This is a genomic window from Nocardia sp. NPDC059229 (assembly GCF_042754165.1).
GTDB lineage: Bacteria > Actinomycetota > Actinomycetes > Mycobacteriales > Mycobacteriaceae > Nocardia.
In genome coordinates, this window is sequence record NZ_JBHZAK010000001.1 from 1,218,442 (window position 1) to 1,331,508 (window position 113,067).

Genomic DNA, 113,067 nt, shown 5'->3' on the forward strand with positions numbered 1-113,067 from the left:
CCAACTCGCTGCACATCCTCGTTTCCGGCGGCGGCATCGCCGGTAATGCCGTTGCGCTGCAACTGCTCCGGGCCGGAGCCCGGGTAACCGTCGTGGAGCGCGCCACCGCGCCCCGCCCCGGCGGCCAGGCCGTCGACCTCCGCGCTGCCAGCAAGGAGGTCGCCGAGCGCATGGGCCTGATGCCGGGCATCCGCAAATACCAGCTCGAAGAGCTGGGCATGGCCTGGGTCGACCGCAAGGGCACCGAATACGCCGCCCTGCCGATGGAGGCCTTCGACGGCAAGGGCCCGGTCGCCGAAATCGAGATCACCCGCGGCGATCTGAACCAGGTGCTGCTCGACCTGCTGGCCGAAACTCCGGGCAAGCTCGACTACCGCTACGGCGAGTGGATCGAGACCCTCGACCAGGGCGACACCGGCGTGACCGTCGGCTTCGGCTCCGGCGCGACCGGGCGCTTCGATCTGGTGGTCGGCGCGGACGGCGTGCACTCGGCGGTCCGTCGCCTCGCCTTCGGGCCGGAGGAACAGTTCTCCACGTACCTGGGCGGCTACACCGCCTTCTTCACCATGCCCACCCCCGCCGACACCAAGCCGGGCTGGTTCGCCATGCACTCGGTGCCCAGCGCCGCCGTCGGCATCCGCCCCGACCGCGACCCGCGCACCGCCAAGGCCATCCTGACCCTCCGCACCTCGGAGAACCCCGCGCTGCGCCGCGATGTCGCCGCCCAGCAGCGCCTCGTCACCGACATGCTCGCCGAGGCCGGCTGGCACGCGCCCACCGCGCTCGCGGCCATGCCCGACGCACCCGACTTCTACTTCGACGTGCTGGCCCGCATCGACATGCCGACCCTGGCCGCCGGGCGGGTCACCCTGGCCGGCGACGCGGGCTACTGCGGCTCCCCCCTGACCGGGATGGGCACGGCGATGGCACTGGTGGGCGCGTACATCCTGACCGGCGAGATCGCCGCCACCCCGGACGATCTGCCCGGCGCGCTGGCCCGCTACGAGGAGCGGGTGACCCCGTTCCTGGACGCGGCCAAGGAACTTCCCGGCGGCGGCATCCAGATGATGCTCCCGAAGTCGAAGGTCCTGACCGCCCTGGGCCGGCTCAATATGCGGATCATGACCTCGGGCCCGATGCTCCCGCTGACCCGGAAGCTGTTCGAGCCCAAGGCCGAGGACTACCGGCTGCCCGCGTACGAGACCGAGACGCTGGTCTGAATCCCGGCGTCAGCCGAGATGCTTGCGCAGGAAGGCCGCGATCTCGTCGGTGGCGGCCGCCGCCTCCGGGGTGTCCCGCATGATCGGGTAGACATGCGGGAGACCCGCACCGAGCGACAGCGTCACATCGACGCCCGCGGCCCGCGCGGCGGCCGCGAAGCCCTCGGAGTCACTGAGCAGCAGTTCGGCCGTGCCGACCTGGATCAGCAGCGGCGGCAGGCCGGCCGGGTCACCGAAAAGCGGTGAGGCCGAAGGAATTCGGGGATCAGCGCCATTCAGGTAGGCGGCGAAGACACCCCGCAGCATGCCGGCGGTGAAGATCGCGTCCTGGCCGTCGAGCTCGGTCATGGAGACCCCGGAAGCGCTCATATCCAACCCGGGCGAGAGCAGCACAGCTGCCGCGGGCAGCGCCGCCCCGGCATCGCGCAGCTCCAGCAGCAGCGCCACGATGAGATTGCCGCCCGCCGAATCACCCACCAGCGCAATGGAATTCGCGGCCACACCCTCTTCCTCGCGCAACCAGCGCCAGACCGCCCGGATATCCTCCACCGCCGCCGGGTACGGATGCTCCGGCACCAATCGGTACTCCGGGAACAGCACCCGGGCCCCGGCCGCCCGCCCCAGCCGCGCCGCCAACTCACCGTGGCTGTCCAGCGAGCCCAGCGAGAACCCGCCGCCGTGTACGTACACCAGCACCCGATCCGGCGAGGTCCCCGGCGCGTCCACCCAGTACGCGGGCACGCCCGCCGCCGAAACCGCGCTCACCCGGACATCATCGGGAATCTCGTACCGCTTGCCCGCGGGCAGGAAATTGGCCCGCAACTCCTCGATCGACGGCGACGTCGCCGGCCGCGCCGCCCGGCTCCGCTCGAACAGCTCGATGTGCTCCCGCATCTCCGGGCTCGGCATGGCGATTCCCCTTCCGCTCCAAGTCCCCTTGATCTCGTCGCAGCCGACAACCCTGCCCACCCGCCATTTGTTCCGGCGACCCCGGATATGCCACGACCCCGGTCACCAACCGGGGTCGTGGGATGCCGAGGGGATTCAGGCGGTGCCGTTGGTGGCTTCCGGCTTGGTCTCGCTGCGCGGCTCGGACTCGGTGTCCTCCGCCTGCGCGGCCTCGTGATCCTCACGCGCCGCGATGCCGTGCTCGGTGCCCTCGTCGGCCTCCTGGTCCGCCTCCGGGTGTTCCGGGGAGAACTCGGCGGGCAGGTTCTTGATGTGCTTGTTCATGTTCCGGATGAGCAGGATGGTGCCGGCCAGCAGCACCAGCACGATGACCAGACCCAGCGGGGACGCCTTGCCGAACTCGGGTCCGGTGGGCGAGTTGGTGCCCTGGGCGAGCAGCGTGAGCATCATCGGGCGGTGTCCTCGGTGTCGGCGGCGTCGAAGCCGGAATCGGCCTCGTCGATTCCCGCGAACAGGTCGGTCTCCGGGATCGCGGTCTTGACCCGGGTCTTGGCCAGCTCGAACTCCTCGGTGGGCCACAGTCGCTGCTGCATCTCCAGCGGAATCGCGAAAAAGGCGCCATTGGGGTCGATCTGGGTGGCGTGGGCGCGCAGGGCGTCGTCACGCTGCGGGAAGTACTTGGCGCACTCTACCTGGGTGGTGACCCGCGCCATGATGTCGCCGCGTTCGGCGGCGTACTTGCGCATGCGGTCCATCCAGTCCTGCATGGGGAAGGGCTCGCCGTGGCGCGCGTACTCGTCGGCGAACACCTCCAGCCGGGTGAGGCTGAAGCCGTGGTTGTAGTAGAGCTTGAGCGGCTGCCAGGGCTCGCCCGCGTCGGGGAACCGCTCCGGATCGCCCGCCGCCTCGAAGGCCGCGACCGACACCTTGTGGCACATGATGTGATCCGGGTGCGGGTAGCCGCCCATCTCGTCATAGGTGGTCATGACGTGCGGCCTGAACTGGCGGACCACGCGCACCAGCGCCTCGGTGGCCTCCTCCAGGGGCACCAGCGCGAAGCTGCCCTCGGGCAGCGGCGGCAGCGGATCGCCTTCCGGCAGACCGGAATCCACGAAGCCGAGCCAGGTCTGGCGGACGCCGAGCGCCTCGGCGGCGGCGGCCATCTCCTCGCGGCGGACCTCGGTGATGCGGTCCTTGATGCCGGGGGTGTCCATGGCGGGGTTCAGGATGTCGCCGCGTTCCCCGCCGGTGAGGGAGACGACCAGCACGTGATTGCCTTCGGCGGCATAGCGCGCGGTGGTCGCCGCGCCCTTACTGGATTCGTCGTCGGGATGCGCGTGCACCGCCATGAGGCGAAGACCACTCACTTCTCGTTCACCTCACCGATCACGTTTTCCACCTCGTAGCGTCGAGCTGTATCAATTGGCACGTGCAGGGGTCCTGCGTGGTTACGCAAGCTGCCTCCTCCGGACCCTGACCGCACGTGCCGAGTCCAGACACAGGCATCAGATATGCATTCCCTATAGTTCCATCCGATCGTTGTTTGTTCCGACCTACCCCCCGGGAGCGTCCCCGATATGAGTGAAAGACCGGCTGACCGGTACGGGATTGCGCCTCGGAAGACCCGCCGCTGGCTCCCCTACGCCCTCGGAGCGGTCGTCATCCTCGCCGGGCTCGGGGTCTCCTATCTGGGCTACCGCACCTACGGGCCGCAGGCCATCGAACCGGATCGGATCGGCTACACGATCGTCGACGACTCCACGGTCAGCGTGGATTTCAAAGTGACACGCAAGGATCCGGGCCAGGCGGTCGTCTGCTTCGTACGCGCCATGGACGGCGACACCGACGAGGTCGGCCGCCGCGAGATCCTGGTGCCCGGCTCCGACTCCGGCACCGTCCGCGTGGTCACCACGATCAAGACCACCCGACGGGCCGGCGCCGGCAATGTCTACGGGTGCAGCGACCATGTGCCGGCCTATCTGCGCGCCGGGTGAATCGTCCGTTAAGCGACCCGCATTGACGCTTCTACCTGCGCCTTTCCGAATCGTGCTAAAATGACGCGATACACGGTTCCGGCGTTCGGAGCCGTGTTTGCTGCATTGACGGCCGGCGCTGTCGGGACTCTCCCCAGGGATCGCTCTGGCTGTCCGGTTGCTGCTGTGCCCATCTCCGGATGGCCACGGTAGCGGGCATCAGGGAATCCCGGCTTGCCGGGGACAACTACTAGGGAGTGATCGAGATGACTGAGACCGTGACTTGGCTGACCCCGGAGTCGCACGAGAGGCTCACGAGCGAACTCGGCGCGCTCATCGCCAACCGTCCCGTCATCGCGGCCGAAATCAACGAGCGCCGTGAAGAGGGCGACCTCAAGGAGAACGGCGGTTACCACGCGGCGCGTGAGGAACAGGGCCAGCAGGAGGCGCGCATTCGCCAGCTGCAGGAGCTGCTGAACAACGCCAAGGTCGGCGTCGCGCCCACCAAGTCCGGCGTCGCCCTACCCGGCTCGGTCGTCAAGGTCTACTACGACGGCGACGAGACCGACACCGAGACCTTCCTCATCGCCACCCGCGAAGAGGGCCTCGGCAGCGCCGACCTCGAGACCTACTCCCCCAACTCCCCGTTGGGCGGCGCCCTCATCAACGCCAAGGTCGGCGAAACCCGCGAATACACCCTGCCCAATGGCAACACCATGAAGGTGACGCTGGTCTCCGCGGAGCCCTACCACAGCTGATTTACGACCGACGGATTCGCGGCCCCGGTCCACACGGACTCCGGGGCCGCAATGTTTGTCGGCACCGGCCGCGATATGACGAAGCGCCGCACCAAGAATGGTGTGGCGCTTCGCTTCTTTCCGAAGGTGACAACTGATTTCGCGAGGTTCCGGGTAACTCACCGGGTACACCCGAAATCGGTCCGGCTCCCGACCGCCGGCACGGGTGCCTGATTGGACACGGCACCCGGCCGCCCGTTGAAGGCCCGGGGAGGCGGGCGAGCTCAGGCCAGGGCCTGCTCGATGTCCGACAGCAGGTCGCTGATGTCCTCGATGCCGACGGAGAGGCGGACCAGGTCGGCGGGGACCTCGAGGGCCGAGCCGGCGGTGGAGGCGTGGGTCATGGCGCCGGGATGCTCAATGAGGGATTCGACGCCGCCGAGGGATTCGGCGAGGGTGAAGATCTTGGTCTTGGCGCAGAAGGCGAGGGCCGCGTCCTTGCCGCCGTGGACGCGCACCGAGATCATGCCGCCGAAGCGGCGCATCTGCTTCTGGGCCACGGTGTGGCCGGGGTGCTCGGGCAGGCCGGGGTAGATGACCTGGGCGATCTTGGGGTGGTTGGCGAGGAATTCGGCGATGGTCTCGGCATTGTCGCAGTGCCGGTCCATGCGCAGGGCCAGCGTCTTGATGCCGCGCATGGTGAGGAAGGCGTCCATCGGGCCGGGGACCGCGCCCGCACCGTTCTGCAGGAACGCGAACTTGGCGTCCATCTCCTGATCGTCGGTGATCAGCGCGCCGCCCACCACGTCCGAGTGCCCGCCCAGGTACTTGGTGGTCGAGTGCAGCACGATGTCCGCGCCCAGCAGCAGCGGCTGCTGCAGGTAGGGCGAGGCGAAGGTGTTGTCCACCACCAGCTTCGCGCCGCCCGCGTGCGCCACCTCGGCCAGCGCCGCGATATCGCCGACGTTCAGCAGCGGGTTGGTCGGCGTCTCGATCCACACCAGCTTGGTGTTGGGGCGCATGGCCGCGGCGACCGCGTCCACATCCGACACCGGCGCGACCGAGTACTCGATCCCCCACTGGGTGAACACCTTGTCGATGAGCCGGAAGGTGCCGCCGTACGCGTCGTTCGGGATCACCATGTGGTCACCGGGCCGCAGGTTCGCGCGGATCGCGCAATCGGTGGCCGCCATGCCCGAGGCGAAAGCCCGCCCGTAGGTACCGGATTCGAGCGCCGCCAGGTTCGCCTCCAGCGCCGTGCGGGTCGGGTTCCCGGTGCGCGCGTACTCGTACCCGCCGCGCATTCCGCCGACACCGTCCTGGGCGAACGTCGAACTCGCATAGATCGGCACGTTCACCGCACCGGTCTGAGGGTCCGGATCGAACCCGGCGTGCACCGCCCGTGTGGAGAAACCCAGCTCGCTCATGCGAACAGCCTAAAGACGCTGCAGATTCGCCCACGCCCCGGGTCGGGCCCGGACGACCGCCACCGCTGCCAGGGCGTCGAACGACCACGGCCGAAACCCTGCTCGGAGCGGAAACCCCTGGTCCCACCCCGTAGACCGAGCGGGCCGCCGGAGCGGTCGGCACCGGACCCGGCGCTGCCGGCAGTCGGCCCGGACCCGGCGCTATCGACCCGGCGCGGCGTTGTGAGTCCGGCGGCGGCGGTTCTAGGGTGGGCGCATGGTCACCGTGGACGAGCTGTTCGCCATCGATTCCCTGCTCAGTGATGAGGAGCGGGCGATCCGGGATACGGTGCGCGCGTTCGCCGCGGAGCGATTGCGGCCGCGGGTGGCGGAATGGTTCGAGGCGGGGACGTTTCCGGCGCGGGAGCTGGCGCCGGAGCTGGGGAAGCTCGGGCTGCTGGGGATGCATCTGGACGGGTACGGGTGCGCGGGGACGTCGGCCACGGCGTACGGGCTGGCCTGCCTGGAGCTGGAAGCCGTGGATTCGGGTGTGCGCAGCACGGTTTCGGTGCAGGGGTCGCTGGCCATGACCGCGATCCACAAGTACGGGTCCGAGGAACAGAAGCTGCGGTGGCTGCCGGAGATGGCGGCGGGACGGGTGATCGGATGCTTCGGGCTGACCGAGCCGGACTTCGGCTCGAATCCGGGCGGCATGCGAACGCGAGCGCGGCGGGACGGGGACGACTGGATCCTCGACGGGTCGAAGATGTGGATCACCAACGGGTCGGTCGCGGATGTGGCCGTCGTGTGGGCGCAGTCGCGCGAGGGTGAGCGGGATGTGATCCGCGGATTCATAGTGCCCACGGACACACCGGGTTTCAGCGCTCGCGAGATGAAGCACAAGCTGTCGCTGCGCGCGTCGATCACCGCCGAACTCTCCCTCGACGGCGTCCGGCTGCCCGCCGGCGCCCTGCTGCCCGAGGCCCGTGGACTCCGCGCGCCGCTCGGCTGCCTGTCCGAGGCGCGCTTCGGCATCATCTTCGGCGCGCTCGGCGCGGCCCGCGACTGCCTGTCCGCCACAATCGAATACGCGCAGACCCGCGAGGTGTTCGACAAGCCGCTGGCGGCCTACCAGCTCACCCAGGCCAAACTGGCCGACATGGCGCTCGAACTCGGCAAGGGCGAACTGCTGGCGCTGCACCTCGGCCGATTGAAGGACCGGCACGAGATCTCCAACGAGCAGATCAGCGCCGGCAAGCTGAACAGCACCCGCGAGGCCATCAAGATCGCGCGCGAGTGCCGGACCATCCTGGGCGCGAACGGCATCACCCTCGAGTACCCGGTGCTGCGGCACGCCAACAACCTGGAGTCCGTCCTGACCTACGAGGGCACCGCCGAAGTGCATCAGCTCGTCCTCGGCGAGGCCCTGACAGGCGCGAAAGCGTTCCGCTGACCGGCGGTTCCGGCGAATTGCGCGATATGTCACAGCCGGTCCCCCAGGTGCCGGTCGATTGCTAGCATCACCGGGTGTTTGTGCCCGGCTCCGCCCTGCTCGTCGTTTCGGCGCGTAAAACCCTGAACCGCCTGCAGCGCACCCATGGAGCCCCCGCCGCGGAGGCCGCGGCCGTCTTCCCCGGTGTGTCCGCAGCGATCGACCAGCATGCCGCGGCCATCCGCGACATCCTCGACCTCGGCGTCGAGAACTCCGGCCTCGTCCCGGCAAGTGTCCTGCTCGCCGGCTACGCCCGCGGCATTCTAGAGGACCTGCGCGAAGCCGAGGCCATCCTCCCCCACTCCCTGCTCGACTGGCAGGACGCCGACTGGCTCCACCTGCGCCTGGCGGGCGTCTGCTCGCTGGCCCGCGCCTCCTGACCTCACGATGAAGCAGCCCCGGGGTAGAAACACCCCGGGGCTGCTCGGTTTCCGGCGGCGTCGGATCAGCCCATGTCGTCGCGATCGTCCCGGTCCTGGCCGCCGGGCCGCGGCATCTGCCCGCTGGAACGTGGGGGCTGTCCGGGCGGCATCGACTGTCCGGGCGGCGGCATCTGGCCGGGTTGTGCAGGCATCTGGCCGGGTTGTGCAGGCATCTGGCCGGATTGGGGCGGCATCTGCCCAGGCTGCTGCGGTGGCATCTGCCCGGATTGCTGCGGCGGCATCTGCCCAGGCTGCTGCGGCGGCATCTGCCCAGGCTGCTGCGGCGGCATCTGCCCAGGCTGCTGCGGCGGCATCTGGCCGGGCTGCTGCGGCGGCATCTGGCCACCGCCCGGTCCCCAGCCGCCCTGTTGGCCGTATCCCGTTTGCCCGTAACCCATCTGGCCGCCGCCCTCGGGCTCTGCCCACTTGCCCGGAGGCATCTGGCCCATGCCCTGCCCCGCCATCATGGGCCGGGTGGCCGAGCGCTGCGCCCACATGGCCGCCTCCTGCGCCTGCCGCTGGCGGGCCGCATCCTCACGACCCCGCTGATAGGCCTGCGCATGCCCCTTCACCTCGGGCATTTCGCCCTCGATGGCGTCGAGCCAGCCCGCCCACCGCTCCTGCATGGGCCGGATCAGGCCACCGCCGAGACCGACGATGAGGATACCGCCGATCGTCGCCAGCACCGTGATGAGAATCGGCATGGTGACCGAAGTTCCCACCCCGATCTGATTGAGGGCCGCGATGATGCCGATGCCCCAGATGAACACCGCCGCAATGCGTCCCAGCGTGCGGCCGTAGTCCAGACCGCTCAGCATGTTCGACACCATGTCCTGCACGACGCGCGCGATCGCGCCCGCGATACAGACGATGACGATGGCGACCGCCAGCCGGGGTAACCAGGCCACGATGCCGTTGAGCATGGTGCTCACCGGGTTCGGGCCGAAGACGCCGAAGCCGAGCTGCAACGTAATCAACAGAATCGCGTAGTACGCCAGCTTGGCGATGATGCCGGTGGCGTCGTAACTGCCGCGGGCCAGCATGTCCTTGATGCCGCCGCGTTCCACCAGCCGATCGAACCCGACTCGGTTCAGGATCCGGGTCACCAGCTTGGCCACGAGTTTGGCCACGAGCCAGCCGATGAACAGAATGACCAGGAACCCGACGAATTTGGGCACCCACGTGGCGATGGAACTCCACGCGTTCGAGAGCCCCTGCCCGATCTGGATATCGATAGCCGAACTCGAGGTGTGCATGACCCCGTCCCTTCGCTATCCGTTCCGGCCGTGTGCCGGAACTGCTCTTCGGGGTCGTTATACGCCTGGTCGATCGTCGAGTTCGCTCGTTTGCGAAATAGTTGCCAAAACAGATGCCTGAGATTAGCCAAATGGCGGTACGGCCGCCACCGAGACTCCAGCGACAGGCACCGCGGGCCGAGACGACAACGATGGCCCGCCCTCATCGGGCAGGCCATCGTTGTGTCGTCCGGTACGTCGTCGGACCGGATCAGTAGGCGCTGAAGACGTTGTCCATCGAGCCGTAGCGGTGCGCCGCGTAGTTGCAGGCAGCCACGATGTTGGCGACCGGGTCCCAGACGTCGAAGGCGGTGCCGTCGACGTGGTACGCATTGAAGGTCGGGTCGATCACCTGGAGCAGACCCTTGGACGGGATGCCCATGGCCGCGTTGGAGTCGTACAGGTTGATCGCCTGCGGGTTGCCGCTGGATTCGCGAATGATGTTGCGGTAGATGCCGTCGTAGCTACCCGGGATGCCGTGCTGGGCCATGATGTCCAGCGCGTGGTGGATCCAGCCGTCCAGGTTGTCCTCGTAGACAGGGGCGGGCGGCGCGGGGGCCGGAGCCGGCTCGGGGGCGGGCAGCGGGGCCGGCATGGGCGCCGGGGCCGGAGCCGCAACTTCGGCCGCGGGAGCGGGGGCGGGAGCGGGCAGTTCCTTGACCGGAGCAGCGGCGGCGGGCGCGGCGACGGCCAGGGAGGCCTTCAACGCGGCCGGCTGGATATCTCCGCTGGCGGCGGCGCCGGCGGCGGTGATGATGGAGCCGAAGACGCCCAGAGCGAGGGCGGCGGCGCCGACCGTACGAGCGGTGGCAACTACCTTGCTACGTCTAGCAGGGTCACTGAGAGCAGTCATAACATTCTTGGGCATGGCGAATTTGGATTCCTGTTCGGTTTCGGGCTCGCGGGCCTGAAGAAGGCAGCGCAGGACCATGCAGGCGCCTCACGACGCCCGTCTGCGTACCTCGGGCTGTTGTGGATGCTGTTGTGAAACCCGGTATGGGTCAATGGGTTTGGCACACTGCGCGGAGTGCAGTGGAGACCTTTGCGACCTTCCGGCCGCGGTGCCTCATTGCACCGATGTAGTGATCACGTTCCGCATGTGTGTTCACATCTCCTTGGGCCATTCAGACTTGCGGTCTGTTTCCGACAAGGTCACAGCTTGATTGCGTGTTGTGAACACAGCCTGAATCAAAAGTGAACAGAAGGTGAACTGGCCCGTTTGGCAGCTCCTGTACCTGCATTAATACATGCGCTGACCTGGTGATTCAATTCGAAACGCAAAGTGTTTCGGATCACAGAAAAATATCGCCCCAAGATCGCGATATACCGATATTTGCCTGATTTCTTGCCGTTCATCAGCGTTTCACATTCCAAAAGTAACAGCTCAGCAAATCCACATTGGTTATCACAAATCCCATTCGTCCCAATTTTCACGCACTATAAAGACGCCGCAACGGTGCATCTCGCGGCCCGCACAGCGGACGACGCATCTGTCGGCTGTAACCCGCCGAGGTATCTCCAATGCCCCTTCTGACAACACCATTCACAGAGGCGAGATGTCCTTGCTGACAGACGTTTTCACCGCGTCTCGGCGCAATCTGATCGCGGTGCCGGTGCTGCTGGCCGGCGCTGCGGTCGCGATCGCGCTCGGGATGGCCGGCACCCACTACTGGCCGGGCACCCAGCCCCTGCCCACCTGGGGATTCTCCGCACCGCAGATCTTCAAGGCGTACCTGAGCAGCGTGGTGCTGGTGCTGATCGGCGGCCAGTTGCTGACCGCCGTCTGGATCTACCGCTTCCACGCGCCGCGATCGGTGCACATCTACCACCGGCTGTGCGGCGTGCTGGCCTTCCTGCTCAGCCTGCCGGTGGCCTTCTACTGCCTCTACAGTTTCGGCTTCCAGTTCGGCCGGGGCGTGACGGGCCGGGTGATGGCGCACTCCGTCGCAGGCGTGGTGTTCTACGGCGCCTTCGCCTCGAAAATGCTGACATTGCGGCTGAAGCGGACACCGGGCTGGCTGCTGCCGATCCTCGGCGCCCTGGTCTTCACCAGCTTCGTGCTGGCATGGACGCTGGCATCGCTCTGGTGGTTCCGTACCGTCGGATTCGCGAGATGAGCAGCCGCGAAAAGCAGTCCGCCCGCCGGAACCGAGCTGTGGTTCCGGCGGGCGGCGAATACTCGGCCGCTACCTAGGAGAGGGCGCCGGTGCTGAGGAAACCGAGCAGGTCGTGGCGGGTGATGACGCCTACCGGCTTACCGTCCTCGACGACCATGAGGGCGTCGGTGGACTCCAGCAGCTTGGTGGCCGACGCGACCGGCTCGCCCGCGCCGATGAGCGGGAAGGCCGGGCTCATGTGCTTGGCGACCGGGTCGGTGAGCTTCGCGCGGCCCTCGAAGACGGCCGACAGCAGATCGCGCTCGGTGACCGAACCCGCGACCTCGCCCGCCATCACCGGCGGCTCCGCACCGACCACCGGCATCTGCGAGACGCCGTACTCGCGCAGGATCTCGATGGCGTCGCGCAGCGTCTCCTGCGGGTGGGTGTGCACCAGGTCCGGCAGCTCACCGGACTTGCCGCGCAGCACGTCTCCCACGTGCACCTCGGTGTCCGAACCGTCGAGGCGGGTGCGCAGGAAGCCGTAGGAGCTCATCCACTGGTCGTTGAAGATCTTGGACAGGTAGCCGCGGCCGCCGTCCGGCAGCAGCACGACCACCACGGCGTCCGGATCGCGCTCGGCAACCTTGAGCGCCGCCACCACGGCCATACCGCAGGAGCCGCCGACCAGCAGGCCCTCCTCACGGGCCAGGCGACGGGTCATCTCGAAGGAGTCGGCGTCGGAGACCGCGATGATCTCGTCCGGGATGGCCGGGTCGTAGGCGGTGGGCCAGAAGTCCTCGCCGACGCCCTCGACCAGGTAGGGGCGGCCGGTGCCGCCGGAGTAGACCGAGCCCTCCGGGTCCGCACCGACGATCTTGACCTTGCCGCCGGAGATCTCCTTCAGGTACCGGCCGGTGCCGGTGATGGTGCCGCCGGTACCGACGCCCGCCACGAAGTGTGTGATCTTGCCCTCGGTGTCACGCCAGATCTCCGGGCCGGTGGTCTCGTAGTGCGATTCCGGGCCGCCCGGGTTGGAATACTGGTCCGGCTTCCACGCGCCCGGGATCTCGCGCACCAGGCGGTCGGAGACGTTGTAGTAGCTGTCCGGATCCTCCGGCGCGACCGCGGTCGGGCAGACCACGACCTCGGCGCCGTAGGCGCGCAGCACGTTCCGCTTGTCCTCGCTGACTTTGTCGGGGCAGACGAACACGCACTTGTAGCCGCGCTGCTGCGCGACCAGGGCGAGGCCCACACCGGTATTGCCGGAGGTCGGTTCGACGATCGTGCCGCCGGGCTTCAGCAGCCCGGCCTTCTCGGCGGCGTCGATCATCTTGACGGCGATGCGGTCCTTCGAGCTGCCGCCCGGGTTCAGGTATTCCACCTTCGCCGCCACCAGTCCCGAGTTCGGACCCACCACGGAGTTCAACCGAACGAGCGGGGTGTTTCCGATCAGATCGACGACATGGTTAGCGATGCGCATACCCCTTATCGTTGCAGAAAGGAGATCCGCGCCCACGCGCACGTCGGAGATATCACGGCGCCGCGAACTACGATCGGCCCTATGTGGATGCCGACGAGCGTGCCCGCCGCCTCCCTGCTCGCCGCCTCCGGCCTCGCGACCATGATCGTCGCGGCCGCGCCCGCGGAGGCCGCAACCGTCGAATTCCCGCAGGTCCCGAGCGTTTATCACGATGCTTTGATCTGTGGCGGCAATATCCGATCCTGGGCCGACACCGGCCCGCAGTGGCCCGGCCGCGCGATCATCAGCATCCAGGCGCTGCCGGTCGCCGGGTTCGATCCGGGCGAGTACAGCTTCGCCCCGCAGTGCATCACCGTGGCCACCGTCGCGTGGCGGAACATGGACACCGGCGCGGCCGGCGAATATCGAGTTCCCGTGCTGGCCGGCTTCTACGGCAGCGAGCACTACGCCCTGTTCCAGGACACCGGGCCGGGGCACATCATCGTCACCGTCTACACCGACATGCCGAACATCCCGGCGCACAGCGCCTTCGACGTCCCCGGGTAACCCACCTTCATCGCTGTGCTGCCCCATCTTTCACCCTGTCTCGTGCCGCGGTGCCGGCAGGCAGCGCGGCACGAGAGCTGCGAGAGTGAGCGATATCCCACAGTTCAGTAGTTGGGATACGGGCATACCGGATGTTTGAGCCGGAACACACCCGTCGTAAATTCGAAGAGGATCACCCCAGCAAAAAAGGAGTCCTCATGGCTGAGGCCGTCATCGTTTCGTACGCCCGCTCGCCCATCGGCCGCGCTGGCAAGGGTTCTCTGGTGAGCATGCGACCGGACGACCTCGCCGCGCAGATGGTGCGCGCCGCCCTCGACAAGGTGCCCTCGCTCGCCGTCTCCGACATCGACGACCTGCACCTGGGCTGCGGCCAGCCCGCCGGTGAGGCCGGTTTCAACATGGCGCGCGCCGTGGCCGTGCAGCTGGGCTACGACTCCCTGCCGGGCGTCACCGTCAACCGCTACTGCTCGTCCTCGCTGCAGACCACCCGTATGGCCTTCCACGCCATCAAGGCCGGCGAGGGCGACGTGTTCATCTCCGCCGGCGTCGAGACCGTCTCGCGCTTCCCGAAGGGCACCGCCGACGGCTGGCCGGACTCGCACAACCCGCTGTTCGCCGAGGCCGAGGCCCGCACCAAGGCGACCGCCGAGTCCAACGCCACCTGGACCGACCCGCGCAACGACGACATCCTCCCGGACGTCTACATCGCCATGGGCCAGACCGCGGAGAACGTCGCCACCTACACCGGCATCTCCCGCGAGGACCAGGACCACTGGGGCGTGCGTTCGCAGAACCGCGCCGAGGAGGCCATCAAGTCCGGCTTCTTCGAGCGGGAGATCACCCCGGTCACCCTGCCCGACGGCACCATCGTCACCACCGACGACGGCCCGCGCGCCGGCACCACCTACGAGAAGATCTCGCAGCTGAAGCCGGTCTTCCGCGCCGACGGCACCATCACCGCCGGCAACGCCTGCCCGCTGAACGACGGCGCGGCCGCCCTGGTCGTCATGTCCGACGTCAAGGCGCGCGAGCTGGGCCTGACCCCGCTGGCCCGCATCGTGGCCACCGGCGTCTCGGGCCTGTCCCCGGAGGTCATGGGCCTCGGCCCGATCCAGGCGGTCCGCAACACCCTGAAGACCGCGGGCATGACCATCGACGACCTCGACCTGTACGAGATCAACGAGGCCTTCGCCGTGCAGGTGCTCGGTTCCGCCCGTGAGCTGAACATGGACCTGGACAAGCTGAACGTCTCCGGTGGCGCCATCGCCCTCGGCCACCCGTTCGGTATGACCGGTGCCCGCATCACCGCGACCCTCATCAACAACCTGCAGACCCACGACAAGCAGTTCGGTCTGGAGACCATGTGTGTCGGTGGCGGCCAGGGCATGGCGATGATCATCGAGCGCCTGAGCTGAGGCACGAGATACCGTAGCTGAGCTACGGCGTTAGTTGGGCCGCCCGACCTCACGGTCGGGCGGCCCAATTTGTTTGGGGGAAGGTGGGCCACACCCCTCAGCAGTCGGCTTTACCTGGTGGGTAATCGACTTCGTTCCCGGCAAGCGGAAATATCAAGGGCAGCAAAGTAATCCGACCGAGGAGCCCGAAATGCCCGCCTACGCCATCGCCAACCTGTGGGACGTCGACATCAATGCCGAGATCGTGGAATACCTGGAGCGCATCGACGCCACGCTGGCGCCCTACGGCGGGAAGTTCATCGTGCACGGCGGCACGCAGCGGGTGATCGAGGGCCCGGCCAGTGCGATCGTCATCGTCATCGAGTTCCCCGACTATCAGGCCGTGACCGACTGGTACGAGTCGGCCGCCTACCAGGAGATCCTGCCGCTGCGCCTGCGTAACTGCTCCAGCGTCGGGGTCCTGGCCGCGGACTGCGGCGAGAATCACGTCGCCACCGACGTCCTGAAGGAGGTGGTGACCAACGACTGAACGCTCTCAGGCTGGCTACACAGCAGTGGGCGGGCACCGGATTCCGATGCCCGCCCACTCAGGTATTCAGCTGTGCGTCAGCCCTTCCCGGACTATCTGTCCTGGAAGTAGCTCAGCAGGCGCAGGATTTCGAGATACAGCCAGATCAGGGTGACGGTCAGGCCGAACGCCACGCCCCACGCCGCCTTCTCCGGAGCCTGGGCCCGGATGAGCTGGTCGGCAGCGTCGAAGTCCAGCAGGAAGCTGAAGGCCGCGACACCGATGACCACCAGGCTGAACACGATCGACAGGGTGCCGCCCGAGCGCAGGCCGAAGCCGTCGGCGGTGAAGAAGCTGGCGACCAGGTTGCCGAGCATGAGCACCAGGACGCCGATCATGGCGCCCACGATCATGCGGGTGAAGCGCGGGGTGACGCGGATCGCGCCGGTCTTGTAGACCACGAGCATGCCGAAGAAGACGCCGAAGGTGCCCAGCACCGCCTGCGCGATCAGGCCGGATCCGCCGACGCCACCGAACTGCACATTGGTGAACAGGAACGAGAACGAGCCCAGCAGCAGGCCTTCCAGCGCCGCGTAGCTGAGCACGAGCGCCGGGTTGTCCTGCTTGCGGCCGAAGGTCATGATCATGGCGAGCGCGAAGCCGCCGAGGCCGCCGACCGCGAGGAACAACACGGCCAGGCCGTGGTTGGCCGAGGTGAGCGCGTAGGACAGGATCGCCGTCAGGGTGACCACGCCGAGGGTGATGCCGGTCTTCTGCACCACATCGTCGATGGTCATCGGGCGGGTGGTCGGTACGGCCGGCTGGTAGGGCTGCTGGTAGCCCGGGTACTGCGGCTGCTGACCGTACGGGTTGCTGGGGAACTGTCCGGCTCCAGGCGCCGAGCCGAAGCCGGCGTAGCCGCCCTGCTGCGGCTGCAAGTTCCGGAAGACCGGGTTGGATGTGGAGCGCATTTCCGTGCGTCCCTTTCTGGAGTCGCGGCTCACGTCGGTCGTGGCCATTGAAGCTACTCGTCCAACGCGCTGTGGGGGCCCGGAGTTCCCGAACCCCCACCGATCGGACGAACCGGACTTTACCTTAGCTTTACTGAATGCGCCGCCCGATAAGCCGCGGTCCGGCCGCCCCGGAAGCCCGTTTCAGCCCAGCTGGCTCATCACGCGACTTGCGATGAGCTCCAGGTGATCCAGATCGGACAGATCCAGAATCTGCAGGTAAACCCGGCTGGTACCGGCGATCTCGGCATAGCGGCCGATCTTCTCGACCACCTCGTCCGGGCTGCCGGCCAGGCCGTTGGCCTTCAGCTCGTCCACCTCGCGCCCGATGGCGGCCGCGCGCCGCGCCACCTCGGCATCGCTCGCGCCGACACAGGCGACCAGCGCGTTGGAGAAGGTGATGTCGTGCGGATCGCGGCCGGTGTCCTTGGCGGCCATGCGGACTCGCTCGAACTGCTCGGCACTGGCCTCGGCCGACTGGAACGGCGCGTTGAACTCGGTCGCGTACTGCGCGGCCAGGCGCGGGGTGCGCTCGGCGCCCATGCCGCCGATGATGACCGGGATACGCGGCTGCGCGGGCTTGGGCAGCGCCGGGGAATCGGTGAGCGTGTAGTGCTCGCCGGCGAAGGAGAAGGTCTCGCCGACCGGCGTCGACCACAGGCCGGTGACGATGGCCAGCTGCTCCTCGAAGCGCGGGAACCTCCGGGCCGGGAAGGGAATGCCGTAGGCGGCGTGCTCGGCCTCGAACCAGCCCGCGCCGAAACCGAATTCGACGCGGCCGCCGGACATGGCGTCGACCTGGGCCACCTCGACGGCGAGCACGCCCGGGTGACGGAAGGTGGCCGAGGTGACCAGGGTGCCCAGCCGGATGCGGCGGGTCTCGCGGGCCAGGCCCGCGAGGGTGATCCAGGCGTCGGTGGGGCCCGGGAGACCGTCGGCGTCGCCCATCTTCAGGTAGTGGTCGGACCGGAAGAAGGCGTCGTAGCCGAGGTCTTCGGCGGTCTTGGCGACGGTGCGCAGCGTGTCGTAGGACGCGCCCTGCTGGGGTTCGGTGAAGATTCGAAGATCGATTCGTCCCATGCGCCCGATTATTCGACGTCGCGCAGGCCGGGTACCCAGCGGGTCACGGTGGGCGGATCCCAGCGGGTCACAGGGGACGCACCGAGCGGGTCACGGTGAACTTGCGATTGCGGCCCATCACATCGGTTCTGCCGACCATGCGCTCCATGACGCCCCGATAGTTGAGGTGGGTGTTGTAGACCGTCCACAGCTCGCCGCCGGGGCGCAGCACCCGCCCGGTCTGCTGGAACATCTTGATGGCCGAGCCGGTGTGCACGGCCGCGCCGACATGGAAGGGCGGGTTGCACAGCACCAGGTCGGCGCTGTTGTCGGGGGCGCTGGACATGGCGTCGTCCTGCAGCACGGTGACGCGGTCGGCGACGCCGTTGGCGGCGGCGGTGGCGCGGGTGGAGGCCACCGCGGCCGCGGACTGGTCGGTCGCCGTCACCCGGATGCCGGGGCGGGCCTTGGCGAGTGCGACCGCGAGAATGCCGGTGCCGCAACCCAGATCGATGGCGTCGTGGGCATCGGGCTTCATCCGCTTCAGGTGGTCGAGCAGAAAGCGGGTGCCGATGTCCAGGCGCGGGCCGGAGAATGCCGCACCGTGGGCCACCACCTCCAGGCCCTGCTCGTCGAGCCGGTTGCGAATCGGAAAACGGGGCTCGCCAATGGGTTTGGGCTCGGCGGCGAGCAGGATGCGGGATTTCTGGCGGCCGCGGGTGGCGCGCACCGAACCGAAGGATTCGGCGAGTACCTCGTTCATGGCGGGGGTCAGGTACTTGTCGCGGCCGCCGGCGAACACCTCGACATCGGGTGCGGCCCAGCGCGCGATGGCCTCGGCGGTTTCGGCCAGGCCGGACAGCGCGCGCGGCAGCCGCCACAGCACCGCGCGGACATCGGAGAGCAATCCCGCACCCAATTCGCGGGTCGAAAAGCGATCGGCTAGACCGACAATTCGGGCATTGTTGGCGAGTGCCAATTCACCGGTGAGCAAATCCTGATGCACCCGGACCCCGTGCAGGTCGTGCGCGGCGATGGCCCCGAGCGTCAACGCCCCGTAGCCGTCGTCGATCACGGCCACCCGCCCGTCCCCGGCGGCGGCCAGCGAATCCGCGGCGACATCCAGCATCAGGCGGTCGGCGGCATCGACCGCATACAGGTTCACCGCTTCGACATCCGGATACCGCCGTAACCGGCCCAATACGTCCTCGACCTCAACCACACCTACAGTGTGCTAGATCATTGCCGAAGTATTCCATTCGGCACGGTCGGCGGCCTTTTTGCGGAATTAACCGATCCCGGCGCTATTCTGCGATTCCGCAAATCACATGTCGATCGTGTTCACGCCGAATGGATTTCCGAGTTGCCCGCGCTTCGCCGGGGCATGACGGCCGCCGCACCGATGAGGACCACCGCCATGGCGGCCACGCCGAGGAACACCAAGTGCACCGCCGGCGCGAGGTCGGACGCGGCCGGATGGCCGGCCTTCCCGAGCCGGGCATTGACCAGCGCGCCGAACACGGCCACGCCGACCGCGCTGCCCAGCGAGCGGGCGAACATATTGGTGGCGGTGACCACGCCCCGCTCCGACCATTCGGCGCTCGCCTGGGCGGCGATCAGGGTCGGGCTGGCCACCAGGCCCATCCCCATACCGACGACGAAACAGCCGATCGCCAACTGCCACAGGCTCGACCGCGCGTCCACCACCAGCAGCGACGCCGCGCCCACCACGGCGAACAGGCTGCCGATCACCGCAGTCGCCCGGAAACCTATGCGCAGGTACACCTTTCCGGCCTGCGACGCCGACACCGGCCAGCCCAGCGTGAGCGCGCCGACGGTGAGACCCGCGATCAGCGCTCCGCTACCCAGCACTCCCTGCGCGAAGGTCGGCACGTACGAGGTGAGACCCAGCAGGATCGCGCCGACCAGCAGCGAGGCCAGGCTGCTGGCCACGACGATGCGCCGGGTGAAAACCCACAGCGGCAGAATCGGATTCGCGGCCCGCCGCTCCACCAGCCCGAACAACGCCAGCGTCAACCCGCCGCCCGCGAAGAGCACCAGGCTCGCGGGCGAGCCCCAGGCCCACGCCTGGCCGCCCTCGAGCAGTGCCAGGATCAGCGCCCCGGCCCCGACGGCGAGCAGTCCGGCACCGAGGTAGTCGATCCGATGGCTCTGCCGCGGAGCACTTTCGGTGAAGTTCCGCAGGATCATCCAGGCCGCCAGCGCCGCCAGCGGCAGGTTGATCAGGAAGATCCACCGCCAGCTGATGTACTCGGAGAACACGCCGCCGAGCAGCGGCCCCAGCACCGACGAGGTCGCCCATACACTGGCCAGATACGCCTGCACCTTGGCCCGCTCCGGCACCGTGTAGATGTCGCCCGCGATGGTCATCGAGATCGGGCTGACCGCGCCCGCCCCGATGCCCTGCACGGCCCGGAACGCGATCAGCGCGGGCATGCTCGTCGCCAGCCCGCACAGCAGCGACCCCACCGCGAAGGCCCCGATCCCGAACAGTATGACCGGTTTCCGCCCGACCATGTCGGCGAGCTTCCCGTAGATCGGCACCGTCACCGCCTGCGCCAGCAGGTAGATGCTGAAAAGCCAAGGGAACTGCGCGAACCCACCGAGCTGATCGGTGATCGTCAGCACCGCGGTGGCAATGATGGTCGAGTCCAATGCCACCAGCGACGTCGACAACATGATCGCCGCGAGAATCGGCCCCCGCTCCGACCGCAGCCCGATCGACGACGTCACATCCGTAGCCGTCACCGGCAGCCCCTTCCCTCAACACAACTCACCACCACAGTCGAACACGCCATCCGGGCCGCTATTCCCGGTGTGGTTGCGCCGGCTCCTGCGGGACACGAAACACGAAGGCTCGCAACGGCCGGCACACGGTCGCGCCGACGGCGAGCCGGCGTGCCCATGAAATCAGGGGCGCAACGATCTGCGTCCGGGACTCGACGTGCTCGGTAGTACCGAGTGGGAGGGATTTTTCATGAAGCGGATCGTTGGCATCATCGCGGCGGTCGCCGCGGTGGCCCTGGCGACGGCATGTCAGGACGGTGGTTCGACACCGGCGACCAGCGGGGCGTCGCTACCGACCTCCGCCACAGTGACCGCACCGGGAACTGTTCAGTCTCCTGCCCCTCAGCAGTCGCCGGGCGCCACACAGCCCGCCGGTGGCGGCGCTCCCGCCACCGCCGGAAACGGCAAATGCGTCGATCTGAAGTCGGCGGTGGTCACCGCCGCGCTGAGCAGACTCGGCACCGGTGTCGGCGGTGACGGGTACTACGCGGACAGCGGCACCGACGCCGCCGTCGGCTCCTGCCCCGCCCTGCTGTGGGTGCTCGCGGGGACTCCGCACGGCACGGCCAGCTCACCCTGGCATGTGATGCTGTTCAACCACGCGGGTTACCTGGGTACCGCGACCAAGAAGTCGACGTCCTATACCCAGGTGGTCGGCTCGTCCGATCGCAGTGTCCAGGTCCAGTACCGGTGGCTCGCCGGTCAGGACGCCAGCTGCTGTCCCTCGGGCGGACCGGTCACCGTCACGCTCACCCTGGGCGCGGACGATCACACCGTCACCCCGGATCGTGACTTCCCGGCCGAGGTGACCGATCCGAGTTCCGCGGGTACCCCGCCGGTGTGCCCGGTCACCAAATCCGTTCTGCTCCAGGCGTTGCACGGCACCGACATCGAGTCGCGATTGGCGCAACCGGTCGAGCTCGAGGATCGAATCGACTGCTCGGGCGATTGGGCGATGGCCCACAGCGGAACCCACAACAACACGGTCAACCGGGCGCAGGTCCTGTTCCACTACGTGGCGGCCAACGGCGGCTGGAAGCCGGTGGACCTCGGCAGCGCCCTGCACTGCACCGAGATCGGCGTTCCTGCCGATGTCGCGGACAAGATCTGCCACTGATCGATCTGTCACCGGGCGGGCAGGCCGGTGAGCCACGGCCCACCGGCCTGCCCGTCGCCGAGTGTCAGAGGGAGTCGGCCAGATCGCGCAGAACCGGGAGGCTGACCGAGCCGGAGCCGAGCACCGTGTCGTGGAAAGCCTTGATGTCGAAGGCGGATCCGAGGCGGTCGGTGACCAGGGCACGCTGGCGGCGGATCTCGAGCTGGCCGACCTTGTAGGCGACCGCCTGGCCGGGCATGGCGATGTAGCGGTCGATCTCCACCCGGATCTCCTCGAGCCCGACGGGGGCATTGGCGGACATGAAGTCGACGGCCTGCTGACGGGTCCAGCCCTTGGCGTGCAGGCCGGTGTCCACGACGAGGCGGCAGGAGCGCCACGAGTCGGCGGCGAGCATGCCGATGCGGGTGAGATCGTCGGGGTACAGGCCCATTTCGTCGGCGAGGCGCTCGGTGTAGAGCGCCCAGCCTTCGACGAAGGCCGTATTGGAGAAGGACATGCGCTGGAAGCGCGGGAGATGGTCCAGCTCGTTGGCGATGGTGAGCTGGAGGTGGTGGCCGGGAATGGCCTCGTGGTAGGCGACCGCGGCGGTCTCGTAGCGGTTGCGGCTCTTGGGTTCCCGCAGGTTCACGTAGTAGGCGCCGGGCCGGGAGCCGTCGGCCGCGGGCGTGAAGTAGTAGGCCGCGGGCGCATCCGCGGCCAGGAAGTCGGGGACCGGCAGGATGTCGCAGGACTGGCGCGGGAGCCGGCCGAACCAGTTGCCCATCTCCGTCTGGGCGGCGGCCAGACACGCCCGGGCGTCCGCCATGATCTCCGCACCGTCGCCGTAGCGCAGCGCCGAATCCTCGCGCAGCCGGGTGAAGATGGCGGTCTGATCGGCGAGGCCGAACAGGCGGCCGCCCACCTCCTCGTATTCGGTGCGCAGACGGGCCAATTCGTCCAGCCCGAGCTGGTGGATCTCGTCCGCGCCCAGGTCGGGCAATGTGGTGTGGTGGCGCAGCAGGCGGCGGTAGATGTCCGCGCCGTCGTCGCCGAGCCAGCAGAGGCCGGGCTTGTCATCGGGGCGCGAAACGGGTTCGAGCTCGGCGGCGAGCACCGCCCGGTAGGCGGCGAAGGCGGGCCGGATGACCTCCCGCGCGACCTCGGCCAGCTCTGCGCGCCAGGCGGTTTCGCCATCCCAGCCCGCCGGGCCGGCCAGGGTGACGAACGGGTCGTCGGCGAGATCGGAGGCCAGGTAGCCATCCAGCTGATGGAGCGAGCGCTCGATGGTGATGTGCGCGGGCGTGCGCCCGGCCGCGAGTCCCGCCCGGAAGCGCTCCACGGCCTGGTTCATCAGGGTACCGAACTGCCGGTAGCGCTGCACCAGCCGCTGCGCGTTCTCCGGTTCGGGCGCGTTCACCAGGGGAGCCATGGTCAGCATCCCGGCGTGCACGCCCGTCATCTGATCCGAGGCCATCTCGACGGGCCGCCACTCCAGATGCGAGACCGCCGAAGCCAATTCGGTACGCAGCAGGCTCCGCGTGGTCCGGTCCTCGTCACCCAGCCGCCCCGGATCCAGAGCATCCACCTCGGCCAGTAGCCCCCGCCAGGTACCCAGCAGCCGTTCCTCCGCCGCGACCGACAGATCCTCGATGTGATCGTCGAATCGCCTGTCCCCCAACAGGGTCGCCTCGCTGGGCGCGGACTCCAGCATGGCGTCCCAGTACCGGTCGGCGAGTGCGATGAGTTCCTCGTGCGAGTCCATGCCGACCATCATGCCCGGGCCCGCCACCGCCGCGCGGCCGCACGGAAACTTCGCACCCCCAGCGGTGAGGTCGCCCGCTCAGCGGCGCGGCGGCACCGGAATGCGCATCAGATCCTCGGCCACCACGATCTCACCGCCGAAATGGGCACGGGCATCGGCCAAATGCTGGTCCAGGGTGCGGTAGCGCTGCGAGTAGTGGGTCAGCACCAGGGTGCGGACCCCCGCCCTCGCCGCCACCTGCGCCGCCTGCCCGGCCGTGAGATGACCGTATTCGACCGCCAGGTGCTCATCGGCATCGATGAAGGTGGACTCGATGACGAGCATGTCCACGCCCCGGGCCAGGTCGTGGACGCCGTCGCAGAGCCGCGTGTCCATGACGAACGCGAAACTCTGTCCCGGCCGCGCCTCGCTCACCTCGTCGAGGGTGACCGTGCGCCCGCCGATCTCGACTTCGCCGCGCCGCTGTAATTCACCCACGACCGGCCCGGACAATCCGAGTTCGCGCAACCGCTCGGGAATGAAGCGCAGGCTGTCCGGCTCGTCGAGGCGATAGCCGAACGATTCGACCGGGTGGGACAGCCGCTCCGCGCGCAGGGTGAAATCGGCTCCCGGCGGCGGCAATGCACCGGCGTCGGTGATCGGGTGCGGGTGCAGCTCCACCTGGCGGTTGTGCGCCGAGGAATCGATGAGCCGTTCGTAGTAGACCTCGCCGGACGCCGGGAAGTAGACGTCCACGGGATGCAGCGCCCCGTCCAGGCTGATGCGGCCCAGCACACCCGGCAGGCCGAAGCAGTGGTCCCCGTGGAAGTGGGTGATGCAGATGCGGGTGATCCCGCTGGCGGCCACACCGGCGAAGCTCATCTGCCGCTGGGTGCCTTCCCCGGGGTCGAACAGCAACCCCTCGCGATCCCACCGCAGCAGGTAGCCATTGTGATTGCGCTGTTTGGTCGGTACTTGGCTGGCCGTCCCCAGAATGACCAGTTCGCGCTGTGACACGGCCGTCAGGCTACCGCCCACCCCGCCGATCCTCGCGATGGCGAGGCGGGCGCGTCCCGCGAAGATACCGACAGGGGGTATCCGGCCCGGAGTGGCGGCAGGTCCGTAGAATGGCCGCCGTGATCGAGCAGCAGCCCCGAGGCACCCGGTTCATCCGGGCCTTCGGGCTGCTCGCCCTGCTGGCCGGGCTGGTGGCCATGCACGCGCTCGTCCTCGGCATGAGCCACGACCGCATGACCGGCGACCACGCCGGGAGCGCAGCGACAGTCATGACCGAGCACATGCACGACGCCGTTCTGCCCATGGCGGGTATCGCCCCGATCGCGATGGCCGCGGGCGAGGACCACGAGATGTCCATGCCCGGCTGCGGGGGCGATTGCGGCAATGGCCACGCCGGAATGCACGGTTGCCTGTTCGTGCTCGCCGCGCTGCTGCTCGGACTGGGTCTGGCCGTGCTGGCCTGGGTCGGCATCGGCCGTCGCGACGCCGCCACCTCGACACCGCGCCACCCGCGCGCGCATCACGCCCGTCCACCACCCTGGACGGTGCTCTCCCTGGCCGAACTGGCGATCCTGCGGATCTGATGGGCCGCCGCGGCCGCGTATCCCCCACGCGGACGCGGGTTTTCGCCTGCTCATTTCCCGATTCGCCAGCACCCACCAAGGAGTTCGACCATGTTCAGCACCCGGATCAAGCTCGCCCTGATCGCCGGCACCGCGGCCACCGCCCTGATCGCCGCCGGCTGCAGCAGCAATGACAGCGACACCTCGAAGGCCGCGCCGTCCTCGACCACCACGGCCATGAACCACGGCGGCATGCCCGGCATGGATCACGGCGCGACCGGCACCTCGGCGCCCGCGGCCACCCGCAGCGACTTCAACGCCGCCGACGTCACGTTCCTGCAGATGATGTACCCGCATCACGCGCAGGCCGTGGAGATGGCGAAGCTGGTGCCCACCCGCTCGCAGAACCAGCAGCTGATCACCCTGGCCACAGCCGTGGAACAGGCGCAGTCGCCGGAGATGCAACAGATCACCACGCTGCTGCAGAGTTTCGGCAAGCCCGCGCCGAGCAGCGACATGGGTCACGACATGCCCGGCATCATGTCGAAGGACCAGATGACCAAGCTGGAGGGCCTGTCCGGGCCGGACTTCGACAAGCTGTGGATGCAGATGATGATCGAGCACCATCAGGGCGCGATCACCATGGCGAATACCGAACTGGCACAGGGCGCCAACGCCGAATCGAAGGCTCTGGCGCAGTCCATCGTGACCGCCCAGCAGCAGGAGATCACCCAGATGAACACCATGCTGGGCCAGAGCTAGCAGCGAGAAGCCAAGGGGTGCGCCGGTATCCGGCGCACCCGCAAGCCTCGGTCCCCCAAATGCGGTTCCGGGGCGAAGCCACGGCCTTGGCAGGTATGGCCACGAGTTGCGAGAGTGGTTCTAATTGCCGATGACGGCGTTCATGATGGTGCCGGCGCTGGTGGCGGTGACGCCACCGATCATCGCTCCGGCCACCATCTTCGGTGATTCGAGGCCGCCGCCGCTCCACTTCTCCCAGGCGAACCGGCCACCGCCGTAGGTGATGGCGGTGACGCCGGACAGCATGGTGAACCAGGTGAAGTAGCGGACCAGCTTCATCAGCTTGTCCGCTACGGGCGGGGTCTCCGGGGTCGGGTTGCCGATCTGCGCGACAACCGTGGTGTAGGCGTCATGCACAGCGAGGAGCATGCTCACGATCGGTTCCTCTCGGGATGCTGATACGGTGCTGATGGGCCGAACTTGTGGCACAACTCTCAATATTCAGAGCAATTGAACCGCATTCCACGAGGTGGCGTATGGAAGACACACCACCAGCACCGAACTCGAGCACCCGATCAGCTACCGGTTTTCGCCTCCGCGCGGGCCATCACCGAGTGCTTTCGGCCGTAGGCGAAGTACACGACCAGACCCAGTGCCATCCAGATGACGAACCGCAGCCAGGTCTCCACCGACAGGTTGAACATGAGCCAGGCGCACGCGATGACCGACAGGATCGGGATGAGCGGCACCAGCGGCACCCGGAAGCCGCGCTTCAGATCCGGCCGGCTGCGGCGCAGCACGACCACGCCGATGGACACCAGCACGAACGCGAACAGCGTGCCGATATTGACCATTTCCTCCAGGGTGCCGAAGTCCACGAACCCGGCCAGCACCGCGCAGATGACGCCGACGATGGCGGTGATCCGCACCGGCGTGCCCTTGGGGCCGGTGTGTGCGAGCCGGCGCGGCATCAGGCCGTCGCGGGACATGGCGAACAGCACGCGGGTCTGGCCCAGGAACAGCACCATGACGACCGTCGTCAGACCGGCCAGCGCGCCGACGGAGATGATGTTCTTGGCCCAGTTGACGCCGTGCAGGGCGAAGGCCGTCGCGAGGGTGGCGTCGTTGCCCTGCAGGTCCTTGTAGGACACCATGCCGGTGAGCACCAGCGAGACCGCCACGTACAGCACGGTCACGATGGCCAGCGAGCCCAGGATGCCGCGCGGCACATTGCGCTGCGGGTCCTTGGTCTCCTCGGCGGCAGTGGCGACCACGTCGAAGCCGATGAAGGCGAAGAACACGATGGAGGCGGCGGCCAGCAGGCCGTACCAGCCGTAGTGGCTGTTGCCGCCGCCGGTGACCAGCTGGAACAGGGTCTGCTGCAGCTTGCTCGCGCTGCCGGAGTCCGCGTTGGGGACCGAGGCGGGGATGAAGGGCTTCAGGTTCGAGGCCTTGAAGTAGGTGGCGCCGACCACGACCACCAGCGCGATGACGGCCAGCTTGATGGCGACCGCGACCGCGGACACCCGCGAGGACAGCTTGGTGCCGAGGGCGAGCAGCACGCCGAGCGCGGCGATCAGTACGACCGCGCCCCAGTCGAACTTGACCGAGCCGAAGTGCCAGATGGGCTGATGCCCGCCCATGACCGTGCCCAGGTACTGCGACCAGCCTTTGGCGACCACCGAGGTGCCGAGCGCGAATTCCAGGATGAGGTCCCAGCCGATGATCCAGGCGACCAGCTCACCGAAGGTGGCGTAGGAGAAGGTGTACGCGCTGCCCGCGACGGGGACGGTCGAGGCGAATTCGGCGTAGCAGAGTGCGGCCAGGCCGCAGGCAACGGCCGCGAAGACGAAGGCCAGCGAGACCGCGGGTCCGGCCAAGTTGCCCGCGGTACGCGCGGTGAGGGTGAAGATACCGGCGCCGACCACGACCGCGACGCCGAAGACCGTGAGGTCCCATGAGGTCAGGTCCTTGCGAAGTTTGGAATCGGGATCGTCGGTGTCCCGGATCGACTGTTCGACGCTCTTGGTGCGGAACAGTCCGGTGGTGCGTTGGGCAGCGGGACCGGCAGCGTCTCGCGAGGAGTCCGATATCGCCACTGTCTCTCCTAAATCTGGCTTCTCGGCAACAATGCAGTTCTCACCGGTCGGTCACCATCAGGCGAGTTATCGGCGTCACACGGCACCGTATCATCAGCTGGTACGTACCAGTTCAGCAACAGGCTGGTCACCGAGAACGCACCCGCGTGCCGCCGCAACACCACGCCGGGGACCGGTGGGCGGATTAGTGTTTCGGTATGGCTTTCGGGGGAACGTCCGCGGGCGGGGATCCGGTCGCGCTGGATCGGGTGCTGGCGCATGCGCACAGCGTCCGGGTCAGGGAGATGCCCGGGGACGCGCCGATCCTGCTGGAGGAGCGGGATCCGATTGCCGTGCGAGCGCTGCGGGACGCCCTGCGCGTTGCCGACCTGTCCGGTTTCGTGTGCATGTGCTGGGGCGATGTGGTGCTGGACTTCTTCGACACCGACGAGCGTCCGCTCACCACGGTGACCCTGCATCACGGCTATTCGATCCGCTGGGACGGCTGGCCCCAGGACGCGCTGCTGGCCGACGGCATCCGCTCGCTGGAATGGCTGGCCGTGCGCGGCGTCGCCGTTCCCCTGCGCGAATACCGCGTGGCCGAGCAGCGCCAGGCCGACATCGACCGCACCGCCCGGCTCTGGGCGGCCGAGATCCCCGCACCACTCATGCCCTACACCGACATCTTTCTCGATACGTCCACCTCCGGCGGCGGTTTGACCGGCCCCCAGGTGACAGAGGCCCGGGCCCTGCTGTCGGTGGCGTACCCGGATGCGGTGGATCGAATCCTGCGCCTGTGCGCCTGGTACGCGGCGGGCACCGGCGCCTACTCGGGTTACCCGCCGCACGAACGCATTCCGGCCCAGTTCCTGGATCTGGAGAACCGCACCGATTTCGCCCGCGCCGTCGACCTGGCCGACGACGCCGCCATCGCCGGCGCGGTCCGCTACCTGATCAGCTGGGATACCCGAAAACGCCTGGCCCGCCTCCTATCCGCGCTGTCCCCCGCCGCCCGCCGCAAGGTCCTCGTCCACGCCCGCGACGCCGAATCCCGCCGCTGGCTGGAGCGCCGCATCGCGGGGTTGCAATGAGACACCGCCGGGAGCTGGTGGCCGGTGGCCAGTTCGATGCGAAGTTCCTCGGCGAGATAGAGCCCGCCGCAGGCTGATTCGTCCGGTCTGTCTCGGGTTCATTCGCGAATCGGTCACGGCACCAGGACCGCGCGCCCCCGGATCTGGCCCGCGTCCAGGCGGCGGAAGGCTTCCGGCCCCTCGGCGAGGTCGAAGCGCTCGACCTCCATGTGCAGCTTGCCCGCCTGGGCGAGGGCCACGCACGCGTGCAGGTCGCTGCGGGTGCCGCCCAGCGATTTCCGCACGGTCGCGCCCCACGGCCAGCCGGGGCCGCCGGCCGGTCCGGCGGTGATTTCCGGTGCGCCGCCGCCGATTCCGACCATGCGGTAGGCGCCGTTGGGGGCGACGGTCTCGCAGGCCAGCTTGGCGGTGGAGTCCACGCCGACGAAGTCGAAGACGGCGTCCGCGCCGCGCCCGTCGGTGAGGTCGAGGATCTGCTGGGCGGTATCGCCGCCGGAGAGGATGCCGAGTTCGGCACCGCAGTCGGCGGCCAGGTCCAGCTTCTCCTGCGCCTGGTCCACGGCGATGACCCGCACGCCGGAGATGGCGTGCAGGATCTGCACCGCCACGTGCCCGAGCCCGCCGATGCCGATGGCGACCGCGGTGCCGCCGGGCCGGAGTGCTTCGCGCGCACCGCGAATGGCGTGGTAGGCGGTGAGGGCGGCGTCGGCGACCGGCGCGGCCTGCAGGAAGTCCAGGTCGCCGATGGGCACGAACGAGCTCGCCGGAATCCGCACGTACTCCGACATGCCGCCCTCGATGGTGAGTCCGGGGCAGGGCGGCATGGCGACGCGACCCGCCGCGAGACAGACGTTCTCGTTGCCGCTCACGCACTCCCGGCAGACGCCGCAGGTCCAGAACAGGTAGACGACGCCGCGTTCGCCGATCTCGCGCCCGTTCACGTCCGAGCCGATGGCCTCGATGGTGCCGGCGATCTCGTGGCCGAGGGTGAGCGGATCCTCGCGCAGCTGGATCGGGAAGTTGACCAGGGTCAGGTCGGAGTGGCAGACCCCCGCGGCGCCGACCTTCACCAGCAGGTCGGTGGGTCCGATGTCCGGGACCGGGATGTCGTTGATCTGCACCTTTTCCGGGCCGGTCCACTGGAGTGCGCGCATCATGCTTCCTTGCCTCGAACTTGTGATCTGGCGCACACGGTAGCAGTGGCTTTACACTGTGTCTAGCGAATGACGGAATGTCTACTGATTTACTCGAAAGTCTTCCCACCATGCCGGACAGCTGTCTAGGCTCGCGTCCCATGAACACACCGCGGATCGCCATCGTGGGCGCCGGAATCTCCGGGATCTGCATGGCCGTGGCTCTGCAGCGGGCCGGATTCACCGACTTCACCCTCTATGAGAAGGCCGACGAGTACGGCGGCACGTGGCGCGACAACAGCTATCCGGGCCTGGTGTGTGATGTGCCCTCGCGGTACTACCAATTCCGGTTCGCCATGAATCCCGAATGGTCACACCTGTATTCGGCCGGACCGGAGATCAAGGACTATCTGGTCGGGGTGGCGCGCGAGCACGGACTGCACCGGCGCACCCGCTTCGGGACGGAGGTGACCGGCGCGGTGTTCGACGGCGACGGCTGGCAGCTCACCACCTCCGACGGCGTGACCCAGCGCGTCGACTTCGTGCTGTGCGCAACGGGTTTCCTGCACCACCCGAGCCGGCCGGATATCCCCGGGCTGGACGAATTCGGCGGCCCGGTCATGCATTCCGCGCGCTGGCGGCACGATGTCGCGCTGACCGGCAAGCGGGTGGGCGTGATCGGCACCGGCTCCACCGGCACCCAGCTGGTGAGCGCGCTCGCGGGCACGGTGCCGGAAGTCGTACTGTTCCAGCGCACTCCGCAGTGGATCCTGCCGACGGTGAACCGGTCGTACACCCGGGTGTCGAAGCGGCTCTACTCGATGATCCCCGCGCTGGGCGCACTCCCCTACTGGTTCAATCGCGCCGCCTTCGCCGTGTTCTCGCAGGGCCTGGTGCATCCCGGCCGGGTGCGCCGGTTCATCCAGTGGGTGGTGGAGCGAAACCTGCGGTCGGTCAAGGATCCTGAACTGCGGCGCAAGCTGACGCCCGACTATCAGGCCATGTGCAAGCGGCTGGTGGTGTCCGACCGCTTCTACCAGGCCGTGCAGCGCCCCGATGTCACGCTGGTGACCGAGGGCATCGATCACGTCGAGAAGCGCGGCGTGGTGACCACCGACAGCCGCCTGCACGAGCTCGACATCCTGGTCCTGGCAACGGGATTCGACTCGCACGCTTTCATGCGCCCGATGGCCATCACCGGACTGGGCGGCCGCACCCTGGATCAGGCGTGGGAGCAGGGCCCGCGCGCCTTCGAGGGCGTCATGATGCCGGACTTCCCGAATCTGTTCATGCTCGTCGGCCCGCACAGCCCCTTCGCCAATCATCCGCTGACCGCGGTCGCCGAGGCACAGTCCGCCCGCATCGTCGGCTGGCTGCGGCGCTGGCAGGCAGGCGAATTCGCGACCGTTGCCCCTACCCGCGCCGCCACCGACCGCTACAACGCGCGGATGCGGGCCGCCGCCCCGAGCACGGTGTGGACCACCGGCTGCACCAGCTGGTACCTCGGCAGGGACGGGCTGCCCGAGCTGTGGCCGTGGACCCCGGGGCGCTACGAGAAGCTGATCCGCAGCGCACCGGATCCGGTCGACTACGACCTGAATCAGCGTGTCGAGAGCCGGAAGTGACATCGTGGAAATAGCGTTCTGGCGCTTGCTATCCCGCCTGGTGGGCCGCTGGTGGTTCGGCCCTGCCCCCGACTGGTCCCGGGTCCGCGCCCGGGTCGGCGCGGGCACCACTTTCGCCCGGGCGCCCCGCGGTATCGCCGTCGAGACCAGTCGACTCGGCGGCATACCGGTCGAAACTCTCACTCCCCGTTCGGCGTCCGCCGACGCCGCGGTGCTTTACCTGCACGGCAGCGGCTATGTGATCGGCATGCCGCGCATGGTCCGCACCCTCACGGGTGCGCTGGCGGCGGCCATGGGGACGACCGTGCACGCCCTGGACTACCGGCTGGCCCCCGAGCACCCGTACCCGGCCGCCATCGACGACACCGTCGCCGCCTATCGAGCCCTGCTCGCAGCGGGCATCCCGGCCGAACGCATTGCGGTGGTCGGTGATTCGGCCGGCGGCGGCCTGGCGCTGGACCTGGTCCTGCGGCTGCGCGAGAAGCACTGGCCGCAACCCGCGATCCTCGGGCTCATCTGCCCGGTGCTGGATCTGACCGCGAATTCCTCGGCCTTCCACTGCGATCCGAGCCGGGAGCCGCTGCTGAACCCGCCGCTCATGACGCAGTTCATGGCTGCCTACCTGCCGGGTGTCCCCGAGGACGAGCGCCGCGCCCGGTCCCCGCTCTACCGGGACATCACCGGCCTGCCGCCCATCGTCATGCATTCGGCGGGCGACGATCTGCTGGCCGGTGACGCCCGCCGCTTCGCCGCACTGGCCGCGAAATCGGCTGCGCCCCTGCGGCACCGCGAGTATCGCAATCTCTGGCACGTCTTCCACGCCATGCCCATGCGCGTGGCACGGGAAGCCGTGACCGACCTCGCCTCCGCGCTGTCCGACCGCCTCTACGGCCACCATGTCGGCCACCGGGCAAGCCGCTGATCGATCGATCCGACACCGCCGCCCGGTCCGGCACGTTCAGCGCCGGGCGGCGTGCTCGTCCAGCTCGAGGTCGATGAAGGCTCCGATCATGGCCCGCCACACCGCTTCCGCGACGGCGGGCGCCAGTCCGGCCGCGTCGGCACGCTCGCGGGCGAGAGCCACGACCCGCTCCACGCGATCGGGCGCGCGCACGGCCTGCTCGTCGGCCTTGAAAGTGGCGGCCGCGCGCACCAACTCCTGTCGCTCGGCCAGCAGCCGGATCAGGTCACCGTCGAGAAGGTCGATGCGCGTGCGGACCTCGGCCAGCGAGCGTGGAGCGGACATGAGCAGGCAGCGTATCGAACGCCGGGCGACCGACGTTCGGGCCGGCAGCCCCGCGGCCTCACACGAAAGCCCGGCTGACGACCGGCACCACGAACTCCTCCAGCATGGCGCGCTCCTCCGCGTCGTCGCGGCCGGGGGCGGCGAGGAAGGAGACGATGATGCGGGTCAGCCAGCGGGCCAGCCGGCTGCGTTCGGGATCGGTGAGGGCGGTGGGCGTGAACAGGCCCGCCGCAATGGATTCGATGACGTCGGAGTCCTGGCTGATGCGCCCGGCCGCGCCGGATTCGCCGGGGCGGAACCAGGCGATGAGCATGGGGTCGGCCCGGACCGCGTGGATCGCGCCGAGCATGGCGGTGACCACCTTCTCGCCCGGATCCTCGATCGCGGCGACCTGCTCGAACACACCCCCGGCAATGCGGCGGGTGGCGCGGTGCACGAAGGCCAGGCGGACGGCCTGCCGGTTCTCGAAGTACCGGTAGAGGGTCGCGCGGGAGCATCCGGCCGCCTTGGCGATATCGCCCATACCGACCGCGGTGACGCCGCGCTCGGCGAACAGGCGTGCGGCGGCATCGAGGATGCGCTCGGCGGCCAGGTCGGCGCGGTCGTCGGCCAGCCAGTCTCGGCTCATGGATGTCCCTTCGATGCTCGCGGGTCCGGCGGCGGGGCAGTCGCTACCGGACCCACTCGTTCACACTCTGCCCGCGCGGTGCGCGGACGGTGCGACCGGGCCGACCTTGCGCGGTGGCCGGCCCGGAGTCGGTCAGGCCGTCGCCCGGAACGGGACGGAGATCGGCCAGCGCACGTAGTTGCCGTGCGCCCACTGCACGGTATCGAGATCGACGGTGAAGTCGGGGCAGCGGGCCAGCAGTTCCTCCAGAGCGACCCGTGCCACCATGCGGGCGGCGGCCGCGCCGAGGCAGTGGTGGTGGCCGTGGCTGAAGGTCATGATGCGCTTGGGGTTGCGGCGCACGTCGAGTTCGGCGGCGGTGGGCCCGAATTCGCGTTCGTCGCGGTTGGCCGACCCGTAGAGCAGCAGCACGCGGCGGCCCGCGGGGATGGTGACGCCGTGCAGATCCACATCGCGGGTGGTAGTCCGAGCCAGGCCCTGGACCGGGGAGGTCATGCGCAGGAATTCCTCGACGGCGTCGGGGATGAGCGCCGGATTCTCCACCAGCAGGCGGCGCTGGTCGGGGAAGGCGGTGAGCAGTTGCACCGCGCCGCCGAGGTTTCCGGTGGTGGTGTCGTTGCCGCCGGTGATCATGGTGAAGGCGAAGCCGAGCATGGCCAGCAGGCCCTCGTTGTCGCCGTCCGCGCCGAGCCCGGAGGCGAGCAGGTGCGAGATGGTGTCGTCGCCGGGTTCCTTACGCCGCCGGTCGATGAGTTCGCTGAAGTAGCCGACCATTTCACCGACCGCGGTGAAGGCGTTCTGGTCGCCCGCGGCCAGCCCCGCACCCTCGACCGCGCCACCGACGATGTTGTCGGTCCACGCGTCGAACTTGCCCCGATCCTGTTCCGGCACACCGAGATAGTGCGCCACCACCATTGTGGGCAGGGGCTTGAACAGCTCCTTGACGATATCGCCGGAGCCCGCGGCCCGCAGGCCCTCGATGCGCTCGATGACGAAGGCGCGCACCTCGGGTTCGACCGAATTGACCTGCCGGGGTGTGAATCCCGGTGATACCCGGCGGCGGAAGTCGGTGTGGTCGGGCGGGTCCATGAAGACGAACGGCTTGGCGGCGCCGAATCCGGCGGCCAGCAGGTCGACGTAGTCGACGGTCAGGCCGGAGGCCGAGGAGAAGGTCTCGGGGTCGCGCGCGGCGGCGTACACGTCCGCGTGCCGGGACAGGACGTAGAAGTCGTCGGATTCGCGGCCCTCCGGGACGGCCCGGTGGACCGGATCGTGGTCGCGCAGCTGGGAATACATGGGATACGGGTCGCGCCAGGTTTCGCCGGAGCGCAGTTCGAATCGCACCGCATGAGACGCCGTTGAACTCATGAACCGACGGTAAGACAAAACTCACGATATGTCTAGAACCTGCTGCATAACTGTCCCGGTGTACCAGGCAGCTGGAATCAGAGCACCCGGAAGCGCACCGGATGGGCCAGCGGCCGGCCCGCAGCATCCAGGTGATGCAGCAGGTAGGAGCCCGTCGGCAGCGGACCCGACCGCAGGGCCCCATCAGCCGGGACCGCGGCCGCGCCGACCTGCCGCAGTCCCGCTACCGGAGCGACCGCGGCATCGGCCGCGCCCGGCTGAGCGATGACCGGCAGGACCACCTGATCCCGCGTCACCCCGTTCCCCAGCGTGAGGGTGCGCAGCGCGGGCGTGGCGGGCACCGTGGCGGCCAGGCCACCGGGATCGGCGTAGACGGCGAGGCGATGCCCGGCCACCGCGCCCGCGAGGCCGTAGCTGACGACCAGGTCCCGGCCGGGCTCGTAGAGGGACCGGTCGAGCAGCAGCCGGTCGAAGGGCGCCGCGTCGTCGGCGGTCCTTCCGGCGGCTCCGGTTTCCACGAATCCGCGTGCCCGGCACCAGAATCCGGCATCCGCGGCGGCCGTCACCGAGAAGTCGTACCAGCCCGCTCCCTCGGCGTCGGCGTCACAGGACATCTCGCGCCGTTCGGTCCCGCCCGCCGCGATATCGATGATCCAGGGCCCGTCGTGACGGTAGGCATTGGAGACCACCGCGACCGAAACCCGTTGCGTTCCGCCATTTTCGAATACCCAGGAGAGCTTGCGCCTGCCGGAGGTGGCCGGGGCGGCGGTGACCCGCAGCGCGCCGCACGGACCGGTGAGATCGCCGGCGAAGCGGCGCTGGAAGCCGTCGGGGCCGTACACCGAATAGTCGTAGCGACCGTTCATCGCCGGAAAGTCCTGTGCGACAGCGCCGCCGCCGGGGATGTCGAACCGGGTCGGCGTGAAGTCCGCGGCGAAGGCGTTCGGATGCACCCGGCAGTGCACGGTGCCGGTGCCGCCGTTGTCGATGGTGAGGGTGATCCCGCCCTGCCCGTCGGGCGCGCACCGGGCCTGCATCCGGTACGGCAGCGGTACCCGCACCTTGCTGCCGCTCTGCTGCTTCGGCAGGCGCTGCACGAACGGAAGTGGTTGCGCGACACCGGACATCGTCTGCTCGGTGCGCGGGGCGGCGGTGGGCAGGATGAGGGTGCGGCGCGCGCCGAAGTCGAACAGCGAGGACAGGTCGCCGCACACCTCCCGCCGCCACGGACTGATATTCGGTTCGGCGACACCGGTGACCCGCTCCAGGAACTTCAGCACCGAGGTGTGGTCGAACAATTCGGAGCAGACGGCCTGTTTGCTCCACGGCGACACGATGATCGCGGGTGTCCGCGCGCCCAGGCCGACATTGTGGCGGCCGAAGTATTCACCGGCCGCGCCCACCGGCGGCGCCGGTGCCGGGATGTGGTCGAAGTATCCGTCGTTCTCGTCGTAGTTGAGGATGAATACCGTCTTGTTCCAGACGTCCGGGTGTTCGGCGAGCGCCTCGAGTACCTCGCGCACCATGGCCTGCCCATTGCGCGGGCCCATGACCGGATGCTCGCAGTCGACGTAGGGCGCGACGATCCAGGACACCGTGGGCAGCCGTCCGGTCGCGACGTCGGTGCGGAAGGATTCCACGAGTGTGCCGGTGGGCGCCCGCAGCAGCCCCTGCTCCACCAGCGCCCGCTGCCCCGCCGACAGCTCGTCCAGGCCCCGCTTCAGGTCGGCGGCGTAGGCGGGTTCGAGGCTCGGATCCCGTTGCAGGTCCGTGTAATAGCGGAAGAAGTTCTCGAAGGCGACCCCGCGCCCGCCGTTGGTGTACTTCAGCGCCGCCCGCGCGGCCTCGCGGAAGGGCAGGAAGAACTCGAGCGCATTGTCGGTGTAGTTGTCCCACTCCTGGTAGACGCGCCAGCCGATACCGCGCTCCTGGAGTCGTTCGGCGTAGGTGGTCCAGGGCAGGCCGAAGATGATGTCGTTGACGTAGCGTCCGGCGTCGGGGCCGAGCAGCGCGTCGTAGAGGAACAGATTGCCGGTCCGCGGCGCGACCAGCCCGGCCAGCGATTCGGCGACCGAGTGCGGGAGGGCGCTGGTCAGTCCGTGCACCATCCCCAGTACGGCGTCCACGATCCCGGCGACCGGCAGGCTGCGCATCCAGCGCAGTTTCAGATCGTCGGCGAACAGCGAGACCTGCAGGGATTCCGCGAAATTGTCCAGGGCCAGCGGGTTTTCCACGGTGCCGGTGAACAGGTACATGCGATTGGGGTCGGTGGGCCCGTTCACCGAGCAGTGGTAGCCGTCGCACAGGGTGAACGCCTCGGCCAGCTGGTAGTAGAAGCCCAGGCTGTCGCGGTCGTAGCCGACCATGGTGCCCTCGCCCTTGGCGGGGATCCAGCCGTCGTGCCGGCCGAAGGCGAAAGCGTCATGGCCGGTGCGGGTTCCGTGATCGGTGCCGTCGATGTTCTGCAGCGTGGTGGGGTACGGCAGCACCACCCGGCCGCCGTCGGGCTGGTGGAAAACCGAGCGTCCGGTGGACAGCTGTAGCGCATTGAGATCGGCGTAGCCGCGCACGCCGGCCATGGAGCCGTAGTAGTGGTCGAAGGAGCGGTTCTCCTGCATGAGGATGACCACGTGTTCGATCCGGTCCCAGCCGCCGGGCGGGGCCGGTTCGGCCCAGGCCTGCACCAGGCTCGGCGGGAGCATCGACATGGCTCCGGCCGCGCCACCCAGCTGCGCGGCGTGCTTCAGAAAACGCCTCCGATCCATGGCAACCCCTGTGAGCATAGGAACGGCTACCGTTGAGGATCGCCGACCGAGCTTGGGGGTTCGTGGCGGTGAGGGGGATCAGTAATGAAGGGTCAGTTAATCATTGGCTCCGAACGTCGCGGATCTGTCATGTGGCATTCACTGCTGTTCAGCCGGCGTTGTCCTCGTCGCGAACCAGCAGGAAGACCAGTTCGGTATCGCCGATGCGCAACACCGCTCCATCGGACAATAATCCGCTGTCGGCAACCCGTGCGCCATCGACATAGACGCCGTTGGAGGAGTGCAGGTCCTTGATCACCCAGGTGTGCCCGTTGTCGATGAGCAGCGCGTGGTGGCGGCTGACCCGGCCGTCGGCGAGCGCGATGTCATTGTCGGACAGGCGGCCGATGCGGGTCGTCGAGCCGGTCACCGGGAAGACGTTCCCGGAGCGGTCGCGCAGCAGCGCCTGCGGCTCGTGCCAGCTGCGGTCCACGATGGTGGTGGCGCGGGTGGCCGAGGCCGCCGCGACCGCCGGCACACTGAGCTGATCCTGGCGGAGGATGCGCGATTCCAGCTCCCGGATGCGATGCCCCGGATCGATGCCGAGTTCCTCGGCGAGGATGCCGCGCAGCCGGCGGGCCGCCTCGAGCGCGTCGGACTGCCTGCCGGTCAGGTAGAGCGCGGTGATCAGCTGCTCCCAGAGCGATTCCCGCAGGGGATGATCGCGCACCAGCAGGGCCAGCTCGGAGACCACACCCTCGGCGCGGCCCTGGGCGATATCGGCCTCGGCGCGGGCCTCGATGACGCCGATGCGCTCGTCGTCGAGGGCGACGGCGTAGGCGTCGGCGAAGCCGAGTCCGCGCAGATCGGACAGGACCGGTCCGCGCCACTGGGCGAGCGCGTCGGAGAGGGCGGCGGTGGCGGCGGCGAACCGTCCGGCGGCGAGGGCGCGCAGACCGTTCTCGCGGCGGGCACGGAAGCGGAAGACATCGCAGGCCGGGTCCGCGAGCACGATGCGATAGCCGGTGCCCATGTGCTGCAGCATGTTCCGGGCGTCGATGCCGCCGTCGCGCAGCGGCTTGCGCAGATTGGAGATGATGGCGTGCAGGCTGACGCGTACGTCGGGCGGCGGATTGTCCTCCCAGACCGCGCTGGCGAGGGCCTCGACGGATACCGGACGGTTGGCATTGATCGCCAGGTAGGCGAGCACGGCACGCTGTTTGGGCCCGCCCAGCTGCTGGGCCACCCCGTCGATGGTCAGCTGCACCGGGCCGAGCACCCCCACCTGCGCGCGCACGTCGCCCATCGCCGACCTCCCACCCGGCCCCAGCTGTCGCCCGTCACTGTAGCTATCCACGGCCGCACCGCCCCTCGCATCCGCCGAATTCCTCTCACCGAACTGGTCGGTCCCCGGCCCGAATTCGTTCCACCCGAGCGCGAATACGACGGGCATGCACTGATGCCCGCACCAGTGCATGCCCGTGGATGCTGTCCCCGGTCAGGGGTTGAGGTTGTAGACCTCCACGCTGCCCATCATGGTGACCGGGTAGTTCGCCTTCACCCAGGCGGTGATCTGGGCGGAGGTGGACTGATCCGACTCCGAATTGGCCGGGCCGGACTGGGGGTTGCTCGGCTGACCGGTATTCGGCTGGCCACCCCGAGAGTTGTTGTCCTGTCCGGATTCCTCGCGCTGACGCACCAGCAGGTAGCCGATCTGGTGGTCGGCGACGTACTGCTGGAACTGGGCCAGCGTCGGTGAATCGTCGCGACCGCTGAAGCCACCGACCGCGAGCAGCGCCTTGCCCGTGCTCAATTCGAGCGAGCTGACGTCCTGAGCGCCGATAGCCGCTGCGGCCCAACGGGTGTCACTGCCCGCGATGAGGCCGGCGATCTGCGGGTCGGCCACGCCGCCGCGCCGGCCGGGACCGCCACCGTGTTCGCTGCGGGGCGGACCTGCGGTCGGGCTGCCGCCATTGTGCACCTGGGCGACGGTCTCGAGGGTGTAGGCGGTGGGACCGAGCAGGCCGGCGAGCAGGGCGAAGACGCCGATGGCGAGCGCGAAGCGCGGCAGCTTCGGGGCGATCAGCAACGCGGCCGCGGCGACCACCGACAGCGCCACCAGCGTCCAGCGCAGCCACGGCAGCCATTCGGGGGTGCGGTGCAGCAGCACGAACGACCAGCCGCCGGTGGCGAGCGACATGAGCGCGAGGCTGCCGCGGGCCGCGAGATGCGTACGGCGCTGCCACAATTGGGCCGCGCCGATGCCGATCAGCGCGGCCATCGCCGGCACCAGTTCCATGGCGTAGTACGAGTGGAAGCTGCGGCTCATGTAGCTGAGCACTGCCCCGGTGACCAGCAGCCAGCCACCCCACAGCAGCAGGCCGGCGCGCACGCGATCGGTGCGCGGCAGCCGGCGGGTCAGCCACAGTCCGGCGATCAGCGCGATCAGCGCGGCGGGCAGCAGCCACGAGAATTCGGTGGCGAGCTCACCGCTGAACAGGCGGGTGAGGCCGGGCTGCGAACCGAAACCGCCGAAGCCGCCGTGCATCTGGGACGGGTCGGCATGCTGGGCCGGATCCGGTGTGGGCATCGGGGGCGGCGTGGGCCGGTGGCCGCCGCCGTTCTTGTTCCCCAGCACCCGGCCGAGGCCGTTGTAATCGACGGCCAGTTCCCAGAGGCTGTTGCTGGTGGAACCGCCGATGTAGGGCCGGGATCCGGCGGGCCACAGTTCGACCAGCGCCACGTACCAGCCCGCGGACAGCACCAGGGCCACGCCCGCGGACGCCAATTGCGTGATGCGCGTGCGCCATCCGCCTGCACCGGCCACCAGCACCACCAGCGCGAGGCCGGGCAGCACCAGGAAGGCCTGCATCATCTTGGCGAGGAAACCGAAGCCCATGAGCACGCCTGCGCCGACCAGCCAGCCGGTGCTGCCGGACCAGAAGCGTTCGCTGGGGGCGTCGATGGCCCGCACCGTGCAGTACGCGGCGGCCACCAGCAGCAGGAGCATGAGGGCGTCGGGGTTGTTGAAGCGGAACATCATGGCCGCCACCGGGGTCACCGCGAGCGCCGCACCGGCGATGAGGCCGGCGGCCGGTCCGGCCCAGCGCCGGACCGCGGCGATGAGCAGCGCCACCGCGGCCACGCCCATGAGGGCCTGTGGCGCGAACATGGACCAGGAGTTGAAGCCGAAGATGCGGCCGGACAGGCCCATCACCCACATGGCGGCGGGCGGTTTGTCGACGGTGATGGAGTTCTGCGGGTCCAGCGACGCGAACAGCAGGGCCTTCCAGCTCTGGGTGCCGGACTGCACGGCGGCGGCGTAGTAGCCGTTGCCCCAGCCCGCGCCGCCGAGGCCCCACAGGTAGACGACGGCCGTGGCGATCAGCAGCACCAGGGTGGCCGGTCGCTCCCAGCGCGGCTGCCCGGGCGGGGTGAGCAGCGTCGCCCACCGCGACGCGCGCCTACCCTCCGACAAGGCTGCGTTGTCCTCCCCGATGGAGGCGTCGCCGCCTCCGGAGGAGGCCGCATCGCCCGCGACGCTGGTGATGGTCGACATGCCACCCGCCTTCCTGTGTTCCCAGATTCCGATTGACCTCGCGGAGCCTAGGCGGCGGGTTTTGAACCGAGCTTCAGGTCGGCTGGGAGTTCCCTGTGAAGAGCCGCGAGAGCGCTTCTACCTGGGCAGACAGCAGGAAGGGCATCCATTTGGATGCCCTTCCGCGTGTCGTCCGGCGCTGCGGACCGCGTTGTTCGGTGGTCGTGCTCCGGGGACATCGGCAGTCGCACATGGCTTCTCCGATCCGGGCCGGTGTGGTCAGGCGGTGGGCAGGGTGAAGGCGGCGGTGCGGACCTTGTCGGCGTGCTTGAAGTCGAGGAACAGCCGGTAGGTGCCGCGGCCGGGAATGGCGGTGTGGAAGGTGATGTCGGGGCCGGGCGCGGTGACGCCGTCGCCGGGCTCACCGTTCGGGTGCACGTGCACGTAGGCCAGATCGCCGGCGCGCAGGATCACCAGATGGCCGTAGGCCGCCAGGTAGGGCTGCAGATCGGTGACGGGCGCGCCGTCCTTGCGCACGGTGAGGGTGAGCAGGCGGCCCTCGCCGGGAACCAGATCTCCGTCCAGGGTGACCTGGTAGCCGTCGACGGTGATGGTGCGCTGCGGTTCCGGCGCGGTGCCGGGCCGGTAGTCGCCCGCGATGGCGAAATCAGCTCCGAGCGTGATGGTCTTGCCGAGGGCACGCGGCGCGATATCGGTGAAGGCGCGGTAGGCGCCCGCCTCGGGCAGGTTCAGCCGGACGGTCCAGGTGCCGTCGGCCTGCCGCTCGGGGTGCACGTGCCAGAAGCCGGTCAGCTCGCGCTGCACGACGATCAGGTGCAGTTCCTTGTCGTGGATGGCGTCGAAGTCGTTGACGGGCAGGCCGTCCGGCCCCAGGATGCGGAACCGGAACTCGATTTCGCCTGCGGTTACGACCTTTTCGGCGAGGTCGAGGGTGTAACCGTCCTGGGTGATCTGGAGTCCGCCTGGCAGGCCGCCGTGGGCGTGGCCACCGTGGGCGCCGTGCGCCTCGTGGGCCGCATGAACCGCGTGATCACCGTGCCCGGCGTGGACCGCGTGATCGGCATGGTGGGCGTGAGCAGTGTGGTCGACCGGGGCCGCGTGGTAAGCATGCGCGGCGTGATCGCCGTGAGCCGCGTGGTCGTGGTGTCCGGTGTGCGCCTGGGTGGTCATTTCTCTTCCCTCTCAACTGCTTCGGTGCCTTACGAAAGATCAAGTTAATACCCCCCAGGGGTATGTGCAAGATGTGCTGTTGTGAACTGGATCACCGGCGAATCGGCGCGGGTTCGGATCACCGTGACGGCAACCGTGGCCGGACGAGCACGGTTCGACAATCGTCCAACCCATGGCGAGCGAGAGCGAGTACCGAACGGGCCTGTTCGCGTTGGGAATCGAACTCGACGGGGAGGGTCACCACCCCGCCGCGTGGCATCGAGCCGGACACGAACCAGACCGTCTATTGCATCCACAGACCGTGCGCACCCGAGTCCAGGCGGCGGAGAACGCGGGCTTCACGTTCGCGACCTTCGACGATGCCCTGAACCCCGGCCCCGGTCCGGGCGGGCGGCTCGATGCCACCACCCGCGCGGCCTTCGTCGCGGCCACCACCAGCACCCTCGGCCTGGTCCCGGTGTCGGCGGCGACCTACGCGGAGCCGTTCCACCTGTCGTCGCAGCTGGCCTCGCTGGACTATGCCGCGCGCGGCCGGGCCGGCTGGCTGGCCGTCGACGAGCCGGGCGCGGCCCGGGCCTGGGGAGCCACCGCCCGCGAGACCCCGGCCGAGATCCGGCGCGAGCGCGTCGATGCCGTCGAAGTCGCACGGCGACTGTGGGATTCGTGGGAGGACGACGCGGTCATCCGCGACTACGCGGCCGGGAAGTTCCTGGACCGCGACAAGCTGCACTACATCGATTTCATCGGCGAGACCTTCTCGGTGAAGGGCCCGGCCATCGTGCCCCGACCGCCACAGGGACACGTCGTCGTATTCGGTTACGGCGCAGCGGGAACCGAGGGCATCGACGTCGCACTGGTGAGCGGAACCACGCTGCCCGAGCTTCACGAGGCGATCGAGCACGCCCGAGCGGAAGGGGTTTCGCGCGTACTCGTGGATATCGAGGTCACCCTGGACACGCCGACCGCGACCGCTGCGGAACGCCGCACGGACCTGGACAGGCACGGCGACCCCGGATCCACTGGGCGACTGTCCTTTTCGGGCTCGCACACCGAGCTGACCGCCCGGCTCACCGAACTGGCCCCGATCGCCGACGGCGTCCGCCTGCATCCGGCCGTCATCGACGAGGACCTTCCCGTCCTCGCTCGCTACGTCCTCCCCGCCCTGCTGCGCGCGGGTCTCGCTCATCGCCCGGTCCCCGGTTCGACGCTGCGCGCGAATCTGGGCCTGGCCCGCCCCGCCAACCGCTACGTCAAGGAGCTCGCCCGATGACCGAGGTCCCCTTCCCCGACGCCCAGGTGCATTTCGGGGTCTTCTTCCAGGGCGTCAATCACCACACCATCTGGGCGGATCCGAGCAGCGGTTCGCAGATCGACTTCGAGACCTTCCGCCGGGTCGCTACCACCGCCGAGCGCGGCCTGTTCGACGCCTTCTTCCTGGGTGAGGGCCTGCGCCTGCGCGAACAGGACGGGCAGCTGCTGGACACCGATATCGCCGGACGACCCGACGCCATCACGCAATTGGCGGCGCTGGCGGGAATCACCACGCGAATCGGCCTGGTGGCCACGCAGAATGCCACCTACAACGAGCCCGCCGATCTGGCGCGCCGGCTGGCGAGCCTGGATGTGCTGTCGGGCGGGCGCGCGGGGTGGAACGTGGTGACCACCGACAATGCCTGGACCGGTGAGAATTTCCGGCGCGGCGGATTCCTGGATCACACCCAGCGCTACGAGCGCGCCGCCGAATTCCTGAGCCTGGCACGGGAGATCTGGGATGCCTGGTCCGGCACTGCCATTGCCTCGACCCGCGAGCACGAGAGCTGGCTGCACCCCGGTGCGGTGCGCGTGGTCGAACGCGACAGCACGCAGTTCAAGGTCGCGATCACCCCGACGGTGCCGCGGAGTCCGCAAGGCCATCCGGTGATCTTCCAGGCGGGCGTCTCCCCCGCCGGCCGCGATTTCGCGGCCGCGCAGGCGGAGGTCATCTTCTCCCCCTTCGGCACCGATTTCGATCCGGCCCTGGAATTCGCGAACGATATTCGTGCCCGGCTCGTCGCGGCGGGGCGGCCCGCCGACGATATCCGGATTCTGCCCGGCACCCAGATCGTGCTGGCCGAGACCGCCGCCGAGGTCGAGGAGAAGCGGCGCTGGGTGCTGGAGCAGCAGATCACCGGCGCGACGGCGCTCTCGCTGGCGGGGCAGGTGTGGGGACGGGATCTGTCGCACCTGGATCCGGACGGCCCGCTGCCCGTGGAAGATCCGGCGCCGTCGGTGATTTCGTCCACCCGCGGCGCGCAGCGGGACGGGCAGGACCGCCGGGCGATCGTGGCGCAGTGGCGCGCGCTGGCCGAGTCGAAGGGGCTGACGCTACGGCAGGTGGCCGTCGAGACCACGGCCCGTTTCGGTTTCGCGGGCACGCCGGGGCAGGTCGCCGATGAGCTCACGCGCTGGGTGCGGCACGGCGCGAGCCACGGCTTCAACATCACCCCGTGGCGGGTTCCGGCCGGTCTGGACGAGATCGTGGACCTGCTGATCCCCGAACTCCAGGAACGCGGTTCGTATCGGACCGCCTACACCGGCGTCACCCTGCGCGAACACCTGGGCCTGCGCCCGCCCCTCACCCGGCGCTGACGCCCGCTCACCGCTCCGCGCAAAAATACGCCGGAAGGCGGTGTCATACCGCGAGGTCCGGGCGGCGGCCGCGTTCAATGAGGGCCGTGGTCGAGACACTCGAGACTCCGAAGAAGCATCCGCTGACCGTCGACCGGCGGCTGCGCCGCGATCAGCGCGGGGACGCCTACCGGCTGACCGCGCTGGGCGGGCTGGCGGCGCTGTCGCTGGACGCCCTGTCGAGCGTGGCCTATGGCCCGGAAGCCATTGTGCTGGCGCTGATTCCGGCCGGGATCGGGGCGGTGTCGTGGACGCTGCCGGTGTCGCTGGCCATCACGGCGCTGCTGCTCGTGCTGGTGCTGTCGTATCGGCAGGTCATCGCGGTGCACCCGGATGGCGGCGGCGCGTACGCGGTGGCCAAGAAGGATCTCGGGCGCGGGGCCGCGCTGCTGGCGGCGGCCAGCCTGGTCGTCGACTATGTGCTGACCGTGGCGGTCAGCCTGGCGGCGGGCGCGGCCAGCCTGGCCAGTGCCTTCCCCGCCCTGGCCGATCATCTGCTGCTGGTGACGCTGCTCGGGCTGGTGGTGCTGACCGTGCTGAACCTGATCGGTATCGCGGAATCGGCCAAGGTGCTGATGGGGCCGACCATCGTGTTCATACTGGCCATCTTCGCGGTCATCGCCGGCGGCTTCCTGCACCACGATCCGGTGGCGGTCATCGGCACCGATCTGGGTCCGGTGGAGCCGGTCGAGGCGGTGGGAATCGTGTTGCTGCTCAAGGCGTTCTCAGCCGGCTGCTCGGCGCTGACCGGTGTCGAGGCCATCGCCAACGCGGTGCCCGCCTTCCGCACGCCCGCGGTGAAACGCGCCCAGCACACCGAGATGGCGCTGGGCGCGCTGCTGGGGATCATGCTGATCGGGCTGTCGATGCTCATCCGGCAGTACCACATGGTGCCACGCGGGGACGTGACGATTCTGGCGCAGCTCTCGGCGGCCGCGTTCGGCACCGGCTGGATGTTCTATCTGACCAATATCGCGGTGACCGTGGTGCTGGTGCTGGCCGCCAACACCAGTTTCGGCGGGCTGCCGGTGCTGCTGTCGCTGCTGGCCAAGGACCACCGGGTGGCGCACGCCTTCGCCATGCGGTCGGAGCGGCCGGTGTTCCGGTACGGCGTGGGCGCGCTGGCGATCCTGGCGGCGATCGTGCTGCTCATCGTGAAGGCGGACACGCATCGGCTGCTGCCGGTGTTCGCGATCGGCGTGTTCATCGGATTCACCATCAGCCAGATCGGTCTGGTGCGGCACTGGCGGGAGGTGCGCGGACCGGGCTGGCTGCCGCGCGCGCTGCTCAATGGTTTCGGCGCGATGCTCACCGCTGTCGCCGGGGTGGTGCTGATGCTGGAGAAGTTCCGCGAGGGCGCGTGGCTGCTGTTGATCATCATCCCCGCCCTGGTGCTGCTGTTCGCGCGCACCGAGGACTACTACGCGCAGGTCGCGAAGGTGCTGGGGCTGGGCCGGATTCCGCCCGCGCCGGAGCCCGGCACGAAGACCAGCCTCATCGTGGTGCCGGTGGTGGCCGTCAGCGCGCTCACCGAACAGGCCCTGACCACCGCGCTGCGACTGGACGGCGAGGTGGTGGCGGTGGCCGTGGCCATCGAACCGGACTCCGCGAAACATCTTGGGGCGCAATGGAAGAAGTGGAATCCGGGCGTGCCGCTCATGGTGCTGCCCGCTCCGAACCGCAGCCTGGTGGCCACGCTGGTCGGATACGTGCGCAAGCAGACGGCCAAGGGCCACCAGGTGACGGTGCTGCTCACCCAGGTCGAGACGCGCCGCTGGTGGCATCGGCTGCTGCACAATCCGCGCGGGCCGGTGCTCACCGCCGCGCTGCGCGCCCGCACCGATGCCGTGGTGGCGACCCTGGCCGTGCGGGTGGATTGATACGGCCGTGCGGGTGGATTGATCACGGCCGTGCGGGAGGCGAATCGTCCGCTATGCCCGGGACTCGCTACGCCTCGTAGCGTTCCGGGACCTGCCCCGTGGCATAGCGGGCGTAGGTGTTCTCCGGGTTCACCGTGATGATGTCGGCGACGGCCACCAGATCGGCAGGTACGCAACCTCCTTCGAAATGATCGACGCTGGGCACGATGACGGCCTCCAGGTCGAGCCGTGAGACCAGCATGCGGAGCCGTTGCACCGGCCGGTCGGTCCGCGGGCCGAACACCACCGTTCTGCGCAGGTCGTAGCCGAGCCGGTGGGCCAATCCGCGTATCCGGGCCTCATCCCATTGCAGACGTTCGCCGGATATGTCGCTCCGCAACCATCCGATCGCACTGGGTTCCGATGTCATGGCTATCCCTCAGGGGTTTTCGCTGCCGGCAACTGTGCCGACTTCAACGTTGGTCCGCCGGAGGCGATTGATCGATGGCGTGCGATGGGGAAAGTACGGGGCAAATGAGGGTCATGGCGACACGGCAAATCTGTGGAAAGCCTATTCTCGGGAGAGGTCCAGCAGAGAGGCCGCATGCCGTGACCGGACGGAACGAGCTGCTCATCGAGGCTCGGCTGCGCATGGAATCACCCGGAGCGCCGGGACAATCGATGACTCGCCGGGAGTTGGCCGACGCCGTCAACGACCACGTCTTCCGGGCCACCAGCAAGCGCGGGGCCGTCGACGAACGGCACGTCGGCAAGTGGGAGCGAGGCGAAACGACGTGGCCCAGAAGACATTACCGATCCGCACTGCGTGCGGTCCTGAACGTGGCGACCGATGCCGAACTCGGCTTCAGCACGCCGCATCGCGCGGCGGATGACGAGCCCGTGAACCGCAAGCAATTCCTGTCCAGCGCGCTCGTGGTGACCACGAACGTGGTGCTGTCGAACTCCGCGCCAACCGAATCCGAGCTCATCGACACCATGGCCGGACCGACCGCCAACTATCGGCGGATGGAATCCTCGGTGCCCTCGGATCGGCTGGCGCCGGTGGTGGACGCGCACCTCAATCTGGTGGCGGGGGTGGTGCGGGATCGGCTGCGCACCTCCGGCGGCTTCCGGGCGCTGTCCGAAATCGCCGGGCTGGCAGCGTGGCTGGCGGCCGACCGCGGTGACGACGCGGCAGCGCGGCGGCGCTACGTGGAGGCGATCCGCCATGCCGAGCGCACGCATCATCCGCTGCTGGTCTCGTACATGACCGCCAGCCTCGGGCACTACGCGGTCGAAATGGGTGATGCCCGAGCGGGTTTGACCCTGCTGCGCACGGCCGCCGCGCAGCTGGGGCGCGAGGCGCCCGACAGCGCCGGAGCGTGGATGTCGTCGCTGCTGGCCGTGGCCTACGCCGCGACCGGGGATCGCGCCGGTGCGCTGGGGGCGTTGCGGCGGGCCGAGCGGCTGGTGGATCGGCAGCGTGGAGAACCGCAGTGGCCGTGGGTGTTCGTCTTCGACGGGCCCAAGGCGGCGCGATATCAGGCCAGCGCGCTGACCCGGCTGGGCGACAATCGCGCGGCACACCTCGCCTTCGAGAACGCGGACTCCGCATTGACCGCCGAGAAGCCGCGCGCACTGGCCAAGGTCGAACACGCCCGGGTGCTGGCGCGCAGCGGCGACATCGAGGCGGGCTGCGCGCTGGCGGCCGAGGCGCTGCTGGTCGGTCTCACCTATCACAGTGAGCGAATCACCCGCCTGGCCAGGGCATTCCGCGCCGATCTGCCCGCGCGTACCGTCGAGGCGAGGGCACTCGACGACGCCCTCGCGACCCTCTACGGACGAGACGATCAATGACGAGCGTCGCCATCACCGGGCATCGCGGGCTGCCCGCGGCCACGCTCGCCCTGGTGGATCGGGCGCTGCGACTGGAGGTGGCGCTGCACATCCGGCCCGGCGGCCCGCCCCCGGTCGGGGTGAGCTGCCTGGCCGACGGGCCGGATTCGCTCTTCGCGCAGGCGATCCTGGATGCGGGCGGGGTACTGATCGCAGTCGTCCCGGCCCGGCGGTACCGGGCGAGCCTGCCCGCGTTCCATCACCCGGTCTACGACCATCTCCTCACCGCCGCCGACCGGGTCATCGAACTGGACCGCGAGGAATCGAATCCCGAGGCGCACCAGGCCGGCAGCCTCCGCATGCTCGACGAGGCCGGGGAGCTGCTGGCGGTGTGGGACGGACTGCCCGCGCGCGGTTTCGGCGGCACCGCCGATGTAGTGGCGACGGCCCGCGCGCGCGACATGCCCGTGACGGTGGCGTGGCCGGAGGGCGCGGAGCGGCCGTGACCCGCCCGGTCACCAGCCGGCGGACCCGCGAAGTCACACGGGAAGCGTTCTCCGAGAACTACGCCGAACAGGTTGCCCACCTCGTACTGAACGGGCTGCCGCACTTCCGCTGACGCGATCACCACTCGAAGATGGGTTCGTGCGCGGCGACGGCAATGGGTGGTTTCGCGATCTCGACGGGGTGCGGCACTGGGGGCGTTACGGGGCGGCCGGGCTGCTCCTGCGTGTTCCGCTGGCCGAATCGGATTCCAGCGCAGTGCTTCTGCAATTGCGGGCACGAGGGCGAGCGGGGACGCGTGGGACGTGGACGATTCCGGGTGGCGCGTGCGACAGCCACGAGAGCGCGGTGGAGGCCGCGTTGCGGGAGGCATGGGAGGAGACGGGAATCGATCCCGGGCGGGTGGTACCGCTGCTGCACCGGGGGCAGGTCTTCCCCGAATCCGTCACACCGTCTTGACCTCAATGGAGGTTGAGGTACCAGGATGCCTGCATGGGCTGCCCGCAGCCCGGCCCCGCGGCCCCGCCGAGTCCCCGTACACCCCTCGGCGGGACCGCGGGTGTGTTCCGCCGCCGGTCCTGGACCTGGCCGGAATTCCCGTGACCCGGATCGCGGTGCCGCTCGGCCGCGGCGGGCCCGCGTCGGCGTAGGGTCGATAGCGACCGCTCAGCTATCCCGCAGCCGCACCGCGTGATTCACGATGGGAGAGGACTCAGCATGTCGACAGGGGAAGCCGTCATCGTCGCCGTGGACGAATCGGCCGGTTCGGCCGTCGCCTGGGCGGCCCACACCGCCGCCCTGCACCACGCGCCCCTGCACCTGCTGCGCGTCCTCGAGATCACCCCCGACCAGGGTCTGGGCCTGGGCACCACGATCACCACCGAGGACTACTCCCGGCTCGAGGAACACGGCAACTGGCTGCTGGAAACCGCCGCCGAAGAAGCCGCCAAGATCTCCCCCGGCCTCACGGTCACCACCGAATTGAGCGCCGGCGCCGTGGTCCCCACCCTCCTCGAACGCACCCGCGACGCCCGCATGGTCGTGGCCGGCGCCCGCGGCGGCGGCACCCTGCGCCGCGCCCTGCTCGGCTCGGTCAGCTCCGTTCTCGCCCGCCGCTCGCACTGCCCGTTCGTCGTGGTCCGAGACGGCGTCCCCCTACCCCCCGATCTGCTCACCCGCCCCATCCTGGTCGGCGTCGACGGCACCAAGATCAGCGAGCCCGCCATCGCGGCAGCCCTCGACGAAGCCTCGGTCCGCGGCGTGGCCGTCATCGCCCTGCACGCCGAAGGCGCCTCCGACGACCCCGAAATGGACGCCCTCGACGACTACGTCCTCGCCGAGAGCCTGGCCGGCTGGCAGGAGCGCTACCCCAACGTCCGCATCGACCGCGAAACTTCCCACGACAGCCCCGAACGCTCCCTCCTCGAACTCTCCTCCAGCACCCAGCTTCTGGTGGTGGGCACCCGAGGCCGAGGCGGCTTCGTCAGCAAGGTCTTCGGCTCCACCAGCCAATCCCTCCTGCTCCGCGTCCAAACCCCCATCATGATCGCCCCCACCCCCTGACCCGCCCCCCAAATACCTGCTACCAGCACGACCGTACGGCTCGGTAGTCTGACCCAGACGCCCCCGTAGCCCAATTGGCAGAGGCAGCGGACTTAAAATCCGCCAAGTGACGGTTCGAGCCCGTCCGGGGGCACCCAGGAAACCACTGATAGGCCAGGATTTTCGGGGTCGTCAGGTTGATCTTGTTCGGTTTGCATCCGCAGTGCGTCCGCAACAGCTTGCGCGCCCGCGTTCATTGCAGTCGCCACGGCATCGAGATCGTCGGCGAACAAGTGCCCGTACAGATCGAGGGTCAGGGTGGCAGTCTTGTGGCCGAGCATGCGCTGCACGACCTTGATATTGGCGCCGGCGCTGATCGCGAGCGATGCCGCGGTGTGGCACAGACCCTGGGGAACCATCCCGGTCACTCCGACCGCCTGCGTGGCTTGGTCGAAGGCCCACCGGAATTCGCCGAGCGGCAGGTACTCACCCTTGCGGCTCTCGAAAGCGAGCGCACCGGGGTCACGGTTGTCGAAGACGGCACCGAGTTCCTTGGCAAGGAACTCCGGGACCGGCACGGTGCGGCGGATATGGTTTTTCGTGTCGCTTTCGACGATGCCCATGCCGGCGACGTGAGTCGCCGACCTGGACCCATTGATTCGCCGGTTGGCGAGATCGACGTCGGAATCTCCTCCGACACATCACAATCCGGATCTCCGCCCCACCACGGTGGTCACCACCACAGTGGCCACTCCGACAGCGGCGGCCACCACACCACCAGCTGGACGGATTGTTGACCTGCCACGACGGCAGTCGCGGAGTGTCAGTCTTGCTGGGCCGGAACCAATTCCGTGACACACGCATGAACGGGTAGCGGCCCGGGGTGTCCTCGACCGATTCCACCGTCGCGTGCTCGCCCTCGATGGTGAGTGCGGCCTATACCGGCATTGACCCTATTTCGTATCCGATGCCCTGCGATGGTCCACAACGGAGTCCGGTCCCGGGGACATGATGGTCTCGTGGCCTCTGTCGTCTCGTACTCGGTAGGGAGGATTGCCTTTGGAGCCGAGCACTTCGACGATCTCGACAGTGTGTGTTTGCTGTCCGACGACTCGGCCGTGAATGATCAGCCGATCGCCCTTGGATGCGTGCATGAACGCCTCCTAACCCTTCAGCTGAGTGCAATTGCATTACTTAGGAGTTGGCCTCGTGAGCATCGAGAGCCGTGATGAACTCGTCGACGGTGAGCTGACTGTTCTGGTCCACATCGGACTGTGCGAACCAGTCCGCGACAGCGTTCAGGTCGGCGAAACCCAGGCCCTGGATATTGATCTCCCCCGCGCTGCTGGTCTTTATGCGCAGGGCGATGATCAGTTCTCCGCGAGTGAGTGCACCGTTCTTGCTGAGGTCGAGCGCATCGAAGAGCTTCCGCGCCTCCACCTGATCCACCATTGCGCAGCCCCTGTTCTCCAGTGTGGTGCTAGGTCGTCGGATTCCTCACCACCACACCAAGTTCTGGTGTGGCGTCGTAGGAGCGGCCACGGACGTCAGCGCCTCCCGCATCGCCTTCCCACTACGGGCTCGCCGGTTGTCGGCATTCAGTCCGAGAGCACTACGACAGTGTCGCACCGAGTCCGCTCCGGCGGCGGAGGTCTGCCGTCGTTGGGCGTTTCCGCGCGCCGCCGGGGAGAAGAAAGCCGCCCCCGCCCGGGAGTTCGGCATCAGCCGCGAGACGATGTACAGCTACCTCAACGCCCTCCCCACACTCCCTGCCGACCGCCGGCCACTGCCCGACCTCCTTGCGCTCGTAGTCGATGCCTTGCCCGCGGGAGCCGCAGCCCACGCTGTAGATCGAGTCCCCGATCGAGGACCCGCGTACCGGTCGCCGCCGATGGAAGCGCCCCGGCGCGGACCGGTCACCGCACGCTCGGTTGGCGGATTGCTATCGACCCAGCGGTCCTGCGAAAGGCAGGACGACCGTGCAGGAGACGGGTGCGGCGTGCGCGGGGTCGAGGGCATTGAGGACCACGCGCACCGTGACCGGGTCCGCGGGCAGTTCGTAGTGCTCGGTGTAGTCGGTCGGGCAGAGGTCCTGCAGCACCACGTCGTCGACATTGGGCCCGTCCAGCAGGCCGGTGGTCCAGGGGGTGGCGATCTCGTCGTAGCGGGAGACCACGGTGGTGAACCGGATGTCCGGTGCGAGGGCCGGGTCCGCGTTCAGGTCGACGGCGACCTTCGAGCCGGGCGAGAGCTGGCACGGCCCGCACTGCGCAGTCAGTTCCGCTCCGGGCGCGGTGGATTCGAGCAGCGGCTGCAGGTTCGCAAGGCCGCTGACCGTGGAACCGTGCAGCGGCGCGGCCAGCGCCACATAGCGGTCGATCTTCGGGATGGCGCCGAGGTGGTTCAGGGCGTAGAACGGCACCGCGCCGCCCATCGAGTGGCCGACGAGATCGACCTTGTCCGAGCCGGTTTCGGCGCGCACCCGGTCGACGAAGTCGGAGATCTGCCGGGCGCTGGTCTCGACCGGCGTGATGGCGCCCATGACCGGGCCGAGCGCACCGGTGCCGTAGGTCGTGGTGAACACGCAGTAACCGGCGTTCACGAGGACCGCGGACAGGGTGTTCCAGGTGACGGTGTCATTGGACAGCCCGTGCAGCAGCACCACCGGATTCGGGTGCGCGGCAGCGGGTTTGCAGGACCAATCGTTCGCCCCGGGCGGCGGCTGCCCGGGCGCGGTGAGCTCGGCGGCCAGTCCGCCGAAGTAGCTGTAGGACGGATCCGGCTCGTCGGCCTCGGCCGGGCGTACGGCGAGCGCGGCGGCGAACAGGACGGCGGCGGTGAGGCAGCGGGTGGCTGATCGCATGGGTACTCCCGGGGATTCGTGCCGGTCGGCCTCACGATGCCCCCTACGCGCCGCGCATGACCGACCGGTCGGTCATAGGCTAGCCGCTGTGTACCCTCGGGGGGAAGAGACAGCGCAGGAAAGGATTTCGGGAATGCCCCGACCCGCGGAACCGGGCCGCAACGCCCTGCTCGACGCCGGGGCTGAGGTCGCCGCGCGCACAGGCCTGGCCGGACTGTCGGTCAATGCCGTGGTCCAGGCCGCAGGCATGGCGAAAGGCACCTTCTACCACCACTTTCCGGACCGGCGCAGCTATGTCGTCGCCCTGCACCGCCGGTATCACGACGAGCTGACCGGTCTCGTCCTCGCCGCCGTCGGCAACCTCGCGCCCGGCCGCGAGCGACTGCGCACCGGCCTCGCCGCCTACCTCGACGCCTGCCTGGCCACCCGGGGCACCAAAGCCTTTCTCGCCCAGTCCCGCACCGAGACCGATCTGCTCGACGAGGTGACCGCCCGCAATCAGCTGGTCGCCGCGGTGATCGCGCCCGATATCGAGCAGCTGGGCTGGGCGGACCCGCCCGCGGTGGCGCTCCTGGTCATCGCCATGGTGGCCGAGATCGCGCTGGCCGAACTGTATTCCGGCGCGGCCCGCCCCGACCTGCGCGCCGCGCTCACCGCATTGATCGAGCGCACGCCGGCCTGACCGCCGTCGCGGTCACCGCCCGTAGTCGGGGTTCCGGTAGTAATCGCTAGGCAGCCTGCCGGTGCGCGGGTCGACAGTAGCGGCGGACCCCGGCCCGGTCACTTGGCAGCCAGGCACCGCACCATCCGCAAGTCGTGGGCATTCCGTTACCCATATGCGGACGATACGCCCGTTATTGCGTGGTGCGACCTGTGGCCGGTGTCGCCGGATTCACCGACCCATCGGCGAACTGTGACGTCGGTCGGTGCGGCCGAGATCCGTTGATATCGGCGAAAAGTGACGTCGCCGACAAGCATGTCTCGTTCGCCAGGTGTGTCAGTTCACCCAAGCGCGGCTCCGGCGTCGGCGGCGGTCTCGGCCACCGACGTCGCTTCGACACCCTGCCAGGGCACCCAGAAGTTCGGTGCGATTCGCAGCGACAGAAGATTCGTGATCGATCCTCAACTGCTGAGGAATCCGGTCAGTTCCGTGGCGACCGCGGCGGGGTCGTCTTCATGGGCGTTGTGGCCCGCGCCCGCGAGCATTCGCAACGTCGACGTGGGGATCAGGTGTGCGAGTTGCTGTGCCTGCGATGGGCTTATGACGCGATCCTGTTCTCCCCAGAGGATCAAGGTGCGCGCTCTGATCGTGCTTGCTTCCCATTGCACCTGGGACAGATCGAGATTGCGTGGCTGCTTCCACATCGCCGTGCGGTTCTCGTCGTGGCTCTGCGGGATCCAATAGGTGTCCGCCAGTTCTCTGGTCAATTCCTCGGGGCGCGCATACGCATCGCGCAGTCCCGCCACGTAGATGTCCTCGGTCATCACACGCGTGGCCAGTTCGCCCAGGACGGGCGTGCGCATCAGCTGCAGGTTCACATTGAGCTCGGTATCCAGCACAAGCGGTGAGATGAGCACCAGCTGATCCACCTGCGAGGGGTATCGTGCAGCGAAATCCACGGCGACCGAACCGCTCAGGGAATGTGCCAGTACGGACGCACGGGCAATGCCGGCCGCCGACATGAACTGCCGCAGAGCCTCTGTCATGGCCCGCACGTCATATCCGAAATCCGCGTCGTGCAGCGTGGTGAACCCCGAACCAGGCAGGTCGACCGCATAGACAGTGTGATCGGCGGCCAGCGCGCCAATGATGTCGCGATAGGTGTACGACCACAGCGTGCCACCCGGCAGCAGAACAATGGGCGGCCCCTGACCCGCCTCCAGGAAATGAAAGCGGGCCACCGCGGTCTCGACGAACCGGCCGCCGTCGAGTGCCGGCAAATCCGCATGGCTGTCCGCACTCGAGACCGCAGATGGCGTCGCCACGCTGAGGTACAACAGGGCGATCATCGCTGACAGCGCGCGCAACCACCGGCGTCGACGGTCCGTGTTCGAGTCGATTTCCACCCGATTCACTTTCCGCTCAAGACTTCCGGATTACGGCAACATCGAACTGCAGCACCACCTTCGGGCCGACCATGCCTGCGGCCGCCTTCCAGTGCACTCCCCAGTCTTTGCGGTCGATCGTGACGCTGCCGGTGAAATCGATCCGGAGGGCGCCGCGCGGGTCGGTCTCCGCGCCGGTCAGCTCGAATTCCATGGTGATCGGCCGGGTAATGCCACGCATGGTCAAGTCACCGGTGACCTCGACATTCGCCTCGCCGGACTGTTCCACCTCGGTCAGGACGAAAGTGATCGTCGGGTGGTCGTCGACACCGAGGAATTTCCTGCCCAGCAGATCGTCGCGCTGCCGATTGCCGGTGTCGATGCTTTTCGCCTGGATCGTGAGCCGACCGCTCGACCTCGGTGGTGCGTCGAAGTCGAGGTGCGCGTTGCCGTCAAAGGTTCGGAAGTTCCCACGCACCCTGGTGGCCATTGTGTGCCGGGCGATGAAGCCGATCCGGGTGTGGGCTGGATCGAGGACGTAGTCACCGGTCAGCTCGCTGAGTTTGTTGGTTGACATGGTCTTTCACTCCTGAGGACAAATGGTTTGCTGCGACGGCTCGCCTACAGCGGGCGGCGGGCGATCGTGCGCGCGATCGAGAGGGCGGCGAGCTTGTCCGGGTTGCGGATACCGTAACCCTTGACGATCCTGTCGCCGGCCAGCTCGAAGAAGAGGACCGCTTCGAGGCGGTCGCCGGTGTAGATGGCCACCGCGGGCTCGCTGTTGCAGGTCACCGGCTCGATCCGGATGTCGGGCCTGCGCAACATCGAACCGAACAGAGCCATGAGAGTCGTGGCCACCTGCGGTGCACCCGTCATCACCTGACTCACCGCAGTCGCCTTGCCGCCGCTGTCGGTGGTCCAGGTGACATCCGGTGCGAGCATCGACAGCAGGCCCTCCATGTCACCGGTCGTCGCCGCCCTCATGAACAGTTCGGTGAGCTCGGCGGTGCGCGCGGTGTCGACGGGCCCGAACCGGTTGCGCCGCGCCTGCACATACCGGCGGGCCCGGTAGGACATCTGCCGCACCGCGGCGAGGGATTTGCCTACCGCTGCGGCGATGTCGTCGTAGTCGAAGCCGAACACCTCGTGCAGGACGAACACCGCTCGTTCATCAGGGCTCAGCGTTTCCAGCAACACCAGCATCCCCATCGACACCGATTCGGCCAGCACGACATCGGTCGCGGCGTCCTGTTCGGTCACCAGCAACGGCTCGGGCAGCCACGGGCCGATATAGTCCTCGCGACGCCGGATGCCGGCCCGCCGCGTGTTCAGCGCCTGCCGGGTCACCAATTGCGCCAGAAACGATTTGGTGTCCCGCACCGTCGCGAGATCCACCCGCGCCCATCGCAGATAGCTATCCTGCAGAACATCATCGGATTCTGTTACCGAGCCGAGGATTTCGTAGGCGATCGTGAACAGCAGCGGCCGTAACAGGGTGAATCGCTCGGCATGCTCGTCGGTGGTGCTCACGGGTTCGTCACCACTTCGCCACCGCTCACCGGATGTTCGAGCCGCCTGCCGCCCTTGGCCCAGAACAAGACGCCGGGCTTGCGCGCTTCCCATCGGATTCCCGACACCGTCCATTTGGTGGCCGTCTCCTTGATCGGCGCGCCGATACGGCCGCCGAGGTATGCGTTCACAGCGGTGTCGTCCTTGCGGGCGAACTGCACGATGCCGGCCCGGCGGCCGAGGCTGACATTGGAACCCAGGAACGCCAGATCCAGCACTGCGGGCCGAACACCGCTGATGCCGGCCAGTATGGTGTCCGCGGCCGTAGCGCCGAGCGGCCCGGCGGCCTGGCAGCTCATCCGCAGTGGCACTCCGGACGGCGCGGCGGCGTCACCGGCCGCAACGATCCGGTCGTCGTCGACGCTGGTCAGTGTCTCGTCGGTGAGGAGTCGACCGAGTGCGTCGGTGTGCAGGCCGCTGCGTGCAGCCAGGTCCGGAACACCGAATCCGGCGGTCCAAATGGTGGCCGTACCGGGTACCGCCCTGCCGTCGGCCAATACGACCCCATCCGGCAGGACCTGGGCCACCCGCGTCCGCTCGAGCACCTCGACCCCATTCCTGGCCATCCATTTGGCCACCAACCGCCTCCCTCGCTCGGAGAACGTCGGGGCCAATCTATCGCCGCAGACCAGCGTGACCCGATGGCCCTGTTCGGCGAGCTCGGCCGCCGTCTCGGTCCCGGTCAGCCCCGCACCGACGACGGTGATCGCCGCCGCGGACAACCCCGCGATGACGGCGCGCAGCCGCTCCGCGTGCTCCAATTCCGCTATGGGGTAGTCGAATTCGACTGCTCCGGGTACGGAGGCGGGCACCGCCGCAGTACTGCCGACCGCGTAGACGACGTAGTCGTAGTCCAACGCGCGGCCGGATGCCAACTCCACGGTCCGTGCGGCCGTATCGATTCGAATGGCGTCGTCGACCACCAACCGCACGCCCGCACCGAGCAGCGTGTCGTAGTCGATCGCGACCTCACCTGTTCCGGCCACGAACTGATGCAACCGCAGGCGCTCGACGAACCGCGGACGAGAGTTGACCACGGTGATCTCGACGTCGTCGCGCTGCCGCAGACGGTTGGCCGCCACGGTTCCGGCGTAGCCGCCACCGATCACCACGACCTTCGTACAGCTGCTGTTGTGCTCACTCATGTCCTCGTGACACCGCCCGCCACCTCGACATAACAACACGTGATGCAGGTCACCAGGGCAGGTACGGCCGTGATTCACACTGGTCACGAACGGCGAAACCCCCTTCCAACTCGAGAAGCGCTCTCGATTCGGGTGGGGGCGTTGCCTTTCCGCGGGCATGTCGACGAATCAGGCTGCGGGGGTGTGACCTTGCGCCTCGATCGCGATCTTGTGCCAGTCGGCCCAGGTCGCGAGCCGGTCGGCGTAGACCTGCGGAACGATCTCGTTGCCCTGCGCCCCGAAGAACACCCGCAGCGGTGGGTTGTCGCTGTCGACGATCTCGAGCAGTGTCCGCCCCGCAGCGGCCGGGTCACCCTGGTCGAGCGTCTGCGCGTAGGTGGCGAAAGCCGCACGGAGATCGGCATACTGTGGGTCGATCTCGGCGTGAACGGCGCCGGCGGCCCCCTCGGTCGCGTACGAGCTCGGTTCGACCACAGTCACCTTGATGCCGAAGCCCGCAACCTCCTGCGCGAGAGACTCGCTCAGACCTTCCAGCGCCCATTTCGACGCGTGGTAGGCGCCACCGAGCGGCCACGCGGCCACGCCGCCGACCGAGGAGATCTGAACAATGTGCCCGCCACCCTGCTCGCGCAGCTGCGGTAGCACCGCCTGAACAACCCAAACCGCACCGAACAGGTTGGTCTCCAACTGATCTCGCAACTGTTGCTCGCTCAGCTCCTCCACAGCACCCAGTACGCCGTAACCGGCATTGTTCACGATGACGTCGAGACGACCGAAGTGTTCTTCGGCGCGCTCTACAGTCGCGAACACCGCCGACCTGTCGGTCACGTCCAGCTGTAGCGGAAGCACCGCGTCGCCGTAGGTGGCGGCCAGTCCGGCAAGGTGTTCGGCGTTCCGGGCGGTCGCGGCGACCTTGTCACCGCGGGACAGGGCGGCCTCGACGAAGTTGCGGCCCAGGCCACGGGAGGAGCCGGTAACAAACCAGACCTTGCTCATGATGATTTCCGTTCTTCTGCAGGAGCAATCACGGCGGTGCGGGCGTTCGCACCGCTGATGTTCCGTGCTGCGCACCGAACGAACACAAGACACCGACGGCCCCGTCCCTGTAACAGAACAGCGATGTGACCCGGGACACCGTCGTGCCTACACCTCCACCGAATCCGTACCTGCCGGGACAAATCCGGCTTCGGCTCAGCCGGCCAGGAAGGACAACCGCACGTGGCGCACCGGGTTGTCGACATTGAGATCCACGATGGCGACCGATTGCCAAGTCCCCAGCGCCATTTCGCCGCGCAACACCGGAATGCTGGCATAGGGCGCAATCAGCGCGGGCATGACATGTGAGCGCCCGTGTCCGCGGGAGCCGTGTGCGTGCCGCCAGCGATCGTCGGCGGGCAGCAGGTCCTGCAGAGCGGCGAGTAAGTCATCGTCACTTCCTGCACCGAGTTCGATCAGTGCGATGCCCGCGGTCGCGTGCGGCACGAATACGTGAAGTAACCCATCAGATTCCGTCGCCGTCTCACGCAGAAAAGCTGCACACTGCGATGTGAGGTCGTGGACAACCTCGCGACGGCCCGTCTCCACCTCGATCAGTCTGCTCTCCATGGGCACCATCGTCCTCCAGCTGTGCCGTCTCACGAGATTGACGTCCCCGACTCCGGGCGAAGACATGGCCCTCTCCACCCGAATCGACTGCAAGTCGTCGTCACAGCCGGGCTTTTCCACTCACCAGCGGAGTTTCAGGATTCTTCCAAAAGCGCCCGTGATTCATCGCGAACGATGTCATCGATATCGGAATGCGTTGGCTTCCAGCCGATTTCGGTCATCGCCTTGGTCGGGTCGTTGATCAACACCGCAGGTTCCGCTGCCGCCGAACGATGCTCGAGTGCAACAGGTCGGCCGGTTACTCGTTCCACCGCGGCAACCACGTCGAGCACACTCGTACCCCGTCCGCTGCCGATGTTGTAGCGGGTAGCGGCGCCAACGGGCGGGAGGTGCTCGATACATGCCACGAAGGCTCGGGCCGCATCCATGACGTGCAGGTAATCGCGAACGGCGGTGCCATCACCGTTGACGGTCAACGCCGAACGCTCGGATGCAGCAGTCAACGCGCGCGGTATCAGCCGACTCGAATCCCCGTCCGCACCGCCCGCGATATTCGACAGTCGAACAATTACCGCCGCCAGTGCCTTGCTACTGGCGGCGGCCTCGATGGCCAGCTCAGCCGCAAGCTTGCTGCCGGCGTATGGATGAGGCGGCGCATCACCGATGTCCTCTGTCATCGGCTGCACATCCGGCGTGCCATAGATGGCCCCGGTCGATGCGAAAGCTATCCCGCGGACCCCCGCGTCGACCATGGCTCCGAGCACCGACAGCGTTCCGGCGGTATTCACGCGGAAGTAGCGCAATGGTTCGCCGACCGATTCGCGGGCTCGCGTCAACCCGGCGAGGTGACAGATCGCGTCTACGCCGTCTACCGCGTCGCGGACCGCCTTGTCGTCGAGCAAGTCAGCCACTCGAACATCGGCTGCGCCCGGAATCGCCGGCCCATGAGCGCGAACCATCGCGACGGGCTCGTGCCCAACAGAGTGAAGGGCTTCGACGACAGCACGCCCGAGGTAACCGTTCGCTCCGGTGACAAGTACGCGCACACGGCCATCATGTCATCACGGAAGCCGCAATAATGACGATCGTTCCCTTGCTCATCGAGTGGTCCGGTTCCCTTCGTGAGAGCCTTCGGCGGCGGCCGCGGTGCGGCGTCCCATGGTGGCCAGCTGCCGGTCGTAGAGCGGGCGCAGCAACCTGCCGGTGCCCGAATGCTCGAGCAGATCACCCATCCATTCGGCTTCGGTCCAGCGACGGGACGATGCGGTGAAATAGATCGTCCCGTCGTCGGGGTCCTGCACGACATTGCTCGCAAAGTTCAACGACTCACCGTCGACAGCGTCGACCAGCACCTCGAGCGTTTGCCCGAGCCCGCCCCAGCGCAACAGTCCGCGGTAGGCGTCACAGACGAGCAGCGAATCGTCGGGCCCGGCGTGCAATCCCAATGGGCGACCGCCGGTATCGGCCACCTGATCGACCACACCCGAGATGATGTCGACGCGAAGTATCGCGCCGTCGGCGGTGCCGGTGTAGACCAAGCCGTCGGCACCGATAACGACATCCTCGGGTCCCTCACCCGGAAGGTCGATTCGACGCAGCGCGGGCATCGGCAGCGAACTCAGCTGCTGCTTCGCCCGCTGTGGCGCGGTCGGGGCGGACCAGCGAACCGGCTCCATCCGGCGACCCGAATGAAGAACGTTGTCCATGGTTTCTCCAGCGCCTGCAATGTGCACATGCAATTCTGGAGGTGCGGTATCACACGATGAATAGGCGCTCGACCCGTCTACGATGTGCATACGCACATTCGCCCTGCAATCGCGCACCCCGGACGCTCTGCCGAAACCCGAACAGTTCACGGCAGACCGATGTAGTCGGTCAGATCGCCTCGGGGAGAAGGCGGTCGCGGAGCACGTTCTTCTGGACCTTTCCCGTGGCGGTCGTCGGCAGTGCATCGAGGAAGACGACCCGGGTCGGCGTCTTGAAGCCCGCCAGTCGTTGCCGGGCGAAGGCGATGACCTCGTCGACGGTTACCTTCACGCCATCGTCCAGCACGATGCACGCGACGGGCGTCTCACCCCATTTCTCGTGGGGTGTGCCGACGACCGCAACGTCACGGATGCCCGGCATCGAGGAGATCGCGAGTTCGACTTCCCGAGAGTAGACATTCTCACCGCCACTGATGACCATGTCCTTCTTCCGGTCGACGAGCGTGATGAACCCCTCCTGGTCGGCGAAACCCAGGTCGCCGCTGTGGAACCAACCATCGCGGAGCGCACGGGCCGACTCCTCCGGGCGCATCCAGTAACCGGCGAATACGTTGTCGGCGCGCACGAGCAGCTCACCGACCGTGCCCACCGGAACGTCGCGGTCCGCGTCGTCGACAAGTCTGGTTTCGATACCGAACAACGGTCGCCCGATCGAACCGGCCTTCTCACGGACGTGTTCGGAATCGAGCAGCGCCACCGAGGGCGAGCATTCCGTCATCCCGAATCCTTCGCGGAACGGAATACCGCTGCGCGCAAGGAAGTCCAGTACCGGGCGAGGCGCGGGCGCACCGGAGGTGAGAGCGCATGCCAGCGAGGACAGGTCGTAGCGTTCCAGATCGGGCACTTCCATCACGGCCTGCCACATGGTCGGCACCAGCAGTAACTGCGTCGCCCGCTCGGCCTCGACGGCGTCGAGGACCGCCACCGGATCGAACGACGGCATGATCACGTTCCGGGCTCCGACATAGATAAAGGGCAACGTGTAGAGCCCCAGACCTCCGATATGGAACATCGGAAGTGCCGTCACGGTGACATCACACGACCGCAAACCGAAGGCCGCGACGACCGCGGCCGCATTCGCCCGCAGATTCTCGTGCGTGATCATCGCCCCCTTGGGGCGACCGGTGGTCCCCGAGGTGTACATGATCACGGCCACGTCGTGACGCTGAGCGATCGGCGTCACCGGCTCGGGATCGGCGGTGGCCACGAGTGCGGCGTAGTCGTCGCCCAGGACGACGATCTCACGGACGTGTGTGCCCGGTTCCTTCGCCGCGCGCTGGGCCTCCGGGAATGCGGCATGGACGAAGAGCAGATTCGCACCGAGATCGCCTAGCACGTAAGCGATCTCGGGTGCGGTCAGCCTGACGTTGATCGGCGTGAAGATCGCGCCGAGCTTCGCGGTGGCGAACAGGATCTCCAGACACTCGACGGAGGTCGGCACGACCGCGGCGATTCGATCGCCGCGCCGGATGCCGAAACGATCCCTCAGCTGATTCGCCAACCGGTTCGTGCGGTCGTCGAACTCACGGTAGGTCCATGAGCGATCGCCGGACACGAACGCGATCTTGTCACCACCGAGTTGCGCCCGCCGGCTGGCCCACTCACCGATTCCCTGCATTCCTCGACTCCTTCGACTTGATTGGTGAGCCGTGCTCGGCGGGCTCAGCCGGCCTTCGGGGTGACGCGATCGAGAATCGCCGCGAAATCCACACCGCGAGGCAAAGTTCCGTACACGCTGCCGCGGTCGCCGTCGAGCCGGGTGACGATGAACGCGTCCGCCACCGCCTGATTGCCGGACCGAACCAGCAGCGACGCTTGCAGAACCAGCGCCATTCGTTCGATCACCCGGCGCGCGAGGACCTCCGCGTCAGCGAGATCCGCCAACTGGGTCCGGATTTCGTTCGCCGCGCGCTCGATACTCGGTTCCGGCCCGGCGAGCGCGACTTCAGCGAAGAAGGCGTCGACCGTATGCGGGTTCTTGCCCATCGCGCGCAGCACGTCGAGCGCCGCGACATTGCCGCTGCCCTCCCAGATTCCGTTGAGTGGAGACTCCCGGAACAGGCGCGGCATCTGCGACTCCTCGATGAAGCCGTTGCCGCCGAAACACTCCATTGCCTCGGCAGCGTGTGCGGGCCACCGCTTGCACACCCAGTACTTGCCGACCGCCAGCGCCAGCCGCAGGAAGGTCGACTCCGCCTCGTCCCCGCGCACCGCCCGGTCGTGCGCTCCCGCGAGACGCATCATCAGCAGCGACGCCGCCTCCGACTCGACCGCCAGGTCCGCCAGGACATTGCGCATCAGAGGCTGATCGATGAGGTAGTTGCCGAACGCCTTCCGGTGCGTAGCGTGGTGTGCCGCCTGGGTGACACCGCGACGCATGCCCGACGCTGCCCCGATCAGGCAGTCGAGCCGAGTCATGTTGACCATCTTGATGATCGTCGGCACGCCCCGGCCTTCGTCGCCGATCCGCCACGCGAGGGCGTTCTCGTATTCGATCTCCGCAGAAGGATTCGATCGATTGCCCAGCTTGTCCTTCAAGCGCATCAGGCGAACATTGTTACGGGTGCCGTCCTCGAGGACCCGCGGCACCAGGAAGCAGGTGACGCCCGCGTCTGTCTGCGCCAGGACGAGGAAGAGGTCGGCCATGGTCGCCGATGTGAACCACTTGTGGCCGACGATCCGGTAGGTCCCGTCCGGCTGCGCGGTGGCGCGGGTGGTGTTGGCGCGAATGTCGGAGCCGCCCTGCTTCTCGGTCATCGACATCGTCGCCAGCAGGCCGGGCTTGTCGAGCGGAGTCCGCAAGCCGCCCTCGTAGCGGGAATTCGACAGCAGCGGTTCGTAGATCGCCGCCAGTTCGGGGGCGTCGCGCAGTGCGGGCACCGCAGCGTAGGTCGCCGAGATCGGGCAGGTGTGACCGGCTTCGACATTGCTCCAGACATAGAACTTCGCCGCCCGGGCCACGTGGCTACCGGCCCGGGGATCGCTCCACGGGGTGCCGTGCAGGCCGTTGGCGACCGCCGCGGACATCAGTTCGTGCCACGCGGGGTGGAACTCGAGGTCGTCGATGCGGTGACCGAATCGGTCGTACGGCCGCAGGGTCGGCGGATTCTCATTCGCGAGCCGCCCCCATTCCTGGACCTGTTCGGTACCGGCGAGCTGCCCCAACCGGCCGATATCGTCGACCGCCCACTCGGCTCCCTCGCGGACGAGTGCGTCGAGCAGGGTCGCATCGTCTGCGACGTTGTGGCCGTAGAGCGGTACGGACTGGTTGAACACCTCGTGTGTCTGCATGACTGCCTCCTTCGACTGCCCAATTCGGACATTACGTTTTCCGAACAGTCGAAGTCAATCAGTAATATCCGATTAGTTCGCGTGCCCCACCTCCGGGATCGACACGAACTCGTCCTGGTAGGCGATCCAGACCTCGTGCAGGCGGTCAGCCGTCCACTGAACCGGTCGAAGCTCTTGTGGCAGAAGAGGATCGGTGAGAAGGTGGCGGACAATCGCGGTGGCGACAGTGAAGCGATCCACCGTGCTCTCGGCCCGTTCGATCAACTCGAGCAGCCTTTGCGACTGCGCCTCCCACGCGGGCAGGTCCCACAGCAGTTCGAGCAGTTCATCGGCGGGGCGCCCAGGTCGGCCGACGAAGATCTCCACCGGCGCGTCCCCGAGCTCGAGCGATCGTGTCAGGTTGGCGGGACGCAACCAGACCCCTTCGCGCAGTTCCGCCAGGCGAAGGCGAGTCAGCCGGGTCCGGAGTGTGGCGCGATCCCCCGGATCACGCCCGGTGCCCGCCACCACGACGACCTCCCAGTCACGGTTCCATGGGCACGTCTCCTGCTCGACCTCATGCAACACCTGCTGTCGGCGTTCGAGGAGCGGTTCGCTCAATCGGAATCCCTCGTGCGTGCGCGTCAGGTCGCCGCCGGAAACCATCCGGCTCAACGCAACCCGGGCCGCAGATTCCTTGATACCGAACGCACCCGCCGCCCGCACGACCTGCGCTGGCGTCGGTCGCGTCGGATGATTGCTCACCAGGAGACTGAGAATCACCCCCCGCGCCGTCAGCCGAGGGAGATAAGCTTCCAGATCCAGACGCGCGGAATCGGTCGCGTCAGCCACGTCTCATGCACTCCTTGCTCCGCAGCAGAGCGCCCTCAACGCGACCCTGCACCCTCCGGGCCCCCGGAGTTTCGGCCGGGTCCCGATGTTTCCACCGGATCCTCGCCTGGCTGATCAGACGCGGACACCGTCGTCTCCAACCGTAGAGAAACCCGGACGCCACCGCGTCGGCGGTCCGGCACTGCCAATCGATGACTTCGCCAAGGGCCGAGCATCTACGCGGTGTATGCCGATCAACTTCGGCTGGAACGCTCGGGAGTTCTCGACTGTCAGTCCGGGACGGTGAAGGCTTCGGTGATGCCGCCGTCGAGCGGGAGAGCGGCGGCGGTGAGGAAGCCGGAATCGTCGCTTGCCAGAAAGGCTATCGCGCCGGCTGCCTCGTCGAGGGTGCCGAATCGGCCCATCGGCCAGTGCACCAGGCGTTTGTCCAGGGCTCCTGGATTGCGGTCGAAGACCGCGCGCTGTGCCGGTGTCTCGATCGGACCGAACAGCACGGCGTTCACGCGGATGCCGCTGCGCGCGAGATGAACACCGAGGTCCCTGGTCAACTGGACGACGGCGGCCTTCGCGGCCGTGTAGGCCATCGGGGCGGTCGCCGACCCCAGCGCGGACAGGAACGATGCGGCATTGATGACCGACCCGCCGACCGGCTCGGTGTCCCGTAGGTACGGGATGCCGTGTTTGCAGGACAGGAAGATGCTGGTCAGATTGGCGTCCTGGACTCGCCGCCAGGTCTCCAGGCTGGTATCCAGCGCCGAGTGGTCACCGGCATCCATCAGTCCCATGTTGTTGTAGATGACGTCGAGTCGGCCGTGCTCACGCACGACCGCGTCGTACATCGCCTCAACCTGCGGCTCATCGGCAAGGTCGGCCCGCATCGACCTGTCGCCGACCGAATGCTCGACCTTGTCGACGCCGACAACCACCGCACCCTCACGGGAAAATCTCTCGGCGACAGCCTGACCGATCACGCCGACGGCACCGTTGATCACACAAACCTTGCCAGCAAGCACCGGCTCCTCCGATCACGCCCACTCACGCCGACGCCCGTCGATCGCGGGGATCGGCGACGAATCCAGATCGAACTACGTTCTGCCGCACCGTAACACCCCCGCGGATCACCGATCAGATCGACGACCCGCCCACCAACGATGTCGCCCCGGACTTCGACGCAGGTCACCTGGCCGAAGATGCCCGTTGCTCTCAGAACAGCAGGAACGGCCGGTGACAGTGTGGGCCGATGGTGGTGCAGGCACAGCTGTTGGCAACGGCCAGCGATATTGGCAGCCTCGTAGCGGGCTGCGGGAACGCAATGAGCCGCCTTCCCCGGCCCACCCGCTGCGGCCGGTCGCCACCGAACCACCCACCTGCAGGGGACCCAGCGGCCGGCCGCAGCGGGACTATCAGTGAACGCAATCTGGATACTCGTGCCCGTCGGCGCCGGGAATGCCCATCGCAGTGGGGGTTTCGGCTGTGGCGCCGTGGTTCGCGCCGGGCGTCGGTGGGGTCGCGCGGCACGGCCCGGCCGCCACCGCACCGTTGCGCCGGTCGGGATACATCCCGCCGGCGGGCGGCCGGGTCAGAGGTGGCGGAAGATCCAGCGGGCGCGTGGCTCGTCGCCGATGGTCCCGAGCAGTGCGACGGGTGTGGTGGAGGTGGTGTCGCCGTAGAGGGTTCGGCTGGGGTCGGAGGCGAGACTGACGCGACGGTTGCCGTTGGTCTCGCTCACGTACCACAGGCCGGTGTCGGCGACGCCGCATACGTTCTGGCCGACGGAGTAGGTCAGCGAGTCGAGCCGAACGGGGTGCAGGCACAGCCTGGTCGAGGAGTTGAGGAGCTGGAACACCGGCCCGGCGGGCCGGTACCCGATCAGGACCGGCTCCCACCGGTTGGTGTCCGCGCCCTCGTCCACACTCGTTCGCACATCGGCGATGTCGGCCGCGGCGACGACGGGCCGCAGTGTGTAGGCGGGCTGGGCCTCGAGGAAGATCCGGTACCCGCCCGACCGGAGCGGTGCGGCGGCGGCGGGTGCGGCCGCGGCGGCGAACAGAACGTGGGCCACGATCACGAGGACTGCGCGGGCGGACATGACGCTGGGGTCCTTTCACGGAAGGAAGGGCGGAAGGTCGAATCATGCTGTGCACAGGGCGAATTCACCGAAGGTGGCGTGCCCGGTCGGAAGGCACGGGCACGCGACCCCACGTATTCGAGGCCGGACCCGCTTCGGAGCGCCCGATATGCGCCGAGCAGGCGGAGCGTCCGGAATTGGCAGCGAGAGCCGGTGGGACGGCGCCGTGAGCCGACGATGCCCCGTTTACCTGTCGGTTTTCGGCGTGATGGGAGGAATATCCGGGATTCAGGAGGTGCACACGATCAGCCATTCACGTGTTTAGGCTTCCGGCTCACGGGTGCCCGACGGCGCGCACCTCGATGGTGACGGGGCGCGGAATCGCGCACGGAGCGGGGTGGGAGCTGACTGATGAGCGTGGTGTTCGACACGGCCGCCCTGCCGCCTAGAGATCGCCTCCCCGCCCTCGTGGCGACGCTCGAGCAAACAACACTTCGGGCGGATCGGAAACTCGAAGTCGCGCACGGGCAGGATGCGGTGTCGGCGCGGGTGGAGACATGGCAGGTCGGGCCCGTGACCCTGCTACGGGCGAATATGCCGGGCATGTCGACCACCCGCAGCGCCGCGCACGTGCGCGCCTCCCCGACTTCGATGCTCACGGTGTCACTGCTGCCGTCGCGCACCGGTCGCCGCGAACACGCGCACCGCCGATACCTGACGCGGCCGGGAGCGTGCGAGGTGTTCGACTACTCGCGGCCACTCCGATTCGATTGGTCCGGGCAGGATTCCCCGATCGGGATGTTCCTCGACGCCGACGACCTCGACCTACCCGGCGACACCATCGCCGCCGCGACCGGACACCTGCACACCAGCCCCCTGCACTCACTCCTCACCGCGCAACTGGCCTCCATGATCGACCGTGCCGATGGCCTCACCGGCGATCCCGCCGCCGAGCAACTCGGCCATGCGTGCATCGAACTGATTCGCGCAGTGCTGATCTCGGCCGCCGAGCACGGCCCCTGCGACGGCACCGCAGTCCCCGCCCACCTGCTGATGCGGCAGATCCTGGACTTCACCCGCCGCCGCGCCACCGACCCCGACCTGCACGTGCCGACCATCGCAGCGGCACACCACATTTCGGTGCGACGCCTCTACCGCTTGTGCGCCGAGGCCGGGATCAGCCTCGAGCAACGCCTCATTGCCGCCCGCCTCGACCACGCCCGCCGCCTGCTCTCCGCCCCCGCCGCACATCAACGCTCCATCGCCGCCATCGCCCACGCCAGCGGATTCCGCGACCCCACCCACTTCACCCGCCGCTTCCGCCAACGCTACGGCCTGACCCCCAACCAATGGCGCGCCGAACACAAAGTCCCAAGGGCTAGCGGGTTGCCGCCGACCACCGCGCGGGCCTGAACCTCCCGGAAGACCATCAAGCTCAGGGAGTTCTCACCGTGGAAGTATGTCCGGGTTCCCTCACTGAGAGCTCCTTGATCTTGATTGCCACGGTTTGGCGAGGGAGACCGCCCTGTCCATCACCAGATACTGCACGGGCCGGTCGGTGGCCGGAATACCCTCTGAGCCAGGGTGACTCCGCCAGACACAGGCAATGTGATCGTCGATTCCTGAAGCCGGGTGTCGCCGGCGGGGTTGACCGGCGGGGCCGCGGTGTCGGTCGGGTGACCAGTTATTTCCGGTGAATGTCTCAAAAGTTCGTCACGGTTGGTTTGCTATCCGCTATCCTCACTCCCGAGGCACCGCCGGAATCCGAAAAATAGTGCAGGCCAAGGGTATTGAAATCGGCATGCGGGTCGGCGGATCGGCTGGTTGCCGCGTCGTCGGTGCTTCGTGTGGTAGCCGTCCGGACAGCAAGGAAACACCGTGCACGCACGCTCCCTCGTCACCGCACTCGGCGCGCTCGCCGTCACCACCGTGCTGGCCACCGGCACCGCGGACGCGACCGCCACGCTCACCGTCGATACCGCCCGAGAAACCAATGGCAATGCCGTGATCGGCATTACCTACCAGTGCACCTCCGGTCTCGGCGCGGAACTGTCGGTGACGGTCCGCGCCACGCCCTACCTCGGCTCAGGGGTCAACGGCAGCTCCCTCGCCCCGGTCAACTGCATCGGCCAGCCCCAGCAGACCATCGTCACGGTAAATCCCGTTCAACTGTTCGGCGAGTCGCCCAAATTCCAATCCGGATCCATCACCGACGTGACGGTCACCGTACTCGACCTGACCCTGAATTCCCCTGTCACCACCACGAAGCGCCGCTTCGACCACCTCGGCTGACGAACCTCGGGCGGGGACTTCATCGTTGTCTGAGGTCGTGCCCGTGTTCGGTGGTGGACACGGGCACGACCGGTGCCGTGCGGGCGGGTTCTCAGGCGCGGCGGCGGGTCGCGAAGGCGGTGCCGCCGAGTGCTCCTGCGGCCAGGGCGATTCCGATGCCGCCGAGCCAGCGGGCGGTGGCGTCGTGGTCGGCGGTCGCCGCGGTGGTCGGCTTGTGGTCGGAGCCCTTCGGCGCGAGATCCAGTGTGGGGACCGGGCGTTCGGGTTCGGTGCCGTCCGGGTTCTCGGCCTGATCCCATTTCACGACCTCGCCGTCGGAGTAGGTCTGGGTGGCCGGGAAGGTGAGGTGGTCCTGGTCGGGCAGGTCGTCGGCGAGGACCTGGAACTGCTGGAACTGGCCGGGTGCGATGCCCGCGCCGGGATCGGCGGTCCAGGTGACGGCGGTGACCTTGCCGCCGGCGTCCTTGGTGATGACCGACTTCCAACCCGGAATCGGCTGGGCGTCGACCGACAGCAGGGACGGGAACTGAACGGTCAGTGCGGTGGTCTGGCCATTGGTGCCGGACTCGTTGGGGACGCGGAAGGTGAGGACCGCGTCGCCGGACTGGACGGCGTCGGGGGCGGACACGGTGACGTGCGCGGAGGCGACACCCGCGCCGGTGAGCAGGGCGGCGGCGCTGATCGCGGCCGTAATGGCGGTCCGGGAAACGAAGGAGAGAGCCATGGCGGGAAATCCGTTCGGAGGGAGCCGAATTCGCCGTGCCCGGGTGTCCCGGCGACGCGGGACACCCGGGACGCGGATCAATTCTGGCTGTTGGTGAGGGTGTTGTACATCTGGATCAGGCTGACCACGGTCACCGGCGCGCCGATGGCGAGGGTGCCGATGGCGGTGCCGAGACCGGCGCCCACGCCCGCGCCCGCGATGCAGCCGCCGGGCGCGCCGACCAGGAAGGCCGGCGGCATCAGCGTGGTGCCGACGACCGCACCTGCGATACAGCCGCCCGCGAGCCCGATGGCCGCGCCGAGCATGCCGCCGATCGCGGTGGCCAGGCCGATCTGGGTGCCCGCCACGCCGAGCGCGTCGTTCAGGTCGTCCTCGGAGAAGATCGGCTTCAGGGCGACCTCGGCGGCGGGGGTGGCCTGCGCGGGGTCGGCGCTCGGGGTGAGGGTGATGGTCTTGCCGTCCGCGTCGACCTGCGCGGCGATCGGCCAGTCCTTCTTGTCCAGCTGGTAGGTCAGCGGCATGCCGAAGGCCAGCTTGCCGTCGGCGTCGAGCACCTCGAACTGGCTGCCGCGCACATTGATCCGGCCGGCGTCGGTGCGCAGCACGACGGAGTGATCCACCACATTGGCGGTGTAGTGGATGCCGGGGACGACGTCGGTGCTGATGGTGCTGCCCGGCCGTTCCTGGGTCGCGGGGGCGTCGGCGGCGGCGGTGCCGGTGGTGATGGCGAGTGCGGCGACGGCGAGCGCGGCGGTGGCGGTGAACTTGTTCAGGGTCTTCATCAGGGCATGTCCTTCCTCGCGAACTCCGGTCCGCGAGACGAAAAGCTGTGGGGAGGAGGGGAACTACTGCTGCGGTGCGGTGCCGTCACCGGGCTGGGCCAGCGTGAACGTGCGCTGCCCCTCGATGCGGTGACCGTCCTTGGAGGTCACGGTGAAGTGAGTGGTGTACACCCCGGCCGGGCCCAGCGGGGCCAGATCGACACTGAGCGTGCGACCGTCGACGTGCACATCGCCGACGGACCAGGTGTTGCCGTCCGGACCGCTGACCGCCAATTCCGGATCGTCCACCTTCTCGTTGAAGGTGACGCTCACCTGCGGCGGACCCGCCTGCAGCACCGCACCATCGGCCGGCTCGGCATGCGTGATGTGCGAGTGCGCGTCGGCCACTCCGGTGCCCAGCACCGTCGCGCCGATCAACGCCGCAGCCAGCACCGTGAACGCGGGCCGCAGCCGGGGCAGCCCGCGACCGGGCCACGTGAATTTGTTGCTCGCCAAAGCATTTCCCTTCCACACGCCGACCGGAAAGGTCGACGGCAGCACGAATCCGTCATGCGCGCAGCACGAATTGCCAATGGTCGATAAAACGATCGACACCGCGCGATTTCGATATCAGTGCACAGAAGTCAATTACATACGGCCGCGGGAGAATTTCTCACGGCACGATTTACGCAGCCGTGAGCCGGACCGAAAATGGGCGCACCGATATCCTTCCGGCGCGGACTACGTATCCGCGACGGGCACAAGGCAGCCTCGGACGCACGCGTACCCGGGCCTACCCGGATCAGAGCGCGGTCGCGAGGGCGGAAGAGGTCGGCGGGCCACGCCGGGAAATGGCGCCGAGCAGCAGCACACCGGGCGGCCGGACGTGCGCGTCAGGTGTGCGGACCAGCCGATCATCACCCGGCGCAAGCGATTCGAAGTGAGCGAGCAGCGACCAGAAGGCGCGCGACACCGCAGCGTAGACACGCTCCACCGCCGCGATCAGCAATGCGGCGAGCACGGTTGCCACGGCATGCGCGGCCAGCATCGTCCATCCGGCCACGCCGGACCCTTCGACGGTGGCGTGCGAATGATCCGCGACGGTCGCCATCATCAGCGCATTGTGCGCGAGGAACTGCCCTGCTCCGAGCACCGCGACGAGCCGGACCCGCCCGCGCCCGGCGGGAGATCCGACCGCGGCGCCGACGGCACCGCTGACCACCAGAAGCAGTGTCAGTGCCGCCGAATGCGGCAGGGCACCCTCGAAGCCATGGGCCGCTATAGCCAATAGGCCACACAGAATTCCGGCCAGGCTGCCACGTATTCGGTCACGCGACGGAGCGCCGGCACACGCGAGCACGACCATCGTCGACAACCTTCACAGACAAGCCAGAGCGGAATGGATTCGCGAAGACTATAACCGCTCGCCCGGAATTCCCGAAATCCCTTCCGCGCCTCGAAATCAACTCGATCACAAGACCAATTCGCTTCTGAACGGTAGAGATTCGGCGGCCGGCCCAACTGGTTGGACACCGGGCGGCGAGTTATAGATATCCGCTCTGAATTGGTGACATAGTCTACGGAGAGCACAAGGTTGTCTCCGATCCCGTTCAGACGAAGGAGTGACCGTTTCGATGAAGAATTCATGGATGTATCGAGCCGGGTTCACCGGTGTCGCCGCGGCCGCGGCGGTCGTGATCGCGGCCGCACCCGCGGGTGCCCATGTCAGCGTCTCCGGGCCCGATGCCGCCCGCGGCGGTTCGGCCGTATTGACGTTCCGGGTGCCGAACGAGTCGGCCACCGGCAGTCCGACCACCGCACTGACCGTGCAATTCCCGGCGCTGACGGAGGTGAACACCCAGGCGATGCCGGGCTGGCGCGCGGAGGTCTCGCGCGACGCCGATCGCAAGGTCACCGGCGTCACCTGGAATGCGGACGCGGGCGGCGGCATCGGCCCGGGACAGTTCGGGTCCTTCGCCGTGCTGGCCGACGGCCTGCCCGATACCGATTCGATCACCATGCCCGCCACCCAGACCTATGCGGATGGGCAGGTCGTGAAGTGGGACCAGACCTCGTCGGGTGGCTCCGAGCCCGAGAATCCGGCTCCGGTACTGCAATTGGCTCCGAAGCAGTCCGGGACGGCCGGTCACGGCGATATCAAGACCGCGATGCCGCAGTCCCAGTCGGAGAAGGACACGACGGCCCGCTGGCTCGGCAGCATCGGCATCGTGCTGGGTGCACTGGGCCTGCTCGGCGGCCTCGGCCTCGGATTCGCCCGCCGCAAGTCCTGACGCATTACCCGATCCGCACCGCGGCCGACCGGTACGCCCTACCTGGGCACGCACCCGTCGGCCGCGTGTCTTCTCAGTGGCTGTGGCCGTGACGCGCTGTCGTCGTCGGAGCCGGCGGCCCGGAGTGGCCGGGAGCAGTCCATGTGCCGACCGCCCAGGCCGCGCCGAACACGACCGCGAGCACGAGCAGGAATCCGGCGATCCTGGGTATGACACCGAACCGTGTACTCATTACCGATTCCTCTCTGGCAGTCCCCCGGGTCCGCTCGGTTACCCGAGGCTGAATGGCTGTCCCCAGAGCGTGACCCAGGTCTTGACGGTATCGGTTTCCACTTCGACGTTCACGAACGAGCGGGCCTGGGCGTAGCCACCGCAACCCGACAGGCCGATGGTCTCGTCGGACCAGCTGACGCTGCCGTTCGGACCGTGGAATTCATTGCGCCAGCGGTGGGTCTCGCGGCCGAAGTCGTCGGGCTGTTCCAGGTCCAGCAGGTGGAAGGCCTGGGCCTGACCCGGGCCGAGGCTGAGGTTGCCGCCGCCGTTGACACCCGCCTGCGGGGTGACATTGCCCTGGTTGTCCCAGCTGGCCCCGACACTCGGGCCGCCGTTCACGCCGCCGCCGTCGATGGCGACCTGGCAGCCGACGACATATCCGGGGTCGATGCGGCCGCCCATGGCAGTGGTTCCGGACAGCTGCACCGAGACGGCGCCGGACGCCCAAGCATTGCGGTGCACGGGTGTCGCGCCCATCGACGGGCTGATGGTGGCGGATTCACCGGTCAGCGTCACGTCGATGACGGTGCCGTCGGACAGGGTCTGGGTCAGGTGGCCGCCGGGCAGGGGCACGAAGGTGTCGGCGTGGGCCGCCCCGGCGGCGGACAGGCCCAGGGCGACGGTGGCGGCGGCGCCGATTCCGGCCATTCGGGCCGCGGTCTTACGGAAATGCATGATGATTTCCCTCTGGGTATCGAATTCGCTGATGCGAGACGTGAATTGGCGATGTCGGCCGCGAGGTCAGCCGATGCTGAACGGCTGCCCGTAGGGGGTGGTCTTGGAGTAGTGGTCACCGATGATCTCGACCACGGTGTACGCCCGCGCCTGGGCGTAGCCCGCGCAGCCCTGGATCTGGATTTCGGCGTCCCGGTATTCCACCGAGTAGGTGCCCGCCTTCAGGATGTCCTTGTAGTCGATCTGCACGAATTTCACCTGGCCGGGGCCGAGATTCACGCCGATGGACCCGCCGAGGCTGCCGCCGTTGAGGCTGAGCGAGCCCGAGATCCCCGCCGAGACGGCCTCCTCGCCGATGCTCACCTGGCAGCCGACGATATAACCGGTGCTGATCTGCGAGGCGCCGTGCGTGGACGAGTTGTTGGAGCCGGCCTGGTTCACCGGACCGTTGTTGGGACCGACAGTGCCGTCCGGCGTCTCGGTGATATCGGCGGTCGCGATAACCGAAACCCAGACCACCCGGCCCGCGCCACGGGCGCCGCGACGCACGACGGAATTCTGGATTTCCCTCACGAATGGTCCTTCATCAACTGTGACTTGCGTTTTCCGGACAGTTAGTCGGATGCGACCGCCCCCGGTTCCCGACCGTCACGTGAGGTGGATCACCGAATTTGTTTCAGGCAGAAGGGTTTTCGTTGGATGCCGCCATCTGCCGCAGGACGCGGCGATCGACCTTCCCGGCCGGGCCCAGTGGCAGCGCGGGCAGTGCGAGCAGGCGCTCGGGGAACTTGCGCGGTTCCAGGCCGCGCTCGGCGAGATGCTCGGTGAGATCGCGCAGGGTGAGCGCGGCGGTGGCAGCGACGCAGGCGCACAACCGTTCCCCATACAGCGGATCCGGCACCGCCACACACGCCACGTCGGTGATGGCCGGATGAGTGAGGAGTAGCGATTCCACCTCGGCCGGGCTGATATTGAGCCCGCCCCGGATGACGACGTCCTTGCTGCGGCCCACGATCGTCAGGTATCCGTCCGGATCGAGGACGCCGAGGTCGCCGGTCCGGGTCCAGCCATCGGGGGTGCGCAGCGTGCGATCCAGTTCGGCGTCGTCGACGTAGCACATCGGCGACATCGGCCCGCGGGACACGATCTCCCCTACCGAGCCTGGTGGCAGGGTGTTGAATTCCCGGTCCACGACCCGGATTTCAGCGACGGCCGGATGGGGACGGCCAGCGGTGGTGGCGCGTTCGGGCGGATCGTCGAGGGCGGTGTGGCAGGAGACGCCGTCGGCAGATCCGTAGAGGTTGATCACCGGGCAGCCCAGCACTTCGCGACCACGCACGGCGGTCGGCGTGTCGAGGGCGGAGCCGCCGACCACCACCGCCCGCAGGCTCGACAGGTCCGCGGTGGCGACGCCCGGATGATCGAGCAGCATCCGCAGCATGGTCGGGACGCCGAGCAGATGTGTGGGAGCGGCCCTTTCGATCATGGCGAGCGTCGCGGCGGGCTCGAACCTGGGCTGCACTACCAGCGTCGCCCCCAGGGTGGCCAGGGTGACCGATGTGCCGCTGGAACCGAACGCCGAGGCGAGCGGAACCAGGAACATATTGCGCATGGCAGCCGGATCCTCGTGCAGCGCGGCCAGCATGGCCCCGCGCCCGCCCGCCAGCGCATTGTGCGAGTAGAGCACCATTTTCGGCTCGGCCTCCGAACCGGAGGTGACCAGAATCCGGGCCGGGCCGTCGGGATCCACGGTCCGGGCGCGGAATTCGCACGCGTCGGTGGCGAGCAGGGCATGCACGGGCACGCAGCCGCGCGCGACGTGCCGCCCGACGGCGACGACCGCGCGGAGTGCGGGGAGCTCGGCCGCCATTTCGCGGATGCGTGCGGCACAGGGGAAGCCATTGTGTTCGGCCAGGGTGATGACGGCGACGGCTTCGGAGCGTCGCAGCAGGCTCGCCGCTTCCCGGCCGCCGCGTCCCACCGGGAACGGCAGCGCGACCGCCCCCAGCGCGGCGATGGCCAGGTCCGCGGCACACGCCAGACGGCCATTCGGAAGCTGCACGGCGACAACGTCTTCAGCGGTCACGCCGAGCCCGGACAGACCGGCCGCCAGCCGTCGGGCCTGTTCATCGAGTTCGGCGTAGGTGACGGTGCCGTCGGCGTCGATCACTGCGGGCTTGTCCGGATGCTGTGCGCACCGCGCGGCGTAGAGCGTGTAGATGTCACGGCCGGGGTAGTACCCGGCTCGCGCCCAGGAATTCCGGAGCTCGGCGGGCACCAGGTCCGAATACCAGTGCGCGACCGCTCTTTCGATGCCGCTCACGAGATCCGCCACGGGGTGCTCAAGGCGGGGCAGCCGAATTCGTCGCGGCCGATCACCGCGGCGAAGCGCGCATCGGTGAGCAGGTCGCCGAGATCGGTGGCGACCGCCACGGTGCCGGTCGTCCAGCCGGCCCCGTCGGGAATCGGCTGCCGATCCGCCGTCTGCGGGCGGACACCGCAGCGGCGCAGCGTATTCGAGGCGCTCAACAGGCTGCTCTCGACCGTGGCACCGGTGCGGTCGCGCTGCCGCAGCAGCAGTCCGGCGACGGCGGCCTCCGCTCCGAGGATGCCGCCGAGCACATCGAGCAGGGTCATCAGCGAGGGCGCGGGCGGCGCACACGGCGGGCCGACCAGTTCCGCGAGGCCGGTGCGGGCCTGAACCATGAAGTCGGTGCCGGGCGGCAGATCGCCGAGGTCGAGACCGGACCATCCGGAGGTGTAGACGTGAACGACGCCGGGTGGCATGTCGGTGGCCGAGAGCTCCAGCACCTCGGCCTTGCCGGGAGCCCAATTGTGCAGGAAGACATCGGATTCAGCGGCCAGAGCCCGCAGGTGCTTCCGGTCGGCGGTGGATTTGATGTCGAATTCGGCCGCCCGCTTGCGCCGGTTGAGGGCCAGCCAGCGCGACGACAGATCGCCGCTGCACGGCGGCATCTCGCGCAGCGGGTCACCGCCCGGCGGTTCGATGCGGGTCACGTCGGCTCCGAGCAGGCGCAGCAGGTGCGCGGCCAGCGGCGCTTGCACCCGGCGGCCCGCCTCCAGGACGACGAGGCCGCTCAGCGGCGTTTCGAGGGTGCCATGACATCGATCCGGCTGGGCGAGCAGCGAATTCGGGACCGGCAGCACCGTCCACGGAGCGGGCAGCGACTGCGGGGAGGGCGTGCCGGATTCCGCCGCGCTGTAGAGGCGGCACACCTGGACCCCGGAGTGCGCGGCGGCCACCCGGATCTGATCGAAGGTGTGCGCGCGGGTGGTGTCGTGCAGGTTCTCGGCGAGCGGCGCGGTCGCGGTGGCGTAGCGGAATTGGAAGGGGCGCCAGCCCTTTCGCCAGGCCCCGGGTTCCGCGCCCAGCTCGGTCCAGAACGCACCCCATGGCTCCGGTTTCAGCGACTCGATTTCGAATCGGATGCCGTCGGCGCTGGTGAACGGCGGGCCGCCCGGGGCGAGGTCCACGGCTTCGGGATCGTCGGCGCCGGCCGCGGCCAGGTACTGGGAGATCGACAGCAGGGCGGCCTCGGCGACGCTGGTCTCGACCCGGGCGAAGCCGCCGGGCGCGGTCAGCAGGCTGGCCAGCAACGCGGTACCGGCGAGGGCTCCGGCGGCGGTCTCGCAATAGTCGACCGAGAGTCCCCGGGGGCGACCGGCCCGGCGACCGTTCACGTGCATGACCCCGCAGATCGCCTGCACAGCAGTCTCATTCGTGAGCGCTGATTCGTCGACCGGGCCCGCCCAATCCACGGTCAGTTCGCGCCGGGTGCCGTCCGGGAGGGCCAGGTGCGCGGTCGCCGCCACGCCGCGGGGCAGATCACCGACGGTGACGGCCGCGCCGAGCGCGTCGAGGTGGATGCGCAGCACCTCGGCCGCCGCGCCGGACCCGCTGACGGTCGCGGTCGCGCCCGCGAGCAAGGGGGCGACCGCCGGGATGGTTGCGTGTGTGTGCGACATTGCGCGCCTTCCGCCGGATTCGGGTGTGCAGTCAACGAGTCGGCCGGAAGAGCGATTGAGTTCCGACAAATGGTTCGATCGGGACATGTCGCCCGAATCACCCCCCGCGTCCGCCCCGTCTGCATCCCTGCCGAGCCGGGTCCGGGAATTCGTTGACTCCCAGGTCATTCCGCTCGAGGACGCACTCGACGCCGATGACGGTGCGGCGTGGGCCACACTGCGCGAGCAAGCCAGCGCCGCCCGACTCTGGGCGCTGCCCCTGCCGCGGGAACACGGCGGCGGAGGCGTCCCGCTGGTGGACTACCTCGCGCTCGCGGAGCTGGAGGGCCGCAGCGATCACGGGCCCGAGGCGCTCGGCTCCTCGCCTCTGCTCACCGTCCGCATGCTGGGCGCGCATGCGCATCCGGAGTTGCGCGCGAGCCTGCTCCCGGAGCTGGTGACCGGAACCGCCAAGGCGGCGTATGCCATGACCGAGCCCGGGGTGGCCGGATCCGACCCGAGCGGCCTGCGTACCACCGCCGTCCGCGACGGGTCCGGTGAATGGATCGTGACCGGCCGCAAATGGTTCATCACGGCCGCCGCCCGTGCCGACTGGGTACTCGTCGTCGCCCGCACCGGCGTGGATCTGCCCACCCGGCAGGCGTTCTCGATCCTGGCCGTCCCGACCACCGCCGCGGGATTCCGGGTGATCCGCGAGGTCGACGTGCTCGGTGCGGGCGGCCAGCACGAGATCGAATTCGACCGGGTCCGCGTGCCCGGCACGCACCTGCTGGGCACGGTCGGCGCGGGGATGACACTGGCGGCCGAACGGCTCGCACTCGGGCGCACCCTGCGGGCGCTGCGCTGGATCGGGCAGGCCCAGCGCGCCGTGGAACAACTCGCCCGCCGCGCGAGCGAACGCCGGCTCGGCGATGGCGTGCTCGCCGATCGCCAACTGATCCAGCAGTTGGTGTTCGAGTCCGAACTACAGCTCCGCTCGGCACGGCTGCTCGCCGCCGAGGCCGCCCGCCCGGTGGCCGCCGACGCCCCCGCTCAGATCGAGGTCGGCCTGGCCAAGACCGCCGCCGCCCGCGCCCTCGGCACCGCCGTGGATGCCGCCATCCAGGTCTACGGCGCCGAAGGCCTCACCGCCGCAACGGGTCTCCCCCGCCTGCTGCGTACCGCGCGCGCCGCCCGTATCCTCGACGGCCCCGACGAATTCCACATCACCGCCACCGCCCGCCGCCTCCTGCGCGACTATTCCGGCCAGGGTCGACCGCCCGCAAACTGACGCCCCACCCGCTACGGCGATCGTCGGCCCGTGACAGTCGTCCGCTGGCACGAGAGCAGTTCACTTCGCGACGAAGTCGCCTCTGTCCCAGCTGATTCAGGCGGAGTCCAATGCAACCTGTTGTGCCGAGCCGAGGGTGGATCGCCGATCGAGCCACGTCGGCCTGGACGGGTTCGTCCGCGAGAAGCGGGCAGCGGCGGACAGAGACCTCGAAATCCCGGGAACCGAATCGATTCGCCGCACGACTTGTGGATCGACGACGAGTGGGAGCTGAGGGTGCGAGCGGGATCGAGGGTGGAGCTGACCGGGGTGTGCTGTGCGCACGACCGGCGTGCGGTCGTGCGAGAGGTCGATCTGGTGGTCGAGCCCGGCGAGCGGGTCGCGCTCACCGGTACCAACGGGTCCGGGAAGACGACACTGCTGCGCGCACTGCTGGGGCTGCACCCGGTGTCGTCGGGTGTCATTGCCGTGGACGGGGACCGGGCGCGGTCGGCGCGAGACTGGGATCGCCGGCGCAAGGTCGCCGCGTGGATTCCGCAGCGGCAGGCCTCCGGCCGGTTTCCGCTGCTGGCGCGCGAATTACTGGTCAGCAGTGGCGATCTCGGCGCGGCGCTGGAGGCCGGTGAGCGGCTCGGCGTGGCGGACTTCGCGGATCGGCCGCTGGACACGCTGTCGGGCGGTCAGTTGCAGCGCATGTATCTGGCGCGTGCGGTCGGCTGCGTCGCCGCGGGCGCACGGCTGCTGCTGGCCGACGAGCCCACGGCCGCACTGGATTTCGCCGGTCAGGCCGAGGCGGCCGAATTGCTGGTGGCGCTGCCCGTAACGGTGCTGGTGGTAACCCATGATCGCGCGCTGGCCGACCGTTGTGATCGCGTGCTCGAGATGGCCGACGGCCGCCTGCGCGAAATCCCTGCCCGGCATGAGGAGATCGCGTGAACAGTGCGGCGAATTTCATGGACGTGTGGCAGCTGGCTCCGGTTCAGCGCGGGTTGTTCGCGCTGGTGCTGGGCGCGGTCGGGCTGCCGATCGTGGGCGTGGTCATCATCGGGCTGGACATCATGCCGGTGCGGTTCGCCATGATGCACGTGGCGCTGCTCGGCATCGCGGTCGGCATGTTGACCGGGCTGGATCCCATGCTCTGCGCCCTGGTGGCCTGCGGCGGATCGGGGGCGGCGCTGACGCCGCTGGCCCGCAGCCGCACCGGATTGTCCGGGGCCATGGGCCTTTTGATGAGCCTGTCCATTGCGGGCGCACTGCTGGTGCTGTCGATCTCGGGTGTCAACGCCAATGGCGCGTTCGAACTGCTCTGGGGATCCATCCTCGCCACCCGCACCGCCGATGTTGTGCTGCTGGGTGTGCTCGCCGCGGTGGTGCCGCTGCTGTTCGTGTCGCGCCGCCGCCAGATCGGACTGCTGCTGCACGACCGGGAACTGGCCGCCTGCTCGGGGGTGCGGGTGGATCGGCTCACCCTGATCCTGTTGGTGCTGGTCGCGATCGCGGTCGCCGCCGGCATCCGGCTCACCGGCGCGCTGCTGGTGGACGCGCTGACCCTGCTGCCCGCCCTGGCGGCGCGCCGGCTGGCGAATTCGCTGACCACCATGGCGATCACCGCGGTCGTGGTGGGCGTGGTGGTGAATATCGCGGGCTTCACGCTCGCGGTGGCACTGGACCTGCCGCCCGGTCCGGTCCTGGTGCTCTTGGCGGGGGCGGTCGCCCTCGTAGTTCATGTGATACCCGATTGGAGAAGACGAGGATGGCCCTCATCCGACGAAACCGGCTCGCGCGCACCGCGATCGGTGCCGTTGCACTGATCACCGGTGCGGCCGTTGCCACCGGCTGTTCTTCGAGCAGCGACCATGACCACAACGGCCCGCATGTGGTGGCCGCGAGTTCGTGGGAGGCGGCGTTCGCCAAGGCGGCCGGGGCGTCCGAGGTGACGGTCATCGTGCCCGCCTCGATCAAACACGCCCCCGACTACGACCCCAAGCCGTCGGATCTGGCCGAGGTCGCCAAGGCCGACTTCGTGCTGTACGCGCAGTTCGAAGGCTTCGCGGGCAAGATCAAGGACGCGGCCGGCTCGAGGGCCAAGCTGGTCGAGGTCAATCTCGACAATGCCAAGGACACCATGGAATCCGAGGTGCGCCGCCTGGGCGACCTGTTCGGCACCCGCACCACGGCCGACAAGTGGATCGTCGATTTCGAGACCGAGTACGGCAAGCTCGCCACCGACGTCAAGACCGCCTGGCCGGGTGGGCAGCCGCCGAAGGTGGTGCAGCAGGCGTTCATGGGCTTCGCCGCCCAGCTGTCCGGCGCGCAGGTGCTCGGCACCTATGGTCCGGCGCCCATCACCCCGGGGCAGGTCGCGGACCTCTCCGCCAAGAATCCGCAGTATGTGCTGGGCAATGAGCAGATGAGCACCGGCCAGGTGCTGCCCGGCTCGTCCGCCAAGCAGATCGATCTCACCAATTACCCCACGCAGGACCAGGATCTGCTCTCGGTCTACCGGGACGCCGCCGGCAAGCTCACGGCAGCGATGCACGGCTGAGCGGCCGGGGCCGGGCTGGGCGGCGTGTCCGGCGGGGCGATCACAGTTCGGCTGGATCGACCTCGCCGGACAGGATCGCCAGCGCGAGCATGAGAAAGAAGTCGCCCCAGATCAATTCGTGGCGGGTCGCCAGACCGCGCGACAGGTCGTAGCAGCCGTTCAACAGTCGCCCAGGCGACTCACCGGTCGAAAGATGCTCGCCGACAAGGACCTCGACCAACTCACGGGCGCGATCGGAGCGCCCGAGTTTGCACAGGGCCACCGCCATGATCGAGGCGGCCGATGTGTCGAGCACCAGCGGTTCACCGCGCACGGCCGCCGGGACAGCCGCCGGCGGCCATGGCCATTCGCTCAGCAATTCGACTGCCCGCCGGGTGTATTCGGCATCGAGCCAGAGTCCCGCATCCGCCAGCGCCAGCAGCAGCCACGCCTCACCTCGCGACCATCCGGCGGCGGGCTCGGCGTGCGGCTCCCAGCGGCCGTGTGCGAAGGAAAGGGCCGGGATCAACTCCGCCGGACCCGAGCAGGTACGCAGGTGAGTTGCCAGGTGACGTTCCGCGACGGCTCCGGCACCGGTCCACGCGAGCAGCGGGATCGTGCCCGCGAGGCCGTCCACACGTGCGATGACCGGTTCGGCCGGATCATTGAAAGCCGTTCCCCAGGGCAGAATTCCGGCCTCGGAGTCGAAGGTCGCGGCCAGTTGTTCCGCGCCCTGACGTACGAGTCGACGCCCCGATTCCGAGACCCCGAGCCGGTGCCCGGCAGCAGCCCCGTACCACAGGGTCAGCCCGCGGGTGACAGTGTCCACCGCGGCGGCGGGGGCCAGCCGTCGCGTCCAGTCCTCCGCCACGCCCTGGTGCCGCGTATCCCGCGTCAGTCGCGCCCGCAACCACAGTTGCCCGGCCCAGAACCCCGCCACCCAGGAACCGCGGCGGGTCGTCGTCCACTCCCCCGTGTCCGGCTCGGCGTACAGCGGAAATCGGTCTCGCACAGCCGCTTCGGTGACCGTGATCCGGTCCACCATCAGCTCCAGCGCGGCGGCTGCGCGCATGCCCGGGGGTGTCCCGCCAATTCGATCCGTCTCCGAGGTCATCACGCATCCGACTTCGTTCGTCGCGCGGTCCGCGCGCGCCACCACCACGCCACCGCTGCCGCCGCGAGGAACGCCCCCGACACCAGGGTCCACGCGGGTCCGTAGCGGCCGTCCGAGGCGTCCACGAGCGCGCCGAAAACCGGTGGCCCGATGACGAATCCGGCGAAGAACCCCGCCGACACCACCGCCGAGTCACGGCCCACGTGCTCGGGCGCGGCCGTCGCGATGACGGTCATCATCGAGACGGCATTCGCCGAGACCGCACAGCAGCCGATGCCGAGCGCGCCCAGCCACACCCACCCGCTCCACCAGGTCCCGGCGAGAACTCCCAGCGCCGCGACCGCCGCGCCGAAGGCCAAGGGCCCCAGCAGGATCGCCGGGGTCGGCAATCGGGACGACCATCGGGTCCAGCCCACTCGCCCAGCGACTCCGGCGACGCCGAGCACGGCGACCAGGGCGCTCGCCGCGCCCGCGGACAGCCCCAGCTGCTTGGCGGCGTACAGCGCGATATACGTGTTGATCGCCGAGATTCCGGTCCCGAGCAGTACCGAGTAGCCGCACATCCATCCCGCGTCGCCGTGCGGGCGCGCCACCACCAGTGGCGGAAGACGCGGCGGCTGCGGATCTTTCACCACCGTGAGCGCCGCCGCCACCGCGAGCGCCGCGATCGCCGCCGCCGTGGCCACGGCCGCGCGCCAGCTCACCGCACCCGCGATCGCCGCCAGGGGCAGTCCGGCGAGAAACGCGCCGAACTGCACGCCCGACTGCTTCCATCCCGCCACGGCACCGCGCACGGCGGCCGGAACACGGGTTGCGATCAATTGATTCGTCGCCGGGTTGGCCAGGGCCTGTCCCAGCCCGGACACCGCGATCGCCGCCACCAGTCCCCCGTAACCAGGTGCCGCCGCGAACAGGGCGAGGGCCAGCGCGGACAGCGCGAACATTCCGATCAGGCAGCGCCGGGCCCCCAGCGCCGCCACCATCGGACCGACCACCGGCGACAGTACCGCCGCCACCCCGAACCCGGCAGCCACCAGCAACCCCAGTTGCCCTGTGGCAATGCCGAATTCGCCGACCAGCCGGGGACCCAGCGCGCCCAGCAGGAACAGCGGCAGCATGGACAGGGCCATCGCCGTGGTCAGCAGCACCGTCAGCACCGAGCTGCGGACAGCCGTGACCGCCGGGGTTTCCGCGCGCACACTCACACCCGACAAGTCGAATGAACGGCGGCCGCGGTTCCCGCGGATCTGTCCGGGACCCGCGTCCCCGTCCGGCCCGCCGGGAACTTCCCGCCGGGCCTGCGCGACCATTGAGCCATGAGGTGCGAAACGATCCGCGAAGCGCTGTCCGCGCGAATCGACGGCGAACAGGAGCCCATCGCGGCCGAATCGGCCGATCGGCACCTGGACGCCTGCGCCGACTGCCGTTCCTGGTACCGGCGCGCGGAATCGCTGCAGCGGACGCTGACAGCACACCCCGGCTCCCCGGTTCCCGACCTCACGGCCGACATCCTGCGACAACTGCCGCCGAACTCGCCGCTCAGCTCGGTCTCGTGACGATGGGCCGGTCGGGCTCCTGCCACGCTAGGACGAGGGATTCCCGGGCACGGGCCACCCGGGACCGGACGGTCCCAACTGGACAGCCGACGGCCTGGGCCGCCTCCGCATAGGACAGGCCGAGCATCTGGGTGAGCACGAACGCCTCCCGGCGATCGTCGGGCAGGCCGCGCAAAAGGTCGGCGATGGCGAGCATTTCGGGGAAGTCGGAACTGTCACGCTCGCAGCGTTCATCGATCGCGGTCTGCCAGTCGCCGGAGGCCTTCTTCGGGCGCACTGCGGCGCTTCGGATCCGGTCCACGACGGTGCGCCGGGCGATGGACAGCAACCAGGTTCGCGCCGAGGACCTGCCGGCGAAACCGGGCAGGCTGCGCAACGCGCGGAGGTAGGTCTCCTGGGTGAGGTCGTCGGCGGATTGCACATCGGTCAGATGCGCCGTGAAACGCCAGATGTCGCGCTGGGTCCCGCGAATGAATTCTTCGAGGGCGCCGCGATCGCCACGACCGGCGGCGAGCGCGAGCGCGGTCAGCTGATCATCCGCCGAGACCGCGGGACTGTTCGGGGCCGGGGTCGCCCGGACGAGGCCGCGCGCAGACGCTGACGCGGAAGGGATTAGGTGCATTGCCAAGCCTTCGATTGCAGACGCCACAGCAATGAGACGTCGATCGGAATCGGTCGCCGCACGATCAGCGGCACACCGCGAAGGGGGCGGTCGATCAGTCACCGGCGGGCGAATTCGCCACCGGCAGTGAACTGTTCAGACCTGGAATGCACACGCGGGCGGACCGCGTCGAGCCAGCACATGCCGCAGCAGGGTTTCCGATGGCTTCGGAACCCGGTGTTCCGCCACCCGTCCGGCCGACAGGCCGGCGGGCACACTCGGATGGAGATAGACGAGCAGCAGCGGCACGAAAAAGCGCGCATACAGCGCGCGCAACAGTGCGAACAAAGCCCGTTCGCCGCGCCACAGCCAGATGCCGCAGAACATCGCAGCCAGGCAATGCGCCGCGATCATCGCGGGAGTGCTGGACCCGGCGCTCGCGGCGCCGCTCATCCCCGCAACGTGGTTCATGTGGCCGCCCGACATGGGCGCGAGCCCGAACCACACATGCAGCACCAACTGCATGCCGGCCAAACCACCAACGATGGGCAGCACACCCCACTGCCGATCGGCGAAAACCCATGCCACCGCGGCGGTCCCGGCCCAAGCCACTACCAGCGCCGAGAACGACAGCCCGTGCCCGACCACGTGACTGTGCCCAGCGGCCGATACCGCGACGGCGATCACGGCGAAGATCGCCGCCCGCACGGCACGCGACACCGGGGTCACGAGTGGGTCGGTCATGGCATGGTCCATCGTCGCATCACCACGCGAACGCCTGTGCCAGAGGGCTTCTCGACCTCATGTCATCCCATGAATGCAATGGCGGGATCGGGCACACGTCGATACGACGGCGCAGGTCCCGCCCGGGTTCACCACTGCGGTGCGATCACCGCGGCCGACAGGCAGGATTCATTCCGACGGGGCCGAGGTCCAGCGCTGCTCGACCTTGGCCCAGCGCCAGTAGGCGACGGCGATGATCCAGGCCAGCACGAACAGGCCGACAATGCCGAATCCGACATTGTTCAGGTTGATTCCGGCGATCCAGTCGGTGATCGGGTTGACGAAGTCCGCGTCGTCGTGGAGGACGGTGATCAGTTCGATGGAGCCGACGACCAGCGCCACCGCGATCGACAGCGCGGTGATGGTCAGGTTGTAGTAGATCTTGCGGATCGGTTCGGAGAAGGCCCAGTCGTAGGCCACATTCATGAACAGTCCGTCGAGGGTGTCCATCAGGCTCATGCCCGCGGCGAACAGCAGCGGCAGCACCACGATCGCGTACCAGGGCAGCCCGGCCGCGGCCCCGGAACCGGCAAGGGCCAGCAGGGCCACCTCGGTGGCGGTGTCGAAGCCCAGCCCGAACAGCACGCCCACCGGATACACCTGGACCGGCCGGCGCACCGCCCGCATGACCGGGCCCAGCAGCCGAGCAAGCGCACCACGGGCCTGCAGGGCGGCCTCCAGCTCCTCGGCATCGAACTCGCCGTGCCGGCTGCGCTGGAACACCCGCCAGATCCCGATCAGCGCAACCACATTGAGCAGCCCGATCAGATACAGGAACGATCCGGACGCCACCGTCGAGACGACGCCCAGGGTCTTGCGGGTCGGCGAGTCGTCGTCGACCAGCTCGCCGACCACCCGCGCCCCGGCCACCACCAGCGCGGCCAGCACGAACACGATCGTCGCGTGCCCCATGGCGAACCAGAACCCCACCGACTTGGGTCGCTGCCCATCGGCCATCAGCTTCCGGGTCGTATTGTCGATCGCCGCGATGTGGTCCGCGTCGAACGCGTGCCGCAGGCCGAAGGCGTAGGCGGTGAAACCCAATCCGACCCCGAACACCTGCGACCCGAGCTGATAGCTGTGCGGCGCCACCGCCCCGAACAACAGCCCGAACGCCACCACATGGATGGCCGCGACCACCCCGAGCAGCACCCCCGCCTCGATCCAGTCCCGCCGCGACCAGTCGTGCAGGACATGCCGCAACCGACGGCGCGCGGGGACAGCGGAATTCGAACCAGGATCGACAGACATGCGCGCAGAGACCTTCTCGGGGAACCCGCGTCCCCGCACGTAGGGCTGTGGCGATGTGAGGTCTGACTCCCGTACCGCCGCAGCGGCCCGGACACAGTGGCGCGACCGTCCCGGATTCCCACCGGGTTCCCACCATCGTCACAAAATGTTCGCCCGACTATACAGAGCAGCGGCAACGGCCCCGACGGGCAGCGGGCCCGGACGATCCCGCGCCCGAATGACATCGGATTCGTGATGGACCGTCTCCGGACGACCGGGGAACCGTGGTGCGGGGAGACCGGTCATGAGTACCTAAGTACGACAGATTCCCAGGTCCGGCATTCTTCATAACGTTGTGCTCATCAAGTTCACACCAGCAAGGAGAACCGACATGAGCGACATCAACGAACTCGTCCAGCGCTACCTCACCGCCTGGAACACCACCGACGCCTCGGCCCGCGCGGCCCTGGTCGCCGAACTGTTCACCGACGACGCCGAATACACCGACCCGCTGTGCTCGGTCCGCGGGCACGCCGGGTTGGATGCCACCATCGCCGCGGTCCAGGCTCAGTTCGCCGGACTGGAGTTCAGCCTCGGCGCTCCGGTCGACGCGAACCACCACATCGCCCGCTTCACCTGGCACCTCGGCACCCCGGGCGCGGAGCCCCTGGTCGTCGGCTTCGATGTCGCCGCCCTCGCCGAGGACGGGCGCATCGAACGCGTCTACGGCTTCCTCGACAAAGTCCCCGCGGGGGCTTGATCGTTGCGCCGCAAGCAGTTCGGAGGCGCGGCGGTCGGCGATCGCCGGAACTCCAGCGAGGCCGGGTGGCCGCTCGATGCGGGCGGCCACCCGGCCGACGTTGATCAGCGGTAGGAACCGGCGCTCAGGTCGGCTGTTGCGCTGGGGCCCTGGGGGTTCCAGCCGAGGTCGGCGCGGGCGGCGTGGCCGGTGACGGATTGGCTGAGGGCCAAGGCTTCGGCGAAGGGAGCGCCGAGGGCGGCTTCGGCTTCGGCTAGCGGCCAGATCACCGGGTCGCCGGAGACACCGGCGGCCTGGGCCGCAGCGGTGGCGAGGTCGAGCACCGAGACGGCGGGCTCGGTGATCGCGTGCCAGATGGTGCCCGCCGGAGCCGATTCGACGACCTTCACGAAGAGGTCGGCCAGGTCGTCCACATGAACGGTGGGCCATACGACAGTGGAGTCGGCGACGACGACCGGGGCATTGTGCTTGCGGGCGAGATCGACCAGGAGAGCGGGGATTCCGCCATTGCGGCCGTGCACGATGCCGGGGCGGATGACCGCGGCGCGGACGCCCGCATCGGCGAGGGCGAGGACCTGGCGTTCGATGACCGGGCGGTAGCCGACGATGGGAATGGCGTTGGTGGCCGCGGATTCGTCAGCGCCATCGGTCGCGCCGAGGACCCAGACGCCGCTGGTGTAGACGAAGGGCTTGCCGGTGCCGCGCAGCGGGTCGGTGAGGGCGGCGATGGCGGCGGCGTCCACGTCCGCGTTTCCACTGGGGGTGGCGAGATTGACCACGGCGTCGATATCGGGAGTGACAGCGGCGGTGAGGGATGCCGGATCGGCGAGGTCGCCGGTGCGCGTCTCGAATCCGGCCTCGCCGTCCTTACCCGGCCGTACCAGTGCCACCACCTCGTGGCCCAGTCCGGTAAAGCGTTCGGCGACCGCGGAACCCAGGTAGCCGCCGGCCCCGATGATCAGTACTCGCATGAATCTTCTCCTCCATCTCGGCCACGCCGGCCGTCTTCACGACAGCCTCGTCGGCCGCACTGGTATTCCGCTGTCAGTGGGTACGTTCTCGATTACCAGCGAACAGCACGTCAATTACCGGCGAACAGCACGCGATTCGCGTACGCGGTGTCGAAATATTCCCGGGCTTCCGCGATTCGGCCGCCGGCGACGCGGAAGGCGATGACGACATCGTTGACATACTCCGCGCCCGCCACGGTGGTCGCGCGGGTGGTCCACTCTGCCACGGCGCGGTCCCCATCGGCGATCACGCCACGCACCTCCTGGCTCATGGGTTTGGTGGTGTCGAAGCGCGCCAGCATGGCGGGCAGGAAGCCGTGGAAGATCTGATCCGGCCCGACCCAGGTGCCCGCGGTCGGCAGGTCCCCGGCCAGCGTCCAGGTGGCATCGGGCGCGAAGAACTCGCTGCGCCGCTCGACCGCCTCGCCGCCCTGCAGGGCGCGAATGTAGTTCTCGATCACCGTCCGGGTTTCGTCTGTGCTGCTCATGCCATTCAGTTCACTGGAAATCCCGAGCCCGACCAAGGGGCAGCTCACACACTCTGCGATAAAGAACGCTTATCGATGCAGGGTGCCGGACCACCGATACATGAAAGCGCCCGTGGCGTTGGGCCACGGGCGCTTTCACGCTCGGCGAGTCAGTCCTTGACCAGTGCGACGCCGGACGCGTCCAGGGCCTCGGGCGAATCCTCGACCGGCTCCGGCGATTCGGCGCGGTTGGGCAGCAGCACCGCCATCACGATGACGACCAGCGCCAGCGCCGCGGAGACCGCGAACGCCAGCCGCATGCCGGACAGGTGGGCGTCGAGCGGGTTGGCGCCGCCATCGGTCAGATGGGTGGCCCGCGACGTCATGACCGTCACCACCAGCGCGGTACCGAAGGCCGCGGCCACCTGCTGCAGCGTGCCCAGCATGGAACTGCCGTGCGAGTACAGGTGCATCGGCAACGCACCCAGGCCCAGCGTGAACACCGGCGTGAAGGCGGCGGCCAGCGACACCATCAGCAGGACGTGCAGCGCCACCAGCGCGGGATACGGCGTGGTCAGCGAGAGCTGTGTGAAGCCGACGAGGGCGGCGGTGATGCCGATCGCGCCCGGAATCACCAGGACGCGGCCGCCGAACCGGTCGAACAGCCGGCCCACGGTCGGACCGAGCAGACCCATGGCCAGACCGCCGGGCATGACCAGCAGACCGGTCTGCAGCGGGCTCAGGCCGCGCAGGTTCTGCAGGTACAGCGGCAGCAGGATCATCGAGCCCATCATGGCCAGGAAGGCCACGGCCATCAGGACCAGTGCCTTGGCGTAGGTGCCGGACAACAGGATTCGCAGATCCATCAGCGGGCTGCCGTTGCGCTGCAGGTACACCTGACGGAAGACGAAGATGGCGACCAGGGCCACACCGCCGGCGACGATCAGCGCCGGAGTGAGCGCGCTGCCCGCGCCGAACTTGCTCAGGCCGTACACCAGCCCGCCGAAGCCGAGGGCCGCGAACGCCACGCTGAACCAGTCGATCGAACCCGCTTGCGGCTCACCGACGTTCTCCAGCTTGCGCAGCCCGAACCAGGTCACCACCCCGGCGATGGGCAGCACCAGCGCGAACAGCCAGCGCCACGAACCGATCTGGAGCACCAGGCCGGAGATGACCGGGCCCATGGCCGGGGCGACCGAGATGGCCAGGGTGACATTGCCCATCACGCGGCCGCGGTCGTGCTCCGGCACGACCGTCATCAGGGTGGTCATGAGCAGCGGCATCATGACCGCGGTGCCGCCGGCCTGGACGACCCGGCCCATCAGCAGCACCGCGAACGACGGCGCGATCGCGGCCACCGCGGTGCCGAGGAGGAAGACACCCATCGCGAGGGAGTACGCGCGCCGGGTACTGACGCGCTGCAGGAACCAGCCGGTCACCGGAATGACCGCTGCCATGGTGAGCATGAACGCCGTGGACACCCACTGCGCGGACCGCTCGGTCACGTGAAGATCCGTCATGAGCCGCGGAATCGCATTGATCATGATGGTCTCGTTCAAGATCACCGTGAAGGTCGCGAGCACCAGCAACCGGATGACCGTTGGCGTCCGCTGCTTGGTCGAGCTAGCGGATAGATCGGGCATCGGAAAACCTCCGGGGGTGTTCGTATTCGAGGGGGGACGCCGAATCGGCGACAGTGCCGTCCGGGGGGCCATATCGATGCAGACGGGTACAGATCGCTCAACTCATCGGTCTCCGGTCAGTATTCCGGCGGGGTCCGACAGAATTCATCCGATTATCGGGTGAACCGCAGCCCCATAGCATGCTGAAAGTGTGCTGTTACCAGCACTTATCGAGCTCGGCAAAATTGCGGAGTGAGGCAGGTCACGTTTGAGTGGACGTGAGCTCGGATCGGTCCCGGATCCGGAACCCGCCATGATGTAGGAGGATGCCCCGCCGCGATGGTGCGGTCGCGGGGCGGGAGGGTGTGAGAACGACCGTGGCCGAACACATTCCGCAGCTGCATGGACGTGAGCGTGAACAGCAGGCGCTCGACGCCCTGATCGAGGGTGCGCGCGACGGGCGCAGCGCGGCGCTGGTGCTGCGTGGAGAACCCGGGATCGGCAAGACGGCGCTGCTCGGATACGCCGCCGCGCGGGTGGACGCCGTGCGGGTGCTGCGGGGCACCGGCGTCGAGGTCGAGGCCGAATTGCCGTTCGCCGGACTGCAATTGCTGCTGCGCCCCGCCCTGGACCGGCTGCCCGGCCTGCCGGAACCGCAGCGGGCGGCGCTGGCGGGCGCACTCGGCCTCGGTCCCGGCGGGCGCGAGCCCATGCTCACTGGTCTGGCGGTGTTGTCGCTGCTCACGGATTATGCCGACGGCGCCGGGCTGCTGGTCGTGGTCGACGACGCGCAGTGGCTGGACCGGGCCTCGCAGGACGCGCTGCTGTTCGCGGCCCGGCGGCTGCAGGCCGAGGGTGTGGCCATGCTGTTCGGCGTCCGCGAGGGCGAGGGATCGTTCGAGGCCGCCGGGCTGCCCGAGCAGCGATTGACCGGTCTGTCCCACGAGGCGGCGGCGGCCCTGCTGGATGAGCATGCGCTCACCCCAGCCGTGCGCTACCGGCTGCTCGCCGAGGCGCGCGGCAATCCGCTGGCCCTGCGCGAACTGCCGCTGGCGATGGCCGCCGAATCGACGCCGGATCTCGCCGCGGGCGCGCTGCCCCTGACCGATCGGCTGCGGCTGGCCTTCCACGGCCGGATCAGTCGGCTGCCGGAGCCGACCCAGACCCTGCTGACCGTGCTGGCCACCGATGAATCCACTGAGCCCGCCGTCGTGCTGCGTGCGGCGGCGAGCCTGGGAGCGGGCATCGATGATCTCGCGCCCGCCGAGGCTGCCGGACTGTTGCAGCGCGGGACCGGCGCCGACCTGTCGATCACGTTCCGCCACCCGCTGATTCGCGCGGCGGTGTACCAACGTGCCCCGCTGGGACAGCGATTGGCGGTGCACCGCGCCCTGGCCGAGGCGCTGGACGCGCCCGAGCAGGCGGATCGGCGGGCCTGGCATCGCGCGGCGGCGGCCCTCGGTCCCGATGCCGAGGTGGCGGATGCCTTGGAGCGCAGCGCTGTTCGCGCGCGCGAACGCGGCGGGCACAAGTCGGCGGCCGCCGCCTACGATCGGGCGGCCCGGCTCAGCGATCGGCCGGAGGATCGGACGCGGCGTCAGACGCTGGCCGCTCAGGCGGCGCTGGAGTCGGGTGATCTGGAGCGGGCGGCCGAGCTGGCCCGGCGCACGGCCCGCGAGGTGAGCTCGGAATCGTTGCGCGCCAGTCTTTCCCAGGTGCGGGCGCTGGCCCTCTTCTGGCAGGGCAAGTTTCCGGATGCGCACCGGCTGCTGATCGACGCGGCGACGAGCATCGCGGCCACCGAACCCGCACAGGCGGCGGACATGCTGGTGCAGGCCATGCACACCGGGTGGTATCTGGGCGAGGCCGATTTGCGGGAGGTCCTCGAACACCTTGCGGACCTGCGATTGCCGGATGCGCTGCCGGTGACCCCGGTGGTGCGGTTCATCGGCCGGCTGTTCGACCGTGGCCCGGGCCGGCCCTTGGCGCTGACGGACATTCTCGGCGAAATCCGTTCCCGGGGAGAGGTTTCCGACCAGGTCCTGTCGATCCTCTGCGGCATCGCGCTCGCGCGCGGCCAGGACGGGCCCGCCTTCGATCTGGCCATGTCCCTGGAGGGCAAGCATCGCGCCGCCGGTGCCGCCGGGCGACTGCCGACCGTCCTCTTCTTCGCCGGCGAGGCCGATATCTTCACCGGCCGCCTGCGCGATGCGCGCACCGCGACGGTCGAGGCCCGCGACCTCGCCCGCGACACCGGTCAGCAGCAGTGGGTGCGCCAACTCAGCAGTGTGCTGGCGCATCTGGACGCACTGCGCGGCGATGAGGACGAGTGCCGGGCGCAGGCCGAGCTCGGCCTCGCCGGGGATACGCCGGGAGCGATCGCACCGGGCGCACCGTGGGCGCACTGGTCGCTGGGGCTGCTGGACCTCGGGGCCGGGCGAGCGGAATCGGCGCTGTCGCGCTTCGAGCGTTTGACGAAATCGCCGTTCGATCACCATATTTGCGCCACCCGGGCGGTGCCGGATCTGGTCGAGGCCGCGGTGCGGATCGGGGCCCCGGAGCGCGCCGCGGCGCCTTTCACGAACTTCGCCGGCTGGGCGGAGTCGGTGGGACAGGGCTGGGCCGACGCCCTGGTGCTGCGCTGCCGCGCGCTGCTGGACGACGAGAATGCCGAAGACCTGTACGCGAAGGCGCTCGAGCTGCACGACCGCGAGGCCCGTCCCATCGAATTCGCCCGTACCGCTCTGCTTTACGGCGAATGGCTGCGCCGCGCCCGCCGCAAGGCCGAGGCGCGCACCCGATTGCACGAAGCCCTCGAGGTCTTCGAACGGCTGGAGCTGGACCCGTGGGCCAGGCGCGCCCGCCACGAGCTCACCGCGGCCGGCGCACCGGATTCCGATCCTGGTCCGTCGCGCAGTACCGTGACCGGCCTGACCCCGCAGGAATTGCAGATCGTCCGCCTCGCCGCCCAGGGCCTGTCCAACCGCGACATCGCCGCGCAGCTGTTCCTGAGCCACCGCACCGTCGGCTACCACCTCTACAAGGCGTACCCGAAGCTCGGCGTCACCTCGCGGGGCGAGCTGAAGGATATTGCCGCACAACTTCATTGATCATCGTGACTGCCGGGTCATGCCTTGATGAACTCGAGCAGGTCGTTGTTGAGCTGCTCGGCGTGGGTGACATAGAGCCCGTGCCCGGCGGCCTGGTACTCGCGGTAGGTCGCACCGGGCAGCAGCTCGGCGGTGCGGCGGCCGGTCATGTCGATCGGCGCCGAGAAGTCGGCGTCGCCGTGCACGATCAGCGCCGGAACGGTGATGCCGCGCACCGCTTCCCGGCTGTCGGCGTGGAAGACCGCCTCCTGGATCTTCAGCGTCGCCCACGGCGCGGTCGACAGGCACTGCCGGTAGGTGAGGTCCGACTGCTCGGGCGACACCTCGGTGCCGAACTGCTCGGCGAAGTACAGCTGCGACTGCCGGGCCAGCCACTTGGGCCGGTCGGTGCGGATGCGGTGCAGCATGTCCTCGAGCACCGCCACAGGAGCCCCGCCCGGGTTGTCGTCGGTGAGCTTCAGGAACGGCAGCATCGAGCTGACGAAAGCCACTCGCGCCACCCGGGATTCGCCGTGCCGAGCCAGGTAGCGGGCGATCTCCACGCCGCCGGTGGAATGCCCGACCAGGGTGGCCTCGGTCAGGTCCAGGTGGTCGAGCAGGGCCGCCAGGTCGTCGACGGTGGTGTCGAGGTCGTAGCCGCCGCGCGGCCGGTCGGAGCGACCGTGGCCACGGCGATCCAGCGAAATGCAGCGGTAGCCGAGGTCGGCGAAGAAGGGGATCTGGTACTCCCACATATCGGAAGCGAGCATGGCCCCGGCGACGAACACGATGGCCGGTCCGGTGCCGTAGTCCTCGTAGGCGAGCGTGGTGCCGTCGGTGGGGGTGGTGAAGAACATGGGAATCCCTTTGGCTCGGATCGCTGGTTCGAACTTGATGAACACCACGTTATGAAGATCCGCGTGACCGGGAATCTGTCGTACTTAAGTACTCGCGACCGGTCTCCCGGCACGCGTCGACGGATGCGTTCGGCCACCCATTCCCACCATCGGCCGGAGCGTCGGCATACGATTGGCGAACCAGTCGGAAAAGGCCCGGTCAGCCGGATTCGACCGGGATACAGTCAGGAGTCACCAATGACCAAATTCCTGGTGATCTACAAGTCGGATCAGTCCGCTCGCGAGCGGATGGCCCAGACCACCCCCGAAGCCCAGGCGGCGGGCATGAAGGCCTGGATGGACTGGGCGGGGCGGGCGGGGTCCGCGATCGTCGATCTCGGGTCGCCGCTGGGACCCGGATCCCTCAATGCCGACGGCGGGATCGGCGGCTTCTCCATCCTGCAGGCCGACTCCAGCGAAGCACTTCAGGAGGTGCTGAAGGGCCATCCGCACACCGAATGGGGCGGCACCATCGACATCTACGAATTCCTGGCCATGCCGGGCATGTGACGACGGGAGCTAGTGCACGCCCTCCATGTGGCGGCTGATCCAGGGCGCGACGGCCCAGACGATCGCGCCGACGACCATGGCCACCAGGCCGGTGATGCCGAAGTACACCAGTTCGTGGGACGGGTCGTAGAACTTGGACAGCACGCCCGACATCGAGGTGCCGATGCCGACCGAGAAGAAGTACAGGGCCATCATCTGAGCGCGAAAAGCGTTGGGGGCCAGCTTCGTCGTGACCGAGAGACCGATCGGCGAGAGCATGAGCTCCGAGACCGCGAACGCGCCCAGGATGAAGAAGACGATCACGAACGACACCGACTTGCCGTGGCTGCCCGCGAACAGGGTGAACAGCAGGAAGGCCGCGCCCATCCCGATCACGCCCAGCGAGAACTTGCGCGGGGTGCTCGGGGAGCGCATGCCCAGGCGGGTCCACATGATCGCGAACAGCGGCGACAGCGCGATGATCCACACCGGCTCCATGGAACCGATCCAGTTCGACGGCGCAGTCCAGCCGAAGATGGACCAGTTCATGCGCTCGTCGGAGTACACCGCCAGCACGGTGAAGATCTGCTGGAACAGCGACCAGAACACCGCGTTCGCGATGAACAGCGGCATGTAGGCGCGCACCCGGGTGCGCTCGATCGGGGTCACCTTTTCGCTGGTGAGCATAATGGCGAAGTAGGCGATCGAGGCCACGACGATCACTAAGGTGGTGGCGTCGGGCAGGTTGGACAGGGTCACCAGCTTGGTGGCCCAGGCGATGGCGACCACCACGAGGATCGCGGCGAAGGCCGTCACAACCTTGGGAATCGCGGTGCCCGGCAACGGGTTCGGCACGTCGCGGCCGTGCTCGCCCAGGTTCTTGCGGAAGATGACGTACTGGGTGAGGCCGATCGCCATACCGATGGCGGCCGCGCCGAAGCCGTAGTGGAAGCCGACGTGATCCTGCAGCAGGCCGGTGATCAGCGGACCGGCGAAGGCGCCCAGGTTGATACCGAGATAGAACAGCGTGAAGCCGCCGTCCGCGCGCGGATCGTCCTTCTCGTACAGGGTGCCCAGCAGCGAGGAGGCATTCGCTTTCAGGCCACCCGATCCCAGCGCGACCAGCACCAGACCGACGCCGACACCGATCAGGCCGGGCAGGATGGCCAGCGCGATGTGGCCGGCCATGACCACGACGCCGCCGTAGAAGACGGTGCGCTCCGAGCCGAGCAGCCGGTCCGCGACCCACGCGCCGAGCACGGTCGACAGATAGACCAGACCGCCGTAGGCGCCGACGATGCCGGTGGCGGTGGACTTGGCCATGCCGAGGCCGCCGTCGGTGGCCGTGTAGTACAGGTAGTAGCCGAGAATCGTGAGCATTCCGTAGAACGAGAACCGTTCCCACAATTCGACGCCGAACAGATTCGCGATACCGATGGGGTGGCCGAACAGGGTCCGTTCAGTGGCCGGTTTCGCGTCTTGAGCTACTCCTGACATACCGGCGACCCTCCCATAAAAGGCAATCCGACAGCAACCTCAGATGTTAACCTGCGTCACAATTGCCAAGGGAATGTTCAGAATGTGCGGGGCCGAGGGACAAATGTCCCGCAGCCGCTCAACAAGTGACTTGATCAGGCAATGGACAGTGCGATGCCATCCAGGATGTCGTGTTCGCTGACAATCAGCTCGCGGATCCCGGCACGCCGCGCCAGCTCATCGGCAAGCACTTCGGCTATTACCGCGCCACCACCGATCACATCCACCCGGCCCGGATGCATGGGCCCGAGCGCGGCCCGCTCGTCGTGGTTCATGCCGATCAGCCGATCGCACACCTTGCGCAGGTCGGCCAGCGGCAGGCGGGTGAGATGCACGCGCTCCGAATCGTATTCGGGCAGATCCAGCGACACCGCGGCGATCGTGGTCATGGTCCCGGCCACACCCACCCAGGTGTGCGCCCGCTCCACCGGCACCACGCCGAACGCCTGCGCCAGCCGCTCCGAGGCGAAGAAGCGCGCCGAGGCGACCTCCTCGCGGGTGGGCGGATTGCCGTGCAGGCAGCGCTCGGTGATGCGCACGCAGCCGATATCGGCCGAGTACGCCGCGTGCACGCCGGACGCGTCGCCCAGTACCACCTCGGTCGACCCGCCGCCGAGATCCACCACCACGAAAGGTCCTGCGGCGCTGGACAGTTCGCCGACGGCACCGGCGAAGGACAGCCGCGCCTCCTCGTCGCCGCTGATGATCTCGGCCTGGGCCCCCGGCACCACCCGGCCCAGCTCGACGCCGGTCATGGTGAAGAAGTCCTCGCGGTTGGCGGCATCGCGCGTGGCGGAGGTGGCCACCATCCGCACCCGTGTCACACCGTGCTTCAGCATGAGGTCGACATAGTCGCCCAGCGCCACCCGGGTGCGTTCGATCGCTTCGGGATTCAGCGCACCCGTGGCGTCCACGCCCTGGCCCAGTCGCACGATCCGCATCTCCCGATGCACATCGGTCAGATGCGGCTTACCATCGGCGTCGCGCGCGACATCGGCGATCAAGAGCCGGATCGAGTTGGTTCCACAGTCGACGCCCGCGATCCGCTCGTGTGCTTCCGCACCGGGGGCCGCACTCCGCGCGAACTCTGCGTTGCTCATCCCTGACCTCTGAATTCGACTGGTTCTGAACACATCTCGCCGAGCAGGCCACCCGGCCCTCGCGGCGGCGCGGCCGACTCCGGCCCGGCACCCGGCGGCCGACTCCACGCCCTCGGCAGCCTACCCATCCCACTGCCCGGTGCGGTCGATCGAACCTCACGAGAGCGGCTGAGCTCGCGCCCTGCTCCGCATCGGTGCCCGCCCGCCGGACCGGCGCAAGCCAGCTGTTCACCCGGGCGCGGCCGGCTCATTCGCCGGCGGTCTCCGAATCGGTGCGGTACTCCTCGGATTTCGGCCAGTCCGCCGGAATGGCGGTGCCGCGCAAGCCGTGGTCGGCGGCCAGGGCGACGGCCTCGTCGCCGAGGGGGTTGAGGCCCGGGCCCTTGGCCAGGGAGTGGGCGATGAGGACGTGCAGGCACTTGACCCGGTCGGGCATGCCGCCGCCGGCGAAGTCGGTGCCGAGGTCCTCGATGGCATTGCGCTCGGACAGGTAGCTGTCGTACGCGGCGCGGTAGGCGGCGGCGAGTTCCGGGTCGCGGGTGAGCCGTTCGGACATGTCGCGCATCAGACCGGTGGTCTCCAGGCGGCTCGCCTCGGCGGTCAGGCGCGGGTCCGTCAGGTAGTACAGGGTCGGGAAGGGGGTGCCGTCCGGAAGCTTGGGCGCGGTCTTGACCACCGCGGGCAGGCCGTCCGGAGTGCGGTAGGCGATGGCGAGCACGCCGCGCGGAGCCCGGCCCAGTTGCTCGGCGACGATCGCGAGATCGCGCTCGCCGGGGACGTTCTCGGCTGCGGTCACCTGGGTTGTCCTTCCTCGGTGGGGGCGGGCGGCGGGGGCGCCGGTGCGGGTGGCGGGGTGGGAGCGGGGGCGGCAACGGGCTGCGGCGAGGAAACGCTGTGCCACAGCTGCGTGTACCAGGGGTCGGGCTCCCGGGGTTTGGCGGGCTGGGTCGGGATGGCCGGCTGCTCGATCTCGGGGATCTGCACGATGTAGGGCGTATCCCCCGGCATCACCAGACGCAAGCGGTCCCGGGCCTCGGCCTTGATGTAGTTCGGATCCTGTTGCTGCGCACGGCGATCGCGCAGGCTCACGACCTCCTCCTCCAGCTGGCGATGCTGAGCGGCCAGCTCGGAGGCGTCCGAGCGCTGCGTGAAGTAGGTGCGCAGCGGCACCGCCAGGGTGAGCGCGAGCCCCGCCAGCACGGCAGCCAGCAGCACGGCACGTCCGGTGGACAGGCCGAGGATCTTGCGTTCGTGCCGTTCGGATTTCGCGGCCGCCCTGGGGCCGGTGCGACGCTTGGGAGCCGGCTTCCCGGAGGTCGTGCGGCTGCTGCTCGAGCTCGAAGATTTCGCGGCGGCACCGGATTTCGGGACCGCGGCGGATTCGTTCCGCTTCCCGGCCGAGCCGCTCTTGGCGCGAGCGGAGCGCGACGGGCGCCGGTCACTTCGTCCTGCCGGACTAGTTCCGCGCGCCCGTCGCTCCGTCATCTCACACCTCGAAATTCAGTAGTAGTCCCAACTCTCGGGGTCCGGGTCGGGGCTCGAGCTACCGATTATTCAGCCTTCGAACGCGAATCGCGGGAAGGCGGCGTCACCGGCGTAGCGCGCCGAGTCGCCCAGGGCGTCCTCGATACGCAGCAGCTGGTTGTACTTGGCGACGCGCTCCGAGCGGGCCGGGGCGCCGGTCTTGATCTGGCCGGAGCCGACCGCCACCGCCAGGTCGGCGATGGTGGTGTCCTCGGTCTCGCCGGACCGGTGGCTCATCATGGTCTTGTAGCCGTTGCGGTGAGCCAGCTCGACCGCGTCCAGGGTCTCGGTCAGGGTGCCGATCTGGTTGACCTTCACCAGGAGTGCGTTGGCCGCGCCCTTGGCGATGCCCTCCTCCAGGCGGTCCGGGTTGGTGACGAACAGGTCGTCGCCGACGAGCTGCACTTTGTCGCCGATCTGGTCGGTCAGGGAGACCCAGCCGTCCCAGTCGTCCTCGGACAGCGGGTCCTCGATCGAGACGATCGGGTAGTTGCCGAGCAGGCCGGCGTAGAACTGGGCCATCTCGGCGGCGGTGTGCAGCTTGCCCTCGAACTTGTAACCCTCACCGGTGGTGTAGAACTCGGTGGCGGCCACGTCGAGCGCGAGCGCGATCTCGCTGCCCAGCTTGAAACCGGCCTTCTCGATCGCCGAGGCGATCAGGTCCAGGGCGGCACGGGTATTCGCGACCGACGGCGCGAAACCGCCCTCGTCGCCCAGACCGGTGGACAGGCCCTGGGACTTGAGCACCGACTTCAGCGTGTGGTAGACCTCCGCGCCCCAGCGCAGCGACTCCTTGAAGGTGGCCGCACCGATCGGGGCGATCATGAACTCCTGGACGTCGACGCCGGAGTCGGCGTGCGCGCCACCGTTGAGGATGTTCATCATCGGCACCGGCAGGACGTGGGCGTTCGGGCCGCCGACGTAGCGGAACAGCTCCAGGCCAGAGGACTCGGCGGCCGCGCGGGCCACCGCGAGCGAAACACCCAGCAGGGCGTTGGCGCCCAGACGCGACTTGTCCGGGGTGCCGTCCAGATCCAGCAGGGTCTGGTCGACGGTGCGCTGCTCGACGGCGTCGAGACCGATCACGGCCGGGGCGATCTCGTCGAGGACGCCCTCGACGGCCTTCTGCACGCCCTTGCCCTGGTAGCGGTCGCCACCGTCACGCAGCTCGACGGCCTCGTGCTCACCGGTGGACGCGCCGGAGGGCACGGCCGCGCGGGTGAGGGTGCCGTCGTCGAGAGCGATCTCGACCTCGACAGTGGGGTTGCCACGCGAATCCAGGATCTCGCGAGCTCCGACCTGTTCGATGATGGCCACGAAACGACACTCCTTCGGCTGCTGACTCGGCAGGTCGCACGGCGAACCCGTGCGCTGACGAGCCTACTGTGCCGGGATCGCGCTGCCGCATCCCCCCATCGGCGCGCCCGCAAGATATACACACTCCCCGACTACTACGACCCCACAAATTAGACCCTGCGGCCCACGCTGTAAGCGGCGGCGCGGTAGCGGACGGTGTTCATATAACTGGTGGATTGGTTGTAGGTGAGCAGCGCCTGCTGCCAGCCGGGTGCGCCGGTGAGGTCGCCGCCCATGGCGCAGAGGTAGCGCGCGGCGGTGAGGGCCGCATCGTCGATATTGTCCGGATCGATCTTGCCGTCGCCGTTGGCGTCCACACCCCAGCGCTGCCAGGTCTCCGGAATGAACTGGAACGGACCCATCGCCCGGACGTACACCGGATTCGCCTCGGTGGAGCTCACGTCCAGAATCCGTGCGCGCCCGGGCGAACCATCCAGTGGCAGCCCGCGAATGGGCGGCGACACCGTCCCGTCATCGGCGATGCGCGATCTGCCGTGCGTGCCGTGCTGACTCTCCACGCTCGCGATGCCCGCCAGCGTGGTCCAGCCGATCCCGCATTCCGGCTTGGACCGCGCCATCACCGCCGCCGCGTATCCGTAGGCCTCCAGGGCCAGCACCGGAATGCCGGTCGGCCCGTGCTGTTCCTCCGCCCAGTCCTGCAGTTGAATCGCGGTGCGCCCCGGCGCATCCAGGTCGATCGGCGGCAGCAGTGCGCCCGCGCCCGGTGGCATGTCGTCCGGGACGGGCGTGAGATTGCTTGTCCCGCAACCGGTCAGCAATACCAGCGCGGCGGCCGTGCCCAACAGGCCGGCGCGGGTCAGCGGGGCCCGGAGGCCGGCCATTCGGATACGCACCCCATTCATCATCCAGATGGATCGGCGTGGAGGCGAACACCGTGAACACGGTTCGCCCGGGTCGCCGGTAACGATCGCGTTCGACCGGCCGCCGCACGGGAATCCCATACCCATCCGCTATTTCTACGACACACCCTTAGGTAAGGCTTGCCAAAATTCTTCGGGGGTAATACCGTCTTTCGCCGAGCCAAGATCACCATGCCACCGCCCAGCCAGGAAGGCCCTCCCGTTGGTGAAAAGCGTTCTCCCCGAACGTAGTCAGCTCCACCCCGCCCAGCTCGAACGACGCGACCTGTCCGAATCCGCGGCCCGGGCAGTGCGCCACGTCGCCGCTGAGATCGCCGTCACAGTCGGGCGCTGCCCGGAGATCGCGACCACCCTCTCGCACCCGGTCCTGCTGCGCCACATCGACGCCAAGTACGGACGGCTGCCCGACGCCGTGCACGAGGCCATGCGGCCGCCCGCCACCGCGGCGGGCGTGGCGCTCATCAGCCGGCTTCCCGTCGACGACGAGGAATTCGGCCCGACGCCGTACAACTGGCAGGAGGCGACCGACCTGGCCGGAACCCGGACACCTCGGTCCGGTTCCTTCCAGCTCGATATCGCCATGCTGCTGCTCGCGCGGTGCGCCGGTGAACCCTTCGGCTGGGACGGCCAGCAGGCGGGGCGGCTGGTGAACAACATCGTGCCCACGCCCGGCCACGAACACGAGCAGTCGGGCGCCAGCAGCACCGCGCTGCTCAGCCCGCACACCGAGGACGCCTTCCACCCGGACCGGGCCAACCTGCTCATGCTCGGCTGCCTGCGCAATCCCGATCGGATCGCGACCACCGTGTCCTCGATCCGGAACGCGGAACTCGATGCGGCACAGCGGAAGATCCTGAGCCAGGCGCGACTGCCGATCCTGCCGGACGTCTCCTACGGCAGCGCCTTCGGCGATGCCCCGGCGCCGCCGATCGCCACCCTAGGCGACGACGCGAGTGGGACCACACTGCGTTTCGACCCGGCGTACACCCCGATCGACCGTGCCGACGACGAATTCCGCAGCGCCTACCGGCATTTGAGCAGCGAACTCGAAAGAGTGTGCCTCGCCGCGGCTTTGGCGCCCGGAGAACTGCTCCTGGTGGACAATGACGTGGTGGTGCACGGGCGGGTGCCGTTCACCCCCCGCTACGACGGCACCGACCGCTGGCTCAAGCGGGTCAATATTCGCCTGCCCCAACGCCGCCGCGACGCCGAGGCCGGGGAGGACGGCTACGGTCAGCGCGTGGTGGCACCGTTCCGCACGACCCGAGGACAGAACACGTGAACTGCCGCCCCACCCCGCTCCGCGTACTCAGCCGCAGCGATCTGGCCGATGTCCCGATCTCCCCGGCCGAGGTGGTGCGGGCCGTCGAAGACGCGTATCTCGCACTGGCGGGCGGCGATTCGGACAACCCCCGCAAACTCAGCGTCGCCCATCCCGACGGATGGTCGGTGGCCTACGCCATGCTGGGACGCGACGGGCGGCGCCGGGTGGTGGCCATGAAGACCAGCTACAAATTCGACCCGCACCACGACAGGTCGAACAAGCGGTATTTCACGACGATCTCGCTGTACGACGACGCCACCGGGAACCCGATCGCGCTGATGGACTGCGCCCGCGTCGGCGCCCTGCGCACACCCGCGGTCTCGGCACTGCTGGTGCGCGAATGCGCCCGGCCGGGAGCACGCAGTGTCCTGCTGATCGGCACCGGCACCCAGGGCCGCAATGCGCTACCCCATCTACTAGCGGCGAATCCGCAGCTGAACCGACTCATGCTCTACGGCACCCACCCGGAGGGATTGGAAGCGGTGTATCAGCAACTGCTGCACCATCATCCGCATGCGGAACTCGACATCGTGAGCGACCCGTACGCGGCGGCGCGCGAAGCGGACATCATTCTCGCCACCGCCGGGCCCGGCACTCAGGTGGCGATCGAGGCCAAGGATCTGGCACCCGGGGCGACCGTGGTACTGGTCGGCTATGGCCTGGCGCCCTCCACCCTCGTCGAGGCCGATCGCGTAATCGCCACCAGCGCAGAACAAATGGCTTTGACCGGAACCGATATGGCGGGTCCCGACGGCCGACTACGCAGGGTCGACGCCGAGCTACCCCAGATTCTCGACCGCCGGGCGGCGGGCCGGACAACCGACGACGAACGAGTTTTCGTTTACAACAGCGGACTGGTGCTCACCGATATCGCCGTCGCGCACGCGCTGGCCAACCGCGCCATCGCTGAGGGGCGGGGCACCGAAGTATCGCTCTGGGACTGAATCAGTATCGCTCTGGGACTGAATCGCCGACTTGATCCGACGGATTCACGGCAGAAATTCGAGAAAGGAAAAATGTCCGCCTCCGTAGAGACCGTCGTCGTTCCCTCCGGCATAGCCGACATCACCGCAGAACCGATGCCGGCTCACCGCCCCGACTGGGAGCAGCGGCTACTCGACGACCCGAAGCTGCTGGGTGAAATCGCCGAAACGATAGGCGGACCATTCCATGTCATGTACCCGGACCGGGTCGTCGCGAACATTCGAGCCTTCGAACGGATCTTCACCAGCGCCGGTGTCACGGGCGCGATCTTCTACGGGAAGAAGGCCAACAAGGCCGCGTGCGTCGTGCGCGCCTGCGCCGAGGCCGGCTGTGGCGTCGATGTCTCGAGTGCCGATGAGCTGAGAGCGGCCAAGGCCGGCGGCATTCGGGGCCGCGATCTGATGGTGACCGGCCCCGCGAAGTCGGACGTTCTACTCCAGATGGCCACCAGGGACGAGGCGCTGATCGCCGTCGACGATCTGGACGAACTCGCCCGCTCGAGCACGATCGGCGGACCGAGCCGAGTGCTTCTTCGAGTGCTGCCGCCCCGGTCGAACAGCCGATTCGGGATGACCGAAGACGAACTCGACCTCGCTCTCCGCCTCACGGACACGGACTCGATCCGCCTGCACGGTTTCAGCTTTCACCTCGCCGGCTACGAAGTGAACCCCCGTGCGGACCTGGCGCTGAGTCTGATCGAGCGCTGCCACGAGGCCCGCCGCCTCGGCCATCCGATGACCACTATCTCGATCGGCGGCGGATTCGGCGTCGATTACGTCCCCTCGCGGGCGTGGGAAACCTTCCTCCGCGGTGTCAATCCCCGCTGGTTCCACGGTGATCGGGCGCCCCACCCCGAGTCGTATTATCCGTACCACTGCCCGATCCCGGGTCCGGCCATGCTTGCCGCCATTCTCGAACGGAGCAATCTGGCAGATCGGCTGCGCCGCAGTGGAATTAAGCTCGCGATTGAACCGGGGCGGGCTCTGCTCGACCAGGCAGGCAGTTCTGTTTTCGGGATCCAGGGCATCAAAACCCGGCTCGCACATGGCCTCCCGTATCACATTCTCACTGTAAACGGCACCAGCCTCAGCCTTTCCGAACAATGGTTCGACAGTGAATATCTGCCCGATCCGGTCCTCTGGCCGCAGCGACCGGGCAATACCACCCCGACCTGTGTCGGGGGCTCCTCCTGCCTCGAAGACGACATGCTCAGCTGGCGCCGCATCCCGCTCCCCCGCTCCGCCACCACCGAAGACCTGCTCATATACCCGAATACCGCGGGTTACCAGATGGACAGCAACGAGTCGTCATTTCACGGATTGCCCCTTCCGCCCAAGGTAGTGTTGCGAAGCTCGCCAGACGGACGACAATTCGATTGGAACCTCGACACCGACGGCTTCCCGATCTGAACAGTTTCGCGCTCACCGCCCGTTACGCGCTACATCGACTTTCCCGAGGAGAAGTACTCGATGCCGGTTATTGTCAGGCGAGTGTCCGAGCTCATCGGAGGTACGCCACTATTCGAGCTGGCCGTCAGCCGCCGGACCGGGACCCGGCTGCTGCTGAAGCTCGAAACCATGAACCCGACGGGCACCGCCAAAATTCGGATGGCCCGGGCCATGGTGCTGGACGCGGAACAGCGCGGGCTGCTGCGCCCGGGCGGCCATATCATCGAATCGACCTCCGGGAATACGGGTTTGGGATTGGCCGTGGTGGCGCGGGAACGCGGGTATCGGTTCACAGCCGTGGTCGACCACCACGCGTGCCCGGCGAAGTTGAATGCCATGCGCGCGATGGGAACCGAGCTCGAATTCGTCTCCGACGATGGCGACGACGGCCTCTCGACCTCGGCGCGGGAAGAACGCGCGGCGCAGATGGCGCAGGAGGAGGGGCCCGGCGCCTACTTTCCCGCTCAGCACGACAACCTCGCCAATGGCGTCGGGTACCACGCGCTGGCCGAGGAACTGCTCGAGGACCTCGAGCGGATCGACATTCTGGTCGGCGCGGTGGGCACCGGGGGTTCGCTGTTCGGTACGGCTCGCGGGCTGCGCGACCACGGATGCGCGCCACGGTTGGTCGGCGTGGAGCCCGAGGGGTCGATCGCCTTCGGCGGTCCGGCCCACGACTATTGGCAGTCGGGCACTGGAACGCCGCTCGGCGCCACCCCCGGCATCCATGTGGACCAGGATCTCCACCTGATCGAGGAACGCGATCGGGTGAAGGTCTCCGACGTCGACGCGTTCGCCACCGCCCGGGCGCTGGCCGCCACCGCGGGGTTGCTGATCGGCGGTTCCTCCGGTAGTTCGGTGTACGCGGCCCTGACCCGGCTCGAGCAGTACCCGGACTTCTCCACCGTGGTCGTCATCATCAATGATGACGGGGAGAAGTACCTGGACACCGTTTTCGACGCCACCTGGATGAGCGACCGAGACCTGATCGATCTGGAACGCGAGACCAAGGTCGTGGACCTACTGAAGACCTACACACCGCCCAGTCGTCCGGACCCCGGCGAACTCACCGTGCGTCGTCACCTCCATCGTGCGTTGCCGGACAATATCGCCGTCGAGAAGGGACTCACCGGCGCGAATCTGGAGGACTACGCCGACGCGAAGGTGCTCCAGGCCAACCTGATTCACCTGCTGCGCCAGGTCGACATGCCGCCGCACGAAATCGGTGAGCTGCTGGCCGGCGGCAATGACAACGACGTCCACCTGGCCCTCGACAAGCACCGGCAGCGGCTGGTCGACCAGCGCGCGATGGTCGACCAGCTGCTCGCGACCATGCGGGGCTCGGCGTCCGGGCGGCCGGCCACCCACACCATTCTGGTGCCCGATCCAGCGCCCACCGACGCGGACGGGGCTGCCACGAAATGATCGGGGCGCTCCGGCAATCCGATGGGCGGGCGCTGACTTCGCTTGCCACGCCCATCGCTTTGACCCAGCTGGCTCAGGTTGCGGTGTCCACCACGAATATTGCGTTGATGGGGACGCTCGGGGTGCGGGAGGTGGCCGCGGGTGGGTTGGCGCTGGTGTTGTTCAACCAGATTCGGACCATGTGTGTGGGGTTGATTACCGGGACGGGTAATCAGGTGGCGACGGTGGTGAGCCGGGCCGAGAAGCAGGGGCGGGGAGCCGAGGGCGAGGTTCGGGAGGTGGTGCGGTCGAGCTTCCTGATCGCGACCGTCGCCGGATTGCTCGGCGGCGCACTGCTCATCGGGCTCGGGTGGGCGCTGCGATGGCTGGGGCAGGATGCACAGGTGCTCGCGGAGGCGCGGCCGATGATGGTCGCGCTGGCGCCGGGGTTGGTGCCGTGCCTGTGGTTCCAGGTGTTGCGGCAGTACACCGTCGGGATGCAGCGGCCGCAGGCCCTGCTGCTGGTGACACTGGGGTCGGTGGTGCTGAATCTGGTGCTGGCGCTGACATTCATGCACGGCTGGGCCGGGCTGCCCGCGCTGGGGCTGACCGGGGTCGGCGTAGCGACCTCGCTGGTTTTCCTGATCACCTTCGGGGTGTTCTGGGCGATGGTGCGGCGGGATCCGAAACTCGGTGCGACGCTGCCGGTTCGAATATGGCCGGTGCATGCGGCGACGGTGTGGGAGGAGTTGCGGCTGGGGACGCCGATCGCACTGACCTACGGGTCGGAGGCGGGGATGTTCTCGGTGCTGGCGCTGGTGATGGGGAGTCTGGGGGCGGCGGCTCTGGCGGCGCACAATGTCGTCTATCAGATCGTGTACATCGTGTTCCAGGTGGCGATCGGGCTCTCGCACGGGGCGTCGATCCTGGTGAGCAAGGCGGTGGCGCGGGACGAGTTCGCGCACGCGCGGTCGGTGGCGTGGCTGGCGCTGCGGTGCGCGGCAGTGGTCGCCGGGGTCACGGGGGTCGCGTACGTGCTGGCGCCGGACTGGGTGCTGCGGCCGTTCCTGGCCGACAGTGATTCGGCCACGGTGACACTGGCGCACACGCTGCTGCTGATCGCCATCGTCCTGCAGTTCTTCGACGCCGCCCAGAACATCGGGGTCGGGCTGTTGCGCGGACTCAAGGACACCAAGGCCGGGTTCCGGCTCTCCCTCGTCGGGTACTGGGGTGTGGGATTGCCCACGGCGATGCTGCTCGCGTTCCCCGTCCACCTGGGCGCGGCGGGCATGTGGTGGGGTCTGACCGCCGGTCTGGCCACCACCGCTGCCCTGATGCTGCGTCGCTTCTTCACCCTGCTGCATGCACAGGAGCAGGCGAATCCGCGAGTGCTGGCCGGTAGCCTCGGGCATTAGCCCGACACCCAAATCTCACCTTCCCGCAAGCATGTCGTCACTGGGCACGGGCAACCTGAAAGAAACGGGCTTCGCTATTCTGGCGACGAATTCGGCAAGCGCAGTCGACAGGGTCGGCAAGCCCAGGGCGCACACCACTGACAATGCCGGGGAGGATGTCCGTGCACATCTCGCGAGTCGCCGAGTATCCGAGGGCAGACCATGTCCTGTTCCATTTCAGCGACACCCATCTGATCGCCGCCGACACCGAGCTCTACGGTGCGGTCGACGCCGAGGCGCGCCTGACCACGCTGCTCGGGCAGGCCGAGGCCAGCCGTATCGCGCCGACCGCCATCGTCTTCACCGGCGACCTCGCCGACCAGGGCGAGCCCGGCGCATACCGCAAGCTGCGGGATCTGGTGGAGCCGTGGGCCGAACGGATCGGCGCACCCGTGGTGTGGGTCGCCGGCAACCACGACGACCGGGCGACCCTGCGCAAGGAGCTCCTCGACGCGGTGCCTTCGAACGACGCTGCTTCCGGCGCACCGTTCGACGCGGTCCACGTGTTCGACGGGCTGCGCGTCATCGCCCTCGACACCACCGTCCCCGGCCACCACTGGGGCGAGATCACCGACGACCAATTGGCCTGGCTGCGTGAGGTTCTCGCCGAACCCGCCCCCTTCGGCACCGTCCTCGCCATGCACCACCCGCCCATCCCCTGCGTCCAGGACCTGGCCGTCCTGGTCGAACTACGGGACCAGCGCCGCCTCGCCGACGTCCTAGACGGCACCGATGTCCGCGCCATTCTGGCTGGGCACCTGCACCTTTCGAGCACCGCCACCTTCGCCGGCATCCCCGTCTCAGTGGCCTCGGCCACCTGCTACAGCCAGGACATGGCCGCCGCCGAGGGCGGCCAACGCGGCCGCGACGGCGCCCAAGCCTTCAACTACGTCCACATCTACCCCGACACCATCGTCCACTCGGTGGTCCCCATCGGCCACGGCCCCACCGTCGGCAAGCCCGCCGACCCCGAACAAGCAGCGACCAGGCTCGCCGACGCCGGCATCGTCATCCCACCGGCGGCCCGCATCCCACACGTCCTCCGCCGCCGGACCGAGGCCCCCGAATCCGACGGCGAGACAGTCCTCTGACCGTTCAGGGAGATTTCGGTGCTGCCTATCGCCGGAATCGCTTCGGCCGCTGACTATCCGCGGCCGCTGGGCTCAGCCTCACGCGGTTGTCCCGCGCCGACTCGCAATCTGATAGACGTTGCCGAACGGGTCGCGCACCATGGCTCGGCGGTCACCATACGGCGTGTCGAGCGGTGCCTCCACGCTGACTGCACCCGCGGTCAGCGCCCGCTGATATGTGGCGGCGACGTCATCGACATAGACGTACAGAAAGGCTGGAAACGCCTCGCGTTCGCCAGATGCCGACACCATAACCAGCGAGTCGCCGATACGGACCTCGGTCGGTCGATTCGACTCGACGTCGCCGACTGCTTCGAATACCGTCCGCAGGAACTCGACCGCGGCAAGTTGGTCATCGACCACCATGCGTGGTGTCACTGAATGAAACCCTGGCGGAAGAGCAGAAGCCTTGGCCATACAGAGAGTCTCGCATGCGACCGTGAGCCAGGGCGCAAGGTCAGCAGAACACGTTCACGGACTGGAGGAGTGACCGAACGATCCCTGAAGTGCGAGCCGATCGATAAGCGTCGCTCATCCAATGACCGCTGATTGCCCGTTGATGGGGCGGGCCCGTGACATCAGACTTGCAAGGCAGCTTGAAACCGGTCATCAACTACCCGATGACCTGGACCATCTGACCCGACACGGCGCAACCCGGATTCACTACGCAGCCCGTCCCGGCGGGGTCCGGTCGAGGCATTCTCGGCCAGGGAGGATCTCGTCGTGAGGCGGGCTCTGCGACCTCAACTGGTTGTTCGAGGATGAACCTCCGGCTTCGGGTTCTTCGATCACACTGTCACCGAACCGCTTTGGCTTCAAACCAAACCAGAAATCATCGTCGGCAATCCGTCACCGCATCACTAAATGATCATCGCGTGCTCTATCGGGGATCATCAGCTCCCCATTCCGGCTACAACCCGTTCTAGCCTGGTCAGGATTGCCGTTGACCGCACCGCTCCCGCTACTGATCGCGGCGGAATTCCATTGGGAGACACCATGTCTCGCATGGTGACGGTTGTGTGGGCAACCCGACGACGGATTGGGACATCGAATGAAATTCCGCAGCATCACCGTGGCTGCCGTACTGGTCGCCGGCGCACTGACCGCCGACCTGGGGACCGCGCATGCCGAGCCCGCCGCCCCGGCCGATCCGGGGATCAAGTACTCACTCAAAGTGGTCGACAAGACCGTCGTCGCTACGCTGCGGGGCGCGAGGTTCGCGCTGAGCGAGCAGGACGGCACGACGTCCGACGCTCCGAAGACCCAGGTGGCCAACATCAAGGACGATAGCGGTGCGACGGTACTGTCGATGCCGCTCGACTACCGAATCGGGGACGTTCGGGTTCCGGTCAAAGCGGTCATGAAGAACGATGACACCGTTCTAGAGATCACACCGACTAGGCCGGAAGGAGTGCAGATCTCCAACCAGCAGCTCGCGATCAAACCGATTGCCTCTCCCACAGAGGACCAGCGAGCGTTGACCGAATTCAGCAGCAAGCTGTCGGTCGCCGGTCAAGTCGGCGCATTGGTCGGCGGGATAATCGGTTTCGTCGTCGGTTGCGTCGCCAGCATCGCGATCGGCTGCATCCCCGGCGGTGTTGCCGGGGTCCCGGCAGGCGGAATCATCGGTGGCCTGATGGCCGGCGGCCCGACATTGATCGCCGCGGGCATCGACCTGCTGAACACCTGGCAGGCGGCCCCGGGCACCTCCAAGTGGGCCGATCCACAGCCTCAACCCGCCCCGCAGAACTGACCTGCACCTCACCGGCCGGCAAACACGCTGCCCGAGAAGCACTCTGGCAGCCCGGCCACAACGTCCTGCACTGCCGAGGAGCGGGTCTTCTTGCGGCTCAGCGACTATCCTGCCGATTTTCAGGGCGTCCGCAGCGGTGTCCACGAGCTCGGCTGCACCGATGACTTTCGGGTGAATGCGTCGTCGATATCTCTGGATATACCGACAGACAGGAGTCCAGGCATGACGAGACCGTTTCGAGATGGCATGACGTCGGTGCGGGCGAACGGTGTGGATCTGGGCATCGAGAGCTTCGGCCGTGAGGATGATCCGCTGATCCTGCTGGTCGGCGGTACAACGATGTTGGCGTGGCCTGACGCGCTGTGCGAGCGGCTCGCGTCGGGCGGGCGGCGCGTGGTCCGCTACGACCTGCGCGACTCCGGCGCGTCGACGACCCTCGACCCGGAGAATCCGGCCTACGACCTGCGGGATCTCGTCGCCGACGCGGCCGCGCTGGTCGAGGTGCTCGGTGCCGGGACCGCCCATCTCGGTGGAGTCGGCGTCGGTGGGATGGTCGCTCAGGTCGCCGCGCTGGACCACCCGGACGTGTTCTCCGCGCTGACCCTCGTCGGCACTCGGCCGGTGGCGCCGGGCCCTGCCGACGAGGACCTGCCGGAACACGACCTCGCGGTCATGGGCGCGCTGTTCTCCCGCCCGCTGCCGGACTGGACCGACCGGGACGCTGTCGCGACGTTCGCCGCCTCGGGGGCCGAGCCGCTGGGCAACGATCCGGAGGAAGCGCAGGCGACGGCGGCCCGAATCTGGGATCGGACGGCGTCGAGCGATCCCGCGGTGCATCAGGCGAACCAGCTCGGAATGGTGTTCTCCCGGATCGACTGCGCCCCGCGCTGGCGGGGCCGGCTCGGTGAGCTCGACATGCCCACGCTCGTGGTGCACGGTCGCGCCGATCCGTTCTTCCCGGTCGGCAACGGCGAGGTCCTCGCGGCCG

Annotated in this window: 106 protein-coding genes, 1 tRNA gene, 2 pseudogenes and 1 riboswitch (2 of these 110 cut by a window edge); of the genes and pseudogenes, 43 read left to right on the forward strand and 66 right to left on the reverse strand. The window is 68.4% G+C overall.

Translation table 11 applies throughout. From position 1 onward, the window contains the following. Positions 1-1,220, forward strand: partial view of an FAD-dependent monooxygenase gene (locus ACFXHE_RS05695; RefSeq protein WP_379380099.1) — the 3' portion only. The gene continues 13 nt to the left of window position 1, outside the view; the window shows 1,220 of its 1,233 coding nt (coding positions 14-1,233); its start codon lies beyond the left edge, outside the window; its stop codon occupies positions 1,218-1,220. A gap of 9 nt (positions 1,221-1,229) precedes the next feature. On the opposite strand, the gene ACFXHE_RS05700 is transcribed toward ACFXHE_RS05695, so the two are convergent. The 3 genes from ACFXHE_RS05700 to mca form a co-directional block, all read right to left on the reverse strand. Continuing rightward, positions 1,230-2,129, reverse strand: a complete 900-nt coding sequence (locus tag ACFXHE_RS05700) for an alpha/beta hydrolase (protein ID WP_379380101.1) — start codon at positions 2,127-2,129, stop codon at positions 1,230-1,232. 135 nt (positions 2,130-2,264) lie between these two features. Next, positions 2,265-2,579, reverse strand: a complete 315-nt coding sequence (locus ACFXHE_RS05705; protein ID WP_379380103.1) for a hypothetical protein — start codon at positions 2,577-2,579, stop codon at positions 2,265-2,267. Further along, positions 2,576-3,478 carry a mycothiol conjugate amidase Mca gene (gene mca / locus ACFXHE_RS05710; RefSeq protein WP_379380433.1) on the reverse strand — a complete coding sequence of 301 codons (903 nt, stop codon included), beginning with the start codon at positions 3,476-3,478 and terminating at the stop codon, positions 2,576-2,578. Before mca ends, ACFXHE_RS05705 begins: the two co-directional genes overlap by 4 nt. Positions 3,479-3,706: 228 nt before the next feature. On the opposite strand from mca, the gene ACFXHE_RS05715 reads away from it, so the two are divergent. Both ACFXHE_RS05715 and greA read left to right on the forward strand, forming a co-directional pair. Then, positions 3,707-4,123: a DUF4307 domain-containing protein gene (locus ACFXHE_RS05715; protein WP_379380105.1), complete on the forward strand. Its 417-nt coding sequence runs from the start codon at positions 3,707-3,709 to the stop codon at positions 4,121-4,123. Positions 4,124-4,368: 245 nt separating this feature from the next. Continuing rightward, positions 4,369-4,860: a transcription elongation factor GreA gene (gene greA / locus ACFXHE_RS05720; RefSeq protein ID WP_354833370.1), complete on the forward strand. Its 492-nt coding sequence runs from the start codon at positions 4,369-4,371 to the stop codon at positions 4,858-4,860. A gap of 263 nt (positions 4,861-5,123) precedes the next feature. On the opposite strand, the gene ACFXHE_RS05725 is transcribed toward greA, so the two are convergent. Beyond that, complete coding sequence (locus tag ACFXHE_RS05725; protein WP_379380107.1) at positions 5,124-6,266, reverse strand: cystathionine gamma-synthase; 1,143 nt, start codon at positions 6,264-6,266, stop codon at positions 5,124-5,126. A gap of 256 nt (positions 6,267-6,522) precedes the next feature. On the opposite strand from ACFXHE_RS05725, the gene ACFXHE_RS05730 reads away from it, so the two are divergent. Then, positions 6,523-7,698 carry an acyl-CoA dehydrogenase family protein gene (locus ACFXHE_RS05730; RefSeq protein ID WP_379380109.1) on the forward strand — a complete coding sequence of 392 codons (1,176 nt, stop codon included), beginning with the start codon at positions 6,523-6,525 and terminating at the stop codon, positions 7,696-7,698. Between the two features lie 74 nt (positions 7,699-7,772). Further along, on the forward strand, positions 7,773-8,117 hold the full coding sequence (locus ACFXHE_RS05735; protein WP_379380111.1) for a DUF6401 family natural product biosynthesis protein: 345 nt from the start codon (positions 7,773-7,775) through the stop codon (positions 8,115-8,117). 65 nt (positions 8,118-8,182) lie between these two features. Here ACFXHE_RS05735 and ACFXHE_RS05740 read toward each other — a convergent pair whose 3' ends face one another. Further along, entirely contained in the window at positions 8,183-9,415 is a 1,233-nt protein-coding gene (locus ACFXHE_RS05740) for a hypothetical protein (protein ID WP_379380113.1), read from the reverse strand. 250 nt (positions 9,416-9,665) lie between these two features. After that, entirely contained in the window at positions 9,666-10,307 is a 642-nt protein-coding gene (locus ACFXHE_RS05745; protein ID WP_379380115.1) for a transglycosylase SLT domain-containing protein, read from the reverse strand. A gap of 703 nt (positions 10,308-11,010) precedes the next feature. Here ACFXHE_RS05745 and ACFXHE_RS05750 point away from each other — a divergent pair. Further along, a complete protein-coding gene (locus ACFXHE_RS05750; protein WP_379380117.1) occupies positions 11,011-11,571 on the forward strand; it encodes a DUF6529 family protein in 561 nt (186 codons plus the stop codon). Positions 11,572-11,644: 73 nt separating this feature from the next. Here ACFXHE_RS05750 and ACFXHE_RS05755 read toward each other — a convergent pair whose 3' ends face one another. Then, the gene (locus ACFXHE_RS05755) at positions 11,645-13,033 is read right to left on the reverse strand and encodes a cystathionine beta-synthase (protein ID WP_379380119.1); all 1,389 of its coding nucleotides are present in this window, start codon (positions 13,031-13,033) and stop codon (positions 11,645-11,647) included. An 81-nt stretch (positions 13,034-13,114) separates the two neighbouring features. Here ACFXHE_RS05755 and ACFXHE_RS05760 point away from each other — a divergent pair, with 81 nt between their 5' ends. From ACFXHE_RS05760 to ACFXHE_RS05770, 3 genes are all read left to right on the forward strand, one after another. After that, the gene (locus tag ACFXHE_RS05760; protein WP_364620762.1) at positions 13,115-13,579 is read left to right on the forward strand and encodes a hypothetical protein; all 465 of its coding nucleotides are present in this window, start codon (positions 13,115-13,117) and stop codon (positions 13,577-13,579) included. Positions 13,580-13,776: 197 nt separating this feature from the next. Further along, on the forward strand, positions 13,777-14,994 hold the full coding sequence (locus ACFXHE_RS05765) for an acetyl-CoA C-acetyltransferase (protein ID WP_379380121.1): 1,218 nt from the start codon (positions 13,777-13,779) through the stop codon (positions 14,992-14,994). A gap of 190 nt (positions 14,995-15,184) precedes the next feature. Next, a complete protein-coding gene (locus ACFXHE_RS05770; protein ID WP_379380123.1) occupies positions 15,185-15,523 on the forward strand; it encodes a DUF1330 domain-containing protein in 339 nt (112 codons plus the stop codon). 92 nt (positions 15,524-15,615) lie between these two features. Here ACFXHE_RS05770 and ACFXHE_RS05775 read toward each other — a convergent pair whose 3' ends face one another. The 4 genes from ACFXHE_RS05775 to ACFXHE_RS05790 all read right to left on the reverse strand — a co-directional run bounded on the left by ACFXHE_RS05775 (position 15,616) and on the right by ACFXHE_RS05790 (position 20,340). Continuing rightward, a complete protein-coding gene (locus ACFXHE_RS05775) occupies positions 15,616-16,473 on the reverse strand; it encodes a Bax inhibitor-1/YccA family protein (protein ID WP_379380125.1) in 858 nt (285 codons plus the stop codon). A gap of 183 nt (positions 16,474-16,656) precedes the next feature. Further along, positions 16,657-17,583 (reverse strand): LLM class F420-dependent oxidoreductase, encoded by a 927-nt coding sequence (locus tag ACFXHE_RS05780; RefSeq protein WP_379380435.1) that lies wholly within the window; start codon positions 17,581-17,583, stop codon positions 16,657-16,659. A gap of 76 nt (positions 17,584-17,659) precedes the next feature. Next, positions 17,660-18,793, reverse strand: a complete 1,134-nt coding sequence (locus ACFXHE_RS05785; RefSeq protein WP_379380127.1) for a class I SAM-dependent methyltransferase — start codon at positions 18,791-18,793, stop codon at positions 17,660-17,662. A 119-nt stretch (positions 18,794-18,912) separates the two neighbouring features. Further along, the gene (locus tag ACFXHE_RS05790) at positions 18,913-20,340 is read right to left on the reverse strand and encodes an MDR family MFS transporter (RefSeq protein WP_379380129.1); all 1,428 of its coding nucleotides are present in this window, start codon (positions 20,338-20,340) and stop codon (positions 18,913-18,915) included. Between the two features lie 229 nt (positions 20,341-20,569). On the opposite strand from ACFXHE_RS05790, the gene ACFXHE_RS05795 reads away from it, so the two are divergent. Next, positions 20,570-21,496, forward strand: coding sequence for an LppP/LprE family lipoprotein (locus ACFXHE_RS05795; RefSeq protein ID WP_379380131.1), 927 nt, complete (start codon positions 20,570-20,572; stop codon positions 21,494-21,496). Positions 21,497-21,560: 64 nt separating this feature from the next. Here ACFXHE_RS05795 and ACFXHE_RS05800 read toward each other — a convergent pair whose 3' ends face one another. Together ACFXHE_RS05800 and ACFXHE_RS05805 are read right to left on the reverse strand one after the other, a co-directional pair. Continuing rightward, positions 21,561-23,237 (reverse strand): DUF885 domain-containing protein, encoded by a 1,677-nt coding sequence (locus ACFXHE_RS05800; RefSeq protein ID WP_379380133.1) that lies wholly within the window; start codon positions 23,235-23,237, stop codon positions 21,561-21,563. A 78-nt stretch (positions 23,238-23,315) separates the two neighbouring features. Next, positions 23,316-24,233, reverse strand: coding sequence for a ribonuclease Z (locus ACFXHE_RS05805; protein ID WP_379380135.1), 918 nt, complete (start codon positions 24,231-24,233; stop codon positions 23,316-23,318). 119 nt (positions 24,234-24,352) lie between these two features. Here ACFXHE_RS05805 and ACFXHE_RS05810 point away from each other — a divergent pair, with 119 nt between their 5' ends. After that, positions 24,353-24,817: a DUF6153 family protein gene (locus ACFXHE_RS05810; protein WP_379380137.1), complete on the forward strand. Its 465-nt coding sequence runs from the start codon at positions 24,353-24,355 to the stop codon at positions 24,815-24,817. Positions 24,818-24,907: 90 nt separating this feature from the next. Then, positions 24,908-25,558, forward strand: coding sequence for a DUF305 domain-containing protein (locus ACFXHE_RS05815; protein WP_379380139.1), 651 nt, complete (start codon positions 24,908-24,910; stop codon positions 25,556-25,558). A gap of 120 nt (positions 25,559-25,678) precedes the next feature. Here the strand turns inward: ACFXHE_RS05815 and ACFXHE_RS05820 are convergent, their stop codons facing one another. Together ACFXHE_RS05820 and ACFXHE_RS05825 are read right to left on the reverse strand one after the other, a co-directional pair. After that, positions 25,679-25,966 (reverse strand): hypothetical protein, encoded by a 288-nt coding sequence (locus ACFXHE_RS05820; RefSeq protein WP_356995903.1) that lies wholly within the window; start codon positions 25,964-25,966, stop codon positions 25,679-25,681. 146 nt (positions 25,967-26,112) lie between these two features. Then, complete coding sequence (locus tag ACFXHE_RS05825) at positions 26,113-27,636, reverse strand: amino acid permease (protein ID WP_379380141.1); 1,524 nt, start codon at positions 27,634-27,636, stop codon at positions 26,113-26,115. Positions 27,637-27,833: 197 nt separating this feature from the next. On the opposite strand from ACFXHE_RS05825, the gene ACFXHE_RS05830 reads away from it, so the two are divergent. Beyond that, a complete protein-coding gene (locus ACFXHE_RS05830; RefSeq protein ID WP_379380143.1) occupies positions 27,834-28,706 on the forward strand; it encodes a hypothetical protein in 873 nt (290 codons plus the stop codon). Between the two features lie 113 nt (positions 28,707-28,819). Here ACFXHE_RS05830 and ACFXHE_RS05835 read toward each other — a convergent pair whose 3' ends face one another. Next, positions 28,820-29,860, reverse strand: coding sequence for an NAD(P)-dependent alcohol dehydrogenase (locus ACFXHE_RS05835; RefSeq protein ID WP_379380145.1), 1,041 nt, complete (start codon positions 29,858-29,860; stop codon positions 28,820-28,822). A 140-nt stretch (positions 29,861-30,000) separates the two neighbouring features. On the opposite strand from ACFXHE_RS05835, the gene ACFXHE_RS05840 reads away from it, so the two are divergent. Together ACFXHE_RS05840 and ACFXHE_RS05845 are read left to right on the forward strand one after the other, a co-directional pair. Next, positions 30,001-31,464 carry a flavin-containing monooxygenase gene (locus ACFXHE_RS05840; protein ID WP_379380147.1) on the forward strand — a complete coding sequence of 488 codons (1,464 nt, stop codon included), beginning with the start codon at positions 30,001-30,003 and terminating at the stop codon, positions 31,462-31,464. Positions 31,465-31,468: 4 nt separating this feature from the next. Continuing rightward, the gene (locus ACFXHE_RS05845) at positions 31,469-32,386 is read left to right on the forward strand and encodes an alpha/beta hydrolase (RefSeq protein WP_379380149.1); all 918 of its coding nucleotides are present in this window, start codon (positions 31,469-31,471) and stop codon (positions 32,384-32,386) included. 36 nt (positions 32,387-32,422) lie between these two features. Here the strand turns inward: ACFXHE_RS05845 and ACFXHE_RS05850 are convergent, their stop codons facing one another. The 7 genes from ACFXHE_RS05850 to ACFXHE_RS05880 all read right to left on the reverse strand — a co-directional run bounded on the left by ACFXHE_RS05850 (position 32,423) and on the right by ACFXHE_RS05880 (position 42,179). Continuing rightward, a complete protein-coding gene (locus tag ACFXHE_RS05850; protein WP_379380151.1) occupies positions 32,423-32,710 on the reverse strand; it encodes a chorismate mutase in 288 nt (95 codons plus the stop codon). 58 nt (positions 32,711-32,768) lie between these two features. After that, positions 32,769-33,338: a TetR/AcrR family transcriptional regulator gene (locus ACFXHE_RS05855; protein WP_379380153.1), complete on the reverse strand. Its 570-nt coding sequence runs from the start codon at positions 33,336-33,338 to the stop codon at positions 32,769-32,771. A 132-nt stretch (positions 33,339-33,470) separates the two neighbouring features. After that, positions 33,471-34,706: a cytochrome P450 gene (locus tag ACFXHE_RS05860; RefSeq protein WP_379380155.1), complete on the reverse strand. Its 1,236-nt coding sequence runs from the start codon at positions 34,704-34,706 to the stop codon at positions 33,471-33,473. Between the two features lie 77 nt (positions 34,707-34,783). Further along, a complete protein-coding gene (locus ACFXHE_RS05865; protein WP_379380157.1) occupies positions 34,784-37,471 on the reverse strand; it encodes an alkaline phosphatase family protein in 2,688 nt (895 codons plus the stop codon). A 148-nt stretch (positions 37,472-37,619) separates the two neighbouring features. Further along, on the reverse strand, positions 37,620-38,756 hold the full coding sequence (locus ACFXHE_RS05870; protein WP_379380159.1) for a BTAD domain-containing putative transcriptional regulator: 1,137 nt from the start codon (positions 38,754-38,756) through the stop codon (positions 37,620-37,622). Positions 38,757-38,948: 192 nt separating this feature from the next. Beyond that, positions 38,949-41,009 (reverse strand): glycosyltransferase family 39 protein, encoded by a 2,061-nt coding sequence (locus tag ACFXHE_RS05875; protein WP_379380161.1) that lies wholly within the window; start codon positions 41,007-41,009, stop codon positions 38,949-38,951. A gap of 258 nt (positions 41,010-41,267) precedes the next feature. After that, a complete protein-coding gene (locus ACFXHE_RS05880; protein WP_379380163.1) occupies positions 41,268-42,179 on the reverse strand; it encodes a hypothetical protein in 912 nt (303 codons plus the stop codon). Between the two features lie 172 nt (positions 42,180-42,351). Here ACFXHE_RS05880 and ACFXHE_RS05885 point away from each other — a divergent pair, with 172 nt between their 5' ends. The 3 genes from ACFXHE_RS05885 (at position 42,352) to ACFXHE_RS05895 (ending at position 46,726) form a co-directional block, all read left to right on the forward strand. Then, positions 42,352-43,449, forward strand: a complete 1,098-nt coding sequence (locus ACFXHE_RS05885; RefSeq protein WP_379380165.1) for a nitrilotriacetate monooxygenase — start codon at positions 42,352-42,354, stop codon at positions 43,447-43,449. Beyond that, entirely contained in the window at positions 43,446-44,807 is a 1,362-nt protein-coding gene (locus ACFXHE_RS05890) for an NtaA/DmoA family FMN-dependent monooxygenase (protein ID WP_379380167.1), read from the forward strand. Before ACFXHE_RS05885 ends, ACFXHE_RS05890 begins: the two co-directional genes overlap by 4 nt. Positions 44,808-44,893: 86 nt before the next feature. Further along, complete coding sequence (locus ACFXHE_RS05895; protein WP_379380169.1) at positions 44,894-46,726, forward strand: APC family permease; 1,833 nt, start codon at positions 44,894-44,896, stop codon at positions 46,724-46,726. Between the two features lie 67 nt (positions 46,727-46,793). On the opposite strand, the gene ACFXHE_RS05900 is transcribed toward ACFXHE_RS05895, so the two are convergent. Continuing rightward, on the reverse strand, positions 46,794-47,135 hold the full coding sequence (locus ACFXHE_RS05900) for a hypothetical protein (RefSeq protein ID WP_379380171.1): 342 nt from the start codon (positions 47,133-47,135) through the stop codon (positions 46,794-46,796). Positions 47,136-47,314: 179 nt separating this feature from the next. On the opposite strand from ACFXHE_RS05900, the gene ACFXHE_RS05905 reads away from it, so the two are divergent. From ACFXHE_RS05905 to ACFXHE_RS05925, 5 genes are all read left to right on the forward strand, one after another. After that, complete coding sequence (locus ACFXHE_RS05905) at positions 47,315-48,562, forward strand: hypothetical protein (RefSeq protein WP_379380173.1); 1,248 nt, start codon at positions 47,315-47,317, stop codon at positions 48,560-48,562. Further along, on the forward strand, positions 48,559-49,047 hold the full coding sequence (locus ACFXHE_RS05910; RefSeq protein ID WP_379380175.1) for a hypothetical protein: 489 nt from the start codon (positions 48,559-48,561) through the stop codon (positions 49,045-49,047). Before ACFXHE_RS05905 ends, ACFXHE_RS05910 begins: the two co-directional genes overlap by 4 nt. 181 nt (positions 49,048-49,228) lie before the next feature. Then, positions 49,229-49,504 (forward strand): NUDIX domain-containing protein, encoded by a 276-nt coding sequence (locus ACFXHE_RS05915; protein WP_379380437.1) that lies wholly within the window; start codon positions 49,229-49,231, stop codon positions 49,502-49,504. A 258-nt stretch (positions 49,505-49,762) separates the two neighbouring features. Further along, on the forward strand, positions 49,763-50,608 hold the full coding sequence (locus ACFXHE_RS05920; RefSeq protein WP_379380177.1) for a universal stress protein: 846 nt from the start codon (positions 49,763-49,765) through the stop codon (positions 50,606-50,608). Between the two features lie 59 nt (positions 50,609-50,667). Next, a tRNA-Leu gene (locus ACFXHE_RS05925) sits at positions 50,668-50,741 on the forward strand. On the opposite strand, the gene ACFXHE_RS05930 is transcribed toward ACFXHE_RS05925, so the two are convergent. From ACFXHE_RS05930 to ACFXHE_RS05945, 4 genes are all read right to left on the reverse strand, one after another. Continuing rightward, positions 50,701-51,210 (reverse strand): tyrosine-type recombinase/integrase, encoded by a 510-nt coding sequence (locus ACFXHE_RS05930; protein ID WP_379380439.1) that lies wholly within the window; start codon positions 51,208-51,210, stop codon positions 50,701-50,703. The two genes, ACFXHE_RS05925 and ACFXHE_RS05930, sit on opposite strands and share 41 nt — an antisense overlap. 330 nt (positions 51,211-51,540) lie before the next feature. Next, positions 51,541-51,741 (reverse strand): DUF1918 domain-containing protein, encoded by a 201-nt coding sequence (locus ACFXHE_RS05935; RefSeq protein ID WP_379380179.1) that lies wholly within the window; start codon positions 51,739-51,741, stop codon positions 51,541-51,543. A gap of 40 nt (positions 51,742-51,781) precedes the next feature. Then, positions 51,782-52,039, reverse strand: a complete 258-nt coding sequence (locus ACFXHE_RS05940) for an EF-hand domain-containing protein (RefSeq protein WP_379380181.1) — start codon at positions 52,037-52,039, stop codon at positions 51,782-51,784. 490 nt (positions 52,040-52,529) lie between these two features. Next, positions 52,530-53,450: an esterase/lipase family protein gene (locus tag ACFXHE_RS05945; protein ID WP_379380183.1), complete on the reverse strand. Its 921-nt coding sequence runs from the start codon at positions 53,448-53,450 to the stop codon at positions 52,530-52,532. A gap of 133 nt (positions 53,451-53,583) precedes the next feature. Between ACFXHE_RS05945 and ACFXHE_RS05950 the strand changes: the two genes are divergently transcribed. Next, entirely contained in the window at positions 53,584-54,132 is a 549-nt protein-coding gene (locus ACFXHE_RS05950) for a TetR/AcrR family transcriptional regulator (protein ID WP_379380185.1), read from the forward strand. A gap of 440 nt (positions 54,133-54,572) precedes the next feature. Here ACFXHE_RS05950 and ACFXHE_RS05955 read toward each other — a convergent pair whose 3' ends face one another. The 13 genes from ACFXHE_RS05955 to ACFXHE_RS06015 form a co-directional block, all read right to left on the reverse strand. Continuing rightward, positions 54,573-55,517: an alpha/beta fold hydrolase gene (locus tag ACFXHE_RS05955; RefSeq protein ID WP_379380187.1), complete on the reverse strand. Its 945-nt coding sequence runs from the start codon at positions 55,515-55,517 to the stop codon at positions 54,573-54,575. A 16-nt stretch (positions 55,518-55,533) separates the two neighbouring features. Beyond that, positions 55,534-56,073, reverse strand: coding sequence for a YceI family protein (locus ACFXHE_RS05960; RefSeq protein ID WP_379380189.1), 540 nt, complete (start codon positions 56,071-56,073; stop codon positions 55,534-55,536). 44 nt (positions 56,074-56,117) lie between these two features. Beyond that, a complete protein-coding gene (gene sigJ, locus ACFXHE_RS05965; RefSeq protein ID WP_379380191.1) occupies positions 56,118-57,026 on the reverse strand; it encodes an RNA polymerase sigma factor SigJ in 909 nt (302 codons plus the stop codon). Next, complete coding sequence (locus ACFXHE_RS05970; RefSeq protein WP_379380193.1) at positions 57,023-58,210, reverse strand: NAD(P)/FAD-dependent oxidoreductase; 1,188 nt, start codon at positions 58,208-58,210, stop codon at positions 57,023-57,025. The genes sigJ and ACFXHE_RS05970 overlap by 4 nt, the downstream gene beginning before the upstream one ends. Positions 58,211-58,378: 168 nt before the next feature. Further along, on the reverse strand, positions 58,379-59,209 hold the full coding sequence (locus ACFXHE_RS05975; protein WP_379380441.1) for an SDR family NAD(P)-dependent oxidoreductase: 831 nt from the start codon (positions 59,207-59,209) through the stop codon (positions 58,379-58,381). Positions 59,210-59,401: 192 nt separating this feature from the next. Next, positions 59,402-59,815 carry a secondary thiamine-phosphate synthase enzyme YjbQ gene (locus ACFXHE_RS05980; RefSeq protein ID WP_379380195.1) on the reverse strand — a complete coding sequence of 138 codons (414 nt, stop codon included), beginning with the start codon at positions 59,813-59,815 and terminating at the stop codon, positions 59,402-59,404. Between the two features lie 134 nt (positions 59,816-59,949). Continuing rightward, positions 59,950-60,861, reverse strand: coding sequence for an NAD-dependent epimerase/dehydratase family protein (locus ACFXHE_RS05985; protein ID WP_379380197.1), 912 nt, complete (start codon positions 60,859-60,861; stop codon positions 59,950-59,952). Between the two features lie 51 nt (positions 60,862-60,912). Next, the gene (locus ACFXHE_RS05990) at positions 60,913-61,521 is read right to left on the reverse strand and encodes an SMP-30/gluconolactonase/LRE family protein (protein WP_379380199.1); all 609 of its coding nucleotides are present in this window, start codon (positions 61,519-61,521) and stop codon (positions 60,913-60,915) included. A 169-nt stretch (positions 61,522-61,690) separates the two neighbouring features. Continuing rightward, positions 61,691-63,199, reverse strand: coding sequence for a long-chain fatty acid--CoA ligase (locus tag ACFXHE_RS05995; RefSeq protein WP_379380201.1), 1,509 nt, complete (start codon positions 63,197-63,199; stop codon positions 61,691-61,693). A gap of 44 nt (positions 63,200-63,243) precedes the next feature. Beyond that, positions 63,244-64,872, reverse strand: a complete 1,629-nt coding sequence (locus tag ACFXHE_RS06000) for an acyl-CoA dehydrogenase family protein (protein ID WP_379380203.1) — start codon at positions 64,870-64,872, stop codon at positions 63,244-63,246. 72 nt (positions 64,873-64,944) lie between these two features. Then, positions 64,945-65,703: a PaaX domain-containing protein, C- domain protein gene (locus ACFXHE_RS06005; RefSeq protein WP_379380205.1), complete on the reverse strand. Its 759-nt coding sequence runs from the start codon at positions 65,701-65,703 to the stop codon at positions 64,945-64,947. A gap of 269 nt (positions 65,704-65,972) precedes the next feature. Continuing rightward, a complete protein-coding gene (locus ACFXHE_RS06010) occupies positions 65,973-66,695 on the reverse strand; it encodes an SDR family oxidoreductase (RefSeq protein WP_379380207.1) in 723 nt (240 codons plus the stop codon). Between the two features lie 587 nt (positions 66,696-67,282). Next, the gene (locus ACFXHE_RS06015) at positions 67,283-67,792 is read right to left on the reverse strand and encodes a hypothetical protein (protein WP_379380209.1); all 510 of its coding nucleotides are present in this window, start codon (positions 67,790-67,792) and stop codon (positions 67,283-67,285) included. A 390-nt stretch (positions 67,793-68,182) separates the two neighbouring features. Between ACFXHE_RS06015 and ACFXHE_RS06020 the strand changes: the two genes are divergently transcribed. After that, a complete protein-coding gene (locus ACFXHE_RS06020) occupies positions 68,183-69,184 on the forward strand; it encodes a helix-turn-helix transcriptional regulator (protein WP_379380211.1) in 1,002 nt (333 codons plus the stop codon). A 465-nt stretch (positions 69,185-69,649) separates the two neighbouring features. Continuing rightward, positions 69,650-70,063, forward strand: coding sequence for a hypothetical protein (locus tag ACFXHE_RS06025; protein WP_379380213.1), 414 nt, complete (start codon positions 69,650-69,652; stop codon positions 70,061-70,063). A 91-nt stretch (positions 70,064-70,154) separates the two neighbouring features. Here ACFXHE_RS06025 and ACFXHE_RS06030 read toward each other — a convergent pair whose 3' ends face one another. From ACFXHE_RS06030 to ACFXHE_RS06045, 4 genes are all read right to left on the reverse strand, one after another. Further along, positions 70,155-70,787, reverse strand: coding sequence for a YcnI family protein (locus ACFXHE_RS06030; RefSeq protein ID WP_379380215.1), 633 nt, complete (start codon positions 70,785-70,787; stop codon positions 70,155-70,157). A gap of 77 nt (positions 70,788-70,864) precedes the next feature. Beyond that, positions 70,865-71,569: a hypothetical protein gene (locus tag ACFXHE_RS06035; protein WP_379380217.1), complete on the reverse strand. Its 705-nt coding sequence runs from the start codon at positions 71,567-71,569 to the stop codon at positions 70,865-70,867. A 63-nt stretch (positions 71,570-71,632) separates the two neighbouring features. After that, positions 71,633-72,064, reverse strand: coding sequence for a copper resistance protein CopC (locus ACFXHE_RS06040; protein WP_379380219.1), 432 nt, complete (start codon positions 72,062-72,064; stop codon positions 71,633-71,635). A 286-nt stretch (positions 72,065-72,350) separates the two neighbouring features. After that, complete coding sequence (locus ACFXHE_RS06045) at positions 72,351-72,770, reverse strand: hypothetical protein (RefSeq protein ID WP_379380221.1); 420 nt, start codon at positions 72,768-72,770, stop codon at positions 72,351-72,353. Between the two features lie 412 nt (positions 72,771-73,182). Here ACFXHE_RS06045 and ACFXHE_RS06050 point away from each other — a divergent pair, with 412 nt between their 5' ends. Further along, the gene (locus tag ACFXHE_RS06050) at positions 73,183-73,839 is read left to right on the forward strand and encodes a YcnI family protein (RefSeq protein ID WP_379380223.1); all 657 of its coding nucleotides are present in this window, start codon (positions 73,183-73,185) and stop codon (positions 73,837-73,839) included. 73 nt (positions 73,840-73,912) lie between these two features. Here the strand turns inward: ACFXHE_RS06050 and ACFXHE_RS06055 are convergent, their stop codons facing one another. The 5 genes and pseudogenes from ACFXHE_RS06055 to ACFXHE_RS06075 form a co-directional block, all read right to left on the reverse strand. Next, the gene (locus ACFXHE_RS06055) at positions 73,913-74,071 is read right to left on the reverse strand and encodes a hypothetical protein (protein ID WP_379380225.1); all 159 of its coding nucleotides are present in this window, start codon (positions 74,069-74,071) and stop codon (positions 73,913-73,915) included. 38 nt (positions 74,072-74,109) lie between these two features. After that, complete coding sequence (locus ACFXHE_RS06060; protein WP_379380227.1) at positions 74,110-74,787, reverse strand: MspA family porin; 678 nt, start codon at positions 74,785-74,787, stop codon at positions 74,110-74,112. A 66-nt stretch (positions 74,788-74,853) separates the two neighbouring features. Beyond that, positions 74,854-75,324: pseudogene (locus ACFXHE_RS06065) on the reverse strand (MspA family porin); the annotation flags it as partial. A gap of 139 nt (positions 75,325-75,463) precedes the next feature. Further along, entirely contained in the window at positions 75,464-77,122 is a 1,659-nt protein-coding gene (locus ACFXHE_RS06070) for an AMP-binding protein (protein WP_379380229.1), read from the reverse strand. Further along, a complete protein-coding gene (locus tag ACFXHE_RS06075) occupies positions 77,107-78,774 on the reverse strand; it encodes a CoA transferase (RefSeq protein WP_379380231.1) in 1,668 nt (555 codons plus the stop codon). Before ACFXHE_RS06075 ends, ACFXHE_RS06070 begins: the two co-directional genes overlap by 16 nt. Positions 78,775-78,859: 85 nt before the next feature. On the opposite strand from ACFXHE_RS06075, the gene ACFXHE_RS06080 reads away from it, so the two are divergent. The 4 genes from ACFXHE_RS06080 (at position 78,860) to ACFXHE_RS06095 (ending at position 82,589) form a co-directional block, all read left to right on the forward strand. Next, a complete protein-coding gene (locus ACFXHE_RS06080) occupies positions 78,860-80,044 on the forward strand; it encodes an acyl-CoA dehydrogenase family protein (protein WP_379380233.1) in 1,185 nt (394 codons plus the stop codon). Between the two features lie 276 nt (positions 80,045-80,320). Beyond that, positions 80,321-80,980, forward strand: a complete 660-nt coding sequence (locus tag ACFXHE_RS06085; RefSeq protein ID WP_379380235.1) for a metal ABC transporter ATP-binding protein — start codon at positions 80,321-80,323, stop codon at positions 80,978-80,980. Continuing rightward, the gene (locus ACFXHE_RS06090) at positions 80,977-81,855 is read left to right on the forward strand and encodes a metal ABC transporter permease (protein WP_379380237.1); all 879 of its coding nucleotides are present in this window, start codon (positions 80,977-80,979) and stop codon (positions 81,853-81,855) included. The genes ACFXHE_RS06085 and ACFXHE_RS06090 overlap by 4 nt, the downstream gene beginning before the upstream one ends. After that, positions 81,798-82,589, forward strand: a complete 792-nt coding sequence (locus ACFXHE_RS06095; protein ID WP_379380239.1) for an ABC transporter substrate-binding protein — start codon at positions 81,798-81,800, stop codon at positions 82,587-82,589. Before ACFXHE_RS06090 ends, ACFXHE_RS06095 begins: the two co-directional genes overlap by 58 nt. 40 nt (positions 82,590-82,629) lie before the next feature. On the opposite strand, the gene ACFXHE_RS06100 is transcribed toward ACFXHE_RS06095, so the two are convergent. Together ACFXHE_RS06100 and ACFXHE_RS06105 are read right to left on the reverse strand one after the other, a co-directional pair. Further along, on the reverse strand, positions 82,630-83,640 hold the full coding sequence (locus ACFXHE_RS06100; protein ID WP_379380241.1) for a hypothetical protein: 1,011 nt from the start codon (positions 83,638-83,640) through the stop codon (positions 82,630-82,632). Between the two features lie 41 nt (positions 83,641-83,681). Beyond that, entirely contained in the window at positions 83,682-84,887 is a 1,206-nt protein-coding gene (locus ACFXHE_RS06105; protein ID WP_379380242.1) for an MFS transporter, read from the reverse strand. Between the two features lie 111 nt (positions 84,888-84,998). Here ACFXHE_RS06105 and ACFXHE_RS06110 point away from each other — a divergent pair, with 111 nt between their 5' ends. After that, positions 84,999-85,238, forward strand: coding sequence for a zf-HC2 domain-containing protein (locus ACFXHE_RS06110; protein WP_379380244.1), 240 nt, complete (start codon positions 84,999-85,001; stop codon positions 85,236-85,238). On the opposite strand, the gene ACFXHE_RS06115 is transcribed toward ACFXHE_RS06110, so the two are convergent. From ACFXHE_RS06115 to ACFXHE_RS06125, 3 genes are all read right to left on the reverse strand, one after another. Beyond that, positions 85,222-85,860 (reverse strand): sigma-70 family RNA polymerase sigma factor, encoded by a 639-nt coding sequence (locus ACFXHE_RS06115; RefSeq protein WP_379380246.1) that lies wholly within the window; start codon positions 85,858-85,860, stop codon positions 85,222-85,224. The two genes, ACFXHE_RS06110 and ACFXHE_RS06115, sit on opposite strands and share 17 nt — an antisense overlap. 135 nt (positions 85,861-85,995) lie before the next feature. Next, complete coding sequence (locus tag ACFXHE_RS06120; RefSeq protein WP_379380248.1) at positions 85,996-86,568, reverse strand: hypothetical protein; 573 nt, start codon at positions 86,566-86,568, stop codon at positions 85,996-85,998. Between the two features lie 183 nt (positions 86,569-86,751). Further along, complete coding sequence (locus ACFXHE_RS06125) at positions 86,752-87,873, reverse strand: HoxN/HupN/NixA family nickel/cobalt transporter (RefSeq protein ID WP_379380250.1); 1,122 nt, start codon at positions 87,871-87,873, stop codon at positions 86,752-86,754. A 59-nt stretch (positions 87,874-87,932) separates the two neighbouring features. After that, a riboswitch (cobalamin riboswitch) is annotated at positions 87,933-88,004 on the reverse strand. A 239-nt stretch (positions 88,005-88,243) separates the two neighbouring features. On the opposite strand from ACFXHE_RS06125, the gene ACFXHE_RS06130 reads away from it, so the two are divergent. Then, positions 88,244-88,612, forward strand: coding sequence for a nuclear transport factor 2 family protein (locus ACFXHE_RS06130; protein ID WP_364625112.1), 369 nt, complete (start codon positions 88,244-88,246; stop codon positions 88,610-88,612). Positions 88,613-88,716: 104 nt separating this feature from the next. On the opposite strand, the gene ACFXHE_RS06135 is transcribed toward ACFXHE_RS06130, so the two are convergent. The 3 genes from ACFXHE_RS06135 to ACFXHE_RS06145 form a co-directional block, all read right to left on the reverse strand. Beyond that, the gene (locus ACFXHE_RS06135; RefSeq protein WP_379380252.1) at positions 88,717-89,583 is read right to left on the reverse strand and encodes an NAD-dependent epimerase/dehydratase family protein; all 867 of its coding nucleotides are present in this window, start codon (positions 89,581-89,583) and stop codon (positions 88,717-88,719) included. Between the two features lie 110 nt (positions 89,584-89,693). Beyond that, positions 89,694-90,110, reverse strand: coding sequence for a nuclear transport factor 2 family protein (locus tag ACFXHE_RS06140; protein WP_379380254.1), 417 nt, complete (start codon positions 90,108-90,110; stop codon positions 89,694-89,696). A gap of 149 nt (positions 90,111-90,259) precedes the next feature. After that, the gene (locus ACFXHE_RS06145) at positions 90,260-91,732 is read right to left on the reverse strand and encodes an MDR family MFS transporter (RefSeq protein ID WP_379380256.1); all 1,473 of its coding nucleotides are present in this window, start codon (positions 91,730-91,732) and stop codon (positions 90,260-90,262) included. A 344-nt stretch (positions 91,733-92,076) separates the two neighbouring features. On the opposite strand from ACFXHE_RS06145, the gene ACFXHE_RS06150 reads away from it, so the two are divergent. Further along, positions 92,077-94,821, forward strand: coding sequence for an AAA family ATPase (locus tag ACFXHE_RS06150; RefSeq protein WP_379380258.1), 2,745 nt, complete (start codon positions 92,077-92,079; stop codon positions 94,819-94,821). Between the two features lie 17 nt (positions 94,822-94,838). Here the strand turns inward: ACFXHE_RS06150 and ACFXHE_RS06155 are convergent, their stop codons facing one another. After that, the gene (locus ACFXHE_RS06155) at positions 94,839-95,705 is read right to left on the reverse strand and encodes an alpha/beta fold hydrolase (RefSeq protein ID WP_379380260.1); all 867 of its coding nucleotides are present in this window, start codon (positions 95,703-95,705) and stop codon (positions 94,839-94,841) included. Positions 95,706-95,894: 189 nt separating this feature from the next. Between ACFXHE_RS06155 and ACFXHE_RS06160 the strand changes: the two genes are divergently transcribed. Then, positions 95,895-96,206 carry a hypothetical protein gene (locus ACFXHE_RS06160; protein WP_364625100.1) on the forward strand — a complete coding sequence of 104 codons (312 nt, stop codon included), beginning with the start codon at positions 95,895-95,897 and terminating at the stop codon, positions 96,204-96,206. A gap of 9 nt (positions 96,207-96,215) precedes the next feature. Here ACFXHE_RS06160 and ACFXHE_RS06165 read toward each other — a convergent pair whose 3' ends face one another. The 6 genes from ACFXHE_RS06165 to ACFXHE_RS06190 all read right to left on the reverse strand — a co-directional run bounded on the left by ACFXHE_RS06165 (position 96,216) and on the right by ACFXHE_RS06190 (position 102,564). Then, a complete protein-coding gene (locus ACFXHE_RS06165) occupies positions 96,216-97,682 on the reverse strand; it encodes a peptide MFS transporter (RefSeq protein WP_379380262.1) in 1,467 nt (488 codons plus the stop codon). Between the two features lie 134 nt (positions 97,683-97,816). Continuing rightward, on the reverse strand, positions 97,817-98,821 hold the full coding sequence (locus ACFXHE_RS06170; protein ID WP_379380264.1) for an exopolyphosphatase: 1,005 nt from the start codon (positions 98,819-98,821) through the stop codon (positions 97,817-97,819). A 247-nt stretch (positions 98,822-99,068) separates the two neighbouring features. After that, positions 99,069-99,617, reverse strand: coding sequence for a DUF501 domain-containing protein (locus ACFXHE_RS06175; RefSeq protein WP_379380266.1), 549 nt, complete (start codon positions 99,615-99,617; stop codon positions 99,069-99,071). Then, positions 99,614-100,306, reverse strand: a complete 693-nt coding sequence (locus ACFXHE_RS06180) for a septum formation initiator family protein (protein ID WP_379380268.1) — start codon at positions 100,304-100,306, stop codon at positions 99,614-99,616. Before ACFXHE_RS06180 ends, ACFXHE_RS06175 begins: the two co-directional genes overlap by 4 nt. Positions 100,307-100,375: 69 nt before the next feature. Next, complete coding sequence (gene eno / locus ACFXHE_RS06185; RefSeq protein WP_354833209.1) at positions 100,376-101,662, reverse strand: phosphopyruvate hydratase; 1,287 nt, start codon at positions 101,660-101,662, stop codon at positions 100,376-100,378. Positions 101,663-101,811: 149 nt separating this feature from the next. After that, positions 101,812-102,564 (reverse strand): lytic transglycosylase domain-containing protein, encoded by a 753-nt coding sequence (locus tag ACFXHE_RS06190; RefSeq protein WP_379380270.1) that lies wholly within the window; start codon positions 102,562-102,564, stop codon positions 101,812-101,814. 223 nt (positions 102,565-102,787) lie between these two features. Between ACFXHE_RS06190 and ACFXHE_RS06195 the strand changes: the two genes are divergently transcribed. The 6 genes and pseudogenes from ACFXHE_RS06195 to ACFXHE_RS06220 all read left to right on the forward strand — a co-directional run bounded on the left by ACFXHE_RS06195 (position 102,788) and on the right by ACFXHE_RS06220 (position 110,287). Beyond that, on the forward strand, positions 102,788-103,864 hold the full coding sequence (locus ACFXHE_RS06195) for a TauD/TfdA family dioxygenase (protein ID WP_379380272.1): 1,077 nt from the start codon (positions 102,788-102,790) through the stop codon (positions 103,862-103,864). Next, positions 103,861-104,850, forward strand: coding sequence for an ornithine cyclodeaminase family protein (locus ACFXHE_RS06200; RefSeq protein WP_379380274.1), 990 nt, complete (start codon positions 103,861-103,863; stop codon positions 104,848-104,850). Before ACFXHE_RS06195 ends, ACFXHE_RS06200 begins: the two co-directional genes overlap by 4 nt. Positions 104,851-105,081: 231 nt before the next feature. Continuing rightward, entirely contained in the window at positions 105,082-106,299 is a 1,218-nt protein-coding gene (locus ACFXHE_RS06205) for a Y4yA family PLP-dependent enzyme (protein WP_379380276.1), read from the forward strand. A 60-nt stretch (positions 106,300-106,359) separates the two neighbouring features. Further along, positions 106,360-107,409: pseudogene (locus ACFXHE_RS06210) on the forward strand (cysteine synthase family protein); the annotation flags it as partial. A gap of 350 nt (positions 107,410-107,759) precedes the next feature. Beyond that, entirely contained in the window at positions 107,760-109,157 is a 1,398-nt protein-coding gene (locus ACFXHE_RS06215) for an MATE family efflux transporter (protein ID WP_379380278.1), read from the forward strand. A gap of 161 nt (positions 109,158-109,318) precedes the next feature. Continuing rightward, complete coding sequence (locus ACFXHE_RS06220; protein WP_379380280.1) at positions 109,319-110,287, forward strand: phosphodiesterase; 969 nt, start codon at positions 109,319-109,321, stop codon at positions 110,285-110,287. A gap of 78 nt (positions 110,288-110,365) precedes the next feature. Here ACFXHE_RS06220 and ACFXHE_RS06225 read toward each other — a convergent pair whose 3' ends face one another. Next, positions 110,366-110,743, reverse strand: a complete 378-nt coding sequence (locus ACFXHE_RS06225) for a VOC family protein (protein ID WP_379380282.1) — start codon at positions 110,741-110,743, stop codon at positions 110,366-110,368. Between the two features lie 634 nt (positions 110,744-111,377). Between ACFXHE_RS06225 and ACFXHE_RS06230 the strand changes: the two genes are divergently transcribed. Both ACFXHE_RS06230 and ACFXHE_RS06235 read left to right on the forward strand, forming a co-directional pair. After that, positions 111,378-112,079, forward strand: a complete 702-nt coding sequence (locus ACFXHE_RS06230) for a hypothetical protein (protein ID WP_379380284.1) — start codon at positions 111,378-111,380, stop codon at positions 112,077-112,079. Between the two features lie 246 nt (positions 112,080-112,325). Beyond that, a protein-coding gene (locus tag ACFXHE_RS06235) for an alpha/beta fold hydrolase (protein ID WP_379380443.1) crosses the window boundary here: on the forward strand, positions 112,326-113,067 show its 5' portion. It continues 98 nt past the right edge of the window; only the first 742 of its 840 coding nucleotides appear in the window; the start codon lies at positions 112,326-112,328; its stop codon lies beyond the right edge, outside the window.

Coding starts and splice junctions, on each gene's coding strand:
- ACFXHE_RS06020 (WP_379380211.1), top strand. CDS start 68,183: ATGAGCGTGGTGTTCGACACGGCCGCCCTGCCGCCTAGAGATCGCCTC.
- mca (WP_379380433.1), bottom strand. CDS start 3,478: ATGGCGGTGCACGCGCATCCCGACGACGAATCCAGTAAGGGCGCGGCG.
- ACFXHE_RS05865 (WP_379380157.1), bottom strand. CDS start 37,471: ATGGATCGGAGGCGTTTTCTGAAGCACGCCGCGCAGCTGGGTGGCGCG.
- ACFXHE_RS06170 (WP_379380264.1), bottom strand. CDS start 98,821: ATGAGCAACGCAGAGTTCGCGCGGAGTGCGGCCCCCGGTGCGGAAGCA.
- ACFXHE_RS06160 (WP_364625100.1), top strand. CDS start 95,895: ATGACCAAATTCCTGGTGATCTACAAGTCGGATCAGTCCGCTCGCGAG.
- ACFXHE_RS05700 (WP_379380101.1), bottom strand. CDS start 2,129: ATGCCGAGCCCGGAGATGCGGGAGCACATCGAGCTGTTCGAGCGGAGC.
- ACFXHE_RS05835 (WP_379380145.1), bottom strand. CDS start 29,860: ATGCGCGCACTCCAGTGGACCGGCCCGGAAAAGGTGCAGATCAACGAC.
- ACFXHE_RS06180 (WP_379380268.1), bottom strand. CDS start 100,306: ATGACGGAGCGACGGGCGCGCGGAACTAGTCCGGCAGGACGAAGTGAC.
- ACFXHE_RS05725 (WP_379380107.1), bottom strand. CDS start 6,266: ATGAGCGAGCTGGGTTTCTCCACACGGGCGGTGCACGCCGGGTTCGAT.
- ACFXHE_RS05830 (WP_379380143.1), top strand. CDS start 27,834: ATGGCTTTCGGGGGAACGTCCGCGGGCGGGGATCCGGTCGCGCTGGAT.
- ACFXHE_RS05840 (WP_379380147.1), top strand. CDS start 30,001: ATGAACACACCGCGGATCGCCATCGTGGGCGCCGGAATCTCCGGGATC.
- ACFXHE_RS05795 (WP_379380131.1), top strand. CDS start 20,570: ATGAAGCGGATCGTTGGCATCATCGCGGCGGTCGCCGCGGTGGCCCTG.
- ACFXHE_RS06135 (WP_379380252.1), bottom strand. CDS start 89,583: ATGCGAGTACTGATCATCGGGGCCGGCGGCTACCTGGGTTCCGCGGTC.
- ACFXHE_RS05765 (WP_379380121.1), top strand. CDS start 13,777: ATGGCTGAGGCCGTCATCGTTTCGTACGCCCGCTCGCCCATCGGCCGC.
- ACFXHE_RS05775 (WP_379380125.1), bottom strand. CDS start 16,473: ATGCGCTCCACATCCAACCCGGTCTTCCGGAACTTGCAGCCGCAGCAG.
- ACFXHE_RS05715 (WP_379380105.1), top strand. CDS start 3,707: ATGAGTGAAAGACCGGCTGACCGGTACGGGATTGCGCCTCGGAAGACC.
- ACFXHE_RS06115 (WP_379380246.1), bottom strand. CDS start 85,860: ATGCACCTAATCCCTTCCGCGTCAGCGTCTGCGCGCGGCCTCGTCCGG.
- ACFXHE_RS06130 (WP_364625112.1), top strand. CDS start 88,244: ATGAGCGACATCAACGAACTCGTCCAGCGCTACCTCACCGCCTGGAAC.
- ACFXHE_RS06205 (WP_379380276.1), top strand. CDS start 105,082: ATGTACCCGGACCGGGTCGTCGCGAACATTCGAGCCTTCGAACGGATC.
- ACFXHE_RS05990 (WP_379380199.1), bottom strand. CDS start 61,521: ATGGACAACGTTCTTCATTCGGGTCGCCGGATGGAGCCGGTTCGCTGG.
- ACFXHE_RS05940 (WP_379380181.1), bottom strand. CDS start 52,039: ATGGTGGATCAGGTGGAGGCGCGGAAGCTCTTCGATGCGCTCGACCTC.
- ACFXHE_RS05920 (WP_379380177.1), top strand. CDS start 49,763: ATGTCGACAGGGGAAGCCGTCATCGTCGCCGTGGACGAATCGGCCGGT.
- ACFXHE_RS05760 (WP_364620762.1), top strand. CDS start 13,115: ATGTGGATGCCGACGAGCGTGCCCGCCGCCTCCCTGCTCGCCGCCTCC.
- ACFXHE_RS05815 (WP_379380139.1), top strand. CDS start 24,908: ATGTTCAGCACCCGGATCAAGCTCGCCCTGATCGCCGGCACCGCGGCC.
- ACFXHE_RS05970 (WP_379380193.1), bottom strand. CDS start 58,210: ATGAGTGAGCACAACAGCAGCTGTACGAAGGTCGTGGTGATCGGTGGC.
- ACFXHE_RS06215 (WP_379380278.1), top strand. CDS start 107,760: ATGATCGGGGCGCTCCGGCAATCCGATGGGCGGGCGCTGACTTCGCTT.
- ACFXHE_RS05935 (WP_379380179.1), bottom strand. CDS start 51,741: ATGCACGCATCCAAGGGCGATCGGCTGATCATTCACGGCCGAGTCGTC.
- ACFXHE_RS05945 (WP_379380183.1), bottom strand. CDS start 53,450: ATGCGATCAGCCACCCGCTGCCTCACCGCCGCCGTCCTGTTCGCCGCC.
- ACFXHE_RS06075 (WP_379380231.1), bottom strand. CDS start 78,774: ATGTCGCACACACACGCAACCATCCCGGCGGTCGCCCCCTTGCTCGCG.
- ACFXHE_RS05950 (WP_379380185.1), top strand. CDS start 53,584: ATGCCCCGACCCGCGGAACCGGGCCGCAACGCCCTGCTCGACGCCGGG.
- ACFXHE_RS05995 (WP_379380201.1), bottom strand. CDS start 63,199: ATGCAGGGAATCGGTGAGTGGGCCAGCCGGCGGGCGCAACTCGGTGGT.
- ACFXHE_RS05885 (WP_379380165.1), top strand. CDS start 42,352: ATGGCGAGCGAGAGCGAGTACCGAACGGGCCTGTTCGCGTTGGGAATC.
- ACFXHE_RS05860 (WP_379380155.1), bottom strand. CDS start 34,706: ATGAGTTCAACGGCGTCTCATGCGGTGCGATTCGAACTGCGCTCCGGC.
- ACFXHE_RS06050 (WP_379380223.1), top strand. CDS start 73,183: ATGAAGAATTCATGGATGTATCGAGCCGGGTTCACCGGTGTCGCCGCG.
- ACFXHE_RS06190 (WP_379380270.1), bottom strand. CDS start 102,564: ATGAATGGGGTGCGTATCCGAATGGCCGGCCTCCGGGCCCCGCTGACC.
- ACFXHE_RS05820 (WP_356995903.1), bottom strand. CDS start 25,966: ATGCTCCTCGCTGTGCATGACGCCTACACCACGGTTGTCGCGCAGATC.
- ACFXHE_RS05730 (WP_379380109.1), top strand. CDS start 6,523: ATGGTCACCGTGGACGAGCTGTTCGCCATCGATTCCCTGCTCAGTGAT.
- ACFXHE_RS06055 (WP_379380225.1), bottom strand. CDS start 74,071: ATGAGTACACGGTTCGGTGTCATACCCAGGATCGCCGGATTCCTGCTC.
- ACFXHE_RS06230 (WP_379380284.1), top strand. CDS start 111,378: ATGAAATTCCGCAGCATCACCGTGGCTGCCGTACTGGTCGCCGGCGCA.
- ACFXHE_RS05910 (WP_379380175.1), top strand. CDS start 48,559: ATGACGAGCGTCGCCATCACCGGGCATCGCGGGCTGCCCGCGGCCACG.
- ACFXHE_RS05870 (WP_379380159.1), bottom strand. CDS start 38,756: ATGGGCGACGTGCGCGCGCAGGTGGGGGTGCTCGGCCCGGTGCAGCTG.
- ACFXHE_RS06125 (WP_379380250.1), bottom strand. CDS start 87,873: ATGTCTGTCGATCCTGGTTCGAATTCCGCTGTCCCCGCGCGCCGTCGG.
- ACFXHE_RS05930 (WP_379380439.1), bottom strand. CDS start 51,210: ATGGGCATCGTCGAAAGCGACACGAAAAACCATATCCGCCGCACCGTG.
- ACFXHE_RS05755 (WP_379380119.1), bottom strand. CDS start 13,033: ATGCGCATCGCTAACCATGTCGTCGATCTGATCGGAAACACCCCGCTC.
- ACFXHE_RS06095 (WP_379380239.1), top strand. CDS start 81,798: ATGGCCCTCATCCGACGAAACCGGCTCGCGCGCACCGCGATCGGTGCC.
- ACFXHE_RS06110 (WP_379380244.1), top strand. CDS start 84,999: ATGAGGTGCGAAACGATCCGCGAAGCGCTGTCCGCGCGAATCGACGGC.
- ACFXHE_RS06145 (WP_379380256.1), bottom strand. CDS start 91,732: ATGCCCGATCTATCCGCTAGCTCGACCAAGCAGCGGACGCCAACGGTC.
- ACFXHE_RS06165 (WP_379380262.1), bottom strand. CDS start 97,682: ATGTCAGGAGTAGCTCAAGACGCGAAACCGGCCACTGAACGGACCCTG.
- ACFXHE_RS05745 (WP_379380115.1), bottom strand. CDS start 10,307: ATGACTGCTCTCAGTGACCCTGCTAGACGTAGCAAGGTAGTTGCCACC.
- ACFXHE_RS06015 (WP_379380209.1), bottom strand. CDS start 67,792: ATGTCCGCCCGCGCAGTCCTCGTGATCGTGGCCCACGTTCTGTTCGCC.
- ACFXHE_RS05770 (WP_379380123.1), top strand. CDS start 15,185: ATGCCCGCCTACGCCATCGCCAACCTGTGGGACGTCGACATCAATGCC.
- ACFXHE_RS05750 (WP_379380117.1), top strand. CDS start 11,011: ATGTCCTTGCTGACAGACGTTTTCACCGCGTCTCGGCGCAATCTGATC.
- ACFXHE_RS06030 (WP_379380215.1), bottom strand. CDS start 70,787: ATGGCTCTCTCCTTCGTTTCCCGGACCGCCATTACGGCCGCGATCAGC.
- ACFXHE_RS06000 (WP_379380203.1), bottom strand. CDS start 64,872: ATGCAGACACACGAGGTGTTCAACCAGTCCGTACCGCTCTACGGCCAC.
- ACFXHE_RS05705 (WP_379380103.1), bottom strand. CDS start 2,579: ATGATGCTCACGCTGCTCGCCCAGGGCACCAACTCGCCCACCGGACCC.
- ACFXHE_RS05900 (WP_379380171.1), bottom strand. CDS start 47,135: ATGACATCGGAACCCAGTGCGATCGGATGGTTGCGGAGCGACATATCC.
- ACFXHE_RS05980 (WP_379380195.1), bottom strand. CDS start 59,815: ATGGAGAGCAGACTGATCGAGGTGGAGACGGGCCGTCGCGAGGTTGTC.
- ACFXHE_RS05960 (WP_379380189.1), bottom strand. CDS start 56,073: ATGTCAACCAACAAACTCAGCGAGCTGACCGGTGACTACGTCCTCGAT.
- ACFXHE_RS06080 (WP_379380233.1), top strand. CDS start 78,860: ATGTCGCCCGAATCACCCCCCGCGTCCGCCCCGTCTGCATCCCTGCCG.
- ACFXHE_RS05800 (WP_379380133.1), bottom strand. CDS start 23,237: ATGGACTCGCACGAGGAACTCATCGCACTCGCCGACCGGTACTGGGAC.
- ACFXHE_RS05890 (WP_379380167.1), top strand. CDS start 43,446: ATGACCGAGGTCCCCTTCCCCGACGCCCAGGTGCATTTCGGGGTCTTC.
- ACFXHE_RS06140 (WP_379380254.1), bottom strand. CDS start 90,110: ATGAGCAGCACAGACGAAACCCGGACGGTGATCGAGAACTACATTCGC.
- ACFXHE_RS05880 (WP_379380163.1), bottom strand. CDS start 42,179: ATGACCACCCAGGCGCACACCGGACACCACGACCACGCGGCTCACGGC.
- ACFXHE_RS05875 (WP_379380161.1), bottom strand. CDS start 41,009: ATGTCGACCATCACCAGCGTCGCGGGCGATGCGGCCTCCTCCGGAGGC.
- greA (WP_354833370.1), top strand. CDS start 4,369: ATGACTGAGACCGTGACTTGGCTGACCCCGGAGTCGCACGAGAGGCTC.
- ACFXHE_RS05855 (WP_379380153.1), bottom strand. CDS start 33,338: ATGAGCCGAGACTGGCTGGCCGACGACCGCGCCGACCTGGCCGCCGAG.
- ACFXHE_RS06100 (WP_379380241.1), bottom strand. CDS start 83,640: ATGCGCGCAGCCGCCGCGCTGGAGCTGATGGTGGACCGGATCACGGTC.
- ACFXHE_RS06060 (WP_379380227.1), bottom strand. CDS start 74,787: ATGCATTTCCGTAAGACCGCGGCCCGAATGGCCGGAATCGGCGCCGCC.
- ACFXHE_RS06035 (WP_379380217.1), bottom strand. CDS start 71,569: ATGAAGACCCTGAACAAGTTCACCGCCACCGCCGCGCTCGCCGTCGCC.
- ACFXHE_RS05850 (WP_379380151.1), bottom strand. CDS start 32,710: ATGTCCGCTCCACGCTCGCTGGCCGAGGTCCGCACGCGCATCGACCTT.
- ACFXHE_RS05740 (WP_379380113.1), bottom strand. CDS start 9,415: ATGCACACCTCGAGTTCGGCTATCGATATCCAGATCGGGCAGGGGCTC.
- ACFXHE_RS06225 (WP_379380282.1), bottom strand. CDS start 110,743: ATGGCCAAGGCTTCTGCTCTTCCGCCAGGGTTTCATTCAGTGACACCA.